At 63.2% G+C, this 106,440-nt stretch carries 126 protein-coding genes, 1 pseudogene and 2 riboswitches (2 of these 129 only partly in view); of the genes and pseudogenes, 80 read left to right on the plus strand and 47 right to left on the minus strand.

All coding sequences use genetic code 11. From position 1 onward, the window contains the following. The 3 genes from HNE_RS16235 to HNE_RS16245 all read right to left on the minus strand — a co-directional run. Positions 1 to 755, minus strand: the 5' portion of a protein-coding gene (locus HNE_RS16235) for an acyl-CoA dehydrogenase family protein (protein WP_011648250.1). The gene continues 406 nt to the left of window position 1, outside the view; the window shows 755 of its 1,161 coding nt (coding positions 1–755); it begins with the start codon at positions 753 to 755; its stop codon lies beyond the left edge, outside the window. Positions 756 to 769: 14 nt separating this feature from the next. Continuing rightward, positions 770 to 1,687, minus strand: coding sequence for a homoserine O-acetyltransferase MetA (gene metA / locus HNE_RS16240; RefSeq protein WP_011648251.1), 918 nt, complete (start codon positions 1,685 to 1,687; stop codon positions 770 to 772). 83 nt (positions 1,688 to 1,770) lie between these two features. Then, positions 1,771 to 1,848: riboswitch (SAM riboswitch) on the minus strand. A gap of 43 nt (positions 1,849 to 1,891) precedes the next feature. Next, the gene (locus HNE_RS16245; protein ID WP_011648252.1) at positions 1,892 to 2,704 is read right to left on the minus strand and encodes an enoyl-CoA hydratase/isomerase family protein; all 813 of its coding nucleotides are present in this window, start codon (positions 2,702 to 2,704) and stop codon (positions 1,892 to 1,894) included. A 141-nt stretch (positions 2,705 to 2,845) separates the two neighbouring features. On the opposite strand from HNE_RS16245, the gene HNE_RS16250 reads away from it, so the two are divergent. The 4 genes from HNE_RS16250 (at position 2,846) to HNE_RS16265 (ending at position 7,183) form a co-directional block, all read left to right on the plus strand. Then, on the plus strand, positions 2,846 to 3,496 hold the full coding sequence (locus tag HNE_RS16250; RefSeq protein WP_011648253.1) for an exopolysaccharide biosynthesis protein: 651 nt from the start codon (positions 2,846 to 2,848) through the stop codon (positions 3,494 to 3,496). 14 nt (positions 3,497 to 3,510) lie between these two features. Then, complete coding sequence (locus HNE_RS16255) at positions 3,511 to 3,858, plus strand: DUF3088 family protein (protein ID WP_011648254.1); 348 nt, start codon at positions 3,511 to 3,513, stop codon at positions 3,856 to 3,858. 76 nt (positions 3,859 to 3,934) lie between these two features. After that, positions 3,935 to 4,873 (plus strand): NAD(P)H-dependent flavin oxidoreductase, encoded by a 939-nt coding sequence (locus tag HNE_RS16260; RefSeq protein ID WP_011648255.1) that lies wholly within the window; start codon positions 3,935 to 3,937, stop codon positions 4,871 to 4,873. A gap of 129 nt (positions 4,874 to 5,002) precedes the next feature. Beyond that, positions 5,003 to 7,183: a M3 family metallopeptidase gene (locus HNE_RS16265; protein ID WP_011648256.1), complete on the plus strand. Its 2,181-nt coding sequence runs from the start codon at positions 5,003 to 5,005 to the stop codon at positions 7,181 to 7,183. Between the two features lie 77 nt (positions 7,184 to 7,260). Here the strand turns inward: HNE_RS16265 and HNE_RS16270 are convergent, their stop codons facing one another. The 4 genes from HNE_RS16270 to pspF all read right to left on the minus strand — a co-directional run bounded on the left by HNE_RS16270 (position 7,261) and on the right by pspF (position 11,890). After that, positions 7,261 to 7,728, minus strand: a complete 468-nt coding sequence (locus tag HNE_RS16270) for a PTS sugar transporter subunit IIA (RefSeq protein WP_011648257.1) — start codon at positions 7,726 to 7,728, stop codon at positions 7,261 to 7,263. 26 nt (positions 7,729 to 7,754) lie between these two features. Continuing rightward, positions 7,755 to 8,351, minus strand: a complete 597-nt coding sequence (hpf, locus tag HNE_RS16275) for a ribosome hibernation-promoting factor, HPF/YfiA family (RefSeq protein ID WP_011648258.1) — start codon at positions 8,349 to 8,351, stop codon at positions 7,755 to 7,757. A 227-nt stretch (positions 8,352 to 8,578) separates the two neighbouring features. Continuing rightward, entirely contained in the window at positions 8,579 to 10,696 is a 2,118-nt protein-coding gene (locus tag HNE_RS16280; RefSeq protein ID WP_011648259.1) for a hypothetical protein, read from the minus strand. An 87-nt stretch (positions 10,697 to 10,783) separates the two neighbouring features. Further along, positions 10,784 to 11,890, minus strand: coding sequence for a phage shock protein operon transcriptional activator (gene pspF, locus HNE_RS16285; RefSeq protein WP_011648260.1), 1,107 nt, complete (start codon positions 11,888 to 11,890; stop codon positions 10,784 to 10,786). Between the two features lie 177 nt (positions 11,891 to 12,067). Between pspF and HNE_RS18785 the strand changes: the two genes are divergently transcribed. From HNE_RS18785 to HNE_RS16305, 5 genes are all read left to right on the plus strand, one after another. Next, positions 12,068 to 12,232 carry a hypothetical protein gene (locus tag HNE_RS18785; protein ID WP_160162633.1) on the plus strand — a complete coding sequence of 55 codons (165 nt, stop codon included), beginning with the start codon at positions 12,068 to 12,070 and terminating at the stop codon, positions 12,230 to 12,232. A gap of 25 nt (positions 12,233 to 12,257) precedes the next feature. After that, positions 12,258 to 12,938, plus strand: coding sequence for a phage shock protein PspA (gene pspA, locus HNE_RS16290; protein ID WP_011648262.1), 681 nt, complete (start codon positions 12,258 to 12,260; stop codon positions 12,936 to 12,938). A 113-nt stretch (positions 12,939 to 13,051) separates the two neighbouring features. Then, positions 13,052 to 13,309, plus strand: coding sequence for an envelope stress response membrane protein PspB (pspB, locus tag HNE_RS16295; protein ID WP_011648263.1), 258 nt, complete (start codon positions 13,052 to 13,054; stop codon positions 13,307 to 13,309). An 11-nt stretch (positions 13,310 to 13,320) separates the two neighbouring features. Continuing rightward, positions 13,321 to 13,737, plus strand: a complete 417-nt coding sequence (gene pspC / locus HNE_RS16300; RefSeq protein ID WP_011648264.1) for an envelope stress response membrane protein PspC — start codon at positions 13,321 to 13,323, stop codon at positions 13,735 to 13,737. Between the two features lie 47 nt (positions 13,738 to 13,784). Beyond that, on the plus strand, positions 13,785 to 13,970 hold the full coding sequence (locus HNE_RS16305) for a hypothetical protein (protein ID WP_011648265.1): 186 nt from the start codon (positions 13,785 to 13,787) through the stop codon (positions 13,968 to 13,970). Here the strand turns inward: HNE_RS16305 and HNE_RS16310 are convergent. After that, positions 13,967 to 15,787, minus strand: coding sequence for a bifunctional tRNA (5-methylaminomethyl-2-thiouridine)(34)-methyltransferase MnmD/FAD-dependent 5-carboxymethylaminomethyl-2-thiouridine(34) oxidoreductase MnmC (locus HNE_RS16310; RefSeq protein ID WP_011648266.1), 1,821 nt, complete (start codon positions 15,785 to 15,787; stop codon positions 13,967 to 13,969). The genes HNE_RS16305 and HNE_RS16310 overlap by 4 nt on opposite strands. Before the next feature lie 144 nt (positions 15,788 to 15,931). Between HNE_RS16310 and HNE_RS16315 the strand changes: the two genes are divergently transcribed. The 10 genes from HNE_RS16315 to HNE_RS16360 are packed head-to-tail and all read left to right on the plus strand — an operon-like array spanning position 15,932 to position 19,984. Continuing rightward, positions 15,932 to 16,219, plus strand: a complete 288-nt coding sequence (locus HNE_RS16315; RefSeq protein ID WP_011648267.1) for a GNAT family N-acetyltransferase — start codon at positions 15,932 to 15,934, stop codon at positions 16,217 to 16,219. Between the two features lie 25 nt (positions 16,220 to 16,244). Then, entirely contained in the window at positions 16,245 to 16,493 is a 249-nt protein-coding gene (locus HNE_RS16320) for a hypothetical protein (RefSeq protein ID WP_011648268.1), read from the plus strand. Then, positions 16,490 to 16,768 (plus strand): GNAT family N-acetyltransferase, encoded by a 279-nt coding sequence (locus HNE_RS16325; RefSeq protein ID WP_011648269.1) that lies wholly within the window; start codon positions 16,490 to 16,492, stop codon positions 16,766 to 16,768. The genes HNE_RS16320 and HNE_RS16325 overlap by 4 nt, the downstream gene beginning before the upstream one ends. 4 nt (positions 16,769 to 16,772) lie before the next feature. After that, the gene (locus HNE_RS16330) at positions 16,773 to 17,222 is read left to right on the plus strand and encodes a YcgN family cysteine cluster protein (RefSeq protein WP_011648270.1); all 450 of its coding nucleotides are present in this window, start codon (positions 16,773 to 16,775) and stop codon (positions 17,220 to 17,222) included. Positions 17,223 to 17,276: 54 nt separating this feature from the next. Further along, the gene (locus HNE_RS16335) at positions 17,277 to 17,600 is read left to right on the plus strand and encodes an ArsR/SmtB family transcription factor (RefSeq protein WP_011648271.1); all 324 of its coding nucleotides are present in this window, start codon (positions 17,277 to 17,279) and stop codon (positions 17,598 to 17,600) included. Beyond that, positions 17,597 to 17,815 (plus strand): hypothetical protein, encoded by a 219-nt coding sequence (locus HNE_RS16340; protein ID WP_011648272.1) that lies wholly within the window; start codon positions 17,597 to 17,599, stop codon positions 17,813 to 17,815. The genes HNE_RS16335 and HNE_RS16340 overlap by 4 nt, the downstream gene beginning before the upstream one ends. A 6-nt stretch (positions 17,816 to 17,821) precedes the next feature. Next, entirely contained in the window at positions 17,822 to 18,247 is a 426-nt protein-coding gene (locus HNE_RS16345) for a DUF1801 domain-containing protein (RefSeq protein WP_011648273.1), read from the plus strand. Further along, the gene (locus HNE_RS16350; protein WP_049755188.1) at positions 18,205 to 18,645 is read left to right on the plus strand and encodes a DUF1801 domain-containing protein; all 441 of its coding nucleotides are present in this window, start codon (positions 18,205 to 18,207) and stop codon (positions 18,643 to 18,645) included. The genes HNE_RS16345 and HNE_RS16350 overlap by 43 nt, the downstream gene beginning before the upstream one ends. Further along, entirely contained in the window at positions 18,642 to 19,040 is a 399-nt protein-coding gene (locus tag HNE_RS16355; RefSeq protein ID WP_011648275.1) for an SRPBCC family protein, read from the plus strand. Before HNE_RS16350 ends, HNE_RS16355 begins: the two co-directional genes overlap by 4 nt. A 44-nt stretch (positions 19,041 to 19,084) precedes the next feature. Next, positions 19,085 to 19,984, plus strand: coding sequence for a tyrosine recombinase XerC (locus HNE_RS16360; protein WP_011648276.1), 900 nt, complete (start codon positions 19,085 to 19,087; stop codon positions 19,982 to 19,984). 6 nt (positions 19,985 to 19,990) lie between these two features. Here HNE_RS16360 and hemW read toward each other — a convergent pair whose 3' ends face one another. Then, a complete protein-coding gene (hemW, locus tag HNE_RS16365; protein ID WP_011648277.1) occupies positions 19,991 to 21,163 on the minus strand; it encodes a radical SAM family heme chaperone HemW in 1,173 nt (390 codons plus the stop codon). Next, complete coding sequence (gene rdgB, locus HNE_RS16370; RefSeq protein ID WP_035591994.1) at positions 21,160 to 21,759, minus strand: RdgB/HAM1 family non-canonical purine NTP pyrophosphatase; 600 nt, start codon at positions 21,757 to 21,759, stop codon at positions 21,160 to 21,162. The genes hemW and rdgB overlap by 4 nt, the downstream gene beginning before the upstream one ends. A gap of 143 nt (positions 21,760 to 21,902) precedes the next feature. Here rdgB and HNE_RS16375 point away from each other — a divergent pair, with 143 nt between their 5' ends. The 4 genes from HNE_RS16375 to HNE_RS16390 are packed head-to-tail and all read left to right on the plus strand — an operon-like array spanning position 21,903 to position 23,798. After that, a complete protein-coding gene (locus tag HNE_RS16375; protein ID WP_148205917.1) occupies positions 21,903 to 22,433 on the plus strand; it encodes a DUF2975 domain-containing protein in 531 nt (176 codons plus the stop codon). Positions 22,434 to 22,448: 15 nt separating this feature from the next. Further along, a complete protein-coding gene (locus tag HNE_RS16380; protein WP_011648280.1) occupies positions 22,449 to 22,688 on the plus strand; it encodes a helix-turn-helix domain-containing protein in 240 nt (79 codons plus the stop codon). 53 nt (positions 22,689 to 22,741) lie between these two features. Then, complete coding sequence (locus HNE_RS16385) at positions 22,742 to 23,422, plus strand: SatD family protein (protein WP_011648281.1); 681 nt, start codon at positions 22,742 to 22,744, stop codon at positions 23,420 to 23,422. A 19-nt stretch (positions 23,423 to 23,441) separates the two neighbouring features. Then, the gene (locus HNE_RS16390; RefSeq protein WP_148205918.1) at positions 23,442 to 23,798 is read left to right on the plus strand and encodes a hypothetical protein; all 357 of its coding nucleotides are present in this window, start codon (positions 23,442 to 23,444) and stop codon (positions 23,796 to 23,798) included. Here HNE_RS16390 and rph read toward each other — a convergent pair whose 3' ends face one another. Then, entirely contained in the window at positions 23,799 to 24,524 is a 726-nt protein-coding gene (gene rph / locus HNE_RS16395; protein WP_011648283.1) for a ribonuclease PH, read from the minus strand. Positions 24,525 to 24,614: 90 nt separating this feature from the next. On the opposite strand from rph, the gene HNE_RS16400 reads away from it, so the two are divergent. Genes HNE_RS16400 through HNE_RS16410 form a run of 3 tightly spaced genes read left to right on the plus strand, consistent with a single transcriptional unit; the run spans position 24,615 to position 27,985 of the window. Next, positions 24,615 to 26,285, plus strand: coding sequence for a formate--tetrahydrofolate ligase (locus HNE_RS16400; protein ID WP_011648284.1), 1,671 nt, complete (start codon positions 24,615 to 24,617; stop codon positions 26,283 to 26,285). 45 nt (positions 26,286 to 26,330) lie between these two features. Further along, complete coding sequence (hrcA, locus tag HNE_RS16405) at positions 26,331 to 27,419, plus strand: heat-inducible transcriptional repressor HrcA (protein ID WP_011648285.1); 1,089 nt, start codon at positions 26,331 to 26,333, stop codon at positions 27,417 to 27,419. Next, on the plus strand, positions 27,419 to 27,985 hold the full coding sequence (locus HNE_RS16410) for a nucleotide exchange factor GrpE (protein ID WP_011648286.1): 567 nt from the start codon (positions 27,419 to 27,421) through the stop codon (positions 27,983 to 27,985). Before hrcA ends, HNE_RS16410 begins: the two co-directional genes overlap by 1 nt. Before the next feature lie 18 nt (positions 27,986 to 28,003). Here HNE_RS16410 and HNE_RS18195 read toward each other — a convergent pair whose 3' ends face one another. Together HNE_RS18195 and HNE_RS16420 are read right to left on the minus strand one after the other, a co-directional pair. After that, positions 28,004 to 28,924 carry a hypothetical protein gene (locus HNE_RS18195; RefSeq protein WP_011648287.1) on the minus strand — a complete coding sequence of 307 codons (921 nt, stop codon included), beginning with the start codon at positions 28,922 to 28,924 and terminating at the stop codon, positions 28,004 to 28,006. 96 nt (positions 28,925 to 29,020) lie between these two features. Next, a complete protein-coding gene (locus HNE_RS16420; RefSeq protein ID WP_011648288.1) occupies positions 29,021 to 29,272 on the minus strand; it encodes a DUF2061 domain-containing protein in 252 nt (83 codons plus the stop codon). A 291-nt stretch (positions 29,273 to 29,563) separates the two neighbouring features. Here HNE_RS16420 and dnaK point away from each other — a divergent pair, with 291 nt between their 5' ends. Together dnaK and HNE_RS16430 are read left to right on the plus strand one after the other, a co-directional pair. Next, the gene (gene dnaK, locus HNE_RS16425; RefSeq protein ID WP_011648289.1) at positions 29,564 to 31,459 is read left to right on the plus strand and encodes a molecular chaperone DnaK; all 1,896 of its coding nucleotides are present in this window, start codon (positions 29,564 to 29,566) and stop codon (positions 31,457 to 31,459) included. 354 nt (positions 31,460 to 31,813) lie between these two features. Continuing rightward, the gene (locus HNE_RS16430; protein ID WP_035591990.1) at positions 31,814 to 32,197 is read left to right on the plus strand and encodes a hypothetical protein; all 384 of its coding nucleotides are present in this window, start codon (positions 31,814 to 31,816) and stop codon (positions 32,195 to 32,197) included. Between the two features lie 81 nt (positions 32,198 to 32,278). Here HNE_RS16430 and HNE_RS16435 read toward each other — a convergent pair whose 3' ends face one another. After that, positions 32,279 to 33,268, minus strand: a complete 990-nt coding sequence (locus tag HNE_RS16435) for an NADPH:quinone oxidoreductase family protein (protein ID WP_011648291.1) — start codon at positions 33,266 to 33,268, stop codon at positions 32,279 to 32,281. A 97-nt stretch (positions 33,269 to 33,365) separates the two neighbouring features. Here HNE_RS16435 and HNE_RS16440 point away from each other — a divergent pair, with 97 nt between their 5' ends. The 3 genes from HNE_RS16440 to HNE_RS16450 are packed head-to-tail and all read left to right on the plus strand — an operon-like array spanning position 33,366 to position 35,088. Next, positions 33,366 to 34,238 (plus strand): isoaspartyl peptidase/L-asparaginase family protein, encoded by an 873-nt coding sequence (locus tag HNE_RS16440; protein ID WP_011648292.1) that lies wholly within the window; start codon positions 33,366 to 33,368, stop codon positions 34,236 to 34,238. Continuing rightward, positions 34,235 to 34,555, plus strand: a complete 321-nt coding sequence (locus tag HNE_RS16445) for a hypothetical protein (protein WP_011648293.1) — start codon at positions 34,235 to 34,237, stop codon at positions 34,553 to 34,555. Before HNE_RS16440 ends, HNE_RS16445 begins: the two co-directional genes overlap by 4 nt. Next, the gene (locus HNE_RS16450; RefSeq protein ID WP_011648294.1) at positions 34,555 to 35,088 is read left to right on the plus strand and encodes an RNA methyltransferase; all 534 of its coding nucleotides are present in this window, start codon (positions 34,555 to 34,557) and stop codon (positions 35,086 to 35,088) included. The genes HNE_RS16445 and HNE_RS16450 overlap by 1 nt, the downstream gene beginning before the upstream one ends. Before the next feature lie 21 nt (positions 35,089 to 35,109). Here the strand turns inward: HNE_RS16450 and HNE_RS18200 are convergent, their stop codons facing one another. After that, complete coding sequence (locus HNE_RS18200) at positions 35,110 to 35,784, minus strand: ChrR family anti-sigma-E factor (RefSeq protein WP_011648295.1); 675 nt, start codon at positions 35,782 to 35,784, stop codon at positions 35,110 to 35,112. 89 nt (positions 35,785 to 35,873) lie between these two features. After that, on the minus strand, positions 35,874 to 36,500 hold the full coding sequence (locus tag HNE_RS16460; RefSeq protein ID WP_233351940.1) for a sigma-70 family RNA polymerase sigma factor: 627 nt from the start codon (positions 36,498 to 36,500) through the stop codon (positions 35,874 to 35,876). Between the two features lie 219 nt (positions 36,501 to 36,719). Between HNE_RS16460 and HNE_RS16465 the strand changes: the two genes are divergently transcribed. Continuing rightward, positions 36,720 to 37,142 carry an invasion associated locus B family protein gene (locus HNE_RS16465; RefSeq protein WP_233351941.1) on the plus strand — a complete coding sequence of 141 codons (423 nt, stop codon included), beginning with the start codon at positions 36,720 to 36,722 and terminating at the stop codon, positions 37,140 to 37,142. 73 nt (positions 37,143 to 37,215) lie between these two features. Here the strand turns inward: HNE_RS16465 and HNE_RS16470 are convergent, their stop codons facing one another. After that, a complete protein-coding gene (locus HNE_RS16470; RefSeq protein WP_011648298.1) occupies positions 37,216 to 37,851 on the minus strand; it encodes an OmpA family protein in 636 nt (211 codons plus the stop codon). 188 nt (positions 37,852 to 38,039) lie between these two features. On the opposite strand from HNE_RS16470, the gene rlmN reads away from it, so the two are divergent. Beyond that, positions 38,040 to 39,203 carry a 23S rRNA (adenine(2503)-C(2))-methyltransferase RlmN gene (rlmN, locus tag HNE_RS16475; RefSeq protein WP_011648299.1) on the plus strand — a complete coding sequence of 388 codons (1,164 nt, stop codon included), beginning with the start codon at positions 38,040 to 38,042 and terminating at the stop codon, positions 39,201 to 39,203. Between the two features lie 10 nt (positions 39,204 to 39,213). On the opposite strand, the gene HNE_RS16480 is transcribed toward rlmN, so the two are convergent. Further along, on the minus strand, positions 39,214 to 41,445 hold the full coding sequence (locus tag HNE_RS16480; protein WP_011648300.1) for a spermidine synthase: 2,232 nt from the start codon (positions 41,443 to 41,445) through the stop codon (positions 39,214 to 39,216). A gap of 119 nt (positions 41,446 to 41,564) precedes the next feature. Here HNE_RS16480 and HNE_RS16485 point away from each other — a divergent pair, with 119 nt between their 5' ends. The 3 genes from HNE_RS16485 to HNE_RS16495 all read left to right on the plus strand — a co-directional run bounded on the left by HNE_RS16485 (position 41,565) and on the right by HNE_RS16495 (position 42,983). Continuing rightward, on the plus strand, positions 41,565 to 42,314 hold the full coding sequence (locus HNE_RS16485) for a phosphodiester glycosidase family protein (protein ID WP_011648301.1): 750 nt from the start codon (positions 41,565 to 41,567) through the stop codon (positions 42,312 to 42,314). Further along, complete coding sequence (locus HNE_RS16490) at positions 42,311 to 42,547, plus strand: DUF2164 domain-containing protein (RefSeq protein WP_011648302.1); 237 nt, start codon at positions 42,311 to 42,313, stop codon at positions 42,545 to 42,547. Before HNE_RS16485 ends, HNE_RS16490 begins: the two co-directional genes overlap by 4 nt. A 94-nt stretch (positions 42,548 to 42,641) precedes the next feature. Then, positions 42,642 to 42,983 carry an ArsC/Spx/MgsR family protein gene (locus HNE_RS16495; protein ID WP_011648303.1) on the plus strand — a complete coding sequence of 114 codons (342 nt, stop codon included), beginning with the start codon at positions 42,642 to 42,644 and terminating at the stop codon, positions 42,981 to 42,983. Between the two features lie 32 nt (positions 42,984 to 43,015). On the opposite strand, the gene HNE_RS16500 is transcribed toward HNE_RS16495, so the two are convergent. Next, positions 43,016 to 43,246 (minus strand): hypothetical protein, encoded by a 231-nt coding sequence (locus HNE_RS16500; protein WP_035591988.1) that lies wholly within the window; start codon positions 43,244 to 43,246, stop codon positions 43,016 to 43,018. Positions 43,247 to 43,365: 119 nt separating this feature from the next. After that, a riboswitch (TPP riboswitch) is annotated at positions 43,366 to 43,464 on the plus strand. Between HNE_RS16500 and HNE_RS16505 the strand changes: the two genes are divergently transcribed. The 3 genes from HNE_RS16505 to HNE_RS18205 all read left to right on the plus strand — a co-directional run bounded on the left by HNE_RS16505 (position 43,460) and on the right by HNE_RS18205 (position 46,617). Beyond that, positions 43,460 to 43,891, plus strand: a complete 432-nt coding sequence (locus HNE_RS16505) for a DUF1801 domain-containing protein (protein ID WP_011648305.1) — start codon at positions 43,460 to 43,462, stop codon at positions 43,889 to 43,891. Its footprint overlaps the riboswitch before it by 5 nt. Next, the gene (gene thiC / locus HNE_RS16510; protein ID WP_011648306.1) at positions 43,888 to 45,780 is read left to right on the plus strand and encodes a phosphomethylpyrimidine synthase ThiC; all 1,893 of its coding nucleotides are present in this window, start codon (positions 43,888 to 43,890) and stop codon (positions 45,778 to 45,780) included. Before HNE_RS16505 ends, thiC begins: the two co-directional genes overlap by 4 nt. Positions 45,781 to 45,843: 63 nt before the next feature. Next, positions 45,844 to 46,617, plus strand: a complete 774-nt coding sequence (locus HNE_RS18205) for an FRG domain-containing protein (protein ID WP_011648307.1) — start codon at positions 45,844 to 45,846, stop codon at positions 46,615 to 46,617. 101 nt (positions 46,618 to 46,718) lie between these two features. Here the strand turns inward: HNE_RS18205 and HNE_RS18790 are convergent, their stop codons facing one another. The 4 genes from HNE_RS18790 to HNE_RS16530 all read right to left on the minus strand — a co-directional run bounded on the left by HNE_RS18790 (position 46,719) and on the right by HNE_RS16530 (position 50,347). Continuing rightward, complete coding sequence (locus HNE_RS18790; protein WP_011648308.1) at positions 46,719 to 46,895, minus strand: YkgJ family cysteine cluster protein; 177 nt, start codon at positions 46,893 to 46,895, stop codon at positions 46,719 to 46,721. Between the two features lie 203 nt (positions 46,896 to 47,098). Further along, positions 47,099 to 47,473, minus strand: a complete 375-nt coding sequence (locus tag HNE_RS16520) for a DUF4168 domain-containing protein (RefSeq protein ID WP_011648309.1) — start codon at positions 47,471 to 47,473, stop codon at positions 47,099 to 47,101. Positions 47,474 to 47,676: 203 nt separating this feature from the next. Continuing rightward, positions 47,677 to 48,501, minus strand: coding sequence for a TIGR00282 family metallophosphoesterase (locus HNE_RS16525; RefSeq protein ID WP_011648311.1), 825 nt, complete (start codon positions 48,499 to 48,501; stop codon positions 47,677 to 47,679). 100 nt (positions 48,502 to 48,601) lie between these two features. Further along, a complete protein-coding gene (locus HNE_RS16530; RefSeq protein WP_011648312.1) occupies positions 48,602 to 50,347 on the minus strand; it encodes a hypothetical protein in 1,746 nt (581 codons plus the stop codon). A gap of 68 nt (positions 50,348 to 50,415) precedes the next feature. Between HNE_RS16530 and HNE_RS16535 the strand changes: the two genes are divergently transcribed. Beyond that, entirely contained in the window at positions 50,416 to 51,135 is a 720-nt protein-coding gene (locus HNE_RS16535) for a M48 family metallopeptidase (RefSeq protein ID WP_011648313.1), read from the plus strand. Positions 51,136 to 51,256: 121 nt separating this feature from the next. Here the strand turns inward: HNE_RS16535 and HNE_RS16540 are convergent, their stop codons facing one another. Continuing rightward, positions 51,257 to 51,787, minus strand: coding sequence for a hypothetical protein (locus tag HNE_RS16540; protein ID WP_011648314.1), 531 nt, complete (start codon positions 51,785 to 51,787; stop codon positions 51,257 to 51,259). Between the two features lie 64 nt (positions 51,788 to 51,851). After that, positions 51,852 to 52,727 carry a motility-associated protein gene (locus HNE_RS16545; RefSeq protein ID WP_011648315.1) on the minus strand — a complete coding sequence of 292 codons (876 nt, stop codon included), beginning with the start codon at positions 52,725 to 52,727 and terminating at the stop codon, positions 51,852 to 51,854. 138 nt (positions 52,728 to 52,865) lie between these two features. Here HNE_RS16545 and HNE_RS16550 point away from each other — a divergent pair, with 138 nt between their 5' ends. Next, positions 52,866 to 54,137: an MFS transporter gene (locus tag HNE_RS16550; RefSeq protein WP_011648316.1), complete on the plus strand. Its 1,272-nt coding sequence runs from the start codon at positions 52,866 to 52,868 to the stop codon at positions 54,135 to 54,137. A gap of 20 nt (positions 54,138 to 54,157) precedes the next feature. Here HNE_RS16550 and HNE_RS16555 read toward each other — a convergent pair whose 3' ends face one another. Further along, positions 54,158 to 55,495: a lytic murein transglycosylase gene (locus tag HNE_RS16555; protein WP_160162634.1), complete on the minus strand. Its 1,338-nt coding sequence runs from the start codon at positions 55,493 to 55,495 to the stop codon at positions 54,158 to 54,160. 110 nt (positions 55,496 to 55,605) lie between these two features. On the opposite strand from HNE_RS16555, the gene ykgO reads away from it, so the two are divergent. The 8 genes from ykgO (at position 55,606) to HNE_RS16595 (ending at position 60,663) form a co-directional block, all read left to right on the plus strand. Beyond that, positions 55,606 to 55,731, plus strand: coding sequence for a type B 50S ribosomal protein L36 (gene ykgO / locus HNE_RS16560; protein ID WP_011648318.1), 126 nt, complete (start codon positions 55,606 to 55,608; stop codon positions 55,729 to 55,731). A gap of 31 nt (positions 55,732 to 55,762) precedes the next feature. After that, positions 55,763 to 56,371: an HAD family hydrolase gene (locus HNE_RS16565; protein WP_011648319.1), complete on the plus strand. Its 609-nt coding sequence runs from the start codon at positions 55,763 to 55,765 to the stop codon at positions 56,369 to 56,371. Positions 56,372 to 56,440: 69 nt separating this feature from the next. Then, positions 56,441 to 56,977 carry a tetratricopeptide repeat protein gene (locus HNE_RS16570; RefSeq protein WP_011648320.1) on the plus strand — a complete coding sequence of 179 codons (537 nt, stop codon included), beginning with the start codon at positions 56,441 to 56,443 and terminating at the stop codon, positions 56,975 to 56,977. A gap of 5 nt (positions 56,978 to 56,982) precedes the next feature. Next, positions 56,983 to 57,930, plus strand: a complete 948-nt coding sequence (locus HNE_RS16575) for an alpha/beta fold hydrolase (protein WP_011648321.1) — start codon at positions 56,983 to 56,985, stop codon at positions 57,928 to 57,930. Between the two features lie 39 nt (positions 57,931 to 57,969). Further along, a complete protein-coding gene (locus tag HNE_RS16580) occupies positions 57,970 to 58,233 on the plus strand; it encodes a DUF2312 domain-containing protein (RefSeq protein ID WP_011648322.1) in 264 nt (87 codons plus the stop codon). 49 nt (positions 58,234 to 58,282) lie between these two features. After that, the gene (locus HNE_RS18840) at positions 58,283 to 58,789 is read left to right on the plus strand and encodes a hypothetical protein (RefSeq protein ID WP_011648323.1); all 507 of its coding nucleotides are present in this window, start codon (positions 58,283 to 58,285) and stop codon (positions 58,787 to 58,789) included. Between the two features lie 26 nt (positions 58,790 to 58,815). Next, positions 58,816 to 59,700 carry an SDR family NAD(P)-dependent oxidoreductase gene (locus tag HNE_RS16590; RefSeq protein ID WP_011648324.1) on the plus strand — a complete coding sequence of 295 codons (885 nt, stop codon included), beginning with the start codon at positions 58,816 to 58,818 and terminating at the stop codon, positions 59,698 to 59,700. Positions 59,701 to 59,775: 75 nt separating this feature from the next. After that, positions 59,776 to 60,663 (plus strand): SDR family NAD(P)-dependent oxidoreductase, encoded by an 888-nt coding sequence (locus HNE_RS16595; RefSeq protein ID WP_011648325.1) that lies wholly within the window; start codon positions 59,776 to 59,778, stop codon positions 60,661 to 60,663. Here HNE_RS16595 and HNE_RS16600 read toward each other — a convergent pair. Next, on the minus strand, positions 60,654 to 60,938 hold the full coding sequence (locus HNE_RS16600; RefSeq protein ID WP_035591981.1) for a hypothetical protein: 285 nt from the start codon (positions 60,936 to 60,938) through the stop codon (positions 60,654 to 60,656). The genes HNE_RS16595 and HNE_RS16600 overlap by 10 nt on opposite strands. Between HNE_RS16600 and HNE_RS16605 the strand changes: the two genes are divergently transcribed. The 3 genes from HNE_RS16605 to HNE_RS16615 all read left to right on the plus strand — a co-directional run bounded on the left by HNE_RS16605 (position 60,937) and on the right by HNE_RS16615 (position 63,709). Next, positions 60,937 to 61,899 (plus strand): DMT family transporter, encoded by a 963-nt coding sequence (locus tag HNE_RS16605; RefSeq protein WP_011648327.1) that lies wholly within the window; start codon positions 60,937 to 60,939, stop codon positions 61,897 to 61,899. The two genes, HNE_RS16600 and HNE_RS16605, sit on opposite strands and share 2 nt — an antisense overlap. A gap of 148 nt (positions 61,900 to 62,047) precedes the next feature. Then, the gene (locus tag HNE_RS16610; protein WP_011648328.1) at positions 62,048 to 63,070 is read left to right on the plus strand and encodes an SDR family oxidoreductase; all 1,023 of its coding nucleotides are present in this window, start codon (positions 62,048 to 62,050) and stop codon (positions 63,068 to 63,070) included. Positions 63,071 to 63,244: 174 nt separating this feature from the next. After that, positions 63,245 to 63,709, plus strand: a complete 465-nt coding sequence (locus HNE_RS16615) for a PEGA domain-containing protein (protein WP_011648329.1) — start codon at positions 63,245 to 63,247, stop codon at positions 63,707 to 63,709. Between the two features lie 236 nt (positions 63,710 to 63,945). Here the strand turns inward: HNE_RS16615 and HNE_RS16620 are convergent, their stop codons facing one another. From HNE_RS16620 to HNE_RS16630, 3 genes are all read right to left on the minus strand, one after another. Next, positions 63,946 to 64,416 (minus strand): DUF6644 family protein, encoded by a 471-nt coding sequence (locus HNE_RS16620; protein ID WP_011648330.1) that lies wholly within the window; start codon positions 64,414 to 64,416, stop codon positions 63,946 to 63,948. A gap of 5 nt (positions 64,417 to 64,421) precedes the next feature. Then, the gene (locus HNE_RS16625; RefSeq protein WP_011648331.1) at positions 64,422 to 64,805 is read right to left on the minus strand and encodes a DUF6152 family protein; all 384 of its coding nucleotides are present in this window, start codon (positions 64,803 to 64,805) and stop codon (positions 64,422 to 64,424) included. 109 nt (positions 64,806 to 64,914) lie between these two features. Beyond that, entirely contained in the window at positions 64,915 to 65,388 is a 474-nt protein-coding gene (locus HNE_RS16630) for a MarR family winged helix-turn-helix transcriptional regulator (protein WP_011648332.1), read from the minus strand. A 255-nt stretch (positions 65,389 to 65,643) separates the two neighbouring features. On the opposite strand from HNE_RS16630, the gene HNE_RS16635 reads away from it, so the two are divergent. Beyond that, the gene (locus HNE_RS16635; protein ID WP_011648333.1) at positions 65,644 to 66,474 is read left to right on the plus strand and encodes an alpha/beta fold hydrolase; all 831 of its coding nucleotides are present in this window, start codon (positions 65,644 to 65,646) and stop codon (positions 66,472 to 66,474) included. Positions 66,475 to 66,546: 72 nt separating this feature from the next. On the opposite strand, the gene HNE_RS16640 is transcribed toward HNE_RS16635, so the two are convergent. Further along, a complete protein-coding gene (locus tag HNE_RS16640) occupies positions 66,547 to 66,756 on the minus strand; it encodes a DUF1674 domain-containing protein (RefSeq protein ID WP_011648334.1) in 210 nt (69 codons plus the stop codon). Positions 66,757 to 66,859: 103 nt separating this feature from the next. On the opposite strand from HNE_RS16640, the gene htpX reads away from it, so the two are divergent. The 7 genes from htpX (at position 66,860) to HNE_RS16675 (ending at position 74,283) form a co-directional block, all read left to right on the plus strand. Further along, positions 66,860 to 67,753, plus strand: a complete 894-nt coding sequence (gene htpX, locus HNE_RS16645; protein ID WP_011648335.1) for a zinc metalloprotease HtpX — start codon at positions 66,860 to 66,862, stop codon at positions 67,751 to 67,753. A 31-nt stretch (positions 67,754 to 67,784) separates the two neighbouring features. Further along, the gene (locus HNE_RS16650) at positions 67,785 to 69,056 is read left to right on the plus strand and encodes an RsmB/NOP family class I SAM-dependent RNA methyltransferase (protein WP_011648336.1); all 1,272 of its coding nucleotides are present in this window, start codon (positions 67,785 to 67,787) and stop codon (positions 69,054 to 69,056) included. A 125-nt stretch (positions 69,057 to 69,181) separates the two neighbouring features. Next, positions 69,182 to 69,664 (plus strand): glycine zipper 2TM domain-containing protein, encoded by a 483-nt coding sequence (locus tag HNE_RS16655; RefSeq protein ID WP_233351944.1) that lies wholly within the window; start codon positions 69,182 to 69,184, stop codon positions 69,662 to 69,664. Positions 69,665 to 69,805: 141 nt separating this feature from the next. Continuing rightward, on the plus strand, positions 69,806 to 70,474 hold the full coding sequence (rpe, locus tag HNE_RS16660) for a ribulose-phosphate 3-epimerase (RefSeq protein WP_011648338.1): 669 nt from the start codon (positions 69,806 to 69,808) through the stop codon (positions 70,472 to 70,474). A 27-nt stretch (positions 70,475 to 70,501) separates the two neighbouring features. After that, entirely contained in the window at positions 70,502 to 72,229 is a 1,728-nt protein-coding gene (locus HNE_RS16665) for a heparinase II/III family protein (protein ID WP_011648339.1), read from the plus strand. Between the two features lie 93 nt (positions 72,230 to 72,322). Continuing rightward, positions 72,323 to 73,912: a bifunctional phosphoribosylaminoimidazolecarboxamide formyltransferase/IMP cyclohydrolase gene (gene purH / locus HNE_RS16670; protein ID WP_011648340.1), complete on the plus strand. Its 1,590-nt coding sequence runs from the start codon at positions 72,323 to 72,325 to the stop codon at positions 73,910 to 73,912. 83 nt (positions 73,913 to 73,995) lie between these two features. Next, positions 73,996 to 74,283, plus strand: a complete 288-nt coding sequence (locus tag HNE_RS16675; RefSeq protein ID WP_011648341.1) for a hypothetical protein — start codon at positions 73,996 to 73,998, stop codon at positions 74,281 to 74,283. A 391-nt stretch (positions 74,284 to 74,674) separates the two neighbouring features. Here HNE_RS16675 and HNE_RS16680 read toward each other — a convergent pair whose 3' ends face one another. Both HNE_RS16680 and HNE_RS16685 read right to left on the minus strand, forming a co-directional pair. After that, on the minus strand, positions 74,675 to 75,574 hold the full coding sequence (locus HNE_RS16680) for a hydroxymethylglutaryl-CoA lyase (protein WP_011648342.1): 900 nt from the start codon (positions 75,572 to 75,574) through the stop codon (positions 74,675 to 74,677). A gap of 7 nt (positions 75,575 to 75,581) precedes the next feature. Further along, positions 75,582 to 76,412, minus strand: coding sequence for an enoyl-CoA hydratase (locus tag HNE_RS16685; protein WP_011648343.1), 831 nt, complete (start codon positions 76,410 to 76,412; stop codon positions 75,582 to 75,584). Between the two features lie 120 nt (positions 76,413 to 76,532). Between HNE_RS16685 and hisI the strand changes: the two genes are divergently transcribed. After that, a complete protein-coding gene (gene hisI / locus HNE_RS16690; protein ID WP_011648344.1) occupies positions 76,533 to 76,928 on the plus strand; it encodes a phosphoribosyl-AMP cyclohydrolase in 396 nt (131 codons plus the stop codon). 25 nt (positions 76,929 to 76,953) lie between these two features. After that, a complete protein-coding gene (locus HNE_RS16695; protein WP_011648345.1) occupies positions 76,954 to 77,859 on the plus strand; it encodes an N-acyl homoserine lactonase family protein in 906 nt (301 codons plus the stop codon). Here the strand turns inward: HNE_RS16695 and HNE_RS16700 are convergent. The 3 genes from HNE_RS16700 to HNE_RS16710 all read right to left on the minus strand — a co-directional run bounded on the left by HNE_RS16700 (position 77,849) and on the right by HNE_RS16710 (position 82,224). Continuing rightward, complete coding sequence (locus HNE_RS16700) at positions 77,849 to 79,495, minus strand: TIGR00341 family protein (RefSeq protein WP_011648346.1); 1,647 nt, start codon at positions 79,493 to 79,495, stop codon at positions 77,849 to 77,851. The two genes, HNE_RS16695 and HNE_RS16700, sit on opposite strands and share 11 nt — an antisense overlap. Positions 79,496 to 79,582: 87 nt before the next feature. Continuing rightward, complete coding sequence (locus HNE_RS16705; protein WP_011648347.1) at positions 79,583 to 81,283, minus strand: acyl-CoA dehydrogenase family protein; 1,701 nt, start codon at positions 81,281 to 81,283, stop codon at positions 79,583 to 79,585. Between the two features lie 128 nt (positions 81,284 to 81,411). Next, complete coding sequence (locus HNE_RS16710) at positions 81,412 to 82,224, minus strand: SDR family NAD(P)-dependent oxidoreductase (protein ID WP_035592049.1); 813 nt, start codon at positions 82,222 to 82,224, stop codon at positions 81,412 to 81,414. A gap of 177 nt (positions 82,225 to 82,401) precedes the next feature. Between HNE_RS16710 and HNE_RS16715 the strand changes: the two genes are divergently transcribed. Then, complete coding sequence (locus HNE_RS16715) at positions 82,402 to 84,888, plus strand: TonB-dependent receptor plug domain-containing protein (protein ID WP_011648349.1); 2,487 nt, start codon at positions 82,402 to 82,404, stop codon at positions 84,886 to 84,888. 137 nt (positions 84,889 to 85,025) lie between these two features. Beyond that, positions 85,026 to 85,853, plus strand: coding sequence for an alpha/beta fold hydrolase (locus HNE_RS16720; protein WP_011648350.1), 828 nt, complete (start codon positions 85,026 to 85,028; stop codon positions 85,851 to 85,853). Positions 85,854 to 85,857: 4 nt separating this feature from the next. Here the strand turns inward: HNE_RS16720 and HNE_RS16725 are convergent, their stop codons facing one another. Further along, the gene (locus HNE_RS16725; RefSeq protein ID WP_011648351.1) at positions 85,858 to 86,829 is read right to left on the minus strand and encodes a cyclase family protein; all 972 of its coding nucleotides are present in this window, start codon (positions 86,827 to 86,829) and stop codon (positions 85,858 to 85,860) included. A gap of 64 nt (positions 86,830 to 86,893) precedes the next feature. Next, on the minus strand, positions 86,894 to 87,841 hold the full coding sequence (locus HNE_RS16730; protein ID WP_011648352.1) for a glutathione S-transferase: 948 nt from the start codon (positions 87,839 to 87,841) through the stop codon (positions 86,894 to 86,896). 143 nt (positions 87,842 to 87,984) lie between these two features. Between HNE_RS16730 and HNE_RS16735 the strand changes: the two genes are divergently transcribed. From HNE_RS16735 to HNE_RS16745, 3 genes are all read left to right on the plus strand, one after another. Then, positions 87,985 to 88,869, plus strand: a complete 885-nt coding sequence (locus HNE_RS16735; RefSeq protein WP_035591978.1) for a methylated-DNA--[protein]-cysteine S-methyltransferase — start codon at positions 87,985 to 87,987, stop codon at positions 88,867 to 88,869. 82 nt (positions 88,870 to 88,951) lie between these two features. Next, a complete protein-coding gene (locus tag HNE_RS16740) occupies positions 88,952 to 89,410 on the plus strand; it encodes a hypothetical protein (RefSeq protein WP_011648354.1) in 459 nt (152 codons plus the stop codon). Continuing rightward, positions 89,407 to 89,880, plus strand: a complete 474-nt coding sequence (locus tag HNE_RS16745; RefSeq protein ID WP_011648355.1) for a VOC family protein — start codon at positions 89,407 to 89,409, stop codon at positions 89,878 to 89,880. Before HNE_RS16740 ends, HNE_RS16745 begins: the two co-directional genes overlap by 4 nt. 131 nt (positions 89,881 to 90,011) lie before the next feature. Here HNE_RS16745 and HNE_RS16750 read toward each other — a convergent pair whose 3' ends face one another. The 3 genes and pseudogenes from HNE_RS16750 to HNE_RS19190 all read right to left on the minus strand — a co-directional run. Beyond that, positions 90,012 to 90,545: a phosphoribosyltransferase gene (locus tag HNE_RS16750; protein WP_035591976.1), complete on the minus strand. Its 534-nt coding sequence runs from the start codon at positions 90,543 to 90,545 to the stop codon at positions 90,012 to 90,014. Then, a complete protein-coding gene (locus tag HNE_RS16755; RefSeq protein ID WP_233351945.1) occupies positions 90,542 to 91,180 on the minus strand; it encodes an FxLYD domain-containing protein in 639 nt (212 codons plus the stop codon). Before HNE_RS16755 ends, HNE_RS16750 begins: the two co-directional genes overlap by 4 nt. Before the next feature lie 12 nt (positions 91,181 to 91,192). After that, positions 91,193 to 91,288, minus strand: a pseudogene (locus tag HNE_RS19190) (MJ0042-type zinc finger domain-containing protein); the annotation flags it as partial. Between the two features lie 66 nt (positions 91,289 to 91,354). Here HNE_RS19190 and HNE_RS16760 point away from each other — a divergent pair. From HNE_RS16760 to HNE_RS16780, 5 genes are all read left to right on the plus strand, one after another. Beyond that, on the plus strand, positions 91,355 to 92,113 hold the full coding sequence (locus HNE_RS16760; RefSeq protein ID WP_011648358.1) for a cell division ATP-binding protein FtsE: 759 nt from the start codon (positions 91,355 to 91,357) through the stop codon (positions 92,111 to 92,113). After that, positions 92,110 to 92,982 carry a cell division protein FtsX gene (locus HNE_RS16765; RefSeq protein WP_011648359.1) on the plus strand — a complete coding sequence of 291 codons (873 nt, stop codon included), beginning with the start codon at positions 92,110 to 92,112 and terminating at the stop codon, positions 92,980 to 92,982. The genes HNE_RS16760 and HNE_RS16765 overlap by 4 nt, the downstream gene beginning before the upstream one ends. Positions 92,983 to 93,027: 45 nt before the next feature. Then, positions 93,028 to 93,768 (plus strand): lysophospholipid acyltransferase family protein, encoded by a 741-nt coding sequence (locus HNE_RS16770; protein WP_011648360.1) that lies wholly within the window; start codon positions 93,028 to 93,030, stop codon positions 93,766 to 93,768. After that, complete coding sequence (locus tag HNE_RS16775) at positions 93,765 to 94,406, plus strand: DNA-3-methyladenine glycosylase family protein (protein ID WP_011648361.1); 642 nt, start codon at positions 93,765 to 93,767, stop codon at positions 94,404 to 94,406. The genes HNE_RS16770 and HNE_RS16775 overlap by 4 nt, the downstream gene beginning before the upstream one ends. 153 nt (positions 94,407 to 94,559) lie before the next feature. After that, the gene (locus tag HNE_RS16780) at positions 94,560 to 95,123 is read left to right on the plus strand and encodes an HNH endonuclease (protein ID WP_035591974.1); all 564 of its coding nucleotides are present in this window, start codon (positions 94,560 to 94,562) and stop codon (positions 95,121 to 95,123) included. On the opposite strand, the gene HNE_RS18215 is transcribed toward HNE_RS16780, so the two are convergent. Continuing rightward, on the minus strand, positions 95,096 to 96,946 hold the full coding sequence (locus tag HNE_RS18215) for an ArnT family glycosyltransferase (protein WP_011648363.1): 1,851 nt from the start codon (positions 96,944 to 96,946) through the stop codon (positions 95,096 to 95,098). The genes HNE_RS16780 and HNE_RS18215 overlap by 28 nt on opposite strands. 181 nt (positions 96,947 to 97,127) lie before the next feature. Here HNE_RS18215 and HNE_RS16790 point away from each other — a divergent pair, with 181 nt between their 5' ends. Beyond that, positions 97,128 to 97,898 carry a glycosyltransferase gene (locus tag HNE_RS16790; protein ID WP_011648364.1) on the plus strand — a complete coding sequence of 257 codons (771 nt, stop codon included), beginning with the start codon at positions 97,128 to 97,130 and terminating at the stop codon, positions 97,896 to 97,898. Positions 97,899 to 97,904: 6 nt separating this feature from the next. Here the strand turns inward: HNE_RS16790 and HNE_RS16795 are convergent, their stop codons facing one another. Then, positions 97,905 to 98,525, minus strand: a complete 621-nt coding sequence (locus HNE_RS16795; protein ID WP_233351947.1) for an SCO family protein — start codon at positions 98,523 to 98,525, stop codon at positions 97,905 to 97,907. A 67-nt stretch (positions 98,526 to 98,592) separates the two neighbouring features. Here HNE_RS16795 and HNE_RS16800 point away from each other — a divergent pair, with 67 nt between their 5' ends. Continuing rightward, positions 98,593 to 99,960 carry an ActS/PrrB/RegB family redox-sensitive histidine kinase gene (locus HNE_RS16800; protein WP_011648366.1) on the plus strand — a complete coding sequence of 456 codons (1,368 nt, stop codon included), beginning with the start codon at positions 98,593 to 98,595 and terminating at the stop codon, positions 99,958 to 99,960. Positions 99,961 to 100,019: 59 nt separating this feature from the next. Continuing rightward, a complete protein-coding gene (locus HNE_RS16805) occupies positions 100,020 to 100,592 on the plus strand; it encodes an ActR/PrrA/RegA family redox response regulator transcription factor (protein ID WP_011648367.1) in 573 nt (190 codons plus the stop codon). A gap of 3 nt (positions 100,593 to 100,595) precedes the next feature. Here the strand turns inward: HNE_RS16805 and HNE_RS16810 are convergent, their stop codons facing one another. After that, on the minus strand, positions 100,596 to 101,537 hold the full coding sequence (locus HNE_RS16810; RefSeq protein WP_011648368.1) for a prephenate/arogenate dehydrogenase family protein: 942 nt from the start codon (positions 101,535 to 101,537) through the stop codon (positions 100,596 to 100,598). Positions 101,538 to 101,660: 123 nt separating this feature from the next. Here HNE_RS16810 and HNE_RS16815 point away from each other — a divergent pair, with 123 nt between their 5' ends. Both HNE_RS16815 and HNE_RS16820 read left to right on the plus strand, forming a co-directional pair. Then, positions 101,661 to 102,050, plus strand: a complete 390-nt coding sequence (locus tag HNE_RS16815) for a DUF983 domain-containing protein (RefSeq protein ID WP_011648369.1) — start codon at positions 101,661 to 101,663, stop codon at positions 102,048 to 102,050. Between the two features lie 61 nt (positions 102,051 to 102,111). Then, entirely contained in the window at positions 102,112 to 102,735 is a 624-nt protein-coding gene (locus tag HNE_RS16820) for a hypothetical protein (RefSeq protein WP_233351948.1), read from the plus strand. A gap of 30 nt (positions 102,736 to 102,765) precedes the next feature. Here the strand turns inward: HNE_RS16820 and phaR are convergent, their stop codons facing one another. Then, positions 102,766 to 103,356 carry a polyhydroxyalkanoate synthesis repressor PhaR gene (gene phaR / locus HNE_RS16825; RefSeq protein WP_011648371.1) on the minus strand — a complete coding sequence of 197 codons (591 nt, stop codon included), beginning with the start codon at positions 103,354 to 103,356 and terminating at the stop codon, positions 102,766 to 102,768. Between the two features lie 156 nt (positions 103,357 to 103,512). Between phaR and phbB the strand changes: the two genes are divergently transcribed. Continuing rightward, positions 103,513 to 104,238 (plus strand): acetoacetyl-CoA reductase, encoded by a 726-nt coding sequence (gene phbB, locus HNE_RS16830; RefSeq protein ID WP_011648372.1) that lies wholly within the window; start codon positions 103,513 to 103,515, stop codon positions 104,236 to 104,238. 111 nt (positions 104,239 to 104,349) lie between these two features. On the opposite strand, the gene HNE_RS16835 is transcribed toward phbB, so the two are convergent. Both HNE_RS16835 and gloB read right to left on the minus strand, forming a co-directional pair. Next, positions 104,350 to 104,799, minus strand: a complete 450-nt coding sequence (locus HNE_RS16835; RefSeq protein ID WP_011648373.1) for a cupin domain-containing protein — start codon at positions 104,797 to 104,799, stop codon at positions 104,350 to 104,352. After that, complete coding sequence (gloB, locus tag HNE_RS16840; protein ID WP_011648374.1) at positions 104,799 to 105,569, minus strand: hydroxyacylglutathione hydrolase; 771 nt, start codon at positions 105,567 to 105,569, stop codon at positions 104,799 to 104,801. Before gloB ends, HNE_RS16835 begins: the two co-directional genes overlap by 1 nt. A 56-nt stretch (positions 105,570 to 105,625) precedes the next feature. On the opposite strand from gloB, the gene HNE_RS16845 reads away from it, so the two are divergent. Both HNE_RS16845 and HNE_RS16850 read left to right on the plus strand, forming a co-directional pair. Further along, on the plus strand, positions 105,626 to 106,369 hold the full coding sequence (locus HNE_RS16845; protein ID WP_011648375.1) for a class I SAM-dependent methyltransferase: 744 nt from the start codon (positions 105,626 to 105,628) through the stop codon (positions 106,367 to 106,369). 64 nt (positions 106,370 to 106,433) lie between these two features. Beyond that, positions 106,434 to 106,440: the 5' end (the start) of a P-II family nitrogen regulator gene (locus HNE_RS16850; RefSeq protein ID WP_011648376.1), read on the plus strand. 338 nt of this gene lie beyond the right edge of the window; only the first 7 of its 345 coding nucleotides appear in the window; it begins with the start codon at positions 106,434 to 106,436; its stop codon lies beyond the right edge, outside the window.

Raw genomic sequence — 106,440 nt, forward strand, 5'->3', positions numbered from 1 at the left:
TCGATCTTCTCAACGTCCAGCGCGCGGCCGGCCAGCGCATCCCACCCCTTGTTCCACTTCTCCGGCCCGCCGACGATGGCGCTCTCGGGCAGGCGAACCTCATCGAGATAAACATCCATCGAATGAGTGTAGCGCAGGTTCGCGTGCTCGATGGCCTGCATGCTGACGCCCTTGGCATTGGTTGGCACAAGGACGAAAGTGAGATTGCCATGCCGCGCACCCGGCTCGCCCGAGCGGCAGAGGCAATAGATGTAATCGGCCCAGTCCGCCCCGGTGCACCAGCGCTTGGCGCCGTTGATGACAATCTCGTTTCCCTGACGCTCCACCCGCGTCCCAACACTCGGCAGGTCGCCGCCAACATTGGGCTCCGACAGGCCATAAGCGAGGAACAGCTCGCCGCGCGCGAGCTTTGGCAGCAATTCCTCTTTCTGCGCTTTCGATCCGTTCTCGGAAATGTTGAGCCCGCCATAGAAGGCGGCATGGATGAACGGCCCGGCCATGCTCGGCCCGCCCTGGCAGAGCTCCTCGATCACGGCAGCGGCGGCGTAGATATCCTCCCCCTGCCCGCCATATTCTTCGGGGATGGTGAGGCCGATCAGCCCCATCTCCGCAATCTCGCGAAAGAGGGTCCGGTCCCAGGTCGCCTCCCGGTCCCACTCCCGTCGCTTCTCGCGCGGCATCTTCTCGGCCACCCAGCGGGCAAGCTGGCGGCGGATCTCTGTTACGTGCTCAGGTTCTGCGGCAAAACTGGTCATGCCTCAGTTCTGGTCTATTGCCCGATTTCGTCAAGGCTGAACGGTGTCGACTGGTACGTCTGGTTGATCCAGTTACCGAACAGGAGATGGGCATGGCTGCGCCAGCGGTTGAGCGGCTGGCGCGCGGGGTCATCACCGGGATAGTAACCAAACGGCACCTGGATCTGCTTGCCCGCTTCCCGGTCGCGCTCAAACTCCTCCTTCAGGGAGAAGGAGTCATACTCGACATGGTTGAACATATAGAGGCTGCGCCGCGCGCGGTCTTCCAGCAGGCAGGGGCCTGTGTCATCACTGTCGATCAGCAGGCGGAGGGACTGGCGCTCCAGAACGTCGGCGCGGCGCACTTCGGTCCAGCGCGAAACGGGAATGGCAAAATCATCGGAAAAGCCCGAGAGATAGGGCGAGGCCAGATCAAGATTCCGGTGGCGAAACACGCCGAAAGCTTTCGCTTCAAGTTGGTATTTCGGCAGGCCATGGAAATGATACGCCGCCGCCATCGCGCCCCAGCAGATATAGAAAGGCGAATGCACGTTCGTCTGCGTCCAGTCGAATATCTGGGTCAGCTCTTCCCAATAATTCACCTCTTCAAACGGCATCTGCTCAATCGGCGCGCCGGTGATGATGAAGCCATCAAACTTCCGCTCCCGGATTTCTTCCCAGGTCTGGTAAAAGCTTATCAGATGTTCCTGCGAGGTATTCTTCGGCGTGTGCCCGCCCACGCGCACGAGCGTCAGCTCCACCTGCAAGGGCGAGGCGCCGATCAGCCGGGCGATCTGCGTCTCGGTGCGGATCTTGTTGGGCATGAGGTTCAAAAGCGCGATCTGCAGCGGGCGGATGTCCTGGCGCACGGCATCAGTCTCCGTCATCACGGCCACGCCCTCTTTCAGCAGCGTCTCACGCGCAGGCAGCGTATCAGGAATCCGGATCGGCATGGCTCAAACATCCTCATCGGCCCGCTTCAGGTCCAATAAACACGTCCGCAACGGAGGGGGAAAGGCAGGCCCGGAAAGCCGGGGTTTCCTGCATCTCGGCCCTTTAGCGACTTGTTTAACGTGGCTGCAAGCCGGCCGGCCAAATCACCACGGACGAGGATTTAGTACGGGTTGGGCGGCGCGTCAAATGGGATGAGTGTTTCCTCACTCCCCCGTCAGCTTCGCCGCGCGGCGTTCCTTGAAAGCGGCCACGGCCTCTTTCCGGTCGCCCAGATAGTTTGAGACGCTTTCCCAGCCGATGGACGCATCCATCATCTGCGCGGCGAGCGCGCGCAGGGGGATGTTGGCGGTCGTCTTGGTCCAGCGCACCGCCCATTTCGGGTTGGCCATGATCTTGCCGACGATCTCGTCCACTTTTGCGTCGAGCTCTGCGGCCGGCACGGCATAATTTATGAGGCCGAGCGCCTTGGCTTCGGGCGCACTCAGCAGGTCGCCCGTCATCAGAAGTTCCTTGGCCTTGGCAAAACCGATCAGCTGCGGCCAGATCAGCGCGCCGCCATCGCCTGCCACCAGGCCGACCTTCACATGCGGATCGCCGATCTTGGCCGTCTCGTCGGCAATGATCACATCGCACAGCAGCGCAATCGTCGCGCCCAGGCCTGCGGCCGCGCCATTCATCCGGCAAATGACTGGCTTTTCCATCTGGAGCAGCGTCACCACGATCTGCTTGGCGTCCCAGCCGATGGCGCGGAAGCGTTCAGGATGCGCGATCTGTTCCTCAAACCAGTCAAAATCCCCGCCCGCGCAGAAGGCACGGCCCTTGGCCGAAAGGATGATGAGGTCGCTGTCGGTGTCGCGTTGCAGGCAGTTGAACACAAGCGCCAGCTCTGTGTGCATGGCCTCGTCCACGCCGTTCACCGGATGATCGGAGGTGATATAGGCCGTCAGCACACGGCCCTTCCGTTCAAAGGTGAAACGTTCCCATTTTTCTGCCGTGATGTCGTAATGCGCGCTCATGGTTCCTCCGGCCTGCTTTGGCGCCAGCCTAGTTGCGCCAGGCGGGCGGGCAAAGTCATAATTCGGCGTGTTTCGGCCGGCCTGCCCTTATTTTCCCGCATTTCCAGCCCCATCTGCCGGGGTCAGGAGACAGGAGCGCAAGTGAACCGGCCGATAATACAAGACTTCCAGGATACGAGAGACCCGCTCCATGTCACCCTGGAGAAAACTCTGGAGTCAATCGACACGCCGACCATTTCCCTGCACCGCCTGTTCGATCTGATGGGGGAACAGGGCCTCTTGTTCCTGTGCGCCCTGCTCACCATCCCCTTCCTTCTGCCAATATCCATACCGGGGCTCAGCTCGGTGTTTGGTCCCGCGATCATCCTGATTGCTGCGGGGATTACCGCCAACCGCATGCCCTGGCTGCCCAGGCGGCTCGCCCGGAAAGAGTTCGACGCCGAAAAGCTCAAAGGCTCGCTGAAACGCGGCCTCGGCGTAGTCGCCCGGATCGAGCGCTACATTCGCCCGCGCCTGAAAGGGCTCACGGCAACGGGCGTGCCCGCGCGGGTCAATGGCGTGGCGCTGATCTTTTCTGCGCTGCTGCTGATGGCGCCCTTCGGGTTCATTCCCTTTTCAAACACCCTGCCCGCCTATGCGATCCTGCTGATGTCCATCGGCATGTCCCAGCGCGATGGGCTGGTCGTGATAGTCGGTTATCTGTTGATCCTTGCCACGCTGGTCTATCTCGGCGCCCTTGCCTGGCTTGCCACGCAGGCCGGTCAGGGCTTGTTTGGGTTTTTCACCGCCTGACAGGATCTTCCGCCATGACGCGCGATACGCTGTTTCTTCTTCCGCCCGGCTTCGAAGCCAATGGCCAGCGCGAATTCTGCCCGGAATGTGCCGAGATCTGGGGTCTCATCGCCTGGTATCCGGCGCTGAAGGAAACGGTGGACATCGCCTATGTCGGCATTGCGCATCCGCGCGAACCGCTGGTCCGCCTGCTCGGGCCGGGCAACCATAATGCGCCCACCCTGGTGCTCGCCGCCGGCTCCCCCCGCGCAACCAGCGTCACCTACAATGAAGCAGGTGGACACGCCTTCCTTCCCTCCGCTCGCCTGATCGCGCGGCATTTCGCCGGGCTCTACGGAACGCCGATGCCGCGCGGGGGCTGAGCGACAAGCCTCTTGCCTCCCGCCGCGTCAGGCGCCTCTATCTCCGGCGAAACCCAAAAACGCCCGGAGGAACCCCATGCCCGCCAAGCCCGTAAAGACCCGCATCACCGACATGCTCGGCATCGAGAAGCCGATCATCCAGGCCGCGATGGGCTGGATTGCGCGTTCGCAGCTTTCCTCGGCCGTCTCCAATGCCGGGGGCATGGGCATCATCGAAACCTCTTCGGGCGAGCTCGACGCCATCCGCGAAGAAATCAAGAAAATGAAGGCGCTGACCGACAAGCCCTTCGGCGTAAACGTCGCCCAGGCTTTCGTGCGCGATCCGAACATCATCCCCTTCATCATCGACCAGGGCATCAAATTCGTCACCACCTCCGCCGGTGACCCGATGAAATACACCGCCACCCTGAAGGAAGCCGGCCTCACCGTTTTCCACGTCGTCCCCTCCCTCGCCGGCGCCCTGCGCGCCATTGAGGCAGGCGTTGACGGCCTGATCGTGGAGGGCGGCGAAGGCGGCGGCTTCAAGAACGCCAAGGATGTCGCTTCCATGGTACTGATCCCGCAGGTCTGCGAAGCTGTCAGCGTGCCGGTTGTCGCCGCGGGCGGCATCACCGATGGCCGCTCCATGGCCGCCGCCTTCTCCCTCGGCGCCGAAGGTGTACTGATGGGCACGCGCATCCTCTCCTGCGCCGAAAGCCCCGTCCACGCCAACTGGAAGGACGCCATCATTGGCGCCGATGCGACCGACACCGTCTTCCTCAACCGCGCCGGCCCCGGCCCGGCCCTGCGCGCGCTGCGTACAGAGCGCACTTCGCGGCTGGAAAAAGACGGCAGCCCCAACATTTTCGGCGAGTTTGCCGGCACGCAGGACGTTTACTTCGGCGGCAATCTGGAAGCGGGCATCGCGCTGACCGGTCAGGTGGCCGGGCGGATCAAGGAGGTTAAACCCGTCGCCCAGATCTTCGAGGAAACCCTGGAAGAGTATCACCGGATCGTCGCCGCCTTGCCGCGCTGAGCGGGAGCATACGCCGTTCGGGTCAATTTCGGGGGCAAAACCGCCCCCTTCTGCCCGTTTCTCTGGAAATCTGCGCCCCCCACAGGTAAACCCTCTGCAATCTTCATTGCCAGAGGAAGCATGATGAAAATGACTGATGCCCTGAAGGGCGGCGCTGCCGCTCTCGTACTCGCCGCCACGGCTGCCTGCGGCGCCCCGGAAACCACCACACCGGAAGCCGAAGCCGCCAGCAGCCAGAGCGAGCTGCCTGAAATCACCGTCACCGACGCCGAGCTGGAAGGAAACCCCTTCCGCGCCGAATGGACCGGCGCCTATGGCGCGCCCCCCTTCGCCCAGATCACCGACGCGCACTACATGCCGGCGGTCAAGAAGGGCATCCTCGAGATGCGCGCCGAGATCGACGCCATCGTCAACACCGAAGAAGAGCCCACCTTCGAGAACACCATCCTGGCGCTGGAAAAATCCGGCAAGGCGCTGGAGCGGGTCATGCTGGTGTTCGGCAACATCACCAACACCGATACCAATGACGCGCTCACGGCCCTGGAAGGCGAAATCTACCCCATGCTCACACGTGAGCAGGATGCGGTGACCTTCAATCCGGAACTCTTTGCCCGCGTGCAGGCCGTTTACGACCAACGCGACCGTCTCGGCCTCGACGAGCAGGAAGCCCGCCTGCTGGAGCTGACGCATCGCAATTTCGTCCGCGCCGGCGCCAGCCTCGCGCCGGAAGTCCAGGCAGAGATCGGCCAGCTGAACGCCGAAATCTCCGCCCTGACGACCACCTATGGCCAGAACCTTCTCAACGCCACCAACGCCTTCAAGCTGGAAATCACCGATCCGGCCCGCCTCGGCGGCCTGTCGGATGACTTCAAGAACGCCATCAAGGTGGACGGCGAAGACAAATGGGTGGTCGGCATCAGCCGCTCCTTCTTCGAAGGCTTCATGGCCAGCGCCGAAGACCGCGAGCTGCGCAGCCAGCTGTTTGACGGCTATCGCACTGTCGCCTCCTCCGGCGAGTTCGATAACGGCCCGCTTGCCATCAAGCTCGCCCAGCTGCGCGCCAAACGCGCCGAGCTGATGGGCTATCCCAGCCACGCGCATTATGTGCTCGAGGAGCGCATGGCGCACACCCCCGATGCCGCGCTCGAATTCCTAGGCAAAGTGCTGGAGCCCGGCCTCGCCCGCGCCGCAGAAGAAGAAGCCGACATGGAGACGATCGCCGGACACGAGATCCTCGGCCATGACTGGTGGTTCTATTCGGAAAAGGTCCGTGCCGAGAAGTACGCCTTCGACGAAAACCAGCTGCGCCCCTATTTCGAACTGGGCGCGTCCACCGACGGCGCGTTTGAAGTTGCCTCGCGCCTCTTCAACATCACCCTGGAAGAAGTGCCCGTCGAGGCGTGGAACCCGGCTGTCAAATCCTATGACGTGAAGGATTCCGAAAGCGGCGAACATCTCGGCCTGCTGATGATCGACAATTTCGCCCGCGACACCAAGCGCGGCGGCGCCTGGATGAGCACCTACCGCTCTTCTTCGGATATGGATGGCAACACCATCCGCCCGATCATCACCAACAACATGAACCTGGTTCCGCCCGCAGCGGGCCAGCCGGCCCTGCTCTCGCCGACTGAAGTGGAAACTCTGTTCCACGAATTCGGCCACGGCCTGCACGGCCTGCTCACTCAGATCCGCTATCCGAGCTTCTCGGGCGTCTATGGCGGCCCGGACTATGTCGAGCTGCCCTCCCAGATCATGGAACACTGGGTGACCGAGCCTCAGGTGCTGGCGATGTATGCCCGCCACCATGAAACCGGCGAGATCATTCCTCAGGAACTGGTCGACAAGATGAACAAGGCCTCGACCTTCAATCAGGGCTTCAAGACGACCGAGTACATCGCTGCCTCGCTGATCGACCTTCACTGGCACATGCTGTCTTCGGAAGAAGCCGCCGAGATCACCGATGCCCGCGAGTTTGAAAAATCCGTACTCGCCCAATACAACATCCCGGAAATCATCGAGCCACGGTATCGCTCGACCTATTTCTCCCACATCTTCGCGGGCGGCTACGCGGCCGGCTACTACTCATACCTCTGGGCAGAAATTCTGGATGCGGATGGCTTTGACGCCTTCAAACAATCCGGCGACATCTTCAATCCGGAAGTCGCTGCGAAGCTGAAACAATGGGTGTTCGAATCCGGCGGCCTGCGGGAGACCGATGAACTCTACCGCAATTTCCGCGGGTCTGATCCGGGCATCGAGCCGCTGCTGCGCAATCGCGGCTTTGCCGAGCCCTCCCCTGCCGAAGGCTGATCCGTTCAGCTCCCAAACAAAAACCCCGCCTCCTGGAGGCGGGGTTTTTTTGTGGCGCAGGATGGTTTCAGGCCAGATCAGCCCCCGACGACCGGGTCCTTGCAGATCAGCGACTTGATCTCATTTTCATTGCGCGCCTTGCGCAGGCCGTCGCGCACGGCGGCCTGGCGGAAAAACCGGCTGACCTGCGCCAGCGCGCGCAGATGGTCGGCCCCTGCGCCATCGGGCGCCAGCAGCATGAAGATCAGGTCGCAGGGCCGGTCATCGATCGCCTCGAAGTCGACGCCCTGGGCGAGCCGCAGGAAACCGCCAACCGGCGCCGTGAGACCGGAAAGCCGGGCATGGGGAATGGCAACGCCCTCGCCCACACCGGTGGAGCCAAGGCGCTCACGCTCCATCACGGCGTCTTCAATCGCGCGCGCGCCAATCCCCGTCGCCTCGCTGAGCGCTTCGCACAGGACATGGATAGCCTGCTTACGGCTCGTCGCCTCGTGAAAGGGGATGATCACTCCGCCTTGCAGCAGAGCACTCAAATCGGTGGCCATCAAACAACTTTCCGTGGCGCGTCGCGTTAATTCCGGGGCGTGTTGGCGGGGTCGACCCAACCAATATGCCCATCGGGGCGGCGGTAGACCATATTCAGGCCGTCATGGCTAGCATTTCTGAACATGAGTGCCGGGACATCCTGCAATTCCAGCTGCATAACTGCCTCAGAAACGCTCATCGTGCGGATCTGAACCTGTGTTTCAGCAACTGTCAGGGGAGCGTCCCCGATCTCCATTCCCGTATCGACCGAATCTTCGGCTTCGTCATCTCTGGATTGAATCAGGATTTCGGCCGCCACCTCGGCGGGCAGCGCGGCCTGGCCGTTGGTGTGGTGATCCTTCAGGCGGCGCTTGTAGCGGCGCACCCGCTTTTCCATTTTTTCGAGGCTGACTTCCAGCGCGGCATAGGGATCATTCGCCTTGCCCGATGATTGCAGCACAATCCCCGATGGCAGGTGAACATTGCAATCGACCTCCACGAACGGCCCCTGCTGGGACACGAACACGTTGGCGTCGCCCGTCCGGCTGAAATATTTGGATACGGCCGCTTCCAGCCCCTCTTCGATCCGCCCTCGCAGCGCCTCACCCAATTCCATATGCCGGCCGGTGATCTGAATCTGCATGGGCGTCTCCTTTGCGTGTGACCTAAGAGCTATCCTAGAGATAAGTATGCATCAGGAACCTGCCAGTGGCGACTCCCTTCCGTGACGAGCCGCCGCATCTGTCTGAAATCTAATGTGTTCGTGCCGCAGGCGCTCACCATACGCAGTAATCCGGAAGAGCTTGACTTGTCCCGCCTGGCGCACAAAACCCGATGGATAATCCCTCCGCACGTTTGTGGTATTCACTGTCAGTTGGCCTGAGATTCTAGCTCAGCCAGACGATCACGTGCGCGTTGCTCAGCGCGCTGGAATTGCGGATGTGGCGGCTCACCTCCGGCGAGCACTTCGGCCAGCTGCAAACTGCGCCGGCGCAGCTCAATGGCCTCGGTGCGGTCCCCAAGCTCTACTTCCATTTCTGACAGCTGATCGAGGGCCACAAAGAGATGCCAGTGCGCGGGAATTGATTGGCGGGAATGCGCAGCCAACCGCTCCCTTACCGACAATCGTGCCCGGAAAAGCCCTCGCGCACCAGAAAGGTCGCCTGTTTCTCGCATCAAATCTCCAACCTTGCCGAGGCTGAGGCAGAGATACTCATGAAGCGAAGCGGATTTCGGATTTGCCGCCGCCGCCCGCTCAACGACTTCGAGCCCGGCGCTGTAAAGAGCTTGCGCAGCGGCCAAGTCTCCAGCCTCGCGCTGCAGGTCCCCATACTTATTCTGACAGACCCACAAATGTCGCTGTGCCGAAATCGACGAAGGATTGGCAGCGGCAATGCCTGCCACAAGATCGATCGCTTCCTCATACCGCAAGCGGGCACCAGCTAGGTCCCCCGCACGATGCAACAGGTCTCCGAGTCGTTCGAAACAGGCCGCAAGGTCTTGGCGCGCCTGTGCAGAGCCGGGATTGCTCGCTGCCAATCGTTCACCGGATTCTCGTGCCGCCTCAAAACTGAGACGCGCGCCGTCCAGATCGCCTGCAGCCTCCTGTAGTTTGCCCAGCTGCATCTGACAGATGAACAGGTCCCGGTGCGCGGACGCTGATCCGGGATTGGCCTCTACCAGCCGCTGCGCCATAGGATACGCCGCATCAGAATGCACGCGCGCCGCATCAAGGTCACCCATTACTCGTTCAATGTCGCTGATCTGCAGATGACTGATCATCAAATCTCGCTGCGCCACATGGGAATTTGGGGCAGCTTCTGCGAGCTGCCGGGCAAGCGCGAGACCGGATTGAAACCGCTCCCTTGCGCCAGAAAGATCTCCTGCCGCCTCCAGAACCCCGGCAATCTTGCTGAAACTGACCGACAGGTCCTGCAATGCTTCTTTTGAATTTTGATCAGATTTAACGCGCCATTCAAACAAGTCATGGCTTGCCTGATAGTGTTTCAGCGCCGTTCCCAGATCGCCCGCCTCAATGCTCAATTCCGCCAGCCTGGTGTAGCTGACCGCCAGATCACGCTGTGCGCCGACCGATAGCGGATTTTCATGGGCTAGCTTCTGACTGATTTGATGCGCTGCCTCATATCGGAGGCGTGCCGCCTCCAGATCGCCCGCCTCTTGACAGATGTCGCCAGCGTCATTCGCTGCAATCATATTTTCTCTGTCGTTTCCGGCCACCTTTTCAGCTGCTTCCGCCGCGAGCCGAGCCCCGGAGAGGTCTCCGGCTTCCCGGCGCAACCGCGCCAGTTCGATACAGGTCCAGAAATCATCCGGCTGCAGACGGAACGCTTCCTCATAAGCCGCTCTCGCCTTGGCCGTATCAACACCCAGAACCAGCGCGCCAATGCGGCGCCATTTCTCAGCCGCCGCGACCGCGTCCGCCCGCGCGTCCTGCTCCAGTGTCTCGATGGCGCCGGCGATGTCGCCTTCGGCAATCTTGTGAGCAGCGGCGCCCCCGGCCCGCGGCCCTTCGGCGGCAATGCCCTCTATGGCCCGGTCGCGGCGGGCGCGCTCATCCGTGCCAAGAGGTGCCGCCCCGGCGGCCACCTGCGCCGCTTCCATCCGGTCAAGCTGAGCCTTCATCTGCGCAAGAAGCGAGTGCTGCTCGGCCAACAGCCCGTCCTGCGCGGCAACCTTGCCCTGCAGCGCGTCGACCTCCGTTTTCCGCGCCTTTTCCGAAGGTACAAAGGTTTCCCGCGCCGTCGTGAACGGCCGGGTCGCCAGCCCCCAGAGAAACTGGAGGAACGAGACAGCGCCCTGGAAAATCTGGATCACCGCCCAGAGGCCCGCAATGAAGACGAGTATGCCCAGGATCGCCGCCGCCCACAGCGGCAAGGTCTCGATCATGCCGTGCAGCACATCCGGCGTCCGCGCGACCAGCCAGCTGCGCAACTGCGCCCCGTCGCCTGCGAGCCAGGCATTCATCATCGGCTTCCCCCCGAAATGGCCACCGGCGAATGGTAACGGCAGGATCGCCCACCGCCAACCTTTGATCGGCCATTTCTGAGCCCAGATTCAGTCCGCCCGCTTGGCATATCCATGCTTTTTCAGCAGGCCGCGCAGCTGGTGATAGGTCAGGCCGAGGGCGTCGGCCGCCCTGCCCTGATGGCCTCCGGCATCGGCCAGCGCGCCATCGATCAGTTGCATTTCGAAAAGACGCACCGCGTCTTCAAAGCCGCGCGCCGGGCTTTGGGGCCGCTCGGCGGGTTGAAGCTCGGCGGCGCTGGAAGGGCTCGACGCGCCCAGAAAAACGCCAACGCCGTTGGAGTTTTTGCCTGCCTCGTTGGAGGTTTCGTTGGAGTTTTTTGGGGAGCTTTTCGGGGCGTTTTTCGGCCGCCAGGGCGAGGCGAACGGATCAAGCGCGGACGTCTCAAACCGCACCTGCTCAAACGGCGCAGAGATCAGCGCCCGATGGGTCAGCCGCTCGGCAAAATTGCGCAGCTCCCGGATGTTTCCCGGCCAGTGCCAGGCCTCGATGGCCTCCAGCGCAGAGGGCGCAAATCCCGGAAAATCCTGAGCCATTTCAACCGCCATACGCCGCGCAAAGAACTGCGCCAGCAGCGTCTTGTCCCCCTGCCGGGCCCGTAGCGGGGGCAGCGTGATCACGTCGAATGACAACCGGTCCAGCAGATCCCAGCGGAACGCCCCCGCCTCCGCCAGCGCCGGCAGATCGGCATTGGTCGCCGCCACGATCCGCACATTGGTCGAGAGCACCTTGGAGCCGCCAACCCGTTGAAATTCCCCGTATTCCACGATCCTCAGCAGCTTTTCCTGCACCTGCTGGGAGGCCGTCGCGATCTCGTCGAGGAAGATCGTGCCCCCGTCGGCCATCTCGAAACGGCCCCGCCGCATGTCGGTGGCGCCGGTAAACGCGCCGCGCTCATGGCCGAACAGTTCGGAATCCAGCAGCGTCTCGGACAGCGCCGCGCAGTTCACCTTGATGAACGGGCCTTCCCAGCGTTTTGACAGGAAGTGCAGCCGCTCACCGACCAGCTCCTTGCCGGTGCCGCGCTCCCCGATCACCAGCACCGACCGGTCCAGCGGCGCGACCCGGCTGGCCTGCTCGAGCGCGCTCAGCCAGGCGGCCGATTCCCCGATCAGTTGCGTTGTGCGCGGCTCCATATGGTTTGTTTAGCCAATTTCATTGGTCAAATCCACTAAGTAGATTGGATATTTGACCTTTAATTTCCTAACGCCAGCGCGCCGGAAACATTTTTATCATTTAAAATCAAGGCAGTATTAAATTAATTTCGAACTGGCACGCCTCTTGAAATGGAGTTGGCATCAGGGCGACGGGCGTTGCCAATCAACCAAACCAAGGACGAAACAGAAATGAGCTACCAGGACGATCCCTACACATCCCGCTCGGACGCCGGCCGCTTCGGCCGCTGGCTCGCCTCGCGCCGTGCGGAGACGTGGATGTTCTTCGCCGCAGGCGTGCTCCTCGGCGGCCTCTTCTTCTGATCTCCAGTAACGAAAGGATTTACCCATGGGTCTCTTCTCCCGTCTCGGTGACATCATCAACTCCAACCTCAATGCGATGCTGGATGGCGCCGAAAACCCCGAAAAAATTGCCCGCCTGATCATCCAGGAAATGGAAGACACGCTGGTGGAAGTGCGCACTGCCGCTGCCCGCGCGATGGCCGACAAGAAGGAAATGGAGCGCGAAATCGCTCACTTCACGTCCACCCGCGATGACTGGGCCGCCAAGGCCGAGCTGGCCATCGACAAGGGCCGGGAAGACCTCGCCCGCGGCGCCCTGATCGCCAAGCAGAAATGCGATACGGAAATCGAGCGCCGCCACACGGCGATGAAGATCGCCGAGGAAGCCTTCGAGCGCCGCCAGGAAGACCTGACGAAACTCCAGGCCAAGCTCGACGAAGCCAAGGCCAAGCACCGCGCCCTCGTGATGCGCCGGGAAGCCGCCGAGCAGCGTATCCGCATGCGCACCCAGATGTATGACGGCCGCGCCGATGAGGCGATTGCCCGCTACGCCAACCTGGAACGCAAGGTCGATGAGATGGAAGCCTATGCCGACACCATCCGGGGCCGCGAGCCGAGCCTGGAGCAGGAGTTCGCCGAGCTGGAGCAGAACGAGTCGATCGAGAAGGAACTCGCCGCTCTGAAAGCCCGCAAAGGCAAGGCACCGGCCAAGAAGTCGGAGGGCTGATAGATGGTTTTTTCGCTGATCTGCCTTTTCGGCTTTCTGACGCTGATCTGCACACCTGGGCTCATCGCCCAGATGCGTGAAGAACGGGCCGCTGCCGGAGGCGATGAGTAATCATGGACGAGGCCCTCATCCCGCTGATTGCCATCATCGCCCTCTTCGTGGTGCTGCCGGGCATGGTGTTTCACTACATCACGCTCTGGCGGCGCCAGAAGACCCTGCAGCCCGACGACGAGCGGATGCTGGAAGACCTCTGGCGCTCCGCCAAGGCTATGGAGCGCCGGATCGAAACCCTCGAATCCCTGCTCGAAGCCCGCGACGCACAGGCCCATCGCCAGCCGCCGCGCCCACACCGCACCCACCTTGACGATTAAGGAGACAGGAAATGTCCCGCCCCAACGACCCTTACGCCTCCCAGAACCCGAAACGCTTTTACCGCTCCCGTCAGGACAAGGTCATTGCCGGCGTCTGCGGCGGCATCGCTGAAAGATTTGGCTGGGAACCCGTTCTCGTCCGCATCCTGACGGTTCTGGCAACTCTCTTCTTCATGGGGCCGATGGCCCCCATCATCTACATCGTGATCTGGATGATCACGCCGCGCGCGCCCATCGGCTACGGCTCGATGAGCCCGGACGAAGACGCCTTCTGGCGCGGCGTGCAGGACCGCCCCCGCGCGACCTTCGGCACCATCAAGTACACCTTTATGGATCTCGACGAGCGCCTGAAGAATATCGAACGCACAGTGACTTCGGATGAATGGCGCCTTCGCCAGGAATTCCGCGACCTTGAAAAAGGCAACTAACCGGCCACTCGGCCCAACCACACCTACTCCGTCCAAGGACCGGAACGATGAAACAGGGGAATATCGTGCACAATAACTGGCTACTCGGCGGACTTGCCGTCGCCATTCTCGCCGTCACCGTCACACTCAGCACGGTTGCCGGCAACGCATCCCTCGAACTTGCGGGCGTTTCCATGAGCCTGGAACGTCATGAAAATGGCGGGGTGCGCGTCTTTTTCGTGCAGGCGCCCTAAAGCCTGCCGGTCTTCCTCAGACGCCGGAGGATCTGCCGTGCAGGGTCAACAGCCCTCAGGGAATTCAGATCAGCCGGCGGCGGGCCATTACAGAGCTTGGCAGCAATGATCGCAGCAGCCCAGGGCGCCCATGTAAAGCCCCGGCTGCCAAAGCCTCCCGCAACATAGACCCCCGGCAGGACGGGCGACGACGCCCGCTCCGCCTTTCCGTCCCACAGCGCCGCTATGGCACCCGCGTCCGGCGCTGCGCCGATCAGGGGCAGCCTGTCCGGCGTTGTCGCCCGCACCGAAGCGCGCGACACGGCCGCGCCGCCCTGCGCCTCCCGCACCCACCAGGGCGAAAGCGCCTCAACGCCTTCAAGATTTTCCGCGCGCGCCGCCTCACTGACAGCGGCGCTTACGCCCTCGCCAGCCGGCTCGAAGGTGGCGCCCCAGAGGCGCTCATTTCCCAGAGCAATCGCATACGTGCCCGATGCCAGCGCCGAGGGCGGGGCCTGCACGGCGCCGGAAAGATGCTCCACCTGCCCCTGACGCCCTGCCAGCTCCAGCGCGGGCAGGAGCTGACCCATACCCATGCCGCTCGCCAGCACGATGGCATCAAATACCTCACCGTTTACGCTGCGCGCCCCAAGGTCCACATCCGGCATCGCGCCAGCGCGCACCTCAACCCCGTCCAGCAGCGACAGAACCATCTGCCGGGGTCGGAGGATCAGGGCACGCTTGTGCAGAATGCCGCCGCCGGAAAGAGCTTCGAGGTCCTCCAGCGGAAAGGGTGGATCGGCGAGCAGCTTACCGAACCGTTTCTCTTCGGTCTCATTGCGCGGCATCTGGCGCACATCAGTCAGCTCCGCGCCGGGACGCCCCAGATAAAAGTCCCGCGCGGCCAGATAGGCATCGATCAGCAGGCGCGCTTCGGCGGTATCGCCTGCGTCCAGGCGCGGCATCATCAACGCCAGCGCATTGCCGCTCGCCCCGCGCGCAGGTTCAGGCGCGGGATCGAACACCACGGCCTCCATGCCCGCCAGTTTCAGCCCGGACGCGATTGTTGCTCCCGCTATTCCGGCCCCGAGGATCGCCACACGGCGCGGAAGCGGGATCACGGGCTCATCCGCATCCGGATAAACCGCCTCCAGTCGCTGGCGCTTGCGGCCATGGCCTTCGGCCTTGCGCACCTCAAATCCTGCCTCTGCCAGTCCCCGGCGCACATCACCGGCCACGGTAAACGTCGCCGCCCGCGCGCCGGGCGCAGACCGGGCTGCAATGAGCGGGAAAATATCGCCTGCCCACATCCCGGCATTCTTCGCCGGGCTGAACCCGTCCAGAAACCAGGCATCGGCGCGAAAGCCGCTCGCGGGCAATGTCTGCGCAATATCCCCCAGATGCAGGATCAGCTCGATCCCGTCTGCTTCAAAGGCGAGATGCCGTACGCCCCGGACCGGCCCCGGCCACCGCGCCAGCAGCTGGTCAGCCAGAGGGGAAAGTTCCGGCCAGGCCGCAAAGGCGCGCGCCGCGTCCTCCGCCCTCAGGGGATAGCCCTCAAAACTGACAAAGCTGAGCCGCGCCGCCGGATGGGGCCGGTGTTCGCGCCAAAGCTGCCACAGCGCCAGGAAATTCAGCCCCGTCCCAAAGCCGGTCTCGGCCACGGTGAACTGCGCCCGCCCGGCCCAGGCTTCAGGCAGCCCGCAGCCTTTGAAAAATACCGCCCGCGTCTCAGCCAGCCCATCCTGCGCGGAGAAATACACGTCACCAAACGCGGTGGCGAAAGGCGTACCATCCTCCCGCCACGCAATGTCCGGATGAGTCAGCAGCCGTGTCATGCGCCCTGCCCTAGCCCGGCCACGCAAAAATGCAAACCGGGCCAGCAATCGGGCCAGCAACCGGATAAGGGACCAGACCGGGCATTGCGCTTTTCTGCCCCCTGCCCCACCTTCCGGATTTAAACCCCTGAAGGAGCCCCGCAGATGAGCGACCTGGATGTAAAACGCGAAGACGGGCCGACCGGCGGCCGCTACCTCGTCACGATCGACGGCCACACCGCCGAGATGACCTATTCCAAAGCCGGAACCACCCGCATCATCATTGACCATACCGGCGTGCCCGACGCGCTGCGCGGCAAGGGCGCCGGCCAGGCCATGGTCCAGCGCGCGGTGGAAGACGCCCGCGCCGCCGGCATCAAGATCATCCCCCTCTGCCCCTTCGCCAAGGCGCAGATCGAGAAACACACTGAATGGCAGGACGTTCTCGCCTGATCATGGCATCGCAGGAGGCAGATGGATGGGCATACTTCTGAGAATACTGGGCGTCATCTGGATACTCGCCGGCCTGCTCGCTACGGTCGTGGCCGTCTTCGGGGCCATGGCAGAAAGCGCCGCCGACACCAGCAGCGCCGTTTACGCCATCGGCGCCTTCATCGGCGCGGGCCTCGTGCTCACGCCGGTGTGGCTGACTGGTATTGCCTTCTTCCTCCTGCCCGGCTGGGTCCGTAAACAGCTGGCAACCAGACAGACGGACATTTTCGCATGAGCCACACCATCACTCACGATACCGCGCGCCAGCGCTACAGCCTGATCGTCGACGGTGTCGAGGGCTACCTCACCTATGAGCGCCGCCAGCCGGGTGTGCGCCACATCACCCACACGATTGTGCCCGACGCCATCGGCGGGCGCGGGCTCGGCAAACGCCTCGTTGACGCGATCCTTAACGACATCAAGGCCGACGGCGAAAAGGTCACCTCATCCTGCTGGTATGCCAGCGGCGTGATCGACAAGACGCCCGAATGGGCGGCGCTGAAAGCCTGATGGCATGACCCGCCCCTTCTGGCAGTCCAAGACCCTGGAAGAGATGACCCCCGAAGAGTGGGAAAGCCTCTGCGATGGCTGTGGCAAATGCTGCGTCGTGAAGCTCGAAGACGAAGACACCGGGGCGCTGGCCTATACCCGCCTCCACTGCAAGCTGCTGGACGGCGCCACCTGCCAGTGCTCGGACTATGCAAACCGGCGCCAGCATGTGCCCGACTGTGTGCAGCTCACCCCCGTCATCGTCGAGCAGGTCGATTGGCTGCCCCGCACCTGCGCCTATCGCCTGATCGATGAAGGCAAACCCCTCCCCCAATGGCACCACCTTGTCTGCGGTGACCGCGAGCGCATCCACGAACTCGGCCACTCCGTCCGCGGACAGACCGTCTCGGAAGAAACCGTGTTCGAGGAAGACGAAATCCAATGGGTCATCGACTGGGAAGGCACTGAACCATAACCATCCGGTTATGGGTTGTTGACACATCCATAACCCGCCAGTTATGTTTCCGCCATGACATCTGCACATGGCGACCTCTTCCGCGCATTGGCTGACCCGACCCGCCGGGCAATCTTCGAACAGCTGTGCCGGAACGGCGAACAGTCCGTTCACGTGCTGACGGCCGATGCAGGCATTTCCCAGCCGGCCGTCTCCAAACACCTCGCCGTACTCAGGCGCGCCGGCCTTGTGGGCCACCGACAGGACGGCCGCCAGACCCATTACAGCGCGCTGCCCCGCGCGCTGACGCCGCTCTCTGACTGGACCGCGGAAATGACCGGCTTCTGGGAGGGCCGGATCGACGCGCTCGAAACCCTCTTGAACAGGATGGATCAATGAACTGGAACAAATGGGTCCGTCAGGGCCACCGCTGGGTGTCGATCGCCTTCACGCTTGTATCGGCCGCCATATTCCTCGCGCTTGGCCTGGGCAACCAGCCGGCAGAATGGGTTTACATGCTCCCTCTCCTGCCGCTGCTCCTGCTGGTCCTCACCGGCCTCTACCTGTTCGCGCTGCCTTATCTTTCGCGCAGGCGCCCCCTGGAAAAGACGTGATCTCCCATGCCCGGAAAATCCTCCAAAGCTTCTGAGCCCGTTCTCCTCTCCGGCGGCAATCCGCAGATTGCCAAGGGATACGGCAACGAACCTGTGCAGGCCTACATCGCCGCAATGCCCGGCTGGAAGAAAGATGTCGGCATACGGCTCGACGCCCTCATCGAGGCGGCCATTCCAGGCGTTCAGAAGGCCGTCAAATGGAACACCCCCTTTTACGGCGTTGAACAGGGCGTCTGGTTCCTGAGCTTTCACTGCTTCACCAGATACATCAAGGTTACCTTCTTTCGCGGCACGTCTCTCGATCCCGTCCCGCCCGGCACCTCCAAACAGGCCGGTGTGCGCTACCTGGATATTCATGAAGGCCAGCTCGATGAAGATCAGTTCACAGAATGGGTGAGACAGGCCAGCGCCCTGCCGGGAGAAAAGCTTTGACCGCCCCCAAGAAAGACAAGGCAGAACTATCTGCCGCTGAACTTATCGACACCCGGATCCGGGAACTGGGTGACTGGCGCGCAGAGACGCTGTCGCATATCCGCGCCCTGATTCATGAAGCTGTGCCCGATGTGGAAGAGACATGGAAATGGCGCGGTGTTCCCGTTTGGGAAAAGCACGGCATTCTCTGCACCGGAGAAACGTACAAGGACAAAGTGAAGCTGACCTTTGCCAAAGGCGCAACGCTCGAAGATCCCACCCGCCTCTTCAATGCCAGCCTCGATGGCAATATGCGCCGCGCGATCGACCTCATGGCAGGTGACAGTCTCAACGCTGCCGCGTTCAAGACGCTTATCCGCGCTGCGGCATCCCTCAACACGGGAAAAAAGAAAAAATGACCGATACGCTTTCCATCACGCTCGAACGGGAACTCTCCCATCCGCCGGAAAAGGTCTGGCGCGCACTGACCCAGCCGCACCTGATCGAGGAATGGCTGATGAAGACAGACTTCCAGTCCCGGATCGGCCACAGCTTCAGCTTCCGTGCCGATTGGGGGGCGGTCGACTGCGAGCTACTTGCCCTCGAGGAAGCGCGCACGCTTTCCTATAGCTGGGGCGATGGTGAACTCGATACGGTCGTCACCTGGACCCTCACGCCCCTACCGGCCGGAACCCTCCTGCGCATGGAGCAGACGGGCTTCCGCAAGAACCAGCCGCGCTATTTCGGCGGCGCGCAGGCGGGCTGGCCGCGCTTCCTTTCAGCCCTTGAAGACCTCCTCTCGCGCGAAGCCTAACGCCCCTTCAGCCCTCCTTAACGGGCCCGTGGCAGGCTGGCGCGATGGATGTCCTGCCCGCCTTTCTTGATTATCTCACCCGTGAGCGTCGCATGGCGACCAAGACGGTTGAGGCCTATGGCAGCGACCTCTCTTTCTTCCTCGCCTTTCTGCGCGTGCATATGGGCGCGGAGCCGTCGCCCGCCCTGCTGGCAGACGTACGCGCCCGCGACATCCGCGCCTATCTCGCCGAGCGCCGGCGTGAGGGGCTGTCGGATGCAACCGTCGCCCGCATCCTCTCTTCCATCAAGGCGCTCTATCGCTGGCTCGACCGTGCCCACGGCGTCGGCAATGCCGAAGTCGGCTACCTGCAAGGCCCCCGGCGCCCGCAGCGCCTGCCCCGCCCGGTGTCCATCGACGCTGCCAAAGACCTGATCTCGGAAGCCGAAAACGAGCCCGATCAGGAACCGTGGATCGGCGCGCGGGACGCGGCCGTGCTGTCCCTGCTCTATGGCGGCGGACTACGTATTTCCGAAGCGCTCAGCCTGACAGGCGCTGACGTGCCCGCGCCCGAGCGCCTGCGCATCAAAGGCAAAGGCGGCAAGGTGCGCATCGTGCCGCTGATCCCGGCGGTGCGCGACGCCATTCATGTGTATGCGGATATCTGTCCCTGGGCGCTGACACGGGACAAGCCCCTCTTCCGGGGCGCCAAGGGCGGAGCTCTCAATCCGCGCCTCATCCAGGGGCTCATGCAGCGAATGCGCGCCTATCTCGGCCTGCCGGACACCGCCACGCCCCACGCCCTGCGCCATGCCTTCGCCACCCATCTTCTGGCAAATGGCGCAGACCTGCGCGCCATTCAGACCCTGCTCGGCCACGCTTCGCTTTCGACCACGCAGGTCTATACCGGCATTGACTCCTCGCGCCTGCGCGAAGTCCACGCCGCCGCCCATCCGCGCGCCTGAGGCAGCTCAGGGCGCCAATTGAGACGTCAGCGCGTCGGCCAGCAGCCGCCCGCTCTCCGTCAACGAAAGCTCCGACCCCTGAAGTTTCACCCAGCCCTGCTCGGTGAAAACGCCAATCTTCTCCCGCGAGACCTTTTTGCCGCTGACAATCTCCACCCGGCGCAGGTCCACGCCCTCTGCGGCGCGCAGGCCCATCGCCAGGATCTCCCGCGCAATGTCGAGCGGGGGCAGCTTTGCCGCGTCGGCCCAGCCCTCCTGCAACATCTGCATGCCGGCCATATAGCCTTCCGGGCGCCGCTCGGCCTCGGTGGCATACCGGTTGCCCGCAACCGAAACGCGGCCATGCGCGCCAGGCCCCGCGCCGATCCAGTCGCCACCCCGCCAGTAGATCAGATTGTGGCGTGATTGATGCGCGGGCGAGGCCGCGTGATTGGACACTTCATAGGCAGGCATGCCGGCATCGCGCGTCATCTGCTGGGTCAGCTCATAAAGATCGGCCTGCGCATCATCCGGCATCGGAACAATCTCGCCGCGCTGGGCTGCCTTACCAAACGCCGTTGCCGGCTCGAAGGTCAGCTCATAAAGCGAGAGATGCGGCGCGCCGAGCGCCAGCGCATCGGCGAGCTCGGCTTCCCAGTTTGCCGGGGATTGTCCGGGCCTGGCATAGATCAGGTCCATGGAAATCGTGTCGAACACTTTCAGCGCGCGCTTCACCGCCTCGCCGCCCGCCTCGGCGGTATGATCGCGCCCCAGGAATGCCAGCGCCGAATCCCGCATCGACTGGACGCCGATGGACAGGCGCGTGACGCCCGCCCGGCGCAGCGCCAGAAGGTCCGCTTTCAGAACATCGTTCGGATTGGCCTCCAGCGTTATTTCAGCGCCGTCCTTGATGCCGAATGTTTCAGACGCCGCCTTCAGGATTTCAGCCACCTGCTCTGGCCTCAGCAAGGCGGGCGTGCCGCCGCCAAAATATACCGTATCGAGCGCGCCATGCTCGGGCAGCTTGCGGCGGTGAACGCGAATGTCATCGGCAATCGCCGTCACCAGCGGATCGGTGGCCCGGTCCTTGGCGGCGTAGACGTTGAAGTCGCAATAAGGGCAGACCCGCGTGCAATAGGGCCAATGGATATACAGGCCGAAGCCGAAATGCGGGCCGAAAGGCGCAAAAACCTGGGTCATGCGAGCAGCGCCGCGCGCAGCTTCTCGACCGCGCGGGCCCGGTGGCTCATCGCGTGTTTGCGCGCGGGGTCCATTTCACCAAACGTCATCGTCTCGCCCTCGGCAACAAATACGGGATCATAGCCAAACCCCTTATCACCCCTGGGGGGCCAGACGAGGGTTCCGTGCACCTCGCCCTCATACACGGCTTGCGTCCCATCGGGCCACACAACTGCCAGCGCGCAGACAAATTTGGCGGAGCGGTCCTGCGAGCCCGATGCCTTGAGTTCAGCCTCCACCTTCTCCATCGCCTTGTAGAAGTCCCGCGGCTCTCCGGCCCAGCGCGCCGAATAGATGCCCGGTTGACCGCCCAGCGCGGTCACCGCCAGCCCCGAATCATCTGACAGCGCCGGCAGACCCGTCGCCAGGGCAGCCGCCCGCGCCTTCAACAAGGCGTTGCCAGAAAAACTATCCTCGGTTTCTTCAGGTTCGTCCAGATCAAGCTCAAGGGCAGAAACAACCTCAAAACCATGGGGCGCGAACAGATCTTTCAGTTCGGACACCTTGCCTCTGTTGTGTGTAGCTGCCACGAGTTTTCCGGGCACAAGGCGGGGCATAGCCGTAGCATTATTCACAGTAATGTGGCTCCATTCTTGCTTTATGCGCGAATGCATATATCGTTATTCGGTAATAACGGGACAGCGCACTGGCAAAGTTCCTCTTCATAAACCATCAACCAAGCAGGGTGAAAAGGCCGGGTATGACAAAGACAGGCCGCAATTCGATGGCAGAGGCGATGACCGTACTGGTCACCGTCGCAATGTGGATTGCCGGCGCCTTCGGCGTCATCGGCATCCCCGTCCTCAGCCTGGGTCTCATCGCCAGCCTGTCGAATGGCGAAGCTTCCCTCCCCGGCATCGAGGCGCTGGCAGACGGCGTCTCTCCCGGCAGCTTCGTCATCGCGCTCGGCCTCCTCTGCGTCATCGTGCCGGGCGTCATCTTCATCTGCATCCAGATGCGCCGCATCCTGCTCACCCTGGTGGAGGGCGACCCCTTCGTGCCGGAAAATGCCGGCCGCCTCTCCCGCATCGGCATCGCCATCGCCGCGATGGAGGTCATCCGCATCGCCACCCTGCTGGTCGTGCGCGCCGTCCCCAGCCTCGTCGGAGATGCACCGCCCAAACTGTCGACACAGCTCATACTGTGGATTTCCGTGGCGGCGCTCTTCATCCTTTCCCAAGTCTTCCGCGAAGGCACCCGCCTGCGCGACGAAGAAAAAATGACGATCTGAGGAGCACTGAAGGCCATGACCATTCGCGTGACCCTCGACCGTGTGCTTCTGGAGCGGCGCATGTCGCTGACCGAGCTCTCGGAACGTGTGGGCGTAACCCTCGCCAACCTGTCGATCCTGAAGACCGGCAAGGCCAAGGCGATCCGCTTCTCCACCCTCGAAGCCCTCTGCCGCGAGCTGAAATGCCAGCCCGGCGACCTGCTCGTCTTCGACACCGAGGGCGAAGAAGACGAACGCCAGGTCGCCGCTGAATAGGTAATCAACGGAAATTCATTGATTATTGAATATCAATGGATTATCATTGATATATGCTGCCTCCCGATCAAGCCTGTCTCCTGTTGTGCGACATCAAGGATTCTTCCAGCCTCGGGCCGGAAAGAGCCGCCGCAATTCTTGCGCAGATCGACGCGCAACTTGCCGAGCTGAATAGCCGCCATTCCGATCAGATCATTCTGCCGTTCGAGATCAGTTACGGCGATGAATTTGCCGGTCTGGTGCAGGCGCCCGCTACGGCCTTCGAGATCGTGCGCAGCATCCGGCGGGAAATCGCCGGACAGGTCAGCTTTCGTTTTGCGGCCGTTCATGGGCGCATAGGCGCGCGCAGTGGCAATATCCGCCAGGTCGGCGGAGAAGTATTTACCCTCGCCAACGCAGCCATAGCCCGCCTGAAGAGGCAAAACCGCTTTGGCGAGTGGCATATCTACCATGATGCGCGCGACAGCGAACTGAGCCTGCTGACCAATCTGTGCCAGGGTTTTATCGGTAGAATGTCGGCCTATCAGTTCCAGGTGTATTCGCTTCTGGCCGACGGCCTCTCCCAGAAAGTCGTCGCCGAACAGCTCGGCAAATACCCCCAATCTGTCTCAGACGCTGTTCGCCGGGCGGAGATAGATCTTGTGATCGAAGCGGAGCGACAGATACTGGAACAGCTTAAAACCTACACCCAACCGAATACCATTGCTTCGGAGAAATCAATTGAATCCCGTTGATATTTCAATTCTCGTGGGTATGGCACTTGCTTCGCATATTCTCTCAACGCTCATTATCCGCCTCGGCATTCCGAAGCTCAAATCGGGCGATGCGCCTGCGACCGGGGACGGCGCCCTGCCCGAAAGCACAAAAGGCCGCGTCTTCGATCTGGGATCAACCGGCTTCTGGATTGGCCTTTGCGAAACGCTCCTGATCTTCATTCTGGTCAGCGCGCAGCAGTTCAGCGCGCTCGCAATCATCATCGGCGTCAAACAATTCGTCCGCAGCGACAAGATCCAGCAGAACCCGTCCTACTACCTGCTGGGAACCCTCTGTAACCTGACGATCGCAACGCTGTTTGCCCTGACGGCTAACCAGCTCACCGCACTCTACTGATCAGCCGATCGCCGCCCGCTGCGCCGCAAACAGCTCGTTGCAGCCCTTCTCGGCCAGTCGCATCATCTCGTCGAGCTCTGTCCGGCTCATCGGCCGCGACTCGCCCGTGCCCTGCACCTCGATGAACCCGCCATCCGAGCTCATCACGACATTCATGTCGGCTTCGCCTTCGGAATCTTCAGGATAGTCCACGTCCAGCACCGGATGGTTCTGGAACAGGCCCACGGAGATCGCGGCGGCCTGTTTCTGGATCGGGCTCGCCTTGATCACGCCTTCGGTCTGCAGATAGCGGCAGGCCATGGCGAGAGCGACAAAGCCGCCGGTGATCGAGGCGGTGCGCGTGCCGCCATCGGCCTGGATCACATCACAGTCGATGGTGATCGTGTTCTCGCCCAGCGCTTTCAAGTCGACGACCGAGCGCAGCGAGCGCCCGATCAGGCGCTGGATTTCCTGCGTCCGGCCAGACTGTTTGCCTGCCGCCGCTTCCCGGCGCCCGCGCGTGTGCGTCGCGCGCGGCAGCATGCCATATTCGCCCGTCACCCAGCCCTCGCCCTTGCCCTTCAGCCAGCCGGGCACGCCCTTTTCCCAGCTCGCCGTGCACAGCACATGCGTATGGCCAAACTTGGCCAGGCACGAGCCTTCAGCATAGCGGGTCACGCTGGTTTCGAGCGAAATCGGGCGCAGCTCGTCAAAAGCGCGGCCCGTGGGGCGAACAAGATTTGGCATCCGGGGGAATCCTTCTAGCTGAAGGCCTGATTTGCGGGTTTTGCGGCGCCTGTCTACACCAAGGCTGCGCGCGAAAGGAAAGTACCGAATATGGCCAGTGACATCGAGATTGCGCGGGGCGCAAAGAAAAAGCCGATCCAGGAGGTCGCCGCCAGGGCGGGCGTGAGCCCTGAAAACCTGATCCCCTACGGCCACGACAAGGCCAAGATCTCGGCCGCCCATCTGGCTGGCCTCGCCCACAATGCCACCGGCAAGCTGATCCTCGTCACCGCCATCAACCCGACCCCTGCGGGCGAAGGCAAGACCACCACCTCTATCGGCCTCGCCGACGCTATGAACCGCATCGGCGCAAACACCCTCCTCTGCCTGCGCGAGCCTTCGCTGGGCCCCTGCTTCGGCATGAAGGGCGGCGCTACAGGCGGCGGCCTTGCCCAGATCGTGCCGATGGAAGACATCAACCTGCATTTCACCGGCGACTTCCACGCCATCACCTCGGCGCACAATCTCCTCTCCACCATGATCGACAATCACATCCATTGGGGCGGCGAGCCAAAGCTTGAAGCCGTGCGCACCAGCTGGCGCCGCGTGATGGACATGAACGACCGTAGCCTGAGGAATATTGTTTCCGGCCTCGGCGGCCCCGGCAATGGCAGCCCTTCGGAGACCGGCTTTGACATCACCGTCGCCTCCGAAGTCATGGCCATTCTCTGCCTCGCCACGGACGCTGAAGATCTCGAGGCCCGCCTCGCCCGCATCATCGTCGGCTACACAAGCGAGAAGGAAGCCGTCACCGCCGCAGACATCAAGGCCACCGGCGCAATGATGGCCCTGCTGCGCGATGCCATGCTGCCAAACCTTGTACAGACGCTGGAAAACAATCCCTGCCTGGTGCATGGCGGCCCCTTCGCCAACATCGCCCATGGCTGCAACTCGGTCATGGCCACAAGCGCGGCCCTGAAGATGGCAGACTATGTCGTCACCGAAGCAGGTTTTGGCGCAGACCTTGGCGCCGAGAAATTCCTCAACATCAAATGCCGCCAGGCCGGCCTTGCGCCCGACGCCGTCGTTCTGGTCGCAACCATCCGGGCCCTGAAGATGCATGGCGGCCTCGGCAAGAATGATCTGGGCAAGGTCAGCTATGAGGCGCTGGAAAGCGGCCTTGAAAATCTCGGGCGCCATATCGGGAACCTGCGCAGCTTCGGCCTGCCGGTCATCGTCGCCATCAACCGCTTCACCACCGACACCGAAGGTGAAGTCCACGCCCTTCAGGCCTATTGCGAAAAGCTCGGCGTGCCCGTCTCCCTCTGCACCCATTGGGCAGAAGGGGGCAAAGGCACCGAAGACCTCGCCCGCGGCGTCACCGCGCTCATCGAAAAGGGAGAGGCAGACTTCAAACCCCTTTATCCCGATGACATGCCGCTGCTGGAAAAGATCGAGACGGTCGCCAAGTCGATCTACCGGGCCGGAAGGGTGGAAACCACCCGCGCCGTCCGCAACCAGCTCGCCGCCTGGGAGAAGGCGGGCTTCGGCCACCTGCCCGTCTGCATGGCCAAGACCCAGTACAGCTTCTCCACCGATCCGGCCCTGCTGGGCGCGCCCGAAGGCCATGTCGTGCGCCTGCGCGAAGTACGCCTCGCGGCCGGGGCCGGCTTCGTGGTCGCCATCTGCGGCGACATCATGACGATGCCCGGCCTCCCCCGCCGCCCCGCCGCCGAGCACATCCACCTCAACCGCCAGGGCCAGATCGAGGGGTTGAACTAGCCCATGCCTATTGTGCCGGGGATGTACCGCCCTTAATCCAGTAACATGGCGGACAATTCAGAAATCCTGAGCCTGATGCAGCGCCTCGACCAGCGCTCCCGGAACATCTTCCGGGAAATCGTCGAGGGCTATCTGGCCACCGGAGAGCCGGTCGGCTCGCGCACGCTGTCAAAGGCGGGCATTGCCCTCTCCCCGGCCTCCATCCGCAATGTGATGGCCGACCTGACAGAGCTTGGCCTGCTGGACGCGCCGCACATCTCGGCCGGCCGCGCCCCCACCCATAAGGGCCTGCGCCTCTTCGTCGACGGCTTTCTGGAATACGGCGACCCCTCGCGGGAAGACAAGCGACAGATCGACGACCGCCTCGCCGCGGCCGGCACCGAGATCGAAGCGGTCCTGGGCGAGGCGTCCGACATCCTCTCCGGCCTCGCCGGCGGGGCCGGCCTCGTCGCCTCCCCGGCGCGTGACGCCGCCGTGCGCCATGTCGAATTTGTGCCCCTGGCAGGGGGCGACGCCCTCTGCGTTCTCGTCACCGAAGACGGCGACGTTGAAAACCGCATCCTGAAGGTGCCCGACGGCCTGCCCGCCACCTCCCTGATTGAAGCGGGCAACTACCTCTCCACCCGCCTCAAGGGCCGGACGCTGGCCGAGGCCTCCGCCGAAGTGCGCGCCGAGTTGCAGGAGCGCCGCGCCATGCTGGATGCGGCCACCACGGCCCTTGTTGAGGCCGGCCTTGCCGATTGGGGCGGCGACGCGCCCGGCCGGGGCCGCAGCCTGATCGTGCGCGGACGCGCCAATCTGCTGGAAGACGCCAAGGCCGCCCAGGATCTCGACCGGGTGCGGCAATTGTTCAATGAGCTGGAACGCCAGCAAAGCCTGCTTGAAATTCTCGACACAACGCGCGAAGCGGGCGGCGTGCGCTTGTTCATCGGGTCGGAAAACAGGCTTTTTCCGCTCTCTGGTTCAAGTGTGATTGTGGCACCCTATATGGGCGGCACGAAACAAGTGATCGGGGCGCTGGGCGTGATCGGGCCAACCCGGCTCAACTACGCCAGGGTCATTCCGATGGTCGATTATACCGCCAAGGTCGTGGGGGACATCCTCTCACACCGGCGCGGAAAGGATGGGAAGTGATGAGCGACGAAAACAAACCGGGTGAGGCCGCTGAACTCGACGCCGGCGTAGCCCCTGAGGCCCAGCCCGAGACGGAACTGACCGTTGAGGAGCTGATTATCAGGCTGGAAGCGGAAAAAGCCGACATGAACGGCCAGATCCTGCGCCTGCTGGCTGACCTCGACAATACCCGCAAGCGCGCCGACCGTCAGGTCAGCGAGGCCCGCATCTATGCCATCGAAAAGTTCGCCGCAGACCTGCTCAGCGTCTCCGACAACCTCTCCCGCGCCCTCGACGCCCTGCCCGATAGCGAGCGTGAAAACCTCACCGATGCCGGCAAAAACCTCCTCGGCGGCATCGAGATGACCGCCAAGGAACTCAACACCGCCCTCTCCCGCCACGGCGTCGTACCCGTACCGGCCGAGCCCGGCGCGGTGTTTGATCCCAACGTCCATCAGGCCGTCGCCCAGATCCCGTCCCCCCAGCCCAGCGGCACCATCGCCCAGCTGTTCCAGCCCGGCTGGAAGATCGGGGACCGCACCCTGCGCGCCGCCATGGTCGCCGTCAGCACCGGCCCGGCTAACTGATCTGGCAAAGGTGCGGGCTCAGTCCCGCACCACCCGCCATGCCGTGACGGTGCCCGGCACCCAGTTGGGCACGATCACCACATCGCCAAACACCGACAGGTCGTTCTGCAGGATGCCATCCGCCTTGGTGTCCTGCAGCGTCGTCACCTGGCCGTCCTCGCTGACATAGTGGATCTCCCCCGGCCAGCTGGAGACGAGATACCCCCCGCCCGGCACCAGCCCGATCCCGTCAGCCTCGATCATGCCGCGTGCCAGCACCCTTTCAGCGCCCTCGCCGCGCCACTCGATCAGCAGGCCCTGCCCCATGGTCGAGATCAGCAGCCGGTCGCCATCGCCCAGCAGCCCGTTGATCCCGCCCCAGCCCTCTGACGCGGCCAGCAGTTGCGGCCCCTCGGCAGTCAGCCGGTGAATGCTGCCCGTCCCGGAATCGGAAACCAGCACCGCATCCTGCCAGACGGTCATGTCGTTCAGGAACTCGGCGCCCTCGATGACGATCGTGTCCAGCTTTGTCCCGTTATGGGCGTCAAATGTCACGATCTGTCCGATGTCGGCCACGTACAGCGTGTCGCCGTGCACCACCATGCCCTTGGGCGCGTCCAGCCCCTCGGCCCAGCGCATCATCAGCACCGTGCCATCGGCCGCCACCTTGGAAATGAACCCGTTCCCATCCCTGGCCACGGCATCCCCGGAAATATTGGAAATGAAATAGCTGCCCTCCGGCCCCAGCGCGGCCCCTTCGGGCGCATCAAACCCGGTGGCCATCCACAGCTGCTCCAGGCCCGGCGCGCTCGACGCCGCCGTTGCCGGCTCGGCCGCCGCATCCTTGACACGGGCCGTCTCCACAGCATCGGGGGCATCGGCGGGCGTATCGTCCCCGCTACAGGCCGGCAGGGTAACGGCAAGGGCCACCAGCGCGGCAGCAGTCGCAATCGGGCGCATGAAGTCCTCCCAGACGGTTCCGGCAAGACCCTGCCCCAGCAATCACGGGCAGGCCACCCTTGCCGTCGCTGGAAGGTACAGTCTCACGCCTCAGGCTCAGGCGGGCTGCACAGGCCCCACCCCGTCGGGTGTTTCAGCCGACACAGGCAGCAGGGCGCCCCTGGGCGCGATCCCCAGCCGCTCCCACACCCGCTCATGCACGGTATAGGCAACCGTCTGCACCAGCGGCTCAATCATGCCGATGGCCAGCGCCGCCTGCCAGCTGCGCGTCAGGGCAAAGGCAACGGTAATCGCGACGGCAAAATGCATCACGCTGTAGGTCAATGTCTTCAGGGCGCGGCGGGGCATGGGGGGAAACCTCATTCTCATGGCCGTATAGATGCGCCACTTGAGAATGATTTTCAAATAGATAGCGGTTGCCCGCGTCATAGAGGGCGCCTATGGGGCAAATCTGTCATGGCCTCTTGAGCCTGCCCCACAGTTCCCCATATCGAGGGCCAAAGAGGCGAGCGGTATTTAAAACCCAACTCGCAGCTCAAGAATGAACCCTTGTACAAGAGCCATCTGGCGGCGCGGGGCTGCTGAGCAGACCGAAACCAAAACGAAGCCAGTGGCGGCTGACGAAAGAGAGAGACTTACATGAGCAAGATCATCGGCATCGACCTTGGCACCACCAACTCCTGCGTGGCAGTTATGGAAGGCGGCCAGGCGAAGGTTATCGAAAACGCCGAAGGCGCCCGCACCACCCCTTCAGTTGTGGCCTTCACCGAAAACGGCGACCGCCTGATCGGCCAGCCCGCCCGCCGTCAGGGCGTGACCAATCCGGACTTCACCTTCTACGCCATCAAACGCCTCATCGGGCGCACCTTTGATGATCCGACCGCGCAGAAGGACAAGGCCATGAGCCCCTTCAGCATCGTCAAGGCCCCCAATGGCGACGCCTGGGTCAAAGGCCGCGACAAGGATTACTCTCCCCAGGAAATCTCGGCCTTCATCCTGACGAAGATGAAAGAGACCGCCGAAGCCTATCTCGGCTCGAAGGTCACACAGGCGGTCATCACCGTCCCGGCCTACTTCAACGACGCCCAGCGCCAGGCCACGAAAGATGCTGGCCGCATCGCCGGCCTTGAAGTGCTCCGCATCATCAACGAGCCGACGGCGGCCGCCCTTGCCTATGGCCTCGACAAAGGCGGCAACAAGACCATCGCGGTTTACGACCTTGGCGGCGGCACGTTCGACGTCTCGCTGCTCGAAATCGGCGACGGCGTCTTCGAAGTGCTCTCCACCAATGGCGACACCTTCCTCGGCGGTGAAGACTTCGACCTGCGCGTCGTCGACTTCCTGGCTTCCGAGTTCAAGAAGGAACAGGGCATCGACCTGAAAGGCGACAAGCTGGCCCTCCAGCGCCTGAAGGAAGAAGCCGAGAAAGCCAAGAAAGAGCTCTCTTCGGCCACCCAGTATGAAGTGAACCTCCCCTTCATCACGGCAGACGCCACAGGCCCGAAACACCTCAACATCAAGCTGACGCGCGCCAAGTTCGAAAGCCTGGTCGAAGACCTCGTCAAGCGCACGATCGATCCCTGCCAGAAGGCCCTCAAGGACGCTGGCAAGACCCCGGCCCAGATCGACGAAGTCGTTCTCGTTGGCGGCATGACGCGCATGCCGGCCGTTCAGGAAGCGGTGAAGAAGTTCTTCAACCGCGAGCCGCATAAAGGTGTGAACCCGGATGAAGTCGTCGCCATCGGCGCGGCAATCCAGGGCGGCGTGCTGCAAGGCGACGTGAAAGACGTGGTCCTGCTCGACGTGACCCCGCTCTCGCTCGGCATCGAAACCCTTGGCGGCATCTTCACCCGTCTGATCGAACGCAACACGACGATCCCGACGAAGAAGTCCCAGGTCTTCTCGACGGCCGAAGACAACCAGCCTGCGGTCACCATCAAGGTCGCCCAGGGCGAGCGCGAAATGGCGAGCGACAACAAACAGCTCGGCCAGTTCAACCTCGAAGGCATTGCCCCGGCCCCGCGCGGCCTGCCACAGATCGAAGTCACCTTTGACATCGACGCCAACGGCATCGTCTCGGTCTCGGCCAAGGACAAGGCCACCGGCAAGGAACAGCAGATCACCATCCAGGCAGATGGCGGCCTCTCCGAAGCCGACATCAAGAACATGATGGCTGACGCTGAGTCCAACGCCAGCACGGACAAGGCCCGCCGCGAACTCGTCGAAGCGAAAAACCACGCCGAAGCCCTGATCCATCAGACCGAGAAGCAGCTGATCGAACACGGCGCCAAAGTCACTGACGCCATCAAAGGCGATATCGAGAAAGCCATCGCTGACCTGAAAGAGGCCGCTGCCGGCGACAACGCCGCCGACATCGCCGCCAAGCATCAGGCCCTGATGAACGCCGCGATGAAACTCGGCGAAGCCATCTACGCCGCCCAGGGCGCCGACGCCGGCGAAGGCGAAGACGCCCCTCAGTCCGGCAATGACGACGTCGTCGACGCCGACTTCGAAGAAGTCGACGAGCGCAAGTAATCCCGGATCATCCGGTCACAGACAAAGCCCCGCCGGAGCGATCCGGCGGGGTTTTTCTTTGTTCCCGACTGTCCGGCTTTGTCCCGATGTGTCCCGTTTTGTCCGAGTTTGTCCGGATGTGTCCAAGTTTGTCCCGAAGTGTCCGGCTCTGACCGTTGGAGTTTTTCTGGAGTTTTCCGGCAAAAACTCCAACGGCGCGCGCCCCTCGGCGTGCCCCACCCCAACCCTCCTCGCAAAAAAACCGCGCACAAACCCCGCCCTATCCACCCCCACATCCCCCACACCCAAACCACAACACGCCCCAAATCCCCCCACCCAATCCGCCCGGCGCCGCGCCCCCGCTATCCTCACGCGATGGACTACGCCTTCGCCACGCCGCTCCCCGGCCTCAGCCTCATTCAGCGCCTCCTCTGGCCGCTGATCTTCGTGCAGCTGATCGCCCTGCGCGACTGGGTCCGCGCGCATTACGGGCGCGGCGTGCCTTACTGGATCACCATTTCGAAATTCGGCCGCGTGCGCCTGCGCCATCTTCCTGCGGACTTTGCCAACAGCCAGGCTGCGCCTGTTTCTTACGAAATTTTCGGCCACGACTATTCCGCTGGCCTGACGCGGGCTTTGCTTGCAGCAACCTGCGCCGAAGAAGAAGCGCCCGGCGCGCCATGCCCGGCGCCCGCGGCCGACATGCCCATGCCCCAAACGCAATCGGGGCAGGCTGCAGCCCACCCCGATACGTCTTGAAGCAATTTTCCGTCCCCGGATCACCGGGGAGATAGACTTTCGCCGGACAGCCCAAGGGCTGCGCCGGGCAAAACTGCTGGCCTACATGGTCACAACCACTTTGCCCTGCGCCTTGCGGTCCTGCAGTTCACGGATCGCGTCGGCCGCCTTCTCCATCGGATAGGAGCCCGAAATGTGCGGGCGGATCTTGCCGGCCTTGTAGAGGTCAAAGAGTTCCTTGACGTTCTGCTGGTGGGCTTTGGGATCACGCGCAACCGCCGCGCCCCAGAACACGCCGCGCACATCGCAGCTTTTCAGCAGCGTCAGGTTCAGCGGCAGTTTCGGAATGCCCGCCGGGAAGCCGATGACGAGGAAACGCCCTTCCCAGTTCATCGCCCGCACAGCCGGCTCGGCATAATTGCCGCCCACGCCGTCATAGATGATGTCGACGCCGCCACCGGAAACGGCCTTGATGTCGTCGGAGAATTTCTTCTGCCCGTCGCGGTCAAGTTCCCGCGCATAGACGAGGCCATGGTCGGCGCCCTTGGAAAGGCAGAAATCCACCTTCTCCTGGCTTGAAGCCGCCGCGATCACTTCCAGGCCCATCGCCTTGCCGAGCTCAACCGCCGCAATGCCAACGCCGCCAGCGGCGCCAAGGACGAGCAGCTTCTCGCCGGGCTTTGGATCGCCCCGGTCCTTGATGGCGTAATAGGAGGTGCCATAGGTCATCAGGAATGCGGCCGCCTCTTCAAACGGCATCCCTTCAGGGATCGGCATCACGCCATGCGCCGCCGCCAGGCAGTATTCTGCCATCCCGCCATTACCGGTCGAGGCCAGCACCCGGTCGCCCGGCTTTACATGCGAGACACCCTCGCCCACGGCGGAGACAATTCCGGCCACTTCCCCGCCCGGAGAGAACGGGCGCGGCGGCTTGAACTGGTACATGTCCTGAATGATCAGAACGTCAGGATAGTTCACCCCGCAGGCTTTGACCTGCACCAGAACCTGACCCTTGCCGGGGGTTGGCACCGCCACATCCTCGATCACGAGCGTCTCTGGTCCACCGACCACTTTCGACAATACGGCTTTCATATGCCTCTCCCTTCAAAGCTTGTTGTTTCACCTTCCAGACGGTAGCCATGCCGCGAGCAGGCGCCAAGCCTTACGCGAGGGGAAAGGAACCATTGCGATGTCAAAAATCTGGGCCATCGCCATCCATGGCGGCGCCGGACCGATCCCGGGCCGCGATTATGCGCCCGAAGAAGCCCACATCGCGGGCCTCCTGAAACGCGGCGCAGACGCGCTCGCGAGCGGCGAAGCCGCGCTCGATGTCGTCGAAGCGATGGTCATCGATCTGGAAGCCTCCGGTCTCTACGTGGCCGGCAAAGGCGCGAGCCCCAATACCGCCGGAGACTGGGAACTCGACGCCGCCATCATGGACGGGCGCACCCGCAACGCCGGCGCCGTCGGCGCCCTGCAGGGCTTTGAAAGCCCCATCCGCGCCGCCCGGCTGGTGATGGAAAAGACACCCAACGTCCTGATCGTCGGCAAAGGCGCAGAGGCCATTGCCAGCGCCGCTGGTCTCGCCCGCGTCACCGATCCCGCCAGCTATTATGGCGCCGTCGATGAAGACACCGTCCAGGATGGCAGCGTCCAGATGGGCACCGTCGGCGCCGTCGCGCTCGACATCTATGGCGACATGGCGGCCGCCACCTCCACCGGCGGCGTCCTCTCCAAAACACCCGGCCGTATCGGCGACACGCCTATCATCGGCGCAGGCACCTGGGCCGACGAGCGCTGCGCCATCTCCTGCACAGGCCTCGGCGAATATTTCATCCGCGCCAACGCCGCCGCAGACGTCTCCGCCCGCATCCGCTATGGCGGCGATACGCTCGGCCCCGCCCTCAGAGGCGCGCTGGACGATGTCAAACGCCTGGGCGGCAATGGCGGCATGATCGGCGTCTCGGCAACCGGCGAACTCGCCTCCGGTTTCAATTCCTCTGGTCTCAAGCGCGGCCTCGCCGACTGGAAAGGCCGTTTCGAAGTGGCAACCTTCCTATGACCGTACTTTTCTGGGCTCTTTCTGTCATCATCGTCTTCGCCATCCTGCTCGCGGCGCAGATGCGGATGATCATTTCCATGGCGCTGCGCCGCGCGCTGGCGGCCAAATTCGGCGGCGGGCCAAACGATGTCGAATACCGCGCCGCCATACTTTCATTGGGCCGCGCCCCGGCAGCCACCGAGGCAGAGAAACATCTTGAGGCGGAATATCCAAGGCCCGTTGGCCAGCTGAAACTCGCCCGCCGCGTTTCCCTGGGCGGCCCGCTTGCCTTGTTGATCGTTGTGGCGATCGGCCGCTTCTGGCTGGGGGCGTTCTGATGCGGGGCTATTTTGCGATTGGTTCTGAACGCATTTCCAAGCCGATGAACCTCGGCGCCCTGATGCGTACCGCCCATGCCTTCGGGGCGAGCTTCGTATTCTCAATTGATGCCGAGCGTAACCTGAAAGAAGCCTACGCCGCCGACACGTCAAAGTCCGCCGGACAGATCCCCTATTATCAATGGGACTCGCTGGACGACATGCAGCTGCCCAAAGGCTGCCAGCTCGTCGGCATCGAACTGACAGACGACGCTGTCGAGCTGCCCGTGTTCCGCCATCCTCCGCAAGCGGCCTATATTCTGGGGCCGGAAAAGGGAAACCTGTCGGCCGAGGCCGTCGCGCGCTGCGCCCATGTCGTGAAAATCCCGACGCGGTTCTGCATCAATGTCAGCCTGGCGGGCGCGCTGGTGATGTATGACCGGCATCTCTCAATGGGGGGATATGGCCCCCGCCCCATCATGCCGGGCGGGCCGGATGGCGCGCGCCGCCGCAAGCATGTTCCGGGACCGGACAGACAGAAGCCTGAAGGGTGAACGGCCGAACTTCTGAAAACTTCAGTGCCCGCCGAGAAGTCTCTGGACCATGCCCAGCATCCCGGTAAAGCGCAGGCCGCCATCGCGCACGGCAAGCGCGTAGCAGACTTCATCATCGTCCGCGACGGGCTGGTGAATATCGCTTGGCCCTTTCACGCAGACATCTCCGGGACCATAGCTGCCCCGCTCGTCCGAAAACCCGCCTGAGAGCACCATGGTAAATTCAGTTCCACCATGCGAGTGGCGCGGAATCTTGCTGCCCGCATTGATGCGGTAAAGCTCTACCTCCATGGCCGAGCCGACATCCAGTTTCAGCCGCTTCAGCCCAAGGCTAACAATCTGCCAGCCCTGCTTGCCCACCGCATTGATGGCGGCGCCGCGTACAGGCTCCGGAAGCTCAAGAATTTCGTTGATCGCGCCGCCCGCCGCCTTGCCAGCAGCCCGCTGTTGTTCCGGCCGCGCCTCAATCGCGTCAATCTTAGCCAGCGTTCGCTCCAGCGCGCCATCCCGCATCCGCGCCGCCGGGGCGCTGTCAAGAAAGCTGCCGGAAATCATCTCGCTCATTGCCACAGAGCGGCGGACATCAGAGCGCATCAGGCTCTGGGCCTCCAGCATCAGCGCAAAGGCCGGATCGATACAGCCGGCCGCATACGCGCTGTAGAGTTCGCTGAAACTGTTTGGAGAGTCAGAAGTCATAATCGTCAGAAAGTCCCGTATCCTTCAGGCAAGATTGTCCGGTTTCGGGTTTCGTCAAGCAAACGCCGCCGGAGAATGCAGTTACCCGGCTAGATGCCGCCCTCCAATTCGCCCTTCAGGCGCATGAAGGCGAGACGAATGCGCGACTTCACCGTCCCGAGCGGCAGGTTGAAGGCACGGGCAATTTCCGAATGGGAGAGGCCGTCATAAAAAGCGGCCTGAATGAGGATGAGCTGGTCCTGAGGCAGGCAGGTCAACCGCTTGCGCACCGCTGTATCAAGCTGGTCGCGCGAGACGGCCTGGTCAGGCGTTTCGATTTCCGGGGGCCTCAGGATCGGATCATCCCCGCTGAGCTCCGGCCGCCGCTGACGGCGCTGCGCATCAATGCGCCGATTACGGGCAATTCTGAAAATCCAGGTCGAAACAGATGCCTGGGAACGGTCATACATCCCCGCCTTCTGCCAGACCGCAATCATTACTTCCTGCGACAGCTCCTCTGCTTCAGCGTCTGCCGCGCCAAGGCGGAGCATAAATCCCTTCACGCGCGGCGCGTAATAGCTGAAAAGTTCGGCAAAAGCTGACCGGCATTGGCGTTCGGCAATAGCCGCCATCTGGTCGGCATGCCGCTCCCGCATTACCGGGTCTGCTGTCCGGACGGGGGTATCGAACACACGCTTGGCCTTTCGGGGGGACGTGCGTTCATTGTCTGTCTTCATGAACCGCAAAGCAACCATGGCGTTTGTGATTTCCCCGTTATGCTCGGTGCAGGTGTTTTGCTTGATAAGGGCTCCGGTGTATGGGTTGGGAAGCCTTGGAGACACTGTGTGAGTATTTTATTCGGTATGCAACAAAAAACGTCATCGCTGGGTCGTCCTCTCGGTCTCGTGATCCTGACAGCGCTCCTGGCGGGAACCGCTGCAGCGGAGCCGTCTGCAGTGGGCCGGTTCAAGGACTGGGCCGTGTTTACGGAGGAAAAGGGCGGCGATCTGCTCTGCTATGCCGCGACGCAGGCGACCTCAAAATCCCCCTCTTCGGTCAAACACGGGGATGTCTGGTATTATGTGACGAGCTGGAAGTCCGGACAGGCGAGGAACCAGCCAAGTTTCCGCGTCACCTATGACCTCAAAACGGACAAGGCGCCGAAAACCGTCATCGGCCGGTCTTCCTGGCAGATGTTTACAGCCGGCGGCGAAGCCTTTGCCGAAGATGCAGATGATCCGCGCATTGTTGACGCCCTCAAGAAAGGCTCCAGCCTGACCGTATCAGGCCAGTCCGCCCGCGGGACGAATGTGACCTACCGCTTCTCGCTCAGCGGATCGGCGGACGCGATTGCAAAGGCCGAAGAGGCCTGCCGCTGAAGCGCAAACGAAAGGCGGCGGCCACCTCGAGGTGACCGCCGCCGTCTTGCCCAGTTTCCTGAGCCTGTCGTGATTACTGCGTAACCGGCGTCAGGATGATCTCGACGCGGCGGTTCTGCGAACGGCCTGCTTCGGTCGAGTTGTCCGCAACCGGATAGTCGATGCCCATGCCGACAGCCGACATGCGCACGCCCTGAACGCCCTGATTGGTCAGGTAGCTGCGCACAGCGTCTGCGCGCTGTTGCGACAGGCGCTGGTTGAAATCACGGGCGCCTTCCGAAGAGGCGTGGCCGCGGATGTCAACGGCAGTCGAAGGATACTCGTTCAGCGTTGCGGCGACATCGTTCAGCGTCTGGTAAAAGGCTGGCTGAATCTGGGCGCTGCCCTGCTGGAAGGAGATGCCCGACGGCATGGTCAGCGCGATCTGGTCGCCCTGACGCTCAACTTCGATACCTGTGCCAGCGGTCTGCTGGCGCAGTTTTTCTTCCTGACGGTCCATGTAAACGCCGACCGAGGCGCCTGCGACCGCGCCAACCGCGGCGCCGATGGCCGCGTTCCGCTTGTCGTCACCGCCGGCCATCATGCCGGCGCCTGCGCCAAGGATTGCACCGGCGGCGCCGGTGGTCAGAACGCGCTGGCTGGGGCCAGTTTCGCAAGCCTGAACGAGTGGCAGCATGAGTGCGGCCGCGATTAGAACTGATGTCTTCATGAGAATGACTCCCTTTGGATGAAGTTATGGTGCCGCCTGTGACATGACCAATCTGAATGGGAGCCAACTGAGCGGGGATTTTTTGATATCCCCCCTAAAATGAAGGGATTTTCGAGTTCTGGCGCGTTAAACTCTGTCCATGTTCCCGCCAATTTATTTGTCAGGCGGCTCGTGCTATAGGCCCGCACATGACTGTGACCCTGAACCTCAGCCGCCCGAATAGTGCTTTGCCAGGCAAGAAACGCCTGACGGGGCTTTCGGTTCCCGCGCTCAAGGCAGAAATGGAAGCTTTGGGCCTGGAGCCGAAGGCCGCGAACATGCGCGCCCGCCAGATCCGGCGCTGGATTCATCATTTCGGGACCACCGATTTTGCCGCGATGACCGACATCGCCAAGGATTTACGCGCCCAACTCGCCGAGAAATTCGAGGTCGAGCGCCCCGAAATCGCTGACCATCAGGTCAGCCGGGATGGCACCCAAAAATGGCTGACCCGCTATGGACCCGGCATCGAGGGGGAAAGCGTCTATATTCCCGATGTCGGCAAAGCCGGCGCGCTGTGCGTCTCCAGCCAGGTGGGCTGCACCCTCAACTGTACCTTCTGCCATACCGGCACGCAGGCGCTTGTCCGCAACCTCACCGCTGCGGAAATTGTCCAGCAGGTCATCATTGCCCGCGACGCGCTGTCAGAATGGCCAAGCTCCATCGAGGAGCGCCGCCTGACCAACATCGTCTTCATGGGTATGGGTGAGCCGCTCTATAATCTGGATAATGTCGCCGAGGCGATCGATACGATCTCCGATGGTGATGGCATGGCGATCGGCCGGCGCCGGATTACCGTCTCGACGGCGGGCGTTGCGCCCAAGATCCCGGAACTGGGCGAACGTACCGGCGCGATGCTCGCCATCTCCCTGCACGCCACCAATAACGACCTGCGCAACGAACTCGTCCCGCTCAATCGCAAGTACGACATCCAGACGCTGTTCGACGCCATCCGGGCGTATCCCGGCCTTGGCAATGCGAAGCGGGTGACCTTCGAATATGTCATGCTCAAGGGCATCAATGATACGCTGGCCGAAGCGCGCGACCTCGTGAAGCTGATGAAAGGCGTGCCCTCCAAGATCAACCTCATTCCGTTCAATCCCTGGCCCGGCTCGCCCTATGAATGCTCGGACTGGGAAACGATTGAGGAATTTGCCGAAGTGCTGAACCGGGCTGGCTATGCCTCTCCGATCCGCACGCCGCGCGGCCGCGATATTCTGGCCGCCTGTGGCCAGCTGCGTTCGGAAAGCGTCAAGGTGCGCGCCAGCGAGCTGCGCAAGCAGCAGGCCTCAGCCGAAGGCGCGGAAAGCTAACCTTCCCGCATCAACGTTTCTTGTGAACCAGCCGGTCCCAGATCGATCCGGGGATGTTGGAATAATCATCCGTCCACGCCCGGCCACCATCGCTCTCCAGTACGCCCCAGGCACCGGTCGCGTCCAGCGGCGCGAGCGCCAGCTCATTGCGGGCCAGCGCGACCACGACACTCGACTGCGCGCGGTAGCCTTCCTCGGCCACAGTCCGGTACTGCGCGCGAGCCGGAACACCCAACTCGCCTGCGATCCGGGCGACAACCGTTTCCAGGGCCATATAGCGATTGGACACATGCAGCAGAACCACCCCGTCTTCCTTCAGCCGGGAGAGGTAAAGCGATACCGCCTCCCGCGTCATCAGATGTGCCGGCACGGAATCTGAGGAGAACGCATCAATCAGCAGAATGTCGAACGCGCCTTCAGGCTCATCGGCGAGGGTCAGGCGGCCGTCACCCAGAACGATGTCCGCATCCGGAGCACATTCGGAGAGATAGGTGAACTGTGCGGCGTCCTTTGCAAGGCGCGCCACGATCGGGTCGATCTCATAGAACGTATACTGCTGACCTGGACCGGCATAACAGGCCACCGACCCAACCCCAAGGCCCAGCGCGCCGACCCGCCCAGGCCGGGTGTGCGCGGCAAAGACCTGTCCGATGGGCGTCTCGGGGGCATAATAGGTCGCCGGGCGCCAGGCGTCTTCACCAAGCGCCTGAGCGCCGTGCAGCGTGGTGCCATGCACCATCACCCGGTATCCATCCCGCTCATGAACTTTAACGACGCCGAAAAATCCGCGCTCGGAGTAAGCCCCGACGGTTGGGCTGGCCGCAACACCGATCGCCCAGATGGAAGCGGCCGCCGCCACACATGCCAGGCGCGAGCGGCGCACGAGATAGAGCAGGACCAGCGACACCGTCAGCAGTATGAAGAAGGACCTGCTGGGCTGCTGCGCAAGCGCTGGCACCTCATAGACATACATCGCGATCAAAGCTGTGCCGCCAGCAACCGCCGCCATTACCACCATCCAGGTCGGCCCGAGCCAATAGCGCTGGGGCAACAGCAACAATACTGCCAGCAGCATCAGCGGATATTCGGCGACACTGTTGAAGATCACCGGGACAAGCAGCGCATTGAACGCGCCGCCGAGCACGCCGCCAAGCGACATCAGAAGATAAAACTCGGTCAGCCGGCCAGTCTCGGGCCGGTCATCTGCCATCAGCCCGTGACAGGCCACCGCGGCAAAGAACAGCGCCCCCAGATGCACGAAGAAGCTCAGCAGTGTCGGCACGCCAGACACCTTCGTCAGGGTAAAGAGGGCCAGCCCGACGAACACAGGCAGAATGGCCAGAGACAATGCCCGCCCGATCACCGGACGCTTGGAAAACACAACAATGAAGCTTGCAATATAAAGCATCAGCGGCGGCGCCCAGAGGAAAGGCGCGCTGGCCACATCGGTCGCAATATGCGTGGTCACCCCCACCAGCAGGCTGGACGGCACAAAGGCCAGCACCAGCCACCAGAGCCTCTGGCGCCAGAGCCCGCCCAGCGCAGGCGAACCGGCAGCGGCTTCCGGGCTCACATCGGCAAGCCGGGCCTGCAGCGGTGCGCGCATCGTCAGCAGCCCGCATCCGATGAGCAGAACCAGCAAAACGCCGTATCCCAAAGACCAGGCCATCGCCTGCCCGGCCAACGGCGCGAGCGGTTCCAGCAGCAGCGGGTAGGCGGCCAGCCCCAGCAGGGAGCCGGCATTGCTGGCCGCATAAAGATGGTAGGGGTCATGTGCGTCTTCCCGGCCGGTGCGGGCATACCAGGCCTGGATCAGCGGCGCGGTCGCCGAGATTATGGCGAAGGGCGGCGCAATCGAGAGTGCAAACACACCGATCAGCCACAGCGCCGGGCGCGCGGGGTCGGGACTGCCGAACAGCCCCGTCAACTCAAAGGGCAGCACCAGCGCCGCCGCCACAAGCAGCGCGCCATGTGCGATCACCTGATTGCGCACGGACTTCACCAGATGCGTCAGCATATGTGCATAGGCATAGCCTGCCAGCAGCGCGGCCTGAAAACACACCAGCGAGACATTCCACACATTCGGGGAGCCGCCGAGCAGCGGTGTCGCCATGCGGGCAAACATCGGCTGCACCAGGAAAACCAGAGCCGCAGACAGAAAAACGGTGACCACGAAAGGCAGGCTGCCCCAGCGATGCAGGACAGGGCCTGGCGGCGCGATGGCGGCAGAAGATTGGCTCATGGACGCTCCCTTTGAGATCAGGCTAGCAGGATCGGGTAAAAGAACCGCTTCACGATTGGCCATAGCCAGCTGCATATGGCGCAGTTGCGAAATCCGGGGCGATGACTAACCTGTAAACCATGCGCCTCAGCCTTCTTCTCCTTGCCCTCTGCGGCGCGATCCTCTCGGCCTGCAACGAGGTTGAGGAAGGCCCCTGCCAGACGCGCAGTTTCGAAAACCTGCCCTATCTCGTCTGCAGTTTCGACGCCTCACAGGATACCATCCGGCTGTTCCTGCGCGACGAAACCGGTGTCCCGTTCGGTCAGTTCGACCGGCTGGCCAATCATGTCGCGTCCAAGGGCGGCAACCTGGTCTTCGCAATGAATGCCGGGATGTACCATGACGACCGCCGCCCGGTCGGCCTGTATATTGAGGAAGGCGAGGCAGAGATGAACTTGGTTCGCTCCCCTGGCCCCGGCAATTTCGGCATGCTGCCCAACGGGGTCTTCTGGATCGATGCGGGCAAGGCCGGTGTATCTGAAACCCTCGCCTTCGATGAGCGCTTCAAGGAAACCCCGCCCCGCTTTGCCACCCAATCTGGCCCGATGCTGGTGATCGATGGCGCGCTTCACCCGGCGCTCAACCCCGACGGCACCAGCCTGCGCCGGCGCAATGGCGTCGGCGTGAGCGAAGACGGCCGCCAGGTTTATTTCGTCATCAGCGATGTGCCGGTAAACTTCCATTCCTTCGCCCGCCTTTTCCGCGACGAGTTGGGCACGCCCAATGCGCTCTATCTCGATGGCGCCGTTTCCAAAGCCTATGTTCCGGCGCTGGAGCGCAGCGAAACAGGCCTGGATATGGGCCCAATCGTCGGCGTCATCCGCGAATGAAGAAGCTCGCCCTCACTCCGGAGCGCCGCCAGAGCCTGGTCGACGAATTGCGCAGGATGTCGGCGCGCGATTTCGATATGCCGCTGAGCGAGTTTCAGGCGGGCGAAGTGGTGGACCGGATGACGGCGCTCATTGGCCCGGCCATTTACAATGAGGCGGTTCAGGACGTGCGCCTGCATTTGCAGCGCCGTCTCGACGATCTCGATGGAGAAGTCTTCATCGATGAGACCTGAGCAGAACTGAACGGTGGGGTAAGTGGGTTGCAGATCGCCCGCTCCCGCCACATCTGCCGGTCAGAACAGGAACCCCGAACTGAAGAGACTTCCCATGACGCGCACCCTGTATGGCCTGAAAAACTGCGACACCTGCAAGAAAGCGCTCAAGGAGCTCGAAGCCGAGGGCAAGCGGGCTGACTTTGTAGACATCCGCGCCGAGGCCGACCTTCCCTCCAAACTCCCCCGCTGGATCGCGGCCGTCGGCGAGAAACTCGTCAACCGCAGCTCCACGACATGGCGCGGTCTCTCTGACGCTGACAAAGCGCGCGCGTCGGGCGTTACGCTCGAAGGCCTGCTACTCGGCAATCCGACCCTGATCAAACGTCCCGTCATCGAGACCGGCGACGAAGTGCTCGTGGGCTGGAGCGCCGAAACAAAATCCAGGATTGGCTAGCGGGCCGCTCGCCTCTCTCAAAGCAAGAAGAGTCAGTTCTCGTCGCGCTCATTGGCAATGTCGCGGGCGACGTCTTCAACAGCTTCATCGGTCGCCTGGACAACCTCGCCAGCAGCCTGCTCCGCTTCGGTCGCTGCAGCGCCCATCATCCTGTCCATGCGCGCGCCGGCAGATTCAAACGACCCGTCGACCAGCCGGAAAATCATCATGATCGCAAAGAACAGAATGAGGATCGCGGTGAGTATTGCGTGAAAAGCTTTCATGAGTATCTCGCCCCTTTGGCAGTCAGTCCCAGTTAACCAAATGCGCTCGGCGCCCAAAGGTTCCCGGCTTGCCGCATTGTCTTCCCCCCTTTCCCCTGCGCCCCAACCCGATTATGCTGCGCATATCCGAGGGGTGTCCGGCATGGGGCCGGGCTGAGAGTTACCCTTTGAACCTGATCCGGGTCATGCCGGCGCGAGGGACGGAGAATAACTATGGCCCGCACGGCCTCCCTGCCTTCCATGATGCCGGCTGTTGCCGAGGCGTTTGCTGCTTATCCGGCGCACGCGCGCGCCCGGCTGCTTGAAATCCGCCAGCTGATCTTAGAGAGCGCCGCTACGCTTCCCGAGACCGGGCGCCTTACGGAAACGCTGAAATGGGGCGAACCGGCCTATCTGCCGGAGGCGGCCCGGACCGGCACCACGATCCGTATCGCCTGGTCGGGCAAACACCCTGCCTCGGTCAGCCTCTTCGTCAATTGCCAGACCACGCTCGTCGAGGACTGGCGCGCGCAATATGACGACACCCTCACCTTCATCGGCAACCGCGAGATCCGCCTTCCCCTCGGCGCGCCCCTGCCCGCCGCCCCGCTCCGCCACTGCATCGCCATGGCCCTCACCTATCACAAGAGAAAGTCCGTCTCATGAACAAGCCCACCAAGCCCGGCGATTTCGACGCCCCCAAAGTCACCACCGGCGCCCTGCCCGCCAGCCGCAAGGTCTATTCGCGCCCCGCGCGCGACCCGGACCTCGCCGTGCCCCACCGCGAGATCGATCTTCATCCGTCAGCGAATGAACCCGCCGTCCGCGTCTACGACACCTCCGGCCCCTATTCCGACCCCACCGCAGAGATCGACGTGGAGAAGGGCCTCCCCCGCCATCGGCGCGACTGGCTGCTGGCGCGCGGCGGCCTGGAGGAATATGACGGCCGGGACGTGAAGCCCGAGGACAATGGCGGCGCCACCGGCAAATACCTCGCCCGAGAGTTCCCGGTGAAACACATGCCCCTGCGCGGCCTGCCTGGCCAAATGGTGACCCAGTACGAGTTTGCCAAAGCCGGCATCATCACAAAGGAGATGGTATACGTCGCCGAGCGCGAAAACCTTGGCCGCAGCCAGGCGCTGGAAAATGCCCGCGCGCAGATCGACCAGGGCAATTCCTTCGGTGCCGACATCCCCGAATTCATCACGCCCGAATTCGTCCGTGACGAGATTGCCCGTGGCCGCGCCATCATTCCGGCCAATATCAACCATGCCGAGCTGGAGCCTCAGATCATCGGGCGCAACTTCCTTGTGAAGATCAATGCCAATATCGGCAATTCGGCGGTCGCTTCCTCCATCGAGGAAGAAGTGGAGAAAATGGTCTGGGCCACCCGCTGGGGCGCCGACAATGTGATGGACCTCTCCACGGGACGCAACATCCACAACACCCGCGAATGGATCATCCGCAACAGCCCCGTTCCGATCGGCACCGTGCCGATCTATCAGGCGCTGGAGAAGGTCAACGGCGTCGCCGAAGACCTCACCTGGGAAGTCTACCGCGACACGCTGATCGAGCAGTGCGAACAGGGCGTCGACTATTTCACCATCCATGCCGGTGTGCGCCTCGCCTATATCCACCTCACGGCCAAGCGCGTCTGCGGCATCGTCTCGCGCGGCGGCTCGATCATGGCGAAATGGATGCTCGCCCATCATAAGGAGAGCTTCCTCTACGATCATTTCGAGGACATTTGCGACATCATGCGCGCCTATGACGTCTCATTCTCATTGGGGGACGGCCTGCGCCCCGGCGCCATCGCGGACGCGAACGACGCGGCGCAGTTTGCAGAGCTGGAAACCCTCGGTGAGCTGACGAAGATCGCCTGGGCCAAGGGCTGTCAGGTGATGATCGAAGGGCCCGGCCATGTGCCGATGCACAAGATCAAGATCAATATGGACAAGCAGCTCAAAGCTTGCGGCGAGGCCCCATTCTACACGCTCGGGCCGCTCGTCACCGATATTGCGCCGGGTTATGATCATATCACGTCGGGCATTGGCGCGGCGATGATCGGCTGGTTTGGCACGTCCATGCTCTGCTATGTGACGCCCAAGGAGCATTTGGGGCTGCCCGACCGGAATGATGTGAAGGTTGGCGTGATCACCTACCGTATCGCGGCCCATGCCGCCGACCTTGCCAAGGGCCACCCCGCCGCGCAGCTGCGCGACGATGCCCTCTCCCGCGCGCGGTTCGAGTTCCGCTGGGAAGACCAGTTCAATCTGGCGCTCGACCCCGAAACCGCGCGGGACTTCCACGACCAGACCCTGCCGAAAGACGCACATAAAGTGGCCCATTTCTGCTCCATGTGCGGCCCGAAATTCTGCTCGATGAAAATCACCGCCGAAGTCCGCGACTACGCCGCCGGAATGTCCGAGAACGAACGTCTGGACCTGGAGAAACAGGCCGCCGAAGCCCGCAAGGGCATGGAGGAAAAGAGCCGCGAGTTCCTGAACAAGGGAGGGGAGATTTACATACACGCTCCGAAGGACCGCCAAACGTGACTTTACGGCTTCGTTTGAACCATACCCTACTCCAAGACGAATGCGCATTGAAGAGGCAGTAATTTGAAACCCATCGAGAACGTCTCGCAGTTCCTAAGCGCAATCAAAGGGGACTTCAACGTGCGTCAGCTTAAAGACGCATCCACAGGCGCATTTTTTCGTGGATCATCTGATGGTTCTCTGGACCTAGTCCCATCTTTGTATCGGCGCGCCAATGCCGTGGACTTGGAACGAGAAATGGTGAGGGCCTTTATCAACAATTCCTCTCACCTGGTAGACAAAGAACCACACAATCTTATTGAGTGGCTCTTTCTTATGCAGCACCATGGCCTCCCAACACGCCTGCTGGACTGGAGCGAGTCCGCTCTGATCGCCTTATTCTTCGCTGTTGAATCTCACGAAGACGAGAAGTCAAAAAGCAAAGATGCTGTTGTGTGGGTGCTTAATCCTTGGCTGCTCAACAGGGCGTCCTTTCGAAGCATTGATATTCTACCTTCTTCTAATTCATCCGTTATGAGAGGTTATGAAGTTGATCCGTTTTCTGATGAAATAAACAGACGCATCAAAGAAAAAAATCCAATCGCTATTCGCACCAGACGAAACTCGCAGCGGTCCCTTAATCAGAAAGGTATGGTAACAATACACGGCAGCTCACAGGAGGCACTCAACTCCTTTTGCCAAAAACGCAAGCCGAAGTGTTTGTCGGCAATCCCCATAAGCGCACCACACAAAAGAGATATTTTTTACGAGTTAATTCGCTCGGGTATAACTTATGAGGTTATTTATCCTGGATTGGACGGGTTGAGTAAAGCAATCATCCAGCAATACTTGCGGTAAGCCCACGCAAATTAGCGTAAGGTTGGTAGAGCGGAGCGATACCCACCATCTGCACTCGCCCCACACGCCGTGTGGTGGGTTACGCCTTTGGCTAACCCACCCTACGAGGTTTCGCACGCCAGCGCCCCCATCACCCCATTCGCCCGTCTTGCCTTGACGCATTCAAAGCTCCCGGCACGGAAGGCGCGGCAGGCTTCGGGGCGGTCTTCGTAGACGCTGCAGGCGGCCTTGCCGTTTGACAGGTCAAGGTGGATGCAGTGGCCGCAGTCGAAGCGCACGAAGGTGTGCCCCTCTTCGGTGAAGGGGCTTTCCGGTGGCAGGGAGCGCGGCTTGCCAGGGGAGGCGGGAGCAGGCTCCCCCGCCCGGCCCGCGCCGCTCGCAGCTCCCGGCGGCGGCGCGATTTACACCAGCGCCTCGCAAACAGCAAGAGGCCGCCCCGGCGGAGCGGCCTCTTTATTTTCCGGGAGGAAAGTGGGGGGCGTCAGCCGCCGAATTCAGCCCGCAGCTTGGCCAGCGTTGCCTCATCGGTTTCAGCCAGCTGGATGATCTCCGTGTACCGCTTGGGCGTGATGCCCTCTTTCTGGATGGCTGAGGTAATCTGCTCCTCGGCCTTGGCCTGGATCGCGGCAGCGTCTTCTTCGCTCTTGGCGGCGTTCAGCTCAACTGTCAGGCTGTTGGCCACTTCGGTGACTTTCTTGTTGGCGGCCACGAATTTGGTGGCCTCCGCATCGGTTACCGGAGCAATGGTTGCCGCCGGCGCCGGAGCGCCTGTGGTTTGCGCAAGGGCTGCGCCCCCGCCGAGGGCGGACAATGCAATCAACGCCGACAATGCACGTGCACGGATTTTCTGAACCATGACTTGATCTCCTCTCAGGTCTCTGGTTGCGCAGCCAAACAAATGCTCGCGCCCGCCTCAACCCCTGCAGAGCGTTTGTGAGGGTATTTTAATATAAGGCTTTGTCATGAACTTCCCGAAAGGCGGCGCATCCTGTGCCCGTTGCGCCGCATCCCGCGGCGCAGAGGCGGGCCGCATTACCAACCGGTCATGTTTTCTGTCGGTCAGATTGCCGGCACCTGAGCGCTGAGCCGCCCACCCATGCGGATCGGCTCCACCCGCAGCGCAAGGCCCGTGCGGTCGTCGGTCTCGACAAATGTACCGCACAGCGTGCCTTCGCCCAGCGCCGGCTGATACCGCTCGCCCGGCAATTGCGTGGTAAACCGGTAGAGAGACATTTCCTTCTGCATACCGATCACCGAGTCATAATCTCCGCACATGCCCGCATCGGTCTGATAGGCTGTGCCGCCATTCAGGATCATCGTGTCGGCGGTGGGTACATGCGTATGGCTGCCGACCACCAGGCTCGCGCGGCCGTCGCAATGGTGGCCCATGGCCATCTTCTCGCTGGTGGCCTCGCAATGCATGTCGACGATGACGGCGTCGGCCACTGTGCCCAGCGGCATCTGGTCGAGCGCGGCATCGGCCGCAGCAAAGGGACAGGCAAGCGCCTGGCGCATGAAGACATTGCCCTGCAACTGGACAACGCCAACCCGGCGGCCATCGGGCAGCATGTAAAGCTCCGCCCCCTTCCCCGGCGCGCCCGCGCTGACCGGATAATTCAACGGCCGCAGCAGGCGGGGTTCCCGCTCGATATAGGTCAGCGCCTCGCGCTGATCCCAGGCATGATCGCCCAGGGTGAGACAATCAGCGCCCGCGCCGAAAAATTCCTCCGCAATCTGACGGGTGAGGCCGAAGCCTCCGGCGGCGTTCTCGCCATTGACGACAACGAAGTCCAGACGGAGGCGCACGCGCAGCTCCGGAAGGTGCTCCAGCACGGCGGCCCGTCCAGGCTTGCCGACAACGTCTCCGAAAAAGGCCAGTCTCATGCGCTCAAGCCTATGACTCCAATACCGTCTATTGAAAAGGGCGCGGCAGCCTTTTGCCGCCGCGCCCCGAAATCAGGCACCGGAAAAACCGGCGGTGCGCTTACTTGTTGCCCGCAGAAAAGCCAAGCTTGGTCTTGTCCAGCTTCAGGGCCGGATCCGACGGGTTGGAAGCAGCGTCCACGAATGTCTGCGCGGTGACGGGCGTTGGCGGAGCCAGCGAGATCGTCAGGGTTTGCGGGTCCTGGACAAAGCTGGAGATGGCGGTGGCCAGCTCGGTGATGACGGCCACGTCAACGCCGGTGCTGGAAGCTGCCATCGGCGCCATCGCCATCATGCCGGAGACCTGCGCGCGCAGGTTTGCCGGATCTTCACCCGACTGAGCCGCATAGGCGTTGAGGGCGCGGTTGAAGAAACCGTTGTCATCGAAAGCGATTTCCAGCTGGTGGAAGGCGAGCTTGCTCATCATGGCTTCCATCATGGCGTCCGGATTGGCTTCCAGCTGCGCCGCCGTGGAGGCTTCTGCCAGGGCTTTGGAGCCCTCATACTTGGCCGACACGTCCAGCTTGAAGCCATCGTTCAGCTGCCAGTAGTTCTTGCCCTTCGGCAGGGTCACGATGTCCGCATCCGGATCATAGAGCTGCTCACCGGCCCCGCTGAGGGTCAGCGTTTCATAACCCAGCGTTGCCAGCGCGCCGGCAAACTGTTCGCCATCGGGATTGTCCCGCGCGGCGACCGTCATGGTGAACGGATCGGTGGTGATCTTGGTCGCGCGGCCCTGATCATCACGGCCTACATAGGAGTTGAACTCGGCCATATTTACGCTGGCGCCGATGACGTCAGCCGTCAGGCCTTTCATTTGCGCAGCATCAAAGCCGGGATTGCCCGGATCAGCCTGCATGGCCTCGGACATGGCAGCCGGATCAGACGAACTGGCCGCCGCAGCCGCGATCAGCCCATAATCAAGACCAGCCAGACCGAAGCCGTCCAGCTTGATATTGACGTCGCCTGACGTTTCTTCCGTGAACTGGAAGTTCAGGTTGGAGAGCCCTACCCTGCCGGCCGTCTCATCTTTCAGGCCATCGATGTAGAATGAGTCCAGATCGAACCCGCCTGCGCCGCTCGCGTCGCTGATGACGAGATTGACGTCCCGGACCGCCCAGCGGTCAAACGACAGCGCGGTGCCTTCAGGCATATCGGCTGGCTCACCCTGACCAAACAGGCTGGCAACCCAGGCGGCGGTTTCCGGCGAAGGATTGATCAGCTCGACAGAGCCGATGGCGCCGGTGCTCTGGTCCTCAGAGCCTTCGACCGGCGTGACCGAAATATCGGAGAGACGCATGAGGGAGAAGTTTGCCGCGCCGTCGATCATGCCGAGGCCATCGAATTCGAGCCTGGCTGCCTTGACGACCGGCGGAGGACCGGCCGGCTCTTCGGCGTTCATGCTGGCGCCATACTCTTCCAGCGTCATCTCGGAGCCGTCGTCGGCGATGCCGTCGCCGTCATCATCCATATAGGAGAAAAGCTCGGCGATCTCTTCGTCCGAATAGAGGGGCTCGCTCGCCCCGGACTCCTGCGGCATGGAAAGGATCACATTCGTGAAAACCGCCTTGTCGCCATCAATGTCCTGGCTCTCAAAGGCCAGCCTCCCGGAACCGGACTCAGAGAGCGAGAACGCTGAAAGCGCCTGCGCTGCCGTACCTGAGTCTCCATCCCGGAGCGAGACATCGGACAGTTTCGAAACATCGAATTCAACTGCCGAGAGAGCGGCCTCACCAGTCGGCTTGTCTTTCTGCCCGCATGCCGTAAGCAAAGTTATAGCGATCACGCCGGTGAACAAATACTTCATATGGTGTCCCTCTGGTTTCGATTGGGGGTGCGGAGTGGCCGCTCGTGTTTAGTGCGGATTCTTTACACATGCTCTACAACAATGGCCAGACCATGACATTGAAGGCCCCAGGCGGGCAGCGCGTAAAAGTGCGTCTCGAGGTCAATGCGAAGGCCAGACGGCTGATCATCCGGCTGGATGAGCGCCGGCGTGAGGCCGTGGCGATCGCGCCGAGCCAGCGCCAGATGGAAGCCGCCGTCGCCTTTGCTGCCGAGCGGGTTGACTGGATTTCCTCAAGACTTCAACACCTTCCGGAGATAGTGCGCTTCGAAGAAGGCGCGATTTTCAACTACCGCGGAGCGCCCTGTCAGATTACGGGTGAAGGCGAAGGCCGCCTCGCCAAATTGTCGGCAGGCGATCCCCAGGTGCTGTATGTTCCCGGAGACCCTGAAACCATCCATTTGAGGGTGGAGCGCTACCTGAAAAAACAGGCGCGGGCCGATCTCACGCGCGCCGTGAAGCGCCACACAGACACGCTTGGCGTTGAATATAAAGGAATTTCCGTAAAGGACACCCGGTCGCGCTGGGGATCCTGTACGTCAGACGGCCAGCTCTCTTTCTCCTGGCGCCTGATCATGGCCCCGCCAGCCGTGCTGGACTATGTGGCTGCCCATGAATGTGCCCATTTGAAAGAGATGAACCACTCCAACAAATTCTGGGCGCTCGTTGGCAAATGTTGCCCCGACTGGAAGCGTCAGCGGTCCTGGTTGAGGGTCCACGGCGTGGAACTTCAGGCAGCAGGCGAATAATCCGTGTCAAGACGGATCTGCTGAGAATATCCAAAATAAATTTTCTCGCCAAGAGAGAGAATACGTATTTTGAACTCAGCCGGCCGGCTGTTGGCTGGATCTCTTTATCCTGAGTCCATACTTAGACATCGAATGCGATTTTGGACTCAGGCTGGGAGAAATCGAAGCCGATAGCCCGCGCGCCATAGGAGCCTTCTCGATAGCGCTCGATGTTCTCCGTGAACCAGCCTTGGATGTGCTCGAAGATATGGGAATTGAACGGGCCTGAATCCTCCTCCCGGATAGGCAACTGGAACTCGTATTCCGCCCCCTGCTCGATAGAAACAACGAAGCTGTCGCCCGCCTTGCGGCAGTGCATCGCCAACCTCAGCCAGTCATGCGTTTTCGTCACACGCACTGCGAGGCCGAAGGAAACCGGCCCAAGCGGCCGGAAGCCGCGCGGCGGAATGGAAAATGCCTGATCTCCATAGGAACGTGGTTCAAACTGGCCTGTCGGCGGAACGAGATGCACGCAGATGCCGTCGCTGGCGCCGAGATAGTCACACAGGCCGGAGCGAACCTCTTCGGCGAGGCGCCGGATACGGTTGTAGTTCTCCTCCGCGAGATTTTGATAGATTTCGACCGTGGCGACGAGTTCATCGAAGCGGGACATGGGGCGGGCCTCGTTCTGCAATTGGGACAGCAGCCAGCCTAGCGGCTATGAATGCCTACGCCAATCACGCAGCTGGCCTGCGCACGGCCGCCAATGGCATGACCGCCGCGCCAGCGCCGCCAGCCTCCGGCTGCAATGTCAGCGGCAGGGTCGTGCGGGCCATCTCGATCGCCAGCGATGGCGCTGCCCCCTCTCCGAAGCTCCGGATCACCGAGCGGATCGTTTCCAGAAAGATCGCCTCTTCCTCGACGATCTGACCATAGCGCGCCGCAATCGGCCCCACGAGGCCGTAGGCCAGGAAAACGCCGAGGAACGTGCCCAGCAGCGCCGCCCCGATCATGGCGCCGAGGATCGCCGGCTCCTGATCAATCGCGCCCATCGTGCGGATAATGCCGAGCACGGCCGCGACGATGCCGAGCGCGGGCAGCGCGTCTGCCAGTGTCTGCAGCGCGCCGACCGCCTTGACCCGCTGGGCTGTATGGCCGTCGATGGCCTCCATCATCCGCTGATCCGCGCGCTGAGGATCAGACAGGTCCAGCGCCATCAGCCGGAACGCGTCGCAGATGAGAGTACGCGCCGGCGCGTCGGCCAGGATGCGCGGCGCCGCCTGGAACAGCGCCGATTCCTCGGGCACCTCGATGTCGGCTTCGATCGCGACAAAGCCCCGCCGCTTGACCGCGCGCATCAGGCCGCCCGTCAGCGTGAAAAGATCGCCATAATCGGCCTTCTTCCAGCGGGACCCCTGGAAGGCGCGGACAAATCCGGCGAGCGCTTCCCGCGCAACGGCAGGCGAATTACCCAGCATGACGGTGCCAATTGCCGCCCCGCCAATCAGCGCCAGCTCGAAGGGCAGCGCATGCATGGCGGCTGGCCCGCCGGTGAGGGCAAGACCGCCGCCGACGAGGATCAGAACGATGACAAGACCAGCAAGCTGAAGCACTGCGCGTCATTTCCCTTTCAAGACTGGAAGACCGCGAATACGCTTCATGACTCGGCGCGTCTTAAAGCCACGTTCACAAGGGGCACATTGAGGCGCACCGCACCTGACAAAATCCGCGGGGAGGCGGGAGAAATACGCATGGCTGGCACAAAAGACCCCTTGCCCGACCAGTCCCGCCCGGACCGCCGGGGCGCCTTCATCCTCCTCTTCTTCGCCCTGATGGCGATTGGCGCGGGCAACACGATGTTGCTGGCCGCCGTGCTTCCCCAGCTGACGCGGGAAATGGCGATGCCGGATTGGATGGCCGGCGCGGTCTTCTCGCTCTCCGCCCTCCTCTGGTCGCTGACCTCGCCTTTCTGGGGCGAGCGGTCTAACCGCTGGGGTCGGCGCAAGGTCGCCGCCATTGGCCTGGCCGGCTATGCCGCCTCGATGTTCTTCATCTGGCTGACGGGGCGCCTGGCGCTGTCGGGCATGATGACGAACATCATCGTTGTCTTTGTCTGCCTCGCGCTGGCCCGCTCCCTGTTCGGCCTCATCGGCTCGGCGGCCAACCCCGCCGCGCAGGCCTATGTGGCAGACCGCACCAGCAAGGCAGAGCGCCAGGGTGAGATTGCGTTTCTCTCCTCCGGTTTCAGTGTGGGCAGCGTCATCGGCCCGGCTTTTGCCGCAGCGCTCGTGGCGTGGGTCGGCATCCTCTCCCCTGCCCTGGTGACAGCGCTGCTGGCCGGAACGATGGCCGCGCTCGTCTGGTGGCGCCTGCCGGAAACGCGCGCGCCGGTTGCCGACGCGGTAAAACTGGAAGCGGAGATCAGCGCCAAAGGTCTCTGGCACTCAGACCGCGTGCTGCCCTTCCTGGTCTATGCTGTGGGCATGTCGCTGGTTACCGGCGTGCTGACCCAGGTGTTCGTCTTTGCAGTGATGGACAAGCTGGGCGTCTCGGGCCGCGAAGCGGCGCAGTATACGGGGCCCGCCTTTACTGTGGGCGCCGTCGCGGTGCTGCTCGCCCAACTCGTGATCATTCCGCGCCTGCACCTGCGTAACAAGACGCTGATGTGGGTGGGCTGCATTCCCCTTCTGATGGGGACGCTGATGATCGTGTTCGCAAATGATTTTGCGAGCCTCATCCTGTCGCAATTCCTGATCGGCCTCGGCCAGGGCCTTGCCCGGCCTGGCTTCTCCAGCGGGGCGTCTCTGGCGGTCTCACCCCAGCTACAGGGCAATGTGGCAGGTCTCGTCATCTCCGCCAACGGGATGGGCTATATCGTGACGCCGTTCTTCGGGCTGTTCTTCTACGAATATGTCAGCCGCGAGCTGCCGTTTTACCTGTGCGCCGGCATGCTGATCGCCATGTTCGTCTATGCCCGTTTCGGCATGAAGGACGGGCTGGGCGAAATCCGGGACGACGATTAGGCGCCGCCCCGGATACGCGCTCAATTGATCGACGGCCCGCCCGCCTTCACGGCCGCCAGCATTTCCTGCGTGGGATAGCCATCGGCCAAGAAACCGCGCGCCTTCTGGAAGTTCTGGAGCGCTGTCTTGGTCCGGCGGCCCGCAATGCCGTCCGGCGTACCCGCATCATAGCCAAGGGCATTGAGGCTGGTCTGCAGGTCGCGAATGTCAGCCACCGTCAGCGGCGGCAGATGCGTCGGCCAGGACGCGACCGGCCCGCCTTTCCCGGCGATCATGTCGCCCGACAGCCCCACCGCCAGCGCATAGGAATCGGCGCGGTTGTAGGTTTTGTAGACATTGAAGTTCTTGAACAGCAGGTATTTCGGTCCGCTTGCGCCCGCTGGCAGCCAGAGCTCTGCCACATCCGCCCCGCCCGTCTCGAAGGCGCCGCCCCGGATCGGGGAAAGACCGGCGGCCGTCCAGGCCGCCATGCGCCGCTCCGTGCCATCCGCCAGGCTGAAGTCAAACCCCTGCGGGGTGAGCACTTCGATGCCCCAGGGCTGGCCCATCACATAACCCGACCGGGCAAGATAATTGGCCGCTGACGCCAGCGCGTCGGCTTCACTTTTCCAGACATCCTTGCGGCCGTCCCCGTCGAAGTCGACAGCATGGGCCACATAGGTGGTCGGCATGAACTGCGTCTGGCCCATGGCCCCGGCCCAGCCAGCGATCAGATCGCCCCGGCGGGCATCGCCATCCTTGAGGATTTTCATCAGGGCGAACAGCTCGGATTCGCCCAGGCTGCGCCGCCGGCCCTCGACCGCCATGTTGGCCAGCGCGTTGGCCGCGTCATCCCGTCCGATGAAACCGCCGAAATTGGTCTCCATGCCCCAGATGGCGAGCAGCGCCTGCCTGTCGACGCCATATTCGGCTTCGATGCCCGCAAGCGTGGCGCTGGTGGTAGCCAGTTTCTGCTGGCCCTGCGTGATCCGCGTATTGCCCAGCGGTGTGGAGAGATAATCCCAGATCGGCTTGGCAAATTCGGCCTGATCGCTTGGCGCAGTCTGGGTCTGCACTTCCACTTCCTGCGATCCCAGCCACATTGTGATCGGGCTGATATTCTCCAGAAGTGATTTCACGATCGCCCGGTCGTTGCCGGCCGCCAGGGCGCGGGCCGAGAAATCATCCCGCCAGGCATCCATCGCGGCATGGCCGGAAGATTTGTAGACAATCGGGCCTGTTTCCGGCGCTGGAGAGGGTGTTCCGGTAACCGGCGGCTTCGGCGAAGGCGTCTGAGGCCCCGCCGCACACGATGCCAGCGCGCCGCAAACGACCGCAATCCCCATCCATTTTGAACGGGCCAAACCAGTAATAATCATGGCCTTTACCCTTTCAGCAGCCTTCTCGCCGCAGTTACCGTTCTTGACTCGGCTATCCGGATTCATTACGCGCTCCGCTTTCCCAATTCCTAAATGTCCAGGCCAGACCCATGAAAGTCCGCTCGTCTCTCAAATCGCTCAAGTCACGTCACCGCGACTGTAAGATCGTGCGCCGCAAAGGCCGGGTCTATGTGATCAACAAAACCGACCCGCGTTTCAAAGCGAAACAAGGCTGACCCTTAGATGAACAGGGATTGAGGCGGCAGAATGACGGCCCGCATCGCCCTGTTTGATTTAGGTGGCGTCCTCCTCGACTGGTCGCCGGCACGCCTTTACGCCCAGATCTTCAGCAACGCGGCTGAAGCAGACCGGTTCCTTGCCGAAGTGTGCACCATGGCGTGGCACACCGAGCATGACCGCGGCGTCAGCTTTGCGGATAATGCCGCGCCGCTGATCGCGAAATATCCCCAGTATGAACCACAGATCCGCGCCTGGCACAGCCGCTGGGGCGAGATGTTTGACGGCTACATCACCGGAACCGACCGCCTGGTGGAGATGCTGCACGGCCGCGAAGTGCCCCTCTACGGCCTCTCCAACATGCCCGCCGAGATATGGCCGCAGATGCTGGACATGTTCCCGGCCCTGCGCCGTTTCCGCGAAGTCGTGGTGTCCGGCCAGATCGGCATGATCAAACCAGACCCGGCCATTTTCCACTATACCCGCACCCGTATGGGCGATCCCGATCCGCGCGACGTCCTGTTCATCGACGATCTGCCGAAGAATATCGCGATGGCCGAGGCGCTGGGCTACCAGACGCATCTGTTCACCGATGCGGCCCGTCTAGAGGGCGAACTGATCCGGCAAGGGCTTCTCTGAGCGCGGTCTCTGGCAGTTCCCCTGAAGGCGGCCGTTGCCGAGAGCGCCGCGCGCGTCATATTAGAAGGCATGATCAAGCGGCTTCTTCCTGCCCTTCTCCTGTGTGCCCTGGCGCCGCTGGCGCAGGCATTTCCCTCTGACGAGATGTTCGAGAAGCTGAAATCAGCCGAAGGCGAAGTTGAAGCCGCCGATGTTGCCGACGACATCTGGGCAACCTGGCTCGAATCCGGCTCGCCGACCGCAGACCTTGTCATGAGCCGCGCCGTGGAAGCCCTCGCCCAGGGCGAAACCGAGCTTGCCCGCGACCTGCTCGACCGCGTGATCCTGATGCGTCCGGATTTTGCCGAAGCCTGGCACCGGCGCGCGGGCATCTTCCTGTCGGAAGAAAATTACCCCGAGGCGCTGCGAGACCTCAACCAGGCCCTTGAAGTGGAGCCCCGCCATTTCGGCGCCTGGCTCGGCCTGGGCTATATTCTCGAACAGCTGGGCGGCGAGGCAGAGGCCCTCGACAGCTACCGCGAAGCGCTCACCATTTATCCGCTGATGCCGCAGGCCAAGGCGGCTGAAGCGCGCCTGACGCTGAAGGCTGAAGGCCAGGAGCTTTGAAGCGCATGATCACCGTGTCCCTCGTGGCCCTTTCGGGCCTCGGCCTTGGCGCCTGCGTGTCCAGTATGGCCTACACGTCCAAGGTGGAAGCTGCCTATCCGGCAGAAGGCCGCCAGATCGATGTGGGCGGCCATGACGTCCACGTCCTGGAGCGCGGTCCCGGAACGGCCCCTGTCGTTCTGATGATCCACGGGGCCAGCGCCAATGCCCGCGAGTTTACCGGCACCCTTGCCCCGCGCCTTGAGACCGACATGCGCGTGCTGATGGCCGACCGGCCGGGCCATGGTTATTCGGAGCGGTTTGACGGGGCAGAGACCCTCGCCGCCCAAGCCCGCCAGATGGCCGGCCTGCTGGATCAGCTCGCGCCGGACCAGAAGGCGGTCATCGTTGGTCACTCGTTCGGCGGCGCTGTGGCCCTCCGCATCGCGCTCGACCGGCCAGATCTTGTCTCCGGCCTCGTATTGCTCGCGCCTGTTACCCATGACTGGGGTGAAGGCAGCGGCACGGCCTGGTACAATTCCATCGCCGCAAATCCTGTCTTCGGCCCGGTCTTCTCTCAGTTTGTCCCGATCATCGGCCCGTCTCAGATGAAAGACGGTATCTCCAGCGTCTTTGCCCCGGCCCCTACCCCGCAGGGCTATTATCAGAACTCCGGTCTCGGGCTTTTGTTGCGCCCGCCAAACTTCCGCGCCAACGCGCAGGATATGACCCGGCTGAAAGACGAACTGGCGCAGCAATCTGCCCGGTATGGCGACCTCTCAGTACCGATCACCGTATTTTCCGGCAGCAAGGACACGGTGCTTTCACCAAAACTTCACGCCGTCCGGCTCAAGAAGCAGGTGCCTGTTGAAATGGTCATTCTGCCAGACGAGGGGCACATGCCACATCATGGTGAAGGCAGCGCTGTTGCCGGGGCCATCCGGCGGCTGGCGTTTGGCCGCCAGACCCGCTAATAGCCTCCCCTTCGCCTTAAGCCCGGAAAGGACACCTCCATGGACGACAGCTTTGAGCTGACCAAGATCGACGAAACCACCCGGGAAAAACTCCGCCAGACCGTCGCCAAGATCGAGCGGCTGGAAGAGGAAAAAAAGGAGGTCGCCGAGCAGATCAAGGATGTCTACGCCGAGGCAAAAGCCATCGGCTTCGACACCAAGGCGCTGCGCCAGGTGGTCCGCCTCCGGAAGATCGAGCGCGCCGAGCGCGAGGAACAGGAAATGATCCTGGAAACCTATCTCATCGCTCTGGGCGAGGCCTGAAACTGCGGAGAATATTGCGCAGAAGGGCAAACTCGTCTGATGTGATGCCATGGCCAGAGAAGTGGACGAGCGCAAGAAGCGCGCCGCGCTGAGAAAGCTGCGGAGAGCCGCGCTGCTGGCCGAACAGGGCCTGGGCCCGCCCCTTTCAGACTGGGAACGCGAGTTCCTCGAAGAGGTCGAAGGGCGGATCGAGAAATTCGGCTCCGCCTTCGCCGACCCGATGAAGGGCAGCGACGGCGAAGCCCTCTCCAGCCTGCAACAGGCAAAGCTCCGCGAGATTGACAAGAAAGCCCGCGGGAAACCCACACGCGGATTTCAGAACCGCAAGCCGATGGGCATGAAGCGCAAGCCGCCCCTGCGCGATCAGGAACCTGATGACATGCCAGATCCGCCAGACGCCGAGGATGCGCCGCTCTCCCCGCCAGCGCGGTCAAAACCGGCCCTGGTGCCCGCCTCCAGCCTGTCGCCGCCAGAACCGGGCAAGATCACACGGCTGCGCCAGACAAAACCGAAATTGACCGTCATTGAGGGCGGCAGCAAAAAAACTGAAAACTGACAGGCGTTTCGCACGTATAGTGAGACATGACCGATCTGACCGCGCCTGCCCTCGCCCGTTCCCTGCTGGTTACCGGCGCCTCGACCGGCATCGGTGAGGCCGCCGCTCGCCACATGGCCGCGCGCGGCTGGACGGTATTTGCCGGGGTCCGCTCGGAGAAGGATGCCAGCGCGCTGCGCCAGGGCGCCGCCGGAGACCTCCGCCCGATCATTCTGGACGTCACCAAGCCTGAACAGGTGGAGGGCGCTGTGGCCACAATCAGCACCGCCCTGGGCAATCGCCGTCTCTCCGGCCTCCTAAACAATGCGGGTATCGCCAAGATGGGGCCGCTGGCGATCCAGCCGCTGGAAGATTTCGAAGCGCATTTCACCGTCAACGTGTTCGGTATGCTGCGCGTGACGCAAGCCTTCGTACCCCTGCTCGGCGGCGACCCGGCCCGTGAAGGCGCCCCCGGCCGCATCGTCACCATCACCTCGGTTGGCGGCAAGATCGCCGCGCCGTTCCTCGGCGCCTACACCGCCACTAAACATGCCAATGAAGCGATGACCGACACCCTGCGCCGGGAACTCGCCATCTATGGCATCGACGCCATCGCCATCGGCCCCGGATCGGTCCGCACGCCGATCTGGGACAAGGCGGAGAAGGACAATGAAGGCGGGCTCTATGCGGGAAGCGATTGGGCCGCTTCCCTCAACATCTTCGAAGAAACAATGCTGAAAGGCGGCAAGACCGGATTGCCGCCCCAGACTATTGCCGAAGTCGTCGAAGACGCGCTCAGCAATTCCAGCCCCAAGGCGCGTTATGCCCCGGTACCCGACAAGCTGACCAATTTCACCATCGCCAGCCGCCTGCCCAAACGCTGGCTCGACAAGGTGTTCATCAAGCGCTTCGGCCTGCAGAAGAAAGACTGACACTCCCGTCAACTTTCGCCCTTGACGCCCCTCGCGGAAAGGCGACCCATGTCGCCCGAAACGGGAGGAACAAACATGGCAGATCTCAAGGGCAAAGTGGCCGTCATCACCGGCGCGGCAAGCGGTATCGGGCTGGCCGGCGTTGAAGTGTTCATCGCAGCGGGCGCCAGGGTCATCGCCGGAGACATCCAGGATGAAAAAGGCAAGGCGCTCGAAACACGCTTTGGCCCGGAGAAGCTCCGCTTTGTGCATTGCGACGTGACCGATATGGACCAGCTGAAAGCCGTGATGGACGCCGCCCCCGCCGCCTTCGGATCGCTCGACATTGTCTGGAACAATGCCGGCCATGGCGGCACGAATACGTCCGTCGAGGAACTGGATCTCGACGGTTACGACCAGACGATGAACCTGCTTCTGAAACAGGTGTTCGCCGGTACGAAATTCGCCATCCCGCACATGAAGGACAAAGGCGGCGCGATCATCAACACCTCCTCGATCAGCGCGGTTTCGGCCGGCTATGCCCCGATCACCTATTCGGTGGCCAAGAAGGGCGTCGCCCACTTCTCCAAGCTCGCGGCCGCTGAGCTTTCCAAATACAAGATCCGCGTCAATGCGATCCTGCCCGGCTTCATCGCCACCTCGATCTTTGGCGCCTCGCTCGGCCTGCCGCGCGAAGTGGCCGACCAGATGGCCGAGATGCTGTATCAGGCCGGCGGCAAGATGCAGCCCATCGGGCGCGTCGGCAAAGGCACCGACATCGCCGAGATGGCCGCGTTCCTGGCCTCTGATGCGGGCGAGTTCATCACCGGCGGGGAATTCCTCGTCGATGGCGGCATGACCGTCGGCCCGCGCCATAGCTGGGACGCAACCGCCGCCAGCCCGGTTCTGGAATCCCTCGGCATCAGCCCGGAACAGGCCGAGCAGATGCGCCTCGCCCAACAGGCAGCTGCCGCTCAGTCCTGATCGGCAACCCGCAGCTGGGGCACGGCTTCCACCGCCTTGAGCAGGTCTTCCAGGGTCGCCGCTTCACGGAAGAGGCGGCCCTGATCATCGCCCAGGGCATAGCCGGTTTTCGTGCGCGTCAGCGGAAAGCGGCGCCAATGGGCCCGCGACCGATAGATCCAGACCGTGTCCGGGGGGTGGCCAACAGTGGCCCAACCGGTCCACATGTGACCGGCTGGCAGGCTTCGCCAAAGCTGGTCGATCTGGTCGATTTCTTCAGATGAAAAGCGTGGCATGAGCGGCAAGATACCTTCAGGATCAGACACTTCTGTAAGCGGGCCCGGACTTTCGGGCAATCTTCAGGGCGCGCTGTGGATGCTGGTGTCGGGCGCGGGCTACACAGTTCACATTGCCCTGGCCAAAGAGATCACCGCCGACGCGCACCCGATTTTCCTGGCGTTCTGGCGCAGTTTTCTGGCGTTTGCGATTGCCATGCCGTTCGTCTGGATCGGGGGCGTGAAGATCCACACTGCCCGGTTTGGCGCGCTGGTGACGCGCAGTCTGATCGGGTCGGCGGGGTTTGTGTTCGGGCTGATTGCCATCTGGCCGATCTTTGAGTTGCCGCTGGCGGAGTTCAATGCGCTGTCGTTTACGCGGCCGCTGTTTGTGACGTTGCTGGCCATTGTGCTGCTGCATGAGAAGGTGGGGCTGCAGCGCGGCGGGGCGGTGGTCATCGGCTTTGCGGGGGTGCTGATCATGACGCTGGTGCCCGCCCTTCTGGGCAGTGAGGGGGGCACGCATCTGAACCTTGGGGCCCTCTTTGCGTTGCTCTCATCGCTCTGCTTTGCGTTCACGATTGTGCTGGTGAAATCGCTGACCGGTGTGCACTCGCCGCTGGCCCTCTTGGTATGGGCTAACATGTTGTCTTCGATCATCATTTTGCCCTTTGCGCTGTTCTATTGGAGCAGCCCGGACCTGATGGGATGGGCGCTGATTTTCGCCATGGCTTTTGCCGGATTTGTCGCCCAGTTCTGCTTTATCAAGGGCATGTCGATTGGCGACGCCTCGTTCCTCTCGCCGCTCGATTATGTGCGCCTGCCGATGGGCGCGCTGGCCGACTGGATCATGATCCGGGCGCTTCCCGGACCGTTCGTGTGGGTGGGCGCGGGCATCATCATCGTCTCGACGCTCTACATCACCTGGCGGGAACACCGGCTGAACCGGAAGAAGCCCGTCCTGCCACCAAAGCCCGTTTGAGCCTGCCAAATCCCGGACAAACCGGGACACTTCCGGACAGTCTGGGACATCTCAGGACACTTTGAGACAAGGTGAGACGCCCTTCCCCAGATTCCCCTTGTGAACGAAAAACGTTTCGTTTATTGTTCCACAAAATCGGGAGGACGGTATGGCGAAGGTTCTTGTCACAGGCGCAACCGGCTTCATCGCCGGGCATGTCATCCACCAGCTGCTCGAAGCGGGCCATGAGGTGATCGGAACGGCCCGTTCCGCCTCAAAGGCCGGGCCGCTGAACCAGACCCTCAGCGCCTATGCCGGCCGGCCGGTCTCAATCGAAATCCGCGCCGCAGACCTCTCCGCCGATGCAGGCTGGACAGAGGCCGTGGCGGGGGTCGACGTCGTCCAGCATGTCGCCTCCCCCATTCCGCTGACCGTGCCGAAGAATGCCGATGAGCTGATCATTCCCGCCCGCGACGGCGCGCTACGTGTGCTGAGGGCGGCCAAGGCCGCGGGCGTCAGGCGCGTGGTGATGACCTCCTCGATGGCGGCCTGTGCCTATGGCTGGGGCGAGGCGCGCCCCAACCCGATCACCGAGGAACACTGGTCGCAGGACAATGGCGCGGCGGACATGACCCCCTACATCCGCTCCAAGCTGATCGCCGAGCGGGCGGCATGGGATTATGTCAGCGATGAAGGCAAGGGCCTGGCGCTGACCACCATCAACCCGGCCCTCGTGCTCGGCCCGGTGATGAGCGGGGACTTTTCCGCCTCGGTCGAAATCCTCACCCAGCTGATGTCGGGCAAGCTGCCGGGCACGCCGAAGGTGGGCTTCGTGGTGGTGGATGTGCGCGATGTGGCGGCTGCCCATGTGGCCGCGATGACGAACCCGGCGGCCGAAGGCGAACGCTTCCTGCTGGGCGACCGGTTCATCTGGTTCCGCGACGTGGCCGAAGTGCTGCGCCGCGAGTTTCCAGACTATGCCTCAAAAGTTCCGTCCAGGGACATTCCCGGCTGGATGGTCCACCTGATCGCCCTGATCAACCCACCCGCCAAACAGCTCATCCCCGAACTCAGCCGCGAACGGCATATCTCCAGCGAGAAGGCGCGGCGCGTTCTGGACTGGACCCCGCGCAGCAGCGAAGAAGCTGTGATCGCAGGCGCGCGGAGCCTGATTGGGTTTGGGGTGGTTTGAGGGGGGCGATTCCCGTGCTCTCAATCCTATAAGCGGCGGGTTTGTTTAGGTTTTAATCTAAAAAATCATCGCGTTCCCTGGCTAAAGTTTGCTTGCAAAGCCCTTTATGTTCGCGCTAATCCGTTGCGTCGGCAGATTGTCCTGATCCGGCTAATTTCTACTGGGGGAATACATATGTTGAAACTATTTATGCTGCTGCCAATGGCAGTGGCGATGAGCGCTTGCGCGACAGTTACCCGCGGCACATCAGAAGCTTTCGTGGTTGAGACAACCCCGTCGGGCGCCTCTGTTGCCACAAGTCTCGGGCTCAGCTGCAGCCCAACACCGTGCGTGCTTCCAAAGGTGAAACGGGAATCCGAATTCACCGTGACAATTTCCAAGGAAGGCTATGAAACAACCACGCACAATGTGACGCACCAGATGTCAGGCGGCGGCGGCGCGGGCATGGCCGGCAACGTCATTCTTGGCGGCGGCATTGGAGCCATTCTCGATGCCAACAATGGCTCGACGCAAGAACTGGTGCCAAACCCACTCAAGGTAACCCTTCAGCCTCTCAAATCTGCCGGCTCCGCAACGACGGACTCAAAGGCGGAGGTTGAAGCCTTTATCGAGAGCCAGGAGACCGCTCCGAGTAGCTGATCCAAGCAACCAAGTGCGATCCGAAACAGATTGGGCGCGAGGCTTGGCTTCGCGCCCTTTTTAATTCGCTGCACTCAGGAGGCGCTTTTGCATGAAGCACGCGCGGAGCTTGATTGGGTTCAGGGCCTGACGCACGTAATGTCAGGCCAGTTTTCGGTAGGGGGAAGAAGTTACCCCTTCCCTTCCGTGCCCGGATCAGTCGCCTGTCATGGGCGGGACCTCTTCAGGCCATCGGTTTAGAGGAAGGCGATCCAGCGCCCGGCGAGCAGGATTGACAGCCAGCAGGCCAGCGACGCGCCTGCCAGGAGACGAACGGGCAGGCTGACCGTTCCTTCCGAAAGCACACCGCGCCATCCCCGGCCGAGATGTTGAAGACCCACAAGGCCAAGCGCCAGCGCCAACAGCAGCATCTTCACCACAAAGGCCGTATTGCCGAGATATTCCGCCGGACGGACTGCCCAGAGCGCGGCGCCGGTCAGGATTGCGAGGGCTAGCCCCCAGGCGGCGCACTGCGACAGAAACGGCGCCAGCACCTGAAGCGGCCATTTGCGCCCAACGCTCAGAAGCCGCAGATCCAGCGGAATGATCGCCCCGACGAGAAGCCCGATGCCGAGGATATGCGCCGCGTTCACGGCCATATAGACATCGCTGCTCGAGCGAAGGGTTTCCGCGATCCAGGACGCCTCAATCCATCCGGGAAGGGCCATGGGCGCTAGTCGGCCGCGATCCGCTCGGGATACATATCATAGTTGGTGCCCTCGATGGTTATCCGCACGGCCTTCATATGGGCGCGGGAGGCATCGGTATTGCGGTTTCCGAGGACTGTGATCGCGTCACCGGTTTCGGCGGTGTCGCCGGTGAAGCCGGAGCGTTCGGTCTGATTGGGATTGCCGAGGTCCACCTGCCACAGCGTCCCGTCTGCATCGCGCACCTCAAGGCTTGGATGGGGCGGGCTCATCGAGATCTCCTCGATGGTTCCCTTCAGCTCAGTCTGCTCGCTTTCGGCCCAGGACCATCCATGATGGGCGAGGGCCTGTCCTCCTGCCGCGAGCGTGATGAGTGTAGCGCCAAGGGCCATTCGGGATAGCATCTTCATGCTGACCTCCTTCTGGGGTTCCGGGTGGAGAGGCGGGCATCCTGACCCCGATCCGGCCCGCGGGCAACCCGCCCTAACGCAGGCGTGATTGAGAACACAGGCCGGGGGTTCAGCCCTCCCCCTCCGCACCCGGATCAGTCAGCCTGTCATGCAACGCGCGGATGCTGGCGTTGAGTTGGCGCAGGTCGTCTACGGACATTCCAGCTTTTTCCACGAGGTTTGTGCCGACGCAGCCGGCCTGTAGCTGCATGGCGCGGCCCTGATCGGTGAGGCTGATGAGGACCTGGCGTTCGTCCTGCGGATTGCGCAGGCGGGTGAGGTGGCCGGCGGCCTCCAGGCGCTTGAGCAGCGGGGTCAGCGTGCTGGGCTCCAGCTCCAGCTGGCCGGAGAGCTCACTGACCGACTGATTGTCACGATCCCAGAGTAGATTGAGCACCAGATACTGAAGGTAGGTGATGCCCAGCTCGTCCAGCACCACCTTATGGACCCGCTGGATGGCGAGGTTGGTGGCGTAGATCGTGCGGCAGATATGCTCGCTCAGCGGTGGAGGCAGCGGGGGGGTGGCGGCGGTCAGCTTGGGCATGTGGTATTCCTTTAATGCGCGGGGGCAGAAGAGACCCTTATCGCGAAATTACCTATCGCGATAAAAATAATGCTTGACGGAGAAAACGCAATCTCCTAACTGTTGCTTATCGCGATAAGGATTATCGCAAAAAACAACTGGAGCCACACCATGATGAAGTCCCTGCTTTCTGCCGTTGCCCTGTCCACGCTGGCTGCCTGCCAGCTTCCCGCCACCAACCCCGCCCTCAAAACCTCTACTCAAGGAGAAATTCAGATGTCCACGATCCCCACAAAAGACGGCACCCAGATCTTCTACAAAGACTGGGGCCCCAAAGACGCCCAGCCCATCGTGTTCCACCATGGCTGGCCGCTGACCGCCGATGACTGGGACGCCCAGATGCTGTTCTTTCTCAATGAAGGCTACCGCGTCGTGGCGTTTGACCGCCGCGGCCAGGGCCGCTCGACCCAGACCGACATTGGCCATGACATGGACACGTTTGCCTCTGACACGGCCGACCTGGTTGCCGCGCTGGACCTGAAGAACGCCGTGCATATCGGCCACTCCACCGGCGGCGGCGTTGTTGCCCGCTATGTGGCCGGCGCTGAGCCGGGCCGGGTGTCCAAGGCGGTGCTGATCGGGGCGATTACGCCGATCCTCGGCCAGACGGAAAGCAACCCCACCGGCGTGCCGCTGGAAGTGTTTGAAGGCTTCAAGACCGCGCTCGCCCAGAACCGCGCGCAGTTCTATCTCGATGTGCCGTCGGGCCCGTTCTATGGCTTCAACCGGGAGGGCGCGACGGTCAGTGAAGGCCTCATCCAGAACTGGTGGCGCCAGGGCATGGCCGGCAGCGCCAAAGCCCAGCTCGACACGATCACGGCATTTGCGGAGACCGACTTCACCGAAGACCTGAAGGCGATCTCTCTGCCGGTCCTCGTGATGCACGGCGAAGACGACCAGATCGTGCCAATCGACGAGACCGCCCGCCGGGCCGTCAAGCTGCTGCCAAACGGCACGCTGATCAGCTATCCCGGCTTGCCGCACGGCCTGTTTGCCACGAACCCGGACTTGATCAACGCTGACCTTCTTGCCTTCATCGAAGGCTAGGCCCTCCCCGCCGGAAAGAGCCGGGCCGCCCCTCAAAGGCGGCCCGGCTTTCTGGTGTTTCCGGGCAAGGTGTCAGAAATCGTAAGCGATGCCTTTGCGTTCCCAGTCGCCATAGCGGGTGGGTTCAATGGATTTGGGACCGCCGAATTCGTCCTTTGGCAAGGCGGCGGCATCTGCGGCATCCTTTGCCTTGCGGGCTTCGGCCTCTTCCAGCGCGCGCCGGGCCGTTTCCGGCAGGGCGGCGCGGCGGGCGGTTTCTTCTTCTGACAGCACGTTGCTCATTTGAAATCTTTCCCAGTCATTCACCCCTTCCCATATAGGTAGGCGTCTGCGAAGTGCTGCAAAGCGCGCGGCAGCGTTCTTGTTGATGAGGAGCACCCCACCGATGGGCACGGCCAAGACCTTCACCCTTCTCGCCGCGATGACGGCAATCTTCATGGCAATCGGCTTTCTGGTCGGCGGCATGGCGGGCATGATCCTCGCTTTCGTGGTCGCGGCCGGCATGAACGTGTTTGCCTGGTGGAACTCCGACAAGATGGTGCTGCGCATGCAGGGGGCGCAGGAAGTGCTGCCCGATACGAAAAACCCGATGCTGCGCGCCTTTGGCGAAGATGTCGCGCGCCTGGCGGAGAATGCCGGCCTGCCCGCCCCGCGAATCTACATCATCGACACGCCCCAGCCCAACGCCTTCGCCACGGGCCGCAACCCTCAGAACGCCGCCGTGGCCGCGACGACTGGCCTGCTGAACATGCTCAACCGCGAGGAAGTCGCCGGCGTGATGGCGCATGAACTGGCCCACGTTCAGAACCGCGACACGTTGACGATGACGGTGACCGCAACGCTCGCCGGTGCCATCGGCATGCTGGCAAACTTTGCGCTGTTCTTCGGCCGGGATCGCGCGGGGCTGATCGGGTCCATCGCGATCATGATCTTTGCGCCGATGGCGGCTGCGCTGGTGCAGATGGCGATCAGCCGCTCGCGCGAATATGTGGCCGACAAGCGCGGGGCGGAGATTTGCGGCAACCCGCTCTGGCTCGCCTCGGCGCTGGAAAAGATCGAACGCGGCGCGCGCTCCCAGATCAACCCCTATGCCGAGCGCAGCCCGGCGATGGCGCATATGTATATCTCCAACCCCCTCAACGGGCGCGGGCAGGACAAGCTGTTCTCCACCCACCCTTCCACCGCCAACCGCGTGGAAGCCCTGCGCCGCATGGCGGGCGAGATGGGCATCTCGGGCGTGGCAGCCCCAACCGCGCGCTCCAGCGGGCCTTGGGGTTGACCCTTACAATTCTAATCCGGAGGTCCTCGGTTTGAGCGGCGCCCCTATCCGGTTGGCCGCGGGCCGCCTTCTGAACCTCGTGCTCGACAAGAAGCGCACGCTCGACGACGCGCTGGCGACGGACGATGCATATAACAATCTCGACGGTTCTGACCGCGCCTTTGCGCGCGCCATTGCCTCGTCTGCCCTGCGCCATCTGGGCTGGATCGACCGGGGCGTTTCGCCGTTCCTGTCGCGGCCGCTTTCGGCCACCGGCGCGGAGATCCGCGCACTGATCCGGGCGGGCGCGGCGCAGATCTGGTTCATGGATGTGCCCCATCATGCCGCCGTTTCCGAAACGGTGGAGGCCGCGCGGCTCTGGTCGCCGGCGCGCTCAGGCGGCGGGTTTCTGAATGCCGCGCTGCGCCGGGTGACCGAAAGCGAAAGTCCGGCTGCCACGATCAGCCCGCTCGCGCTCTGGCCCGACTGGCTGGCGAGCCGGCTGGGCTCTGCCTATGGCCGCGAGGCGGCTGAAGCCCTCGCCCTCTCTCAACTGGAAGAACCAAGCCTGCACCTCTCCCCCAAGGGCGACGGCGCCCGCGTGGCCGAGGCGACCGGGGGCACGCTGCTGCCCGATGGCGCCATCGACATCGTAAGTGGCGCGGTGGAGACCCTGCCGGGCTACGCCGCAGGCGACTGGTGGGTGCAGGACGCGGCCGCGCGCATTCCCGCTCAGCTTCTTTCCCCCCAAACGGGGGAGCGCATTCTCGACCTCTGCGCCGCGCCGGGGGGCAAGACGTTGCAGCTCGCCGCCGCGGGCGCTGACGTCACCGCGCTCGACCGGTCGCGCCCGCGCCTCGAGCGGCTGAAGGAAAACCTCGCCCGCACCGGCCTTCACGCCGAAGTGATCATCGCCGATGGCGAGGCGTGGGCCCCGCCCGCCCTCTTCCCGAAAATCCTGCTGGACGCGCCCTGCTCGGCCCTTGGCACCCTGCGGCGCCACCCCGAAAGCGCCTGGATCAAGACCGAAGACGATGTTGCGCGCTTTCCGGGCGTGCAGGCGCGCCTTCTGGCGGCCGCCGCAGGCATGCTGGCGCCCGGCGGAACGCTGGTTTACTGCGTGTGTACGCCGGTTCCAGCCGAAGGGGTGGACATTGTGGAGGCCGCGATCGGCAAGGGAATTCTGACCCGGTCGCCGGTAAAGGCCGAAGAAATTCCAGGCTTTGAAGCCGCGCTGACGCCGGCAGGCGATGTGCTGACATTGCCCGGAACGGGCGGAAAACACGACGCGTTCTATATTGCCCGGCTGATCAAACCGGCCTGACCTGTCCAAACGGTAATCGTTTTCTGAACGGAAAACCGCACGGCAGTTCATATGTCATTCAGCAGATCCTGCGGTATAAGACGCCCATCGCAGATATGCAGTGCGAAAGGAATAAACAGATGAACATGGCGATCACCCCTCGGGCGAAGCCCTTCAAAATGGCCGCAGGCGCGCTTGCGGCTCTGACCATGGCTCTTGCCGGTTGCGCCAGCTCCTATGGCGCTGGCACGGCCAGCCCTTCTTCGGTTGGCCAGGCCTCCACGGTTTACACCGGCTATGTCCAGTCGGTCCGCGAAGTGACCATCCGCAATGAGCGCTCGCTCATCGGCGCGGCCACAGGCGCCGTGCTCGGCGGCCTCGCAGGCTCCGAGCTTGGCGGCGGCGACAAGGCACAGACAGCCGGCGCAGTCGGCGGCGCAGTAATCGGCGGTATCGCCGGTAACGAAGCAGGCAAACGCCTCGGCACCAAGCGCGGCTACGCTTACACCGTCCGCTTCGACAATGGCGAAGTGCGCGAAATCACCCAGGGCGCAGACATCTACATCCCGCCTGGCGCAGCTGTGAACGCCATCGCCGGCGCCGATGGCTGGAAAATCGTTCCGCGCTAAACCCAGCGGAAAATTCCCATACCGGACAGCCGGCTGCCTCGCGCGGCCGGCTGTTTCCATTTCCGGCACAGGCCGCGACAAAACAGGATTTCTGAGCGAAAGGACGTTTCACAAAGCGTTATTTCGCTTTAGGGAGAGGGGATGAAACCCGTCCTGATTTCTCCTTCGATCCTTTCTGCAGACTTTGCCAAGCTGGGCGAGGAAATCCGCGCCATTGATGCAGCCGGCGCCGACATGATCCATGTGGACGTTATGGACGGCCATTTCGTGCCAAATCTTACCTTCGGTCCCCCCGTCATCGAGAAGCTGCGCCCGCACACGAAGAAGCTGTTCGACGTGCATCTGATGATCGCGCCGGTGGACCCGTTCATTCAGGACTTCGCCAAGGCGGGCGCCGACATCCTCACGGTCCATCCCGAGGCCGGGGCCCATTTGCACCGCACGATCCAGGCCATCCGCGCCGCCGGCATGCGCCCCGGCGTGGCACTGAACCCCGGCACACCCGCCAGCGTGATCGAACCGGTGATCGGGGATATTGATCTGGTGCTGGTGATGTCGGTGAACCCCGGCTTTGGCGGGCAGAGCTTCATCGAAAGCCAGCTTAGGAAAGTGGAGCAGCTTCGCCGCATGATTGATGCGTCGGGCCGGGACATCATCCTGGAAATTGACGGCGGCCTGAACGCCGAAACCGCGCCGCGTGCCATTGCCGCGGGTGTGACGGCGATTGTCGCCGGGTCTGCCGTCTTCAAGGGCGGGCCCGATGCCTATGCTGCCAACATCCGCGCCCTCCGGCCGCAAGTTAACGCCTGATCGCAGAGTTCGGGGATAGGTCCAGCCTTGGCCGAGAGCGAGTCTGATTTCAACGCCGACCGTACACGCACAAGCAGCGATGACGCCGCGCTTTGGCGCCGCTTCCGGGGCGTGGTTGGCGAGGACGCGAAAGTCTCCACGCTCCAGAAGCTGAAACTGACAGGCCACGGCCCGGACGGCTTCTCCCTCCACATTTCCAATCTTCTGCCCCCGGACGACCGGCGCGGCGACGCGCTGATGCGCGGCGTCTGGCGTATCGGCCAGCAGCGCATGGAGATGGCACCGGGCGACGCGCCGTGGAGCCTGGAAATGCCCTCCCGCCACTTCGCAGACCGGGTACATCGGTTTGGCTGGCTACCCGATCTGATGGCACAGGGCGAAGACGGCATCGCCCTTGCCCGCGCCCTGACCGATGACTGGATCATCCGCTTTGGCAAATTTAACGGCTTTGCCTGGCGTATCGAGCCGACCGCGAGCCGCGTGTGGAACTGGATGCGCTGTGGCCCCGGCCTGTTTGAAATGGGCACGCCGGAAGAACGCAGTGAACGGATTGATGCCCTCTCCCGGCAGCTACGATATCTGGCCGAGGTGATCGACAGCGCGCATGATCCCAAATCCCGCTGGATGGGCGCTGTGGCGCTTGTCGCCCATTCCCTCTGTCTGCGGAAGGGCGCGGGCCTCAGCGAAGCGCTCGCGCGCCTTGAAGGCGAGGTTACCGCGCAGATCCTGCCCGATGGCGGCCACGTTACCCGCAGCCCGGCGCATACCCTCTCTTCCCTGCTGCACCTGCAGACGGTCGAGGAAGCCCTGATCCGCGTCCAGCGCCCGGTGCCTGACTGGATCACCAAATGGGTGCCCCGCATGGGCGCCATGCTCGCCTTCTTCCGCAGTGGCGATGGTGCGCTCGACACCTTCAATGACGGCGACGAGTCGCGCGCCGAACTGGTCGAGGCCGTCCTCTCGCGCCTCGAGACGCCCCCGCGCCGCTTCCTGTTCGCGCCCAAATCCGGCTTCCAGAAGATTGAGCGTGGCACCCTGCGCTTTGTGCTAGATTGCGGCGAGGCCCCGCCCCGTCCGTTTGCGGAGCATGCCCGCGCCGGCGCGCTTGGCTTTGAACTCTCCGATGGCCCGGCGCGCCTCGTCACCTCCTGCGGCTACTCCTCCGAGGTGAATGTCGACTGGCAGGCCGCCGTGCGCCGCACCAGCGCCCACTCCACCCTCGTGCTGGCCGGCCGCGACAGCTCTGCCTTCGTCTTCAATGACGAGACCCGCATGCGCGCCGTCACCGGCCCGGAAGGCATTGCCGCCAAGCGCCTGGAAGAGGCCAACGAGATATGGCTCGACGCCCAGCATGCCGGCTACAAGGCCGCCTATGGCCTGCTCCACCGCCGCCGCATCTTCGTCTCCGGCGCGGGCGACCGGCTCACCGGCGAGGACTCCCTCGTGCGCCCGGTCGCCCAGCCCATGAGCGACGACAAGAAGGGCATCCCCTTCGAGATCCGCTTCCACCTTCACCCCACCGTCACCGCCCATATGGGCCGCGAAGTCATCCGCCTCGTCAGCGAGACCGGCGCCATCTGGCGGTTCAAGACCAGCCACGAAGGCGCGCGCCTCGAACGCACCGCCTATCTCGCCCGCGGCGTGGTGGACACGCCCGAACAGATCGTGCTGGCGGGCTTTGCCGACCCCAACGCCGATGGCAGCCAGCCGCCCAACTGTGTCCGCTGGGCGTTCATCCGCGAAACGCCCGCCTGAGACGGCCTGATACGGTCCGGCATGTCTTGACGCCGCCTCAGGGGGTGCTAGGCCGCGCGCAGCTTTCCCAACGCCTTTGAAGGAGCAGCCCATATGTCCGGCGCCCCCGTCACCCTCCGCCGCGCGCTTATCTCCGTGTCCGACAAGACCGGCCTGATCGAGCAGGCAAAGCGCCTCGCCGCCCTCGGTGTCGAGCTTGTCTCTACGGGGGGCACCTCCAAGGCGCTGAAAGACGCCGGCCTCGCGGTCAAAGACGTGTCAGACCTCACCGGCTTCCCCGAAATGATGGACGGGCGCGTCAAGACGCTCCACCCGGCCGTGCATGGCGGCCTCCTTTACCTGCGCGACAACCCCTCCCACGTGAAAGACGCGGCAGACCACGGCATCGGCGCCATCGACCTGATCTACGTCAACCTCTACCCCTTCGAGGCCACGGTGGCTTCTGGCGCAGACTTTGAAACCTGCATCGAGAATATCGACATCGGTGGCCCCGCCATGCTGCGCGCCGCCGCCAAGAACGGCGCCTTCGTGGCCGTCTGCACCGATGGCGGCGATGTCGACGCCGTCCTCGCCCAGGCCGAGGCCAATGCCGGCGCGGTGAGCCACGCCCTCCTCCGCCGCCTCGCCGCGAAAACTTACGCCCGCACCGCCGCCTATGACGCGGCCATTTCCGGCTGGTACGCCAAGCAGATCGGCGAGGACGCGCCGGACTGGGCCGCCATTGGTGGCAAGCTCCAGCAATCCCTGCGCTATGGCGAAAACCCCCACCAGAAAGCCGCCTTCTACGTCACCGGCGAAAAGCGCCCGGGCGTGGCCACCGCGCGCCAGCTTCAGGGTAAGGAGCTTTCCTACAACAACATCAACGACACCGACGCGGCCTATGAGCTGATCGGGGAGCTGGGCAGCGACAAACCCGCCGTCGCCATCATCAAGCACGCCAACCCCTGCGGCGTGGCGCTCGGCCCGAACATCATCGAAGCCTACAAAGCGGCCCTCGCCTGCGACCCCACATCGGCCTTCGGCGGCATCGTCGCCCTCAACCGCCCGCTGGACGAGGAAACGGCGAAGGTGATCACAGAGATCTTCACCGAAGTCGTCATCGCGCCGGGCGCGGACGCGGCAGCTGAAGCGATCTTTGCCAAGAAGAAAAACCTCCGCCTCCTGATCACTGACGACCTGCCCGACCCGGCCACCACCGGCACGTTCGTGAAAACCGTCGCCGGCGGCTTCCTGCTGCAAGACCGCGACGCGGGCCGCATCCACCTTGACGACCTTGAAGTCGTCACCAAACGCGCGCCCACCGCGCAGGAACTGGAAGACATGCTGTTTGCCTGGCGCGTCGCCAAGCATGTGAAATCCAACACCATCGTCTACGCGAAAGACGGCGTCACCGCCGGCATCGGCGCCGGCCAGATGAGCCGCATCGACAGCGCCCGCATCGCCGCCCGCAAGGCCCAGGACGCCCAGGAAACCGCCGGCTGGTCCGACCCGCGCACCAAAGGCTGCGTCGCCGCCTCCGACGCCTTCTTTCCGTTTGCGGATGGTTTGTTGCAGGCGGCCTCAGCCGGCGCCACCGCCGTCATCCAACCGGGCGGCTCAATCCGCGACGACGAAGTGATCGCCGCGGCGGACGAGGCGGGGCTCGCGATGGTGTTCACGGGGATGCGGCACTTCAGGCATTGAGGCCGGTGGGCTGATCCCAGCCGATTCAATCCAGTTGCAATCTAGCGCATGTTGCGTCACCCCATGATTGGGGAGGGACCGGCATGACACGGGGATTACTATCTCGATTTTATCCCATTCTCGCATTGCTGATTGCATCGGCGTGCAGCGGTGACCTTGATGCGCAAGAAGGTAAACTTGATAATTTCGTTGCTGGAAATCAGATCGGAAGCAGCAATGATTACTGGCTGGAGATGTTCAATTTAGCCGGTGAATGGGAACGAGTGGCTTTGATCTATGGCTACTTCGAGGACTTTTCGGGCTGCTCAGACATCGCCAACGCTCTTATGAAGGAATACAGTCGACAGTATCGCTGTACGCCTGCGAACTAGGGGCGGTTCGATCATGAAACCTCCAAAGAGGGATAGTTCCAGGAAGTATCAGCAAGCGTGGGGTGGGTTGAGGCGTAGCCGATACCCACCGGGCTACGGCGCGGCGAGAAGCCGGTAGAGAATCCCCACTGGCCCGCCTTTCATCTGAGAGGTCACGAGAGTTGATGGTAAGTGGTCAAGGCCTGGCAGCGCCGAAGTCATCCCGAATCCTACTGCCCGAAACTCCGGCGGCAGTGCGCGGCGGGCGATAGCGCCCACTCCGCAACACTAAAACCTTTCCGGGCGCCGCGGCGCCCGCCGCGCACGAGGCTCCACCTCGCGGAGCCACCCGAACTGCTCAGACCCCGGATGGAAACCGCCAGTCCGGATACAGCCGTATGGAAACACGCCATCAGCCCGCCGGAAACGCCCCCGCCCGGCTCAGCGCCGAGGCCACCGGATGGCCGAGCGCGCCCTCCAGCCATTTCGCCGTCTCGATCAGGCGCGCCAGATCGAGCCCCGTCTCAAAGCCTGCCCGCTCCAGCATCCAGACGACATCTTCGGTCGCCACATTGCCCGTCGCCGCCGGGGCGAAGGGGCATCCGCCAATTCCGCCGCAGCTGGCATCGATCACATCCACGCCCGCTTCGACCGCCGCAAACACATTCGCCAGCCCTGCCCCGCGCGTATCGTGGAAATGCATCCGCAGGAACACGTCGGGCGCTTCCATCCGCACCCGGTCGATCCGCTTGCGCACATCCCAGGGCGTGGCCGCGCCGATCGTATCGCCGAGCGCCAGCTCCGCCACCCCGGCTCTCTGTGCCTGCGCGGCAAGGCCGCCGACGACGGCTATATCCACGTCCCCCGTATACGGATCGCCAAACGCCACCGAGATGGTCGCCGAAAGCGGGATGCCCGCCTCAAGGATAAGCGGCGCGCAATGGCTGAGCATATCAGCGCTCTCCTGCGGGCTCATGCCCTGATTGCGCCGCCCGAACGCCTCGCCCGCCACCAGCACGAAATTGATCTCGTCCGCCTTCGCCTCGATCGCGCGGCGCACGCCCGTCTCATTCAGCGCCAGCGCGATATGGCGGGTCGGCTTCGTCCGGTCGAGCCCGGCAAAGACGGCCGGGGAATCGGCCATCTTCGGCACCGCCTTGGGGCTGACGAAACTACCCGATTCCATGCGGCGCACGCCCGCCGCTTCCAGCCGCGCAATGAATTCCAGCTTCTGATCCACGCTCAGATTGGCCGGATCATTCTGCAACCCGTCGCGCGGGCCAACTTCAACAATATCGATACGGCGGGTCATGAGGCTCCTATTTGCCGGTAAAGGCCGGCGCGCGGCGCTCAACGAAACTGGCGACGCCTTCCTTGAAATCATGCGTGGCGAAGCTGCCTTCCATCTCGGCGTCGGCCGTGGCGAGCGAGGCCTCATAGGACTGGAAATAACTCTCGCGGATCTGGCGCTTCATGATCGCCACCGAACGGGGCGAGACCTGCGTGGCGAGATGCTGGGCAACGCCTCCGACAAACTCCATCAGTTCACTGCCGGGCAGCGCCTTGTTGACGAGGCCCAGCGTCTCGGCCTCTGCGCCATCGAACTTTCGCGCCGTGAACAGAAGGTCCAGCGCGTTGGCCTCGCCCACCAGGCGCGGCAATTGCCAGGCAATGCCATGCTCGGCAATCAGGCCGCGCTGGGCAAAGGCGGTGGTGAATTTCGCTTCAGCGGCGGCGTAGCGCAGGTCTGCGAAGAGGGTGAGGATCAGCCCGATGCCCGCGCAGGGGCCATTGATCGCCGCGATGATCGGCTTGGGGCAGGCAAACATGTGGCCGAACCGGCCGGGAAATTTCTGCTCCAGCTCCGAAGGTGACTGAGGCTTGGAGGCGGGTCTCGTGTCGTTATAGTCCGCCCCGGCGCTCGCCTGGATGGCCTGAAGGCCGTTCATGTCGGCGCCTGCGCAGAAGCCGCGGCCCGCGCCGGTCAGCACGATACAGCGCACGCCGTCATCGGCGCCGCCCGCGCGGATGGCCGTCTCCACCTCGCTCTGCATGACGCCGGTCCAGGCATTCAGCCGGTCGGGCCGGTTCAGCGTGATCGTCAGCACGCCCCCTGCAAGGTCGGTCAGGATTTCCCGAAATGCGCTCATCTGATGTCTCTCCCTTTCCATTTCCCTCCAGTCTAGACGCCTTTCCGCCCAATGGGCAGACGCAAATCTGCAGCGGCGCCTTGCTTGACACCGCCCCCGCCTTGGGCGACCGCTGCGGGCATGACGCCGTTCCCGCCCCCCCTCTCCGGCAGTGCCCAGGATGAAACGCCGGAGCTTCGCCCGCGCTTTGACGAGAACGGCCTCATCGCCGCCATCGCGCAGGATGCGGGCACCGGTGAGGTGCTGATGCTCGCCTGGATGAATGCCGAAGCGCTACAGAAAACGATAGAGACCGGCCGGGCCACCTACTGGTCGCGCTCACGCGGGGCGCTTTGGGTGAAGGGTGAGACCTCCGGCCACACGCAGGAAGTCATCGAACTGCGCGTCGATTGCGATCAGGACGCCGTACTGCTGAAAGTGCGCCAGACAGGCGGGGCCTGCCACACCCACCGGGAAAGCTGCTTCTATCGGCGCATCGAAGGCGGGGTGCTATCCTTCACCGGCAAGGCAGATTAGGCTCCTCCAAAACCGGAGGAACCCCATGCGTCTGCGACACACCCTGAAACCGCTGCTGCTCGCCAGCTCTGCTGCTGTCATTCTCGCGGCCTGCGCGCCCGCCGCAGAAGACACGCCTCCACCGGAAGCCCCTGCCGAAGAAGTGGCTGAAGCGAGCCCGGCCCCTGCCCCGGTCCTGACCGTCGATGTGCTCGACTGCGGCACCATCGGTGTCTCGGATCTCGACGCCTTCTCCTCGGCGGGCGACTTCGCCGGCCAAAGCGACGAATTCACCAACACCTGTTATCTGGTCAATCACCCCGACGGGCGCCTGCTCTGGGATCTCGGCCTGCCGTCGCAGCTGGTGGGGCAACCGCCCTTCACGCAGCAGATATTCACGGTCTCGGTGGAGAAGTCGATCACCGAGCAACTCGCCGATCTCGGCGTCGTTCCCTCGGAACTCTCCTATGTCTCCATTTCGCATTCCCACTTCGACCATATCGGACAGGTCGATCAGGTTCAGGGCGCAACCTGGCTGGTCAACCAGACAGAATATGACGCGATGTTCCCGGCCGATGGTGCCCCGCCGGCCGACCCCAGCCTGACGGAAAACTATGCCCTGTTCAAACCGATGGAAACTCAGATCATCGAGGATAGGCACGACGTGTTCGGAGATGGCAGCGTCGTCATCTTCAAGACCCCAGGTCATACGCCGGGCCATGCCTCGCTTCAGCTCACGCTTCCGGAATCGGGTCCCGTCCTGCTGACGGGCGATCTGTATCACCGCACCGAAAGCCGGGCACTCTCCCGTGTCCCGCGCTTCAATACGAGCGAAGAAGAAACGCTGGCCTCCATGGCAACGTTCGAAACGCGCGCCACCGATCTTGAAGCCAAGGTCGTCATCCAGCACGAGCCCGATGATGTCGTGCCGCTCGGCGGGATTATTCGCTAGCTTCGACTTCCGGCTCGGCAGAGGCGATGACGGGCCGGATGAAGATCTGGTCTTCCCGCGCGGCAAACTCGCCGCGCCGGAATTCCCCGATCACGGCGGCGCCGATGCCGGCCTCTTCCAGCGCGGCAGCGATCCGCGTGCCCCGGCGATGGCCCAGGGCGCGTTCGTCAAACGTTTGCGCTGCCAGCGCGTTGGGCAGATAGGCAACCACCTCAACCTGCCCCCCGCCCCAGCGCTGAAGCGCCCAGACCTGATCATTGAGCCGGTCAGCTGCGCCCGGTGTCAGCGCGTCCTCTGACGGCTCGAACGGAATGGGCGAAAGCGCGAGCGGCGGCGGCACGATGGAAATCGTCCAGTCGGCAAAGTTGCGCATCAAGCCTTCCTCAAGGCTGCGCCAGGCAGGCATCGTCACGCCTTCCGTCGGCGCCGCCGCAAACACGGCTGTGCGGGCCTCTGCATCAATATCAGCGGCGGTAAGATTGAACGGAAAGGCTGCCCGCACTTCCCGCTCCGTGCGCCGGGCCTGGGCGAGATCTTCGAATTGAGACATCTGCGCGCGCAGCGGCGCGCCCAGAGACGATTCCGCCGCCTGAAGGAAGCGCGCTGTGGCCGCGTTGTTGTTATCGTCCACCTGGATCTGGTCGATTGTCACCTTCACCGTCCGGCGGAAGCGCTCGGCCAATCGCTCAGTCAGCACGGCCTCGGCGCCGGGCACCCGATCAGATGTCAGAACGGTCGCCTGAAGCACGATACGGTGGTCCCCCCGGCGCGGAAACGCGATGCTCATGTCAGAGAGGCGCGCTTGCCGGCCCTCAAAAGGCTCCAGCGCAATATCGCGCGCCACATCGCGCACCCGTGTTTCATAGGCAATGTCGCGCAGCGCGAGGCCCAGCGGAATGGACAGCGCCACAAACACGCCGACGATCATGCCGGTCTGCCAGAAATTGTGTTTGGGGCTGTGGCGCTCACCGAAGCCGTAGAAGCGGGACAGCACCGTGACCGACAGTGCAATCGCCAGGAGGTTGGTCATGTAGAGAAAGAACGCCCCGCCTGCGAGCTGGAACTGCGCGGTGGCCAGGCCATAGCCGACCACAGCCAGTGGCGGCATCAGGGCGGTCGCGATGGCCACGCCGACGATCGTCTCGCCCTTGCGGTGGATCACGGCATAGCCGCCCGCCAGACCGGAGAAGACCGCCACCAGAAGGTCAAAGAAGTTGGGCCGCGTGCGCGCCAGAATTTCCGGGGTCACATCCGTCAACGGCGAGAGGAACACGATCAGGAACGAAGTTCCCAGCGCCAGCCCCGTTCCGACCGCCAGTGAGACAATGGATTCGCGCAGCGCCTTAAGCTCAAGGATCGACAGGGAAAAGCCCATCAGCATGATCGGGCCCATCAGGGGCGAAATAAGCATCGCCCCGATGATGACGGCGGGCGACGACAGCAGCAGGCCCAGAATGGCAATGCCGCACGACATCGCCGTCATGAACAGATAGCGCCCGGATAGCCCGCCCTCTTCATGGACGTGATCGACCACTTCCATGTGATCGATACTGCGGATGCCGCGCCAGCGGGCAACCCGCAAGCGGCGATACCATTCGGGGCGCCGGGGCGCCTTCTGTTCAGCAATATCGGTCATATCCCGTCCTCGTCCGAGAAGGTCCGCCCCGGCAGGGCTAACTTATAGTCCGATCTCGCAACCGAAGTGTTACGGCAAGGGCGCGGCTCAGTTACCGCCCTCGACCAGGCGGCGGGCGATGACCATCGCCTGCACTTCGCCTGCACCCTCGAAGATGTTCAGGATGCGGGCGTCCTGCAGGATACGGCTGATGGGATACTCCAGCGCAAAACCGTTGCCGCCGTGGATCTGCACCGCGTTGTCGGCCGCAGCCCAGGCCGCGCGCGCGGCCAGTAGTTTCGCCATGCCTGCTTCAAGATCACAGCGCTTGCCATTGTCTTTCTGGCGCGCGGAGAAATAGGTCAGCTGACGCATACCGACCAGTTCAGCCGCCATCATCACCAGCTTGTTGGAGACGCGCGGAAACTTGAAGATCGCCTGGCCAAACTGCTGGCGGTCCAGCGCGTAACGCAGGCCCACCTCAAGCGCGTTCTGCGCCACCCCAACGGCGCGGGCGGCCGTCTGGATGCGGGCGCTTTCAAACGTCGCCATCAGCTGCTTGAACCCCTGCCCTTCGACACCGCCGAGCAGGTTCTCAGACTTGACCTTGAAATTGTCGAACCCGATTTCAAATTCCTTCATGCCGCGATAACCGAGCACTTCGATCTCGCCGCCGGTCATGCCTTCAGCCGGGAATGGCTCGGCATCCGTTCCGCGCGGCTTCTCGGCCAGCAGCATCGACAGGCCTGAGAAATTGTTCGTGGCCGGATCGGTCCGCGCCATAAGGGTCATCAGGTCTGCGCGCACCGGATGCGTGATCCAGGTCTTGTTGCCGGTGACGGCATAATGGGTGCCATCTGCGGACTTCACCGCGCGGGTACGCAGCGAGCCAAGGTCAGACCCGGTGTTGGGCTCGGTGAACACGGCCGTGGGCAGGATCTCGCCGCTGGCGATGACCGGCAGCCATTTTGCCTTCTGCTCCGGCGTGCCGCCGATCAGGATCAGCTCAGCAGCAATCTCCGACCGCGTGCCCAGAGACCCCGTGCCGATATAGCCGCGCGAAAGTTCTTCGGTGACCACGCACATCGCCGTCTTGCCCATACCGAGGCCGCCGAACTCTTCGGGGATCGTCAGACCAAAGACGCCCAGTTCGGCCATCTCGTCGACGACCTCCATGGGGATGTAATCATTGCGCAGATGCCAGCCATGGGCATACGGACGGATACGGTCGGCGGCAAATTTCGCAAACTGCTCGCGCACCATGTCCATGGTCTCGTCCAGGCCCGTGGCTTCCACCGTATGGCGCGAGAGCGAGTCCGGCAGCAGATTTGCCGCCGCGGTCATTACAGCCTGCGTCTTGCCCTCAACGATCAGCTTGCGGATCACCGGCACCGCAAACAGCGCGTCTGCCGCCTCGAGACTGCCGAGCTCATGCGGGCGGATCGTTTCGCCCTGATTCATTGGAATGCCACCGATGATCTGGGCGCAGTATTCGCTGAACAGAATCTGCGCCAGCAGCGCTTCGGCCTCACCGAACTTGCCTTCATCCTGAAGACGCCCGGTCCATTCGGAAACCTGGCGCAGCGTCTCGACATAGGTAACCAGCCAGGAGAGGCCGTGAGCCAGGTGCTGGTCACGCTCAAAAGCGGCGCGATCTGGCCGGCCGTCGGGTCCGGCCAGCTGCTTGCGCGCGCCTGCCAGCGCCGCAGCGGCATACGTATCGAGCGCGGCAACAGCCTCCGCCAGCGCCGGCACCAGACCGTCAAAAACCGTGCCCTGCCCGTTTTCCAGCGTGCTCACGTCACCCATGCTCTGCTCCCTTGAATATCTACCGCCTCATGTTGCCAGTAAGGATAGGGCGGCAAGCGCTTTCTGACATATTCATGTTGTGCGGCGCAACATCGCGCCCGTACTGCCGCCCCCGATCCCCGGTTGGTTCAGCCTTCCAGCTTCCGGTAACGCGCCGTCTGCGAATGCGCCAGCGCCCGGCCTACCGGCTCGGGCAGGATACGTGTCAGCGTCGCCACTGCCTTGTTGAACACGCCCGGCACCACCACAGGCTGGCCGCGGTTCACCGCCTCAATGCCGGCCTTCACGACCGGCGCCGCCTCCATCCACATCCATTTGGGCATCTTGTTCGTCGTCTCGCGCATACCGTTTACATCGTGGAACTCGCTCCAGGTGAAGCCGGGGCAAAGCGCCGTGCAATGGACATCCTTGTGGCCCAGCGTCTCGCATTCGGCCGCCACGCTCTCGGAAAACTTGATCATCGCGGATTTGACGCTGCCATAGAGCGTGTGCCCCGCGCTGCCGGCAGTATAGCCCGCCAGCGAGGCCACGTTGATAATCCGCCCGAACCCGCGCGCCGCCATGCCGGGAAGCACGCGGTGCGTCAGCTCTACCGGCGCGGTATAAAGCACCTGCAGGAAGTCCGCCTGATCGCTCCAGCTGGTCGACAGGAAGGTTCCGGGGAGACCATAGCCGGCATTATTCACCAACGCGTCAATCTCCCGGCCCTTCCCTTCCAGCGCCGCGATGATCCGCGGCGGTGCGCCGGGATTGGCCAGATCTTCGGGAATAACCTCCACCAGAACGCCGTGGCGGGCGTGCAGCTCAGCCGCAAGCACCTGCAGCCGGTCGGCCCGCCGCGCTGTCAGCGCAAGGTCCCAGCCCAGGGCTGCGTACTGCTTTGCGAACTCAGCACCTATGCCGGAAGACGCCCCAGTGATGAGGCAAAGCCGCCTATTCATGCCCATTTTCACACTCACTTCAGGAATTGTGTCAGAAATGCAACAAAAGTTTGCCTAAATAGAGTGCTGCCGTCGCCCGATTCTTGATCGCGCGGCCCTGCGCACCTTACTTGAAGGTCAGGTTTCTATAGCCACCCGCCGGAGTCCCGGCAAACACGCACACGGAGTCATCCTTCAATGAAATTCAAAGTAGCGTTATCTGCGGCCGTTGCCGCAATCGCCCTTTCTGCAGTGTCTGCACCAGTCATGGCGCAAGAGCAGGAAGATGAGGCGGCCCGCACGCTCGACACCGTCGTCACAGTCGGTACCCGCGTCGCCAACCGGTCTGCCCTCGATACCGCCGCCCCGGTAGACGTGGTCTCGTCCGAAGCCATTCAGAACATCGGTGTTGGCGAACTCAACCAGTCCCTGTCGGTAAACCTGCCGGCCCTCAACTTCCCCCGCCCTGCCCTGACCGACGGCACCGACTCGGTGCGTCCCGCAGCGCTTCGCGGCCTTTCCCCGGACCAGACCCTCGTGCTGGTCAATGGCAAACGCCGCCACACCGCCTCGCTGGTCAACGTCAACGGCTCGATCGGCCGCGGCGCATCGGCGGTTGACCTCAACACCATCCCCAACCTGGCTGTCGGCGGCGTCGAAGTGCTGCGCGACGGCGCCTCTGCCCTTTATGGCTCTGACGCCATCGCCGGCGTGGTCAACGTGCGTCTGCGCGAAGCCAATACGGGCGGCGCTGTTTCGGTAAGCTATGGCTGGCGCGAGACGGAATACACGACGCCTGTGGTCGCTCCGACTGCGGCTGGCGTGCCGGATCCCGGCCGCGAAGTTACCCGTGAACGCTCGGACGGCCATGTGGCAACCGTTGCCGGCTGGAAGGGCTTTTCCCTCGGCCAGGACGGCTTCCTCACCCTCACCGGCGAGTACAAGGACCAGAACCACACCGAGCGCTCCGGCTACGACTTCCGCCAGCAGTATCCGGGCAGCCAGCCCGCTGCAGAAGCCGAAATCGGCCGCTTCAACGCCTGGACCGGTGAACCCGATCTTGAGCAGATCAGCCTCTTCGCCAATGCCGGCTACGGCCTCGCAAATGGCGCAGAACTTTATGGCTGGGCCAGCTTCCAGGACCGCGAGACCGTCTCGGCCGGCTTCTTCCGCCGCGCGCTGGACGATCGCAACACGATTGAAATCTATCCCAACGGCTTCCTGCCGAAGATCAACCCGACGACCACGGACTATTCTGCCCTCGGCGGTATCCGGTTCGACTTCGCGGGTTGGGATGCTGACGCGTCGCTCGGCTACGGCTCCAACAAAATGGAATTCCAGATCATCGACACGCTGAACCGTTCGCTCGGCACCGCGTCGGGCACGGAATTCGATGCCGGCGGTTTCGAGCACTCCCAGCTCGTCGCCAATATCGGCTTTGTGAAAGGCTTCGCGGTTGACGGCCTCGCCTCTGATCTGAACGTCGCCTGGGGCGCTGAAGCCCGCCAGGAAAACTATGAAATCTTCGCTGGTGAGCCGGACTCCTACCGCAATGGCGGCGTGCTTCTGCCAGGTGGCGGCTCGACCGCTTCGGGCGCGCAGGTGTTCCCCGGCTTCCAGCCTGCGAACGAACTCGAAGAAGACCGCACGGCTGTTGGCGTCTATCTCGACGTTGAAGCCAACGTCACGGACGCGCTTCTTCTGTCGGGCGCTGTGCGCGGCGAATCCTACTCGGATTTCGGCGAGGCACTCACCGGTAAACTGGCCGCGCGTTATGACTTCAACGACGCCTTCGCGCTTCGCGGGTCTATCCAGAACGGTTTCCGCGCGCCTTCGCTGCAGCAGCAATACTACACCACCACGTCGACCAACTTCATCAACGGCGTGCCGTTTGATGTCACGACCTTCCGGGTGGACGATCCGATTGCCCGCGCTCTCGGCGCCCAGGACCTCGATGCCGAGAAGTCGATCAACTACGCAATCGGCGCAGTCTTCCAGGCCGGTGCCTTCAACATGACGGTCGATGCTTACCGCATCGATGTGGAAGATCGCATCGTGCTGTCGGAAAACCTGACGGCAGGCAATGTGCAGGATTTCCTCGTGTCCCAGGGCTTCATCGGCTCGGGCGGCGGCCGTTTCTTCATCAACGGTGTTGAAACGGAAACAACCGGCGTCGACATCATCGCCAACTACGCCTTCCCGGAAACCGAGTTCGGCTCGTTCACCGCGACCGCAGGGGCCAACTTCAACAAGACTGAAGTGACCGGTGTTCCAGCGATCCCGGTCCTGACGGGGCTCACGCCACCGCCGGTCCTTTTCGCGCGCACCAACATCCTCACGCTTGAGGAAGGCACGCCGAAGGACAAGTTCACCGGCCAGGTGAACTGGGAGCATGGTCCGTTCGCGGGTACGCTGCGCGCCGTGCGTTACGGTGAAGTGCTGGTGCCATCGAACACGCCGGCACTGGACTATACGCTCGACCCCCAGACCCTTATCGATCTGGAAGCGCGCTATACCTGGAACGACATGCTGACGCTCGCCGTCGGTGCTGACAACATCCTGGACGAATACCCGGATGCAGCGCCTCTGGGCCTCAACTCGACGGGCAACACGCCCTTCTCGTCCTACTCGCCGTTTGGCTATTCGGGCCGCTTTGTTTACACCAAGGCAACCCTGAACTTCTAAGCGCGAGCCTTCCGCTTACCCACAAACGCCGCCCTTCACGGGGCGGCGTTTTTCTTTGCCTCCACGGCATGCTTGATCTTGGCGTCACCGCCCCTACTGTCCGCCCCGAAGCGGCAACAGGACCGGGGGGAAGTACTATGGCCCGCATACGCGCCAACGGGGTTGAACTTGAATACGAAACGATGGGCAATCCCGGCGATCCGGCCGTCCTGCTGATCATGGGCTTTGCCTTTCAGATGACGCGCTGGCCCGAAGCCTTCCGGCGCAGCCTGGCGGAGGCCGGCTTCCACGTTATCTGGTTCGATAACCGCGACATTGGACTTTCCGCCGAGATGGGCGGCCTCGCCACCTACACGCTGAATGACCTGGCTGCCGATGCCGCCGGGCTGCTTGATGCCCTCGGCATTGCGCGGGCCCATATTGTCGGCATGTCGATGGGCGGCATGATCGCCCAGCTGATAGCGCTCGATCATCCGCGCAAGGTGGACAAGCTCGTCGCCATGATGACGTCGTCTGGCGCGCCAAACCTGCCGCCACCGACGCAGGAGGCGCTTGCCGCGCTGACCGCGATGCCGATGCAGCGCACCCCCGAAGCCATTGCGGACATCGCAGTGAAAGCCCAGCATGCCATCGGCTCCGCACCGAATTTGCGCAACAGCGCCGAGGTGATCCGCCAGAACGCCATCGACGATTTCCGCCGCTCCGACCGGCCTTTCGGCGTCATCCGTCAGTTCACGGCTATTCAAGCCCAGCCCCGCTGGCATGAACGCCTCGGCAGCATCACGCGGCCCACGCTCGTTCTCCACGGCGCAGACGACCCGCTCGTCCGCCCGGCGGCCGGCGAAGACATCGCCCGGCGCATCCCCGGCGCCCGCTTCAAGGCGTTCCCAGGCTGGGGCCATGATCTCGCCGACGCCATGTCAGAAACGCTGGCAAACGAGATCACGGCCTTCCTGAAGGCATAATCCGCTAGCGGATGGCTACCGGATTGACGATGGCCTGCACCGCCCCCTCAAGGCGCGGCGCGCCGAGCGTGAAGAAGAACTCGGTCGCCCCGTCAGCGGCCAGTTCGTCGGTCACCATATTCTCCAGGATGTAAACCCCGTTCTTCGCCAGCAGGGTCAGGTGGACATCAAACGGCCGTGTCTCGGCTTCAAACGGGATCACTTCCAGCGCCCAGGTGTCAGCGCCCACCGCCACAACGCCCAGGTCGGCGAGATACTGCGCGCCTTCCACGCCGGGACCAGGTTCCGTGGGCGGAAGTTCTTCTGAGCCTTCCTGCGATTTCATCGTGCCGGTATGGAAGAGAACCACATCCCCCTCCCCGACTGTGACCCCCGCCGCCGCCATCGCCGCATCGATCTCGGCCTTGTTGAACGCCGTACCTGCAGGCACCGGATCGCCAAACTGTTTCGTCATGTCGAGCAGCACGCCGCGTGTCGCGATCGGCGGAATGTCATGCGTGCCAAACTGCGTCAGCCCGCCTGTCGTTACAAAGTCCGCCACCGGAACACCGTTATAATAGCGGTGATCGATGCCCATATGGCCGAGCCCGTCGATCTGGCTGCCAATCCCGACATAGGTGTTGACCAGGTCGTCATTGCCAACCGCCTTGTTCTCGCCCATCGGCGTGCCCGATCCGTCCGAGAGCTGAAGGATTGTCATCGAGAAGCTGCGCGGGCCATAGGCGGGCGTCTTGCGCCCCGTCACCTGGCCCAGCGAATAGGTCTTGCCGGTGGTAATCAGCTTGGCGGCTTCCGCGGTCTTCTCCGGCGAGAGCAGGTTCATCGCCCCGATCCGGTCCTCCGCGCCATAGCGGGAGGGATACCAGACCTCTTTGGTCTCAGGCTTTGCCCCTGGCGCGCCCGGCGCGGTTTCCTCTGCCGCCATATGCCCGCACGCGGCCAGCACAAGCACCGATGCCATCAGAAATTTCTTCATCACTTCCTCCCGTTTCGTTCTTTGGGAGAAAGCCTAGCGCGCTGGCGTCAACGTGCAAGCGCCCTCAGGCCCGGCGCACCAGAAAGCCCGCCCGCGGGAAGTGCACATGGATGGTGTCGGCTTCCGGCGAAACCCGCTGCAGGATCACGCGCTGGCTGTCGGCGTGCACCAGCTCGCCCTCCACCCAGTCCTGTCCGTAATCGTCCGGCGCCACCGCCACATGCTCGCCCGGCGCAAAGCCCTGCGGCTCGTTGCGCGTCGTTGCCGCCACAAGGCGCGGCGCAGCGTCCCGCGCAATCTCCACAGCCTGCGCCGAGGTGATCGTCTCAGGCTCCTGACCTTCCACCTCACGCAGCCGGTCATACCAGGCCCGCGTCAGCGGCGCGCTCTCGAAGCACGCGTCGGCAAAGGCCGGCACTGCCTGCTTCATCCACCACACATTCATGTAGGCATGCACGTCGACGAAGCCCGGCTTTGGCCCGATCAGATAGAGCCCGCCGCCCGCGCCCTTGGCGCCTGCCAGGCGCTCCTCCAGCAGCATCAGCCGCGCGCGCCACTGATCGCGCATCATCGGCGCCACCGCCTTCATGCCCGCCACATTGAACGGCCGGCCCGACAGCTGCTCGCGGTCCTTGATGAACGCCTCGGGCACATTGTCCCCGATCTCGCCAAAGATCACCGCAACAGAGGACTGGAACCACCGCCCGTCGGCCCAGCCCGCCACCATCTGCGCCAGCCCCTCATGACCCGACAGCTTCAGCGCCGCCATCGGATAACGCACTTCCAGTTCGCGCAGGATGATCGCCGTATCGCAATAAATGTCGGCCCCGATCTGCAGCACGGGAATGCGCCGGTAGCCGCCCGTCAGCGGGATCAGGTCCGGCTTGGGCATGATCGAGGGCTGTTCCACCCGCGCATAGGCGAGGTTCTTCAGGCGAAGTGTCAGGCGCACCTTCTCGGCATAGGGCGAGGCAGGGTACTCGTGCAGGATGATTGTGCGGGCGTCCGCCATGTTGACCGTCTAGCCTCCCGAAGTCTGTTTTTGGGAGCGCACATTGCGCGCGTTCCTGTTTGCAGGAAAGTGTAAACACCGCCCTTCACCTTGCGGCAAGAATCGGGTGGCGCCGCGTCACCCCCTCCGGCAAACTCCCTTTCATGGCTGACACACTCTTCCCCCTCGACGACCGCGCCCGCGCCTATGACCGTATGGCAAAAGCCCTCGAATGGCTGGGCGACAGCTGGCAGGACTGGCCAGCTCTTGACGAAGCAGCCCGCGCGATGGGCCTCTCGCCGCATCATTTCCAGCGCGAATTTACCCGCTGGGCGGGCATCAGCCCCAAACAGTTCCAGGGCGCCCTCGCCCATGGCGCCGCCGGGGATCTCCTGCGCCAGGGCGCCAGCGTGCTCGACGCCAGCCTCGAAACCGGCCTCTCCGGCCCCGGCCGCCTGCATGACCTCTTCATCGCTCACGAGGGCCTCACCCCCGGCGAAGCCAAATCCGGCGGCAAGGGCGCAGAACTCACCCTTGGCAAGGCCCCCACGCCGTTCGGCATGGGCGCCTGGCTGATCGGGCCGCGCGGCCTTATCGCACTCGGCTTCATTGATGAGAACGCCTCCCCCCGCACCGGCTTCGAACATCAGGGTCGCAGCGAGGACGCCGCCTTCGCAAACCTCGCCGCCCGCTACCCCGCCGCTTCACTTCGCCGTGAGGACGCCGCCGCTGAGCGCATGGCCCGCGACGTGTTCGAGGACGGCCAGCCCCTGCCCGTCTGCCTCTATGGCACGCCCTTCCGACGGCAGGTCTGGCGCGCCCTGCTGGAGATTCCCGCCGGCCAGACGCGCACTTACGGGCATCTTGCCGCCGCCATCGAGGCGCCCAAGGCCGCCCGCGCGGTCGGCGCGGCGGTCGGGGCAAACCCCGTCAGCTGGTTTATCCCCTGCCACCGGGCCCTTGCAGCCGATGGCCGCCTGCATAACTATCATTGGGGTGTGGCGCGCAAACGCGCCATGCTGGTATACGAACGCGCTCATCTGGCCTGATGCTTACAGGCTGGCCAGTCTCGGGCGCCCGGAACCTGCATTGATTCTGGCACCGATCCTGGCACTGAAGCGGACCTGACCCATGTGGCTCTATTTTCTTCTCGTTTTCGCCGTCATCGCCTGGGGCGCCCATCTCGCCTGGCGCTGGAAACAGGCGCGGGATTTCGCGCCCCAGCTCCTCGCCCTGCGCAAGGAAAGCGGCGAGCTGCCGCCCCATGTGGAGGAAAAAGAGTTCACCGATCTCTATGTCCGCGCCGAAGGCCCCCGCGCAGCGACCTATATCTATGCCTGCGGCGCCTTCCTCACGGTCGGGCTCCCGCCGCTCTCCAGCGTCTATAATGCCGTCTGGCAGACCTTCTGGCGCCTGTCGGGCGGCTCGCCCGTCTTCGAGCAGGGCACGCTGATCCACACGTTCAGCTTCTTCCTGGCCTTCATGGGCCTGGCCATCCTCATCCTCGCCATCGCGCTGCGGCGCTACTACACCCTGATGCCGCCCAATCTCCGGCAGGTCATCCGTAATCTGAAGGACGCCCATTCATGAGCCCTGAATTCCTCCACACCATGATCCGCGTCGGCGACATCGACGCTGCCAAGCGCTTCTTCTGCGACGGCCTCGGCCTGGCCGAAGTCACCCGCTACGACAATGAAGCGGGCCGCTTCACCCTCGTCTTCCTCGCCGCCCCGGCAGACATTGAACGGGGTGGCGGCGTGCCCGAAGGCGCCTCGCCCACCTCGCTGAACATCCCGATGATCGAGCTCACCCATAACTGGGACGAGAAGGATTATGAGGGCGGGCGCAATTTCGGCCACCTCGCCTATCAGGTCGAGGACATCTACGCCGCCACCCAGCGCTTCGCCGATCTCGGCGTCCCCATTAGCCGCCCACCCCGCGACGGCCGCATGACCTTCATCCGCTCCCCGGACGGTATCTCCGTCGAACTTCTGCAAAAGGGCAAACCCCAGGCCCCGCAGGAACCCTGGGCCAGCGCCCCGAATATCGGGGCGTGGTGACCCTTCCTCCCCCTCCCGCAGGCGGGAGAGGGCGGAACATGGCAAACGAAACGCTCACGGCCTGACGCCCCCACGAGCAAGGCGAAGCGGCAGGCGCCCCGACCTTCTGGCCGGGAGCAGCACCGAGCAATTTAATCCAATGCCCCGATATAGGGCAGCCCCCGGTAACGCCCCTTGTCGTCCATGCCGTAGCCGACGAGGAAGCGGCCCGGCGCGTCGAAGGCGCAGAAATCGACGCCATTCTCGCCGCGCGGGGCCCAGGGCTTCTGGGTCAACGCTACGGTGATCACCTCGCGCGCGCCCTTGGCCAGCAGATGGTGCTTGGCGAAATCCAGCGTGCGGCCGGTATCGAACACATCATCGACCAGGAGGATGCCCCTGCCCTCCACGCTGCGCGCAATATCGGCCCGCACCACGACGCGGCCGGAACTCTCGCGGGCGTCGCGGTAGCTCTCCAGCCACATCACATCCAGCACGGGGTGAATGTGGCGGCGGGCCAGCGCCTTCATCAGGTCGCTGGTGAAGGGCGTCGCCCCGATCAGGATGGAGACGGCCGTCCAGTCATCGCTTTGCAGGCGCGGGGCGAGGCGCGCGGCCAGCTCGTCCACCCGCGCCATCAGGTCGGCTTCAGACAGGATCACATCAATCTTGGGCAACGCGGTCATTGGGGGCCGGGCGCTCCTTCATCCATCAGTTCATCCGTAGGCGGCAAAGGCGGAGCGGGCGCGATCACCGCGTCTGCCGGGGCTTCCACCGGCGGCTCGGTCGGCACGGCGGAGCGGTCCACGAAGGTCAGCTCAATCTCATAGCTCTCGACCGGGGTTGGCTCGACCACAACGCCGAACTGACCGGCATCGCCCGGCGCAACCTCCACCGGGGTGACGAAGCTGTAGCGCGTGGCAACGATCTCGCCCGCCTCGTCCTTGAGGTCAACGCGCACGCCCGGCGTCTCCACCGCGCCCTTGGACACGTTCACCGCGCGCCCGGTGACCGTGACGATGGGGATGGTGTCGTTGAAGGTGCGGGTGTGGACGATGCCCTCGAATTCGAGGCCGAAGCGGTTTACGTCCAGGCCAAACAGGCGGTAGGCGCTCGCCGATTGGGGCCAGGCCTTGACCACCTCATTGCGGAAAAAGAAGAATGCCGCCGTCAGCGCAATGAAGATCAGCCCAATGACCAGCCAGGACATGAGGGCGGCCCAGCGGCTCTTCTCGCGGCGCGATTCTCGCATTTTCTCGCGGTAAAGCTCATGCGGCGCCGGCGGGGCCGGGCGGTCGTCGGCAAGGTGGGCGGGCTGCACAAACCAGGAATGCGCGCAGCTGGCGCACTTAACAGTTCGCCCACTTTCACCGATTGTTGAGTCATCGGCGAAATAATGGGTCCCACAGGAAGGACAGGTTAGGATCATGGCCCGAAGTCTTCCCCGCTATTCGCCCCGTTCGTTGAACCCGCAAACACCGGACGCGCCAAAGATATGACCCAGATACGACCGGACATTTTCGACGAAGCGGCCGTCCGCCTCGACGCGGTGACGCTTCGCTATGATGCGTCAGGTGAAATCCTTAGCGGGATTGATCTCGCACTGAAACCCGGCTCGTTCAGCTTCCTCACAGGCGCTTCGGGGGCGGGCAAGTCGAGCCTGCTGAAGCTGCTCTATCTGGCGCGCCCGCCCAGCACGGGCGAAGTCTCGCTGTTTGGGCGCCCCACGAGCCGGCTGACGCGGGACCAGCTATCGGCCATGCGCCGCCGGATTGGCGTCGTGTTCCAGGAGTTCCGCCTGCTGGGCCACCTCACCGCCTATGAGAACGCTGCCCTGCCCCTGCGCGTCATGGGCCGCAAGGAGGCGCAATACCGGGCCGATGTCGAAGAACTGCTGGCCTGGGTGGGCTTGGGCGAGCGGATGCACAAGCGCCCCGAAACCCTCTCGGGCGGCGAGCAGCAGCGCGTGGCGATCGCCCGCGCCGTGGTCACCCAGCCCGACCTGCTGATCGCGGATGAGCCAACCGGTAACGTTGATCCCGAAATGGGCGCGCGGCTGATGCGGCTGTTCATCGAGCTGAACAAGCGCCTTGGCACCACCGTCATCATCGCCAGCCACGATCTCGGCCTCGTCCGCCAGATCGAGGCGCCGGTCTATCATCTGGCCAATGGATTGCTGGTGAAGAACGCGCCCGAGCCCGGCAAGGCCTCCCGCCGCCGGGGCGATGGCATCGAGATAAAGGAAGCCGAATGAAACGCGGTGAAACCTCTCTCCTCCCGCTGGAAGACGCCCGTGAGGCGGCGCTGTTCTTCGTGGTCGGCGCGCTCTGCTTCCTGGCGGCGCTGGCGGCCCTGACGGCCAAGTCCACCTATGGCGCCGCCCGCGCCTGGACCGCCGAAGTGGAGGGCGAATACACCGTCTCCCTGTCGGACGCCGCCCCGCAGGACGCGCAGGCGGCCACGCTGCTCGTCCAGTCGGTGGAGGGCGTCAATGGCGCGCGGCTCCTCTCGGAAGCGGAAATCTCGGTACTGCTGGAGCCGACCTTCGGCAGCCGGGGCCTGCCCGCCGACCTGCCCGTCCCGCGCCTGATCGCGGTGACCGCCGAGCCCGAAGCCGGAGACATCGGCCAGGCACTGACCGCCGCGCTGGAAGAGGCGGGCTATACAGCTGCGGTGGATTCCCATTCGGCCTGGGCCGGCGATGTGCGCCGCATGCTGGGCACCGCGCGGATTGTGGCGCTCGGCATCGTTGCCCTGCTGGCCTCCACGGCGATTGCCGTCATTGCGTTTGCCACCCATGCCGCCCTGCTGGCGCGGCGGGACATCGTGGACGTGCTGCATATTGCCGGGGCGCGGGACCGGTTCATCGCGGGCCTGTTCGAGCGTCGCTTCTGGCTGCTGGGCCTGCGGGCGGGCACGGTGGGGGCGCTGGTCGCGCTTGCCAGCGTCGCGCTGCTGATCGCGATTGCCCGCTCCAGCGGCAACCGGTCGGGCCTGCTGCCCGAATTGACGCTGGATTTCCCCGATCTGGCCGTGCTGGTGGTGACACCGGTCATCGCCGGGCTCGCCTCACGCATCGCTGCGGGCATCACGGTGATGCGGGCGCTTAAGTCCGTGATGTAGCGCCGCCATAGTGACGGGCAGGCGGAACGCCGCTACAGCCCACGCATGACCGCGCTCCGATCCTACCTGTTTGTTGCCTGGCTGTATGGCTGGATGGCCATCTGCGGCATCCTCTACCTGCCCACGCTGGTGCTACCCCGCAAGGTCGCCCAGCGCGCCATCCGGCTCTACGCGCAGATTATCCGGGTAGGCTTGAAGCTGATCTGCAATATCGAAACGGAAATCCGGGGCCGCGAGCACCTGCCCGAGGGCCCTTACATCTATGCCGGCAAGCACCACTGCATGCTGGACATATTCATCCCCTTCATCGTCTGTGATGATCCGGCCATCATCATGAAGCAGGAGCTGCTGTTCTACCCCTTCCTCGGCTGGTACGCGCTGAAGACCCATATGATCCCGATTGACCGGGCGGGCACGGCGAAGACCCTTAAGAAAATGGTCGCCTCGGCAAAGGATCGCGCCGGAAAAGGCCGCACCGTAGTCATCTTCCCGGAAGGAACGCGCACGGCGCCCTATTCGGCCCCCGCCTATCAGCCCGCCGGTATTTCGGCGATCAACAAGGCGCTGGAACTGCCGGTCGTGCCGGTGGCGACCAATGCCGGCCTCTGCTGGCGCGGCCGCGGCACGCGCCGCACACCCGGAAAGATCATCTACGAAATCCTTCCCGCCATTCCCGCAGGACTTGACCGCAAAGCGCTTATGCCGCGTCTTGAGACGGCACTCGAAACCGCCTCCAACCGCCTTCTCGAAGAGGGCGCCGCCGTGCAGAAGGAAAAGCTGGGATGACCGCGCCAAGCCGCCGCCGGTTGAAGACAGCCTGCGAGCGCCTTGCTCTGGCAGACCCCGCCCTCGCCCGCGCCTATGACAGTCTCGGCGTGCCCGAATGGCGTACGAGCGAGCCCGGCTACAACATGCTGGGCCGGATGATTTCCCATCAGCAACTCTCCACCAAGGCCGCCGCGACGATCTGGGGCCGGGTTGAGGTGTTCCTGGGCGAAGTGACGCCGGAAACGCTGCTGGCGGCTGATCCGGACGCCCTGCGCGCCTGCGGCCTGTCGCGCCCCAAGGTGGCCCATCTGACCTCGATTGCCGAAGCGATGGTGACCGGAGAGCTCAATCTGGCCCGTGTTTGTGCCGCCGATCTTGATTCGGCGCGGGCAGAACTGGTTTCGGTGCGGGGGATTGGCCCGTGGACGGCGGAATTGTTCCTGCTCTACGCCGTGGGCGCCATGGACGCCTTCCCCATTGCCGATGTTGGCCTGATGGAAGCTCATAAGCAGCTTGGCCGCTACGAAACCCGCATGGAATCAAAGATATTCACCCAGCATGCAGAGATCTGGCGACCCCATCGCGGGGTGGCCGCGCATCTCCTCTGGGGCTGGCTGAATGCCGAGCGCGCGCGGGATTCGGCGCCAAAGGCCTGAGTAGGCGCAGCGAGGGGGCCTTGCGTTCGGCCCGCACTGTCATAATCTTATGATCGGAATCGCCTAAAGCACGGCGACAAGGACGATGAGGAGTTTCCGTCTTCAGCAGGATCAATGACGATCATGCCCGCAGGGGCCACACCGGAGGGACTTATGGCTGAGATTATCACCACCCCGCCCAATGGCCGTCCCGCCCTCGTCCTGAACGCCGATTTCAGGCCGCTTTCCTATTATCCGCTGTCCCTGTGGCCGTGGCAGGAAGTGATCAAGGCGGTGTTCCTGGACCGCGTCGATATTATTGCCGAATACGATTACGTGGTGCGCAGCCCCAGCCGGGAGATGCGCCTGCCCTCCGTGATCGCCCTGCGTGACTTTGTGCGCCAGGACCGGGCGCCTGCCTTCACCCGCTTCAACGTGTTCCTGCGCGACGGGTTCAAATGCGCCTATTGCGGCGCGCATGACAATCTGACCTTCGATCACGTCATCCCCCGCTCCAAAGGCGGACGCACGACCTGGGAAAACATCGTGACCGCCTGCAGCCCCTGCAATCTGGCCAAGGGCGGCAAGCTGCTGCGCGCCAGTGGCCTGGACCTGCAACACCGGCCGTTCCGCCCGAATAACTTCCAGCTTCAGGACATCGGGCGCAAATTCCCGCCCAACTACCTGCACGATACCTGGATGGACTATCTCTACTGGGACGTGGAACTGGAAGGCTGATCCCCGCCGGGACACCCGCCCCAGTCGAACCGCCAGGCGCGGAAATGCACCGGATCGCCGTTTGAATAATTGAGCGCGTAATAGGGCGCCCCTTCCGTCAGGCAGAGGCCCAGGCGCCTGGCCTGTTCCCGGAGACTTGCCGCCACATCAGCGATGGCCGGCTCAGCCTTACGGTCTTCGAAGTTCAGGAGATAGACGACCGGATAGGCCGCTTCATCAGCAGGCAGGTCCAGCGGCGTCTGCGGGGGATGCAGGTTCTGCGTACCGAGCGAGAGCACATAGGACGGCTCGGCATAGCCCAGCGCCAGGACGCGCGCGGGCGTTTTCACATTGCAGGCCGCGTCCTCCCCCGGAACGCCGCACACATCTTCCAGGGCCAGACGCGCTGTCTCGGTTGGCTGCACCCAGACCTGGCTGGGCAGCATATAGATGCGCACATGCCAGCCCAGGGCAACGCTGGACAGGACCGCCAGCGTGATCGCGGCGCCCATGCGCAGCCGCGCCGATTCCACCAGCGCCAGCCCGGCAAGGGCAAAGCCCGCCGCCCAGAGCCAGAGGGGAAACTCCCGGTAACCGGCCCAGGCGCCCAGCACTTCCTGTTTGGAAACGGTGGTGAAATCGCCGGCTGTCTCGGCCATGAAATAGCTGGTCACACCCGGATAGGAGACCGCCAGCAGGGCCACCGCCCCGATGAGGAATGTGACCATGCCCAGCCCGCGGGCCAGCGGCATCTTCATGCCGTCCATCAACTGCACGGCTGCATAGCCGCAAAGGAGACCAAACGCGGGATAGGCGGGCAGAATGTAATGGCTGAGCTTGGTGGGCAGCAGTTCAAAGAAGATCCAGGTGGGCACGCCCCAGGCGAGCAGGAATTTCAGCCCCGCCGTGCCATGGCCCAGCGCGCTGAGCGTTTCGCCCCGCAGCGCGCGGCGGGTGGCTACAACTGCCGGGATCAGCAGCAGACTGGCCGGATAGAACCAGGCCGGAATGTGCAGCAGGTGATAGCCGGGCCAGCCGCCATGGCCTTCAGAGGCCCCGACGAACTTGTCCTTGAGATCCTTGCCGACAGCGCCCTGAACATAGAGCCCGTCTGTCGCCATCTGAATCCAGATCAGCCAGGGCAGCACCAGCACCACAAAGATAACCGGCCCCGGCCACCACAGCAGCACGCGCCACCAGTCCCCGCCCCGGCCGGTCTTCCACCGGTCCCAGAGCCAGACGCCGACACCGGCATAGGCCGCAACCATCGGCGTCACCGGTCCCTTGATCAGGAAGGCCGTGCCCATACAAAGCCAGAAGAGGAGCGCCATCGCCTTCGACTGGGACTTCTCGACATAGAGACGCACGAGCGCGCCGATCCCCAGCGTCGTCAGGAAGATCAGCATCCCGTCCGTCTTGGAGATATGCGCTTCGGAGGTCAGCAGCAGGGTCGCGCCGAAAAGCGCTGAGCCGAGGAAACTTGCCCGCCGCCCGATCAGCGGAATACCTGCCCAGAAGCAGGCGAGCGTGCCGAAGGCCGCGCCCAGCCAGCTGGGGATGCGGTAGGTCCAGATTTCGTTGGCTTCCGGGCCGGTGAAGATCGCCGTGGAGGCTGCCTGCAGCCAGTGGATGCCGGCGGGCTTCTTGTTGCGCAGCTCGTCCTGATACTGGATCAGGATGTAATTCTCCTCCTCCAGCATCTCCTTGGAGGCCTGCGCAAAGCGGCTCTCGTCCCGGTCCAGCGCGGGCAGCAGGAACACGCCCGGCGCAGCCGCGCCGAAGGTGATGAGAAAGAGCAGCACCCAGGCCTTCCAGCCGGTGGAGAGACGGTCGAGCAGTGTCATGGGCCGCTTATTAGCCTCCCTTGGAGCGTTCGTCTTGCACAATTGGCGGCATTCGGGCTCGCCCCGCCAACGTTAAATTCAGCTCAGCAAAGCGGACAATTCGGCCACAGTTGCCAAGAAATGCTGTTCCCCGGCGCCAGAGCATGACAGCGTGGTCTCGATTTTGAGCTCCGTCAGGGTTATGTGCGCCCGTCATCCGAATTGCATGAATGGACTGGCCGTGGCCGAATCTCTTGAATTCTCCGTTGTCGTGCCCGTTCACAATGAAGCCGGGAATGTCGAAAGTCTCGCCACCGAGATTGCGCGCGCGCTCGATGGCCGCGCGTTTGAAATGATCTTTGTCGACGATGCGTCCACCGATGACACCCGCGCCCAGCTGGCCGCGCTCAAATCCCGTTTTCCGATGCTGCGGGTGCTCGGCCACCGGAAGAATGCCGGGCAGAGCCGGGCCATCCGCTCGGGCATCCTGGCGGCGCGCGGCATCATTGTCGGCACACTGGACGGGGACGGGCAGAACGACCCGGCCGACCTGCCAGCTCTTTACCGCCAGCTGACCCGCGCCGACGCGCCCCATGGCCTGAAAATGGTGATGGGCCGCCGCGGCAGCCGCAAGGACACCGCCTGGAAACGCTTCGGCAGCCGCTTTGCCAACAATATCCGCCAACGGATGCTGAAGGACGACTGCGACGACAGCGGCTGCGGCATCAAGGTGATGGACCGGGCAACCTTCCTGCTCCTCCCCTATTTCGACCATATGCACCGCTACATGCCCGCGCTGATGCGTTCGGAGGGCCACAGCGTCGAGTTCCGGGAAGTGAACCATCGCGAGCGCGGCACGGGCAAATCGAACTACACCAATTTCGGCCGCCTCAAGGACGCCCTGTCAGACCTGCGCGGCGTGATGTGGCTGATCCGCCGCCGCCGCAATCCGGGCGGGGCGGACGAGATTTAGCCAGCCCTAGAACAGCTCCGCGAGGCAAGCCGAGATCGTCTCGGGCGTGTCCTCATGGGTGAAGAACGTCTTCAGCTGCCAGTCCTCATCCATCACATAGATGAGGTTGGTGTGGTCCATCGTGTATTCGGCGAGGCTTTCGGGTTGCTCGATGCGGGCATAATCGGCCTTGAAGGCATCGGCGGTGGCGCGGATTTCTTCGGGACTACCGGTCAGACCAGTCAGACCCGCCGGAAAGGCCGGGGTCGTCACATAGGTGGCCAGCGCCTCGGGCGTATCGCGTTCGGGATCGACCGATATCAGCAGGGTTTGCGGCGCGGTTTCGCCTTCGGGCAGGCGGCGGTAGGCCGCGCCGAGCGTCGAGAGCGCCGCCGGGCAAACATCCGGGCAATAGGTGAAGCCGAAATAGATAACCGTGGGCTGGCCCTTATAGGTCTCCTCGGTGACGCGCGCGCCGGTGTCGTCGATCAGCGAGATCGGTCCGCCGATTTCGGTGTAGGCGCGGCTGGCGCAGCCGGAGGTGAGACCGCCGGAACTGGCAATTGCCGAGCCGCCAGATGCAGGCGCTTCGGTGGGGCCGCAGGCGGCAAGCAGGAAAAGCGCCGGAACGGCAAAGGCGGATGACATACGCATGCCCTGATAGGCCCCAATTCCGCCGCTTGGCGCAAGAGACAGGCTGCCGCATAAGGCTGGCATGGATGAGTTCACCCGAGATTCGAGAACAGGCTTTGAAGACGCGATCTTCATGCTGGCCCCTGAGGGGCTGGGCTCGGCCCAGTCCGCCCTCGGGCGCACCCGGCTGCGCACGTTCATTACGCTGCGCTGGCTTGCTGTAGCCGGGCAGACAGGGGCGGTTCTGCTCGTCGCCTTTATCCTGGGCTTCGACCTTCCCCTGGCCCTGTGCCTGGCCATCATTGCCGCGTCCGCCTGGCTGAACGTGTTCCTGTCCTTCGCCTTCCAGTCCCAGCGCCTGACCAGCGGCTGGGAAGCGGTGCTGCAGCTTGGCTTTGATACAGTGCAACTCGCAGCGCTGATCGCCGTCACGGGCGGGCTCTCCAATCCGTTCCTGTTGCTGATGCTCGCACCGGTCACTGTGGCCGCGCTCAGCCTGCGGCGGATGCGCGCCAGCGCCATTGCGCTCCTCGCGCTGGGTCTTGCCGCGCTGATGCCGCTCGTCAGCCTGCCCCTGCCCTGGGATGAAAGCGGCGGCACGCATCTGCCGATCCTCTTCCAATGGGGCCAGTTTGCCGCGCTAGCTGTGGGCGTCGTGTTCTTCACCCTGTCCGCCGCAAGGGTCAGCCAGGATGAAGCCCGCCTTGTACGCGCCCTCGACGCAGCCAGCGTTGTGATGGCGCGCGAACAGAAACTGTCGGCACTGGGCGCGATGTCGGCCATGACCGCGCATGAGCTGGGCACGCCGCTGGCCACCATCCATCTGGTTGCCAATGAGCTTGTTCAGCAGACCAGCCCCGATGATCCGCACGCCGAAGATTTCCGGCTGATCGCCGAGCAGGCCGACCGGTGCCGCTCAATTCTCTCCGCCATCCGTGAAGCGCGCGACGCCACCGATATTGTTCACGCCCGCATGCCGCTGGACACGCTGGTTGAGGAAGCCGCCGCCCCGATGAAGGGGTTGGGCGTGGCCCTGATAGTCCGCGCGTTGCCCGGCGAAGGGGGCACAGACAAGCCGCCCATTCTCGCCCGCAGCCCGGAAATTCTGCATGCGCTGGGCGCGTTCATCGAGAATGCGGTGAGCTTTGCCGCCACGCGCGTGGACGCGACCGCCAGCTGGACAGCCGATCAGGTGGTGATCACCATCACCGATGATGGCCCCGGATTTTCGCCCGAAGTGCTGCCCAAACTCGGCGAGCCGTACATTTCCGAGCGCTCCGAAGCCCGCCTTGGCGGGGGCGACATGGGCCTTGGATTTTTCATCGCAAAGACGCTGATCGAGCGCACAGGCGGGCGAATCGCGTCCCGAAACAGGACACCGCCGGCGACCGGCGCCATCGTCCAGGCTGTTTGGCCGCTGCAGGCGCTGCTTCCACGAAGCTTGGACTAGTTGACAATTACGCCATATATCCTCTTACCGGCGGCAAGACCGCCTGAAGGAGAGTGCGTATGGAACGCCCAGCTGTCGTGAACCTGCATCCGAGCCTTGAAGGCGTCGAAGATAAATCCTGCCTCGTCATGGATGACGACGGGCCGTTCGTGCAGCGCCTTGCGCGCGCGCTGGCCCAGCGTGGCTTCATCGTATCGGCCGTTTCCAATGTGTCGGAAGGCAAGGACATCGCCCGCCTGAACCCACCCGCCTTTGCAGTGCTGGACCTGCGTCTGGAAGATGGCAGCGGTCTGGATGTGGTCGAAGTGCTGCAAAAGCACCGTCCGGAAGCGCGCGCCGTGATCCTGACCGGCTATGGCGCCATTGCCACGGCGGTTGCCGCCGTAAAGGCGGGCGCGGTCGATTATCTCTCCAAGCCGGCGGACGTTGAAGACATCATCCGCTCGCTGACCGCCTCGCAGGACGAACGCCCTGCCCCTCCCGAGAACCCCATGTCGGCAGACCGGGTGCGCTGGGAACACATCCAGCGCGTTTATGAGCTGTGCAATCACAATGTCTCGGAAACGGCGCGCCGCCTCAACATGCATCGCCGCACGCTGCAACGCATCCTGGCCAAGCGCGCGCCGAAATAGGCGTCAGGCGTCTTCTTCCGGCTCCGGACTATTCCGCCCGAAGTTCACCGCGCTGGAATCCTGACCGGCATCGATGATCGCCTTGCGGATGGTGCGGGCGCGCGTGAACTCGCGGATCAGCGTGTCGCCATCGCCCCACCGGATGGCCCGCTGAAGCACGGCAAGATCTTCGGAGAACCGCCCGAGGCATTCGAGCACCGCTTCCTTGTTGTTCAGAAACACGTCACGCCACATCACCGGGTCTGACGCGGCAATGCGGGTAAAATCCCGGAAGCCGCCAGCGGAGTATTTCACCACTTCGCCCTGCTCGACCGATTCCAGATCGAACGCAGTCGTGACGATATTGAATGCAATCAGGTGTGGCAGGTGGGAGGTGATTGCCAGCACGCGGTCATGCCGCCCGGCATCCATCGCCTCGACCTTGGCGCCGAGCAGTGTCCAGAAGGCGGCCAGTTGATCGGTAGCGGCCTGATAGGCTTCATCCTGACCCGAGAGCGGCGTGAGGATGTGCCAGGCACCGCGGAACAGCGTGGGAAAGCCTGCCTCAGGGCCTGACTGCTCCGTGCCGGCAATCGGGTGACCGGGAATGACATGAATGCGGCCATCGCCGGCGTCATGCAGCGCGCGCGCCGCCTCACTCTTAACTGAGCCGACATCGGTTAGGATGGCGCCATATTTCATGGCAGGCACAGCCCCGGCCGCCACAGCGCCAATCGCGCCGACGGGCACGCAGACGATCACGCAGTCTGCGTCCGAGACCGCCGCTTCCAGCGTCGGCGCGATGGTTCCCAGGCCAAGCTTGGCCGAAAGGTCTCGCACCTCCGGGCTGGCATCGTAGAGAATGACCTCGCCTGCCGCGCCATACTCAGCCGAGGCCCGCGCAATCGAGGAGCCGATAAGGCCCACACCGATAATGGCGATGCGGCTGAAGACTGGATCGTTCATGAAGGGAATTCCCGGAGAGCGTTGAAACCGGCGCACTCGTGGGCAATGCGCTCACCCACGTCAAGAGGACGCGCGGGCGTTTGTCACGGCGCCAAGCGCGCTGTCAGTGCCTAATTATCGGGCATGGACCACATCCCGACCCCCATCCTCTCCGGAATTCGCCAGCGCTGCGGCGCCTGTGGCGAAGGCAAGCTGTTCAAGGGCTATCTGAAGCTCAATGACGCCTGCCCGCATTGCGGCCGGGACATGACTGCCGCAGATACCGCTGACGGGCCGGCATTCTTCGTCGGCTTCGGCGTGCTGATCCTGATGGCGCCCTTCCTGTTCCTCGTACCGATGAGCCCCCTGCCGATCGGGTTGAAGCTGCTGGCGATGGCGGGCGTCGGCGCGGTGGTGACCCTGCTGTGTCTCTGGCTGCTGCCGGCGGCGAAGGGCATTCTGCTCAACCTGCAACTGCACCACATGGCAGAAGAAGCCAATTTCGAGAAATCGCCCGAAACGCCCGACCGCTGAGCCAGCCGTCCAAGGCAATGAAAACCCTATCGCCACCCCTGCCCCGATACGTTAGACAGGGTTGGTAAACGCAATCGGCTTTGCGAGGGTGGACGTGGCCAAGAATGCCTCGAAGGATACTCAGATCGCATTGGCGGGCGCGGCCGTTGCCAAGATGGAACGCGACCAGAAACGGCGCGCCGGCAAGGGCGAAACTCAAAAACAGGGGTCATTCATGCGACTAATATTCGGCATCTTTCCGCTGCTGGTCATTCCGGTCGTGCTCTACAATCTCATGGCGATGGCGTTTGGCGGCCCGGTGCAGGGCGTCGATGCCAGCGGCCAGTTGCTGCAGGCGCAGGCTGCGCCGATGGCGAACCTGCTGAACGAGCGTTTCCTGGGCCTACCCATGATCTCAGGCGTGGAATGGGTGCTCTCGAAGGGGGATGCGATTGTCCTCCTCGCCGTGATCTTCCTGTTCCTGGAAATCCTGAAATCGACCAGCACCGGCACCGCCACAATCGTCAATCACGGCATTTCGCTGCTGATCTTCATCCTCTGCCTGGTGCAGTTCCTGCTGATGCCGAACTTTGCGACCTCGACCTTCTTCATCCTCACCGCAATGACGCTGCTGGATGTTCTGGCGGGCGTCATCGTCACCATCGTCTCTGCCCGCCGGGACTTTGGCGTGGCAGGCGACGTCTGATTGTCCGGAAATCGGGGCTGTTGGCCGGTCTTATTCCTTGCGGGAAAGATCGGCCAACTGCTTCTGGATGGCTTCCATCTGCTCCTGCATCGCAGCGAGGGCTTCGGCCTGATATTCCATGAACGGATTGGATGGCACCTGACCGCCAGCGGAAGGTTCTTCCGCCGCTGACCGGGTGGGGGCAACGCCGGGCATGAACATCTTCATCGCCTGCTCGAACATCACCATATTGCGGCGCGTCTGGGCCTCGAACAGGCCCATCGGGTTGGCGGCCTTGCGCCACTCCTTCTGCGCCTGGGAAAAGCTGTTCATCGACATCTCAAGGAAAGACGGCAGATAAGCCTGCGCGCCGCCGCCATAAAAGCCGATCAGCTGGCGCAGGAAGTTCAGCGGCAGGGCGCCCTGGCCCTTCGTTTCATGCTCGAAAATGATCTGGGTTAGCACCTGACGGGTCAGATCCTCGCCAGTCTTGGCGTCCCTGACTTCAAAGTCCTGCCCCTCGCGGACAAGATCTGACAAGTGTTCCAAAGTGACATAGGAAGACGTTGACGTGTCATAGAGACGCCGGTTTGCGTACTTCTTTATGATTATCGGCCCACCTGAGCCTGAATGTCTCGCCATGTCCTCACCTCGTCCGCTGCCCTGCAATGGAGCAAGCAATTATTGTGCTAGTGCGAAATATTTGCACAGAACCCTCACAAGACCAATGCGCTATTGATGTGGACCCCGCTTGTAGGCAAGGCTGGGGACAACGAGACATTGGGAGGAGTTCATACCATGGCGAAAACGGCTCTGGTGACCGGCGGTACGCGCGGCATCGGCAAGGCAATCAGCGAAATGCTGCAAGCGAAAGGCTACTCAGTGGCCGCCAATTATGGTGGCAATGACGCAGCCGCCGCAGCATTTTCAAAGGAAACCGGCATCAAGGTCTTCAAATTCGACGTGGCCGATTATGACGCGGTCGGCGTGGGCCTGAAGGCGGTCGAGGCGGAAGTCGGTCCCGTGGACGTGCTGGTGAATAATGCCGGGATCACCCGCGACGCGCCCTTCCACAAGATGACGCTGGCCCATTGGCAGGAGGTCATCAATGTCGACCTGACCTCCGCCTTCAACGTCACCCGGCAGGTATGGGACGGGATGCGGGAGCGCAATTTCGGCCGGATCATCAATATTTCCTCGATCAACGGCCAGAAAGGCCAGTTCACGCAGGCCAACTATTCTGCCGCCAAGGCCGGCCTGATCGGCTTCACCAAGGCGCTGGCCTATGAAGGCGCCAAGAAGGGAATCACCTCGAACGTCGTGGCGCCGGGCTATATCGACACCGAGATGTTGCAGGCGGTGAAGCCCGAAGTACTCGAAGGGATCATTGCCACGATCCCGGTGGGGCGCCTGGGCAAGGCCGAAGAGATCGCCTCGATGTGCGCTTATCTGGCGTCCGAAGAAGCCGCCTTCATCAATGGCGCGACCATGACGGTGAACGGCGCGCAGTATATCGCGGGCTGATAAAACGCGGCCTTGTCCCGTGGATAAGGCCGCAAAAAAACTCCAACGAAACCTCCAACGAGGCGTGAAAAACTCCAACGGCGTTGGAGTTTTTTGCGGTCTCAGGCCCGTTCAGACCTCCGGACGCCAGCCCGGCGGGGCAAGTGTGAAACCGGAAAACTCAAACCCCGGCGCGACCAGACAGGACACGAGCGTCCAGGCGCCAAGCGTTTCGGCCGTCTGCCAATGATCGGCCGGAATGATAGCTTGGGGCCGCTGGCCCGCGCGCAGGTCCGGGCCGAGGGTCAGGCTGGCAGCGCCCTTCCCTTCCGGCGGAGAGAGGGTGAGCGCGAGCGGGCCGCCCGCATGCCAGAGCCAGGCTTCGTCCGCATCGACCCGGTGCCAGGCGGAGAGCTCGTCGGCCTGTAAGAGATAATAGATCGCTGTCAAATCTGATCGGGCGCCAGCGGCAACGGGCGCCCTGTATGTCTCGCCATAATGGCCCCCTTCCGGATGGGGCCTCAGGCCAAGCATGCGGATGATTTCATTCGGGCCAAGATCGCCGGAAATGGCAGATCGCATCAGAAGCGATCCTTCCGCCCGCGGATTTCGCCAAACGTGGCGGCCGCATTGCCCGCATGGCCCATGGCGAGCTGCATTTCGGGAAGGTCTGCGCGCAGGAAGGGATTGGTCTCCAGCTCCCGCTCCAGCAGCGCCGGCACGGTGGGCTTGTCTTCGGCCCGGCGCTTCTCGATCCAGGCGACATATTCCTTCAGCGCCTTGTTTTCCGGCTCGATGGTGACGGCGAATTTTGCATTCGAGGCGGTGTATTCATGCGCGCAATAGAGCTGCGTCTTCTTGGGCAGCTTCTTGATGCGCTTGAGGCTCTCCCACATCATTTCCATCGTGCCCTCGAAAACGCGGCCACAGCCCAGCGCGAAGACAGCGTCGCCGACGAAGGCGGCTTCCTGATCGGGAAAGTGAAAGGCGATATGGCCGAGCGTGTGGCCCGGCACATCGATCACGGTCGCCGTTGCGCCGCCCAGCTCTACGGTATCGCCGCCTTTGACGCGCCGGTCGATGCCGGGGATTTTATCTGCCTCACCGGCCGGGCCGATGATCTTGCAGCCGGTGGCTTCCTTGATCTTGAGGTTTCCCCCCGCATGATCGGGATGCCAGTGGGTGTTCCAGATTTCGCTGATGGTCCAACTCATCTTCTCCGCCTCTGCCAGATATACAGCGGCGTCCGGCGTATCGATGGCAATCGTGCGGCCCGAACCGGGTTCATGGACCAGATAGCCGTAATTATCGTTCAGGCAGGGAAACTGGTGTATTTCAATCAGGACACTCATTTCTTACCTCCAGTTACCGGCCCCCAGAAACAGGAACGCGCGAGCCACCCATAACGATGCGACAGGACGCCGTCACCCTTGAACGCTTTTATGCGTCCGACCTTGGAAAGGCGGCGGCGGGCATTCTTGCGGGCAAGCTGACCGATCTGTGGGGCGAGTCCAAGGGGCTGTCTGTTCTTGGGCTGGGATATGCGCTGCCGGTTCTGGATGCCTTTGCCACCGGGCCCCGGCGCATAATAGCGGCTGTGCCGCATGAGCACGGGCCTGTGCGCTGGGATTATTCGGGCCGGGGCAATGCCGCCGTGGCCGTAGGCGACCCGCGCCTGCCCTTCTCGGACGGGCTGTTTGACCGGGTGATCATCCTGCACGGGCTGGAAGAGACGGGCGACCCACGCGCGTATCTTCGCGAGATCTGGCGCGTGACCGCGCCGGAGGGCCGCATCGTGCTGGCCGCCGCCAACCGCGCGGGCCTCTGGTCGCGCGCCACGCGGACGCCCTTTGGCCATGGACGGCCCTGGACGCGCAGCCAGCTGTCAAACCTGCTGTCGACCGGGCTGTTCCAGGTTACGGCCTCCTCCAGCGCGCTGTATATGCCGCCGGCGGCGCTGGGCCTCGTCACCTCAGCTGCCGAAGGCTGGGAAGCTATGGGCCGCGTTATCGCGCCGGGGATGGGCGGCGTGGTTCTGATCGAAGCGGTCAAACGGCTCTATGCCCCGCCCAAGAGCGGAACCGGCGCGCCGGTGACCGATCGCGTTCGAATTGCGCGCCCTGCCCGCGCGGCAAGGCGCGAAGAACATTGACGAAATTGTCATGTTGATTACGTTCGCAGTTGCAGCATCGGGCTGATCAGACAGGAACCCCGCCATGAAAC

The organism is Hyphomonas neptunium ATCC 15444, assembly GCF_000013025.1.
Classification (GTDB): Bacteria; Pseudomonadota; Alphaproteobacteria; order Caulobacterales; family Hyphomonadaceae; genus Hyphomonas; species Hyphomonas neptunia.

Bases quoted from the DNA above. Each gene is read 5' to 3' on its own strand.
- HNE_RS16500 (WP_035591988.1), bottom strand. From the start codon at position 43,246: ATGAAAGCTTTTCACGCAATACTCACCGCGATCCTCATTCTGTTCTTT.
- HNE_RS16740 (WP_011648354.1), top strand. From the start codon at position 88,952: ATGTGGCTCTATTTTCTTCTCGTTTTCGCCGTCATCGCCTGGGGCGCC.
- HNE_RS16325 (WP_011648269.1), top strand. From the start codon at position 16,490: ATGAGCCACACCATCACTCACGATACCGCGCGCCAGCGCTACAGCCTG.
- HNE_RS18200 (WP_011648295.1), bottom strand. From the start codon at position 35,784: ATGACTTCTGACTCTCCAAACAGTTTCAGCGAACTCTACAGCGCGTAT.
- HNE_RS16335 (WP_011648271.1), top strand. From the start codon at position 17,277: ATGACATCTGCACATGGCGACCTCTTCCGCGCATTGGCTGACCCGACC.
- HNE_RS16725 (WP_011648351.1), bottom strand. From the start codon at position 86,829: ATGAAGAAATTTCTGATGGCATCGGTGCTTGTGCTGGCCGCGTGCGGG.
- HNE_RS16700 (WP_011648346.1), bottom strand. From the start codon at position 79,495: ATGACCGATATTGCTGAACAGAAGGCGCCCCGGCGCCCCGAATGGTAT.
- HNE_RS16505 (WP_011648305.1), top strand. From the start codon at position 43,460: ATGGCCCGCACGGCCTCCCTGCCTTCCATGATGCCGGCTGTTGCCGAG.
- HNE_RS16385 (WP_011648281.1), top strand. From the start codon at position 22,742: ATGCTGCCTCCCGATCAAGCCTGTCTCCTGTTGTGCGACATCAAGGAT.
- ykgO (WP_011648318.1), top strand. From the start codon at position 55,606: ATGAAAGTCCGCTCGTCTCTCAAATCGCTCAAGTCACGTCACCGCGAC.
- HNE_RS16810 (WP_011648368.1), bottom strand. From the start codon at position 101,537: ATGAACGATCCAGTCTTCAGCCGCATCGCCATTATCGGTGTGGGCCTT.
- pspA (WP_011648262.1), top strand. From the start codon at position 12,258: ATGGGTCTCTTCTCCCGTCTCGGTGACATCATCAACTCCAACCTCAAT.
- HNE_RS16480 (WP_011648300.1), bottom strand. From the start codon at position 41,445: ATGAGCCAATCTTCTGCCGCCATCGCGCCGCCAGGCCCTGTCCTGCAT.
- HNE_RS18840 (WP_011648323.1), top strand. From the start codon at position 58,283: ATGGCCAGAGAAGTGGACGAGCGCAAGAAGCGCGCCGCGCTGAGAAAG.
- HNE_RS16675 (WP_011648341.1), top strand. From the start codon at position 73,996: ATGACACGGGGATTACTATCTCGATTTTATCCCATTCTCGCATTGCTG.
- htpX (WP_011648335.1), top strand. From the start codon at position 66,860: ATGGGCACGGCCAAGACCTTCACCCTTCTCGCCGCGATGACGGCAATC.
- HNE_RS16360 (WP_011648276.1), top strand. From the start codon at position 19,085: ATGGATGTCCTGCCCGCCTTTCTTGATTATCTCACCCGTGAGCGTCGC.
- HNE_RS16570 (WP_011648320.1), top strand. From the start codon at position 56,441: ATGATCAAGCGGCTTCTTCCTGCCCTTCTCCTGTGTGCCCTGGCGCCG.
- HNE_RS16330 (WP_011648270.1), top strand. From the start codon at position 16,773: ATGACCCGCCCCTTCTGGCAGTCCAAGACCCTGGAAGAGATGACCCCC.
- HNE_RS16815 (WP_011648369.1), top strand. From the start codon at position 101,661: ATGGACCACATCCCGACCCCCATCCTCTCCGGAATTCGCCAGCGCTGC.
- HNE_RS16780 (WP_035591974.1), top strand. From the start codon at position 94,560: ATGGCTGAGATTATCACCACCCCGCCCAATGGCCGTCCCGCCCTCGTC.
- HNE_RS16460 (WP_233351940.1), bottom strand. From the start codon at position 36,500: ATGAAGACAGACAATGAACGCACGTCCCCCCGAAAGGCCAAGCGTGTG.
- gloB (WP_011648374.1), bottom strand. From the start codon at position 105,569: ATGAGTGTCCTGATTGAAATACACCAGTTTCCCTGCCTGAACGATAAT.
- rlmN (WP_011648299.1), top strand. From the start codon at position 38,040: ATGACTGTGACCCTGAACCTCAGCCGCCCGAATAGTGCTTTGCCAGGC.
- HNE_RS16730 (WP_011648352.1), bottom strand. From the start codon at position 87,841: ATGGCGGACGCCCGCACAATCATCCTGCACGAGTACCCTGCCTCGCCC.
- rph (WP_011648283.1), bottom strand. From the start codon at position 24,524: ATGCCAAATCTTGTTCGCCCCACGGGCCGCGCTTTTGACGAGCTGCGC.
- HNE_RS16630 (WP_011648332.1), bottom strand. From the start codon at position 65,388: ATGCCCAAGCTGACCGCCGCCACCCCCCCGCTGCCTCCACCGCTGAGC.
- HNE_RS16420 (WP_011648288.1), bottom strand. From the start codon at position 29,272: ATGCCCCGCCGCGCCCTGAAGACATTGACCTACAGCGTGATGCATTTT.
- HNE_RS16345 (WP_011648273.1), top strand. From the start codon at position 17,822: ATGCCCGGAAAATCCTCCAAAGCTTCTGAGCCCGTTCTCCTCTCCGGC.
- HNE_RS16565 (WP_011648319.1), top strand. From the start codon at position 55,763: ATGACGGCCCGCATCGCCCTGTTTGATTTAGGTGGCGTCCTCCTCGAC.
- HNE_RS16715 (WP_011648349.1), top strand. From the start codon at position 82,402: ATGAAATTCAAAGTAGCGTTATCTGCGGCCGTTGCCGCAATCGCCCTT.
- metA (WP_011648251.1), bottom strand. From the start codon at position 1,687: ATGCCGATCCGGATTCCTGATACGCTGCCTGCGCGTGAGACGCTGCTG.
- HNE_RS16600 (WP_035591981.1), bottom strand. From the start codon at position 60,938: ATGCCACGCTTTTCATCTGAAGAAATCGACCAGATCGACCAGCTTTGG.
- thiC (WP_011648306.1), top strand. From the start codon at position 43,888: ATGAACAAGCCCACCAAGCCCGGCGATTTCGACGCCCCCAAAGTCACC.
- HNE_RS16790 (WP_011648364.1), top strand. From the start codon at position 97,128: ATGTGCGCCCGTCATCCGAATTGCATGAATGGACTGGCCGTGGCCGAA.
- HNE_RS16265 (WP_011648256.1), top strand. From the start codon at position 5,003: ATGACTGATGCCCTGAAGGGCGGCGCTGCCGCTCTCGTACTCGCCGCC.
- HNE_RS16735 (WP_035591978.1), top strand. From the start codon at position 87,985: ATGGCTGACACACTCTTCCCCCTCGACGACCGCGCCCGCGCCTATGAC.
- HNE_RS16530 (WP_011648312.1), bottom strand. From the start codon at position 50,347: ATGAAGTATTTGTTCACCGGCGTGATCGCTATAACTTTGCTTACGGCA.
- HNE_RS16795 (WP_233351947.1), bottom strand. From the start codon at position 98,525: ATGTCATCCGCCTTTGCCGTTCCGGCGCTTTTCCTGCTTGCCGCCTGC.
- HNE_RS16580 (WP_011648322.1), top strand. From the start codon at position 57,970: ATGGACGACAGCTTTGAGCTGACCAAGATCGACGAAACCACCCGGGAA.
- HNE_RS16410 (WP_011648286.1), top strand. From the start codon at position 27,419: ATGAGCGACGAAAACAAACCGGGTGAGGCCGCTGAACTCGACGCCGGC.
- HNE_RS16380 (WP_011648280.1), top strand. From the start codon at position 22,449: ATGACCATTCGCGTGACCCTCGACCGTGTGCTTCTGGAGCGGCGCATG.
- HNE_RS16620 (WP_011648330.1), bottom strand. From the start codon at position 64,416: ATGGCCCTTCCCGGATGGATTGAGGCGTCCTGGATCGCGGAAACCCTT.
- HNE_RS16495 (WP_011648303.1), top strand. From the start codon at position 42,642: ATGACGCGCACCCTGTATGGCCTGAAAAACTGCGACACCTGCAAGAAA.
- HNE_RS16640 (WP_011648334.1), bottom strand. From the start codon at position 66,756: ATGAGCAACGTGCTGTCAGAAGAAGAAACCGCCCGCCGCGCCGCCCTG.
- HNE_RS18195 (WP_011648287.1), bottom strand. From the start codon at position 28,924: ATGCGCCCGATTGCGACTGCTGCCGCGCTGGTGGCCCTTGCCGTTACC.
- HNE_RS16535 (WP_011648313.1), top strand. From the start codon at position 50,416: ATGCTCTACAACAATGGCCAGACCATGACATTGAAGGCCCCAGGCGGG.
- pspB (WP_011648263.1), top strand. From the start codon at position 13,052: ATGGACGAGGCCCTCATCCCGCTGATTGCCATCATCGCCCTCTTCGTG.
- HNE_RS16595 (WP_011648325.1), top strand. From the start codon at position 59,776: ATGGCAGATCTCAAGGGCAAAGTGGCCGTCATCACCGGCGCGGCAAGC.
- HNE_RS16400 (WP_011648284.1), top strand. From the start codon at position 24,615: ATGGCCAGTGACATCGAGATTGCGCGGGGCGCAAAGAAAAAGCCGATC.
- HNE_RS16705 (WP_011648347.1), bottom strand. From the start codon at position 81,283: ATGGGTGACGTGAGCACGCTGGAAAACGGGCAGGGCACGGTTTTTGAC.
- rpe (WP_011648338.1), top strand. From the start codon at position 69,806: ATGAAACCCGTCCTGATTTCTCCTTCGATCCTTTCTGCAGACTTTGCC.
- HNE_RS16745 (WP_011648355.1), top strand. From the start codon at position 89,407: ATGAGCCCTGAATTCCTCCACACCATGATCCGCGTCGGCGACATCGAC.
- HNE_RS16280 (WP_011648259.1), bottom strand. From the start codon at position 10,696: ATGATGAATGCCTGGCTCGCAGGCGACGGGGCGCAGTTGCGCAGCTGG.
- HNE_RS16590 (WP_011648324.1), top strand. From the start codon at position 58,816: ATGACCGATCTGACCGCGCCTGCCCTCGCCCGTTCCCTGCTGGTTACC.
- HNE_RS16350 (WP_049755188.1), top strand. From the start codon at position 18,205: ATGGGTGAGACAGGCCAGCGCCCTGCCGGGAGAAAAGCTTTGACCGCC.
- HNE_RS16355 (WP_011648275.1), top strand. From the start codon at position 18,642: ATGACCGATACGCTTTCCATCACGCTCGAACGGGAACTCTCCCATCCG.
- HNE_RS16525 (WP_011648311.1), bottom strand. From the start codon at position 48,501: ATGAGACTGGCCTTTTTCGGAGACGTTGTCGGCAAGCCTGGACGGGCC.
- HNE_RS16340 (WP_011648272.1), top strand. From the start codon at position 17,597: ATGAACTGGAACAAATGGGTCCGTCAGGGCCACCGCTGGGTGTCGATC.
- HNE_RS16390 (WP_148205918.1), top strand. From the start codon at position 23,442: ATGGCACTTGCTTCGCATATTCTCTCAACGCTCATTATCCGCCTCGGC.
- HNE_RS16805 (WP_011648367.1), top strand. From the start codon at position 100,020: ATGGAACGCCCAGCTGTCGTGAACCTGCATCCGAGCCTTGAAGGCGTC.
- HNE_RS16550 (WP_011648316.1), top strand. From the start codon at position 52,866: ATGGCTGGCACAAAAGACCCCTTGCCCGACCAGTCCCGCCCGGACCGC.
- HNE_RS16655 (WP_233351944.1), top strand. From the start codon at position 69,182: ATGGCGATCACCCCTCGGGCGAAGCCCTTCAAAATGGCCGCAGGCGCG.
- HNE_RS16245 (WP_011648252.1), bottom strand. From the start codon at position 2,704: ATGAGCGCGCATTACGACATCACGGCAGAAAAATGGGAACGTTTCACC.
- HNE_RS16775 (WP_011648361.1), top strand. From the start codon at position 93,765: ATGACCGCGCCAAGCCGCCGCCGGTTGAAGACAGCCTGCGAGCGCCTT.
- HNE_RS16375 (WP_148205917.1), top strand. From the start codon at position 21,903: ATGACAAAGACAGGCCGCAATTCGATGGCAGAGGCGATGACCGTACTG.
- HNE_RS16450 (WP_011648294.1), top strand. From the start codon at position 34,555: ATGCGGGGCTATTTTGCGATTGGTTCTGAACGCATTTCCAAGCCGATG.
- HNE_RS16270 (WP_011648257.1), bottom strand. From the start codon at position 7,728: ATGGCCACCGATTTGAGTGCTCTGCTGCAAGGCGGAGTGATCATCCCC.
- pspF (WP_011648260.1), bottom strand. From the start codon at position 11,890: ATGGAGCCGCGCACAACGCAACTGATCGGGGAATCGGCCGCCTGGCTG.
- HNE_RS16315 (WP_011648267.1), top strand. From the start codon at position 15,932: ATGAGCGACCTGGATGTAAAACGCGAAGACGGGCCGACCGGCGGCCGC.
- phbB (WP_011648372.1), top strand. From the start codon at position 103,513: ATGGCGAAAACGGCTCTGGTGACCGGCGGTACGCGCGGCATCGGCAAG.
- HNE_RS16485 (WP_011648301.1), top strand. From the start codon at position 41,565: ATGCGCCTCAGCCTTCTTCTCCTTGCCCTCTGCGGCGCGATCCTCTCG.
- hisI (WP_011648344.1), top strand. From the start codon at position 76,533: ATGACGCCGTTCCCGCCCCCCCTCTCCGGCAGTGCCCAGGATGAAACG.
- HNE_RS16710 (WP_035592049.1), bottom strand. From the start codon at position 82,224: ATGAATAGGCGGCTTTGCCTCATCACTGGGGCGTCTTCCGGCATAGGT.
- HNE_RS16260 (WP_011648255.1), top strand. From the start codon at position 3,935: ATGCCCGCCAAGCCCGTAAAGACCCGCATCACCGACATGCTCGGCATC.
- purH (WP_011648340.1), top strand. From the start codon at position 72,323: ATGTCCGGCGCCCCCGTCACCCTCCGCCGCGCGCTTATCTCCGTGTCC.
- HNE_RS16750 (WP_035591976.1), bottom strand. From the start codon at position 90,545: ATGACCGCGTTGCCCAAGATTGATGTGATCCTGTCTGAAGCCGACCTG.
- HNE_RS16835 (WP_011648373.1), bottom strand. From the start codon at position 104,799: ATGCGATCTGCCATTTCCGGCGATCTTGGCCCGAATGAAATCATCCGC.
- hrcA (WP_011648285.1), top strand. From the start codon at position 26,331: ATGGCGGACAATTCAGAAATCCTGAGCCTGATGCAGCGCCTCGACCAG.
- hpf (WP_011648258.1), bottom strand. From the start codon at position 8,351: ATGCAGATTCAGATCACCGGCCGGCATATGGAATTGGGTGAGGCGCTG.
- HNE_RS16305 (WP_011648265.1), top strand. From the start codon at position 13,785: ATGAAACAGGGGAATATCGTGCACAATAACTGGCTACTCGGCGGACTT.
- pspC (WP_011648264.1), top strand. From the start codon at position 13,321: ATGTCCCGCCCCAACGACCCTTACGCCTCCCAGAACCCGAAACGCTTT.
- HNE_RS16470 (WP_011648298.1), bottom strand. From the start codon at position 37,851: ATGAAGACATCAGTTCTAATCGCGGCCGCACTCATGCTGCCACTCGTT.
- HNE_RS16490 (WP_011648302.1), top strand. From the start codon at position 42,311: ATGAAGAAGCTCGCCCTCACTCCGGAGCGCCGCCAGAGCCTGGTCGAC.
- HNE_RS16430 (WP_035591990.1), top strand. From the start codon at position 31,814: ATGGACTACGCCTTCGCCACGCCGCTCCCCGGCCTCAGCCTCATTCAG.
- HNE_RS16555 (WP_160162634.1), bottom strand. From the start codon at position 55,495: ATGATTATTACTGGTTTGGCCCGTTCAAAATGGATGGGGATTGCGGTC.
- HNE_RS16610 (WP_011648328.1), top strand. From the start codon at position 62,048: ATGGCGAAGGTTCTTGTCACAGGCGCAACCGGCTTCATCGCCGGGCAT.
- HNE_RS16320 (WP_011648268.1), top strand. From the start codon at position 16,245: ATGGGCATACTTCTGAGAATACTGGGCGTCATCTGGATACTCGCCGGC.
- HNE_RS16440 (WP_011648292.1), top strand. From the start codon at position 33,366: ATGTCAAAAATCTGGGCCATCGCCATCCATGGCGGCGCCGGACCGATC.
- HNE_RS16635 (WP_011648333.1), top strand. From the start codon at position 65,644: ATGTCCACGATCCCCACAAAAGACGGCACCCAGATCTTCTACAAAGAC.
- HNE_RS16760 (WP_011648358.1), top strand. From the start codon at position 91,355: ATGACCCAGATACGACCGGACATTTTCGACGAAGCGGCCGTCCGCCTC.
- HNE_RS16765 (WP_011648359.1), top strand. From the start codon at position 92,110: ATGAAACGCGGTGAAACCTCTCTCCTCCCGCTGGAAGACGCCCGTGAG.
- HNE_RS16435 (WP_011648291.1), bottom strand. From the start codon at position 33,268: ATGAAAGCCGTATTGTCGAAAGTGGTCGGTGGACCAGAGACGCTCGTG.
- phaR (WP_011648371.1), bottom strand. From the start codon at position 103,356: ATGGCGAGACATTCAGGCTCAGGTGGGCCGATAATCATAAAGAAGTAC.
- HNE_RS16605 (WP_011648327.1), top strand. From the start codon at position 60,937: ATGAGCGGCAAGATACCTTCAGGATCAGACACTTCTGTAAGCGGGCCC.
- HNE_RS18215 (WP_011648363.1), bottom strand. From the start codon at position 96,946: ATGACACTGCTCGACCGTCTCTCCACCGGCTGGAAGGCCTGGGTGCTG.
- HNE_RS16445 (WP_011648293.1), top strand. From the start codon at position 34,235: ATGACCGTACTTTTCTGGGCTCTTTCTGTCATCATCGTCTTCGCCATC.
- HNE_RS16680 (WP_011648342.1), bottom strand. From the start codon at position 75,574: ATGACCCGCCGTATCGATATTGTTGAAGTTGGCCCGCGCGACGGGTTG.
- HNE_RS16695 (WP_011648345.1), top strand. From the start codon at position 76,954: ATGCGTCTGCGACACACCCTGAAACCGCTGCTGCTCGCCAGCTCTGCT.
- HNE_RS16800 (WP_011648366.1), top strand. From the start codon at position 98,593: ATGGATGAGTTCACCCGAGATTCGAGAACAGGCTTTGAAGACGCGATC.
- HNE_RS16685 (WP_011648343.1), bottom strand. From the start codon at position 76,412: ATGAGCGCATTTCGGGAAATCCTGACCGACCTTGCAGGGGGCGTGCTG.
- hemW (WP_011648277.1), bottom strand. From the start codon at position 21,163: ATGACCCAGGTTTTTGCGCCTTTCGGCCCGCATTTCGGCTTCGGCCTG.
- HNE_RS16255 (WP_011648254.1), top strand. From the start codon at position 3,511: ATGACGCGCGATACGCTGTTTCTTCTTCCGCCCGGCTTCGAAGCCAAT.
- HNE_RS16615 (WP_011648329.1), top strand. From the start codon at position 63,245: ATGTTGAAACTATTTATGCTGCTGCCAATGGCAGTGGCGATGAGCGCT.
- HNE_RS16845 (WP_011648375.1), top strand. From the start codon at position 105,626: ATGCGACAGGACGCCGTCACCCTTGAACGCTTTTATGCGTCCGACCTT.
- HNE_RS16520 (WP_011648309.1), bottom strand. From the start codon at position 47,473: ATGGTTCAGAAAATCCGTGCACGTGCATTGTCGGCGTTGATTGCATTG.
- HNE_RS16625 (WP_011648331.1), bottom strand. From the start codon at position 64,805: ATGAAGATGCTATCCCGAATGGCCCTTGGCGCTACACTCATCACGCTC.
- HNE_RS16575 (WP_011648321.1), top strand. From the start codon at position 56,983: ATGATCACCGTGTCCCTCGTGGCCCTTTCGGGCCTCGGCCTTGGCGCC.
- HNE_RS16770 (WP_011648360.1), top strand. From the start codon at position 93,028: ATGACCGCGCTCCGATCCTACCTGTTTGTTGCCTGGCTGTATGGCTGG.
- HNE_RS16310 (WP_011648266.1), bottom strand. From the start codon at position 15,787: ATGACACGGCTGCTGACTCATCCGGACATTGCGTGGCGGGAGGATGGT.
- HNE_RS16720 (WP_011648350.1), top strand. From the start codon at position 85,026: ATGGCCCGCATACGCGCCAACGGGGTTGAACTTGAATACGAAACGATG.
- dnaK (WP_011648289.1), top strand. From the start codon at position 29,564: ATGAGCAAGATCATCGGCATCGACCTTGGCACCACCAACTCCTGCGTG.
- rdgB (WP_035591994.1), bottom strand. From the start codon at position 21,759: ATGCCCCGCCTTGTGCCCGGAAAACTCGTGGCAGCTACACACAACAGA.
- HNE_RS16540 (WP_011648314.1), bottom strand. From the start codon at position 51,787: ATGTCCCGCTTCGATGAACTCGTCGCCACGGTCGAAATCTATCAAAAT.